Here is a 115,343-nt window from a genome sequence, read left to right on the forward strand (position 1 = left end):
GGTTCTCCGACTGGAATACCGCACCGATGTGTTCGATCGGTCCACGGTCGAGGTGATGGCGGACCGCTTGGTTCGGATACTGCGGCACCTGGTGTCGGACCCGGATGGCCGGGTGGGGTCGGTCGATGTGCTCGGCAGCGAAGAACGCGAGCTGGTACTGCGGCGATGGAACGACACCGCCGTTGCGCTGCCGGGGTGCACCATCGTCGAATTGTTCGAGGCGCAAGCCGTCCGGACGCCCACGGCGGACGCTGTGCTGTACGGCGACACAGCGGTGTCGTACGGGGAACTCGACACCCGCGCCGATCAATTGGCGCGCGCATTGCTCGTGCGGGGAGTGGGCCCGGACAGTGTTGTCGCGGTCGCGTTGCCGCGGTCTGTGGAGTTGATCGTGGCGTTGCTGGCGGTGCTGAAGGCCGGTGGTGGATATCTGCCGATCGATCCGGCCTACTCGTCGGATCGGTTGGCGTTCATCCTCGCCGACGCCGCACCGGTCATCGTCCTGACCGATCACCGCACCGCACAGGCGCTGCCCCGAACCGGAACACCACACCTGTGCCTCGACGCACCCGACACCACAGCCGTGCCGGCGGAAATCGGCCGCAGACCGGCCGCGGTGGGCGCGCAGAACCTGGCGTATCTGATCTACACCTCCGGTTCCACCGGTGTGCCGAAAGGTGTTGGTATCACGCATCGCAACCTGGTCAACCTGGTCACCCAGGCGTGGGCGACCGGTTCGGGCGATCGAGTATTGGCCCATTCGTCGATCGCCTTCGACGCGTCCACCTACGAGATCTGGCCGACGCTGGCAGGTGGTGCGACGTTGGTCATGGCCGGTGAGCAGCGTTCGGATCTGGTGGAGATCACGCGGCTGATCGAGACCAGGTCGGTGACGCTGATGTTCGCGACACCGGTGTTGTTGTCGGCGTTGGCCGACCATGTCGAGTCGTTGCCCGGCAGTCCGTTGGCAACGCTTGTTCAGGTGAATACCGGGGCGGACACCCTCCCGTCGGGATTGGTTCAGGCGCTGAGGACCGAATGCCGGGATCTTCGGATCGACAACCTTTACGGTCCCACCGAGGCGACGGTCGACGTGACCTCGTTCGTCGTGCCCGACGAGGTGGGTGCGGTGGTGCCGATCGGCGGCCCGGTGGCGAATACACATGTGTTCGTGCTGGATTCGTGGTTGGCACCGGTTCCGGTGGGAGTTGCCGGTGAATTGTATGTGGCGGGTGCGCAATTGGCGCGCGGCTATCACGGTCAGGCGGGGCTGACAGCTTCCCGGTTTGTGGCCGACCCGTTCGACGCGGCCGGTAGTGGTCGGTTGTATCGCACCGGTGACGTGGTGCGCTGGAATCGCCACGGGCAGTTGGAGTTCGTGGGCCGAGCTGATGATCAGGTGAAGATCCGGGGTTTCCGGGTCGAGCCGGGCGAGGTGGAAACTGTCCTGGCGCAACATCCTTCGGTAGCACAGGCGGTAGTGGTAGCACGCGATACCACCACGGGTAAGCAGCTGGTCGGCTATGTCGTCGCCGAGGGAAACGGTGTAGTCCGAGCCGATGAACTCGAGAGCGCGAGTGGACTGGATGGGGGTCGGGTCCGGGAATTCGCCGCCGAGCGGTTGCCGGATTTCATGGTGCCCGCGGTGGTGATGGTGATCGACTCGGTGCCGTTGACGGCGAGCGGGAAGCTCGATCGTCGCAGGTTGCCGGAGCCGGAGTTGAGCTCGTCGGTGGAGTATCGGGCGCCGCGTACCGGCCAGGAGCAGACATTGGCGGGGGTGTTCGCCGAGGTTTTGGGCGTGCCGCGAGTAGGCGTGGATGACAGCTTCTTCGAGTTGGGCGGGGACAGTATTCGCTCGATTCAGGTGGTGTCGCGGGCACGTGAGCTGGGGGTGGAGATCAGTCCGCGGGAGGTATTCGAGTTCCAGACCGCGGCGGCGTTGGCTGCGGTGGCTCTCGGGCGTGCTGTGACAGGCCCGGTGTTGCGCGAGTTGGCCGGTGGTGGCGTCGGCTGGATGCCGTTGGTGCCGGTGGCCCGGTTCATCCGGGAGCTCGGCCTAGGTGCGGGGTTCGATGGCTTTACGCAGTCGATGGTGCTGGATCTGCCGGTCGGCATCGACCGGGCCGGGTTGGTCGCGACGTTGACGGCGGTGGTCGATCGCCATGATGTGTTGCGGTCTCGGTTGGTCGATGACGAGCGTGGACCAGGGCTCGAGGTGCCGCCCGCAGGAACGGTGGATGTCGATTCGCTGCTGCACCGCGTCGACCTCGAGCAGCAGGTCGGCGACCGCGCCGAGGTGATCGGCGCACAGATGAGCGCGGCGGTGACGCGGTTGGCTCCGGCTGCGGGCGTGATGGTGCAGTTCGTGTGGTTCGACGCAGGCGGCTCACAGGCCGGTCGGCTGGCGGTGGTCGCCCATCATCTGGTTGTCGATGGTGTGTCGTGGCGAATTCTGTTGCCGGACTTGGCATCGGCCTGGCGCGAGGGGTCGGCCGGGGCGACACCGGTGTTGGCGCGGGCGGGCACATCGATGCGGCGCTGGGCACACGGGTTGCTCGAAGCAGCGATCCGGCCGGAGCGAGCGGCGGAGCTGTCGTGGTGGCGTTCGGTCCTCGACCAGCCCGACCCGACACTGGGAGCCCGGCCCCTGGATCCGGTCGTCGATCTCATGTCGACCGTCGATCACGTTGCGGTACAGATTCCAGTGCCGATGACCGAGCCGTTCCTGACCACGTTGCCCGCGGTCTTCCACGGCGGCGTGGAGGACGGGTTGTTGGCGGCCCTGGCGGCAGCGGTCGGTCGGTGGCGGGCCGGCAGAGGCGTATCCGAGCGATCGGTGTTGCTTCGATTGGAAGGCCATGGCCGGGAAGAAGGCGCCGTTCCTGGTGCTGATCTGTCCGGTACGGTCGGTTGGTTCACCAGTATGTTCCCGGTGCGGTTGCGAGTGGACGCGACAGATTGGGGCCAGCTCTGCGCTGGTGGTCCGGTCGCCGGCGCATTGTTCAAGTCGGTGAAGGAGCAGCTGCGAGCGGTGCCCGACAAGGGCATCGGGTACGGGTTGTTGCGATACCTCAATCCTGATACCGCCGGTGTCCTGCAGGAGTTTTCGACCGGCCAGATCGGCTTCAACTACCTCGGGCGCCTCACCTCCGCAGACCTGCTGCCGCAACGTCTGAGTGGCAGCGGCTGGACACCGGCGGTCGATGCGGGACAGCTGGTTTCGCCACTGGACCCGGCCTTGGCCGCCGCGCCCGCGATGGCGGTGCTGAACGTGAACACCATGGTGGTCGATACCAGCGAGGGCCCGATGTTGCAGGCGGTGTTCGCGGCGCCGTCAAAGGTGTTGGCGGAGTCCGAGGTGCGGGAGTTGGCTGAGTACTGGCGGGACGCGGTGGCGGGTTTGGCTCGGCATGCGGTGACGGCGGGGGCGGGTGGTTCGACACCGTCGGATGTGTCGTTGGTGCGGTTGAGTCAAACCGAAATCGAGGTGTTGGAAAGTCGGTATCCGGGGTTGGTGGATGTGTGGCCGCTGACCTCGATGCAGTCGGGACTGCTGTTTCATCAAGTGCTGGCAGACGAGGGCTTCGACGCTTATCACATGCAGGTGGTGTTCGCGTTGGCCGGGTGTGTTGATCCGAATCGGATGCGGCTGGCGGGTCAAGGGTTACTGGATCGGTATCCGAATCTGCGGGTGGGGTTTGTGGCCGGTCCGGGTGGTGACCCGGTTCAGGTGGTTGTCGAGGGTGTCGAATTGCCCTGGCGGGTAGTCGATTTGCGTGATCTGGCCGAGGACGCGCGTGGGGTGGCGTCGGCGCGGTTGCTGGCCGAGGACAAGGACGAGCATTTCGATGCGGCGGTGCCGCCGTTGCTGCGGTTGACGCTGGTGTTGCTGGAGGAGCAGCGATCGGAGTTGGTGCTGACTGCACACCATGTGTTGCTGGACGGATGGTCACTGCCGCTGGTGATCCAGGACCTGTTCCGTCTTTACGGTTCAGCCGCGGCGGCACTGCCGCAACCGCCCGAGTACAAGCAGTTCCTGAAGTGGTTGCACCATCAGGACTTCCAGGCCGCTACTCAGGCCTGGGCCCGAGAACTCGACGGTGTTACCGAGCCGACGCTTCTCGCCGGTGGCGCCGATGGCAGTGCCATCGCAGGGGTGAGACGGGTCGAGGTGCCGCTGCCCATGGCGACGGCCTCGGCATTGAGTGCCCGGGCCACGCAACTCGGGGTTACGTTGAATACGGTGGTGCAGGGTGGGTGGGGAATTCTGCTGGCTGCGTCGACCGGTCGTCATGATGTGATCGCCGGTGCCACGGTGTCGGGTCGTCCGCCGGTGTTGCCGGGCGTGGATTCGATGGTGGGTTTGTTCATCAATACGGTGCCGGTGCGGGTGCGGTTCGGTCCTCGTGACACTGTCGCCGACTTGTTGGTCGATCTGCAGGCTCGCCAAGTCGCTCTGCTCGATCATCATCATGTGGGGTTGGTCGATATTCATCGGGCGACCGGGTTGGATGTCTTGTTCGACACTCTGATCGGGTTCGAGTCCTACCCCGTCGACACCACCGGCATCAGTTCGGCCGTCACGACCGGCGATATCGCCATCACGGACCTGCGTTCCGAAACGCCCTCGCACTACCCGGTGACCCTTCTGGCCAACGCCACCCCCGGACTGACACTGCACCTCGAATACCGCAGCGACTTGTTCGACCATTCCGCGGTCGAAACGTTGGCGGACCGGCTGGTTCGGATCTTGCGGCAGGTGGTGTCGGATCCGGATGTCCGGGTGGGATCGATAGATGTGCTCGGCCGCGAAGAACGCGAGCTGGTGCTGCGCCGATGGAACGACACCACGGTCGAGATCCAGGACGCCACCATCGTCGGCTTGTTCGCGGCACAGGTCGTGGCGAACCCCGAGGAAACCGCCGTGGTCTGTGGGGACGTCGAGGTGTCCTATCGCGAGCTCGACACCCGCGCCAACAGCGTTGCGCGCGTGCTTATCTCGCACGGGGCGCGTCCGGACACCATCGTCGCGGTCGCCCTGCCCAGATCCGTGGAACTGATCGTGGGATTGCTGGCGGTGCTGAAGGCCGGTGGTGCATATCTGCCGATCGATCCGGCCTACCCGTCGGATCGGTTGGCGGTCATCCTCGCCGACGCGCGGCCGGTGGTCGTCGTGACCGACTCCGCTACCGCACCTCTGTTGCCCCCGACGACGACACCGCACCTCTACCTCGATGCACTCGATACCACCGAATGCGCAGCCGGAACAGACCCGGTTCGGGTCGAGGTGTGCCCGCAGAACCTGGCGTATCTCACCTATACCTCCGGTTCCACCGGTGTGCCGAAAGGTGTAGCTGTCACGCACCGCAATGTGGTGGCCTTCGCTACCAAACCGAGCTGGCGCGACGGTGCGCACAACACCGTACTGCTGCATTCCTCGATCGCGTTCGACGCCTCCACCTATGAGATGTGGGTTCCGTTGCTGGCGGGCGGTCGGATAGTTGTCGCGCCCTCGGATCGCACCGATATCGCGGCGCTCGGTCGATTGCTGGTTACCGGTGGGGTCACCGCGGTCTTCCTGACCACTCGTTTGTTCGAGCTGTTCGTCGAACAGTGCCCCGACGCGCTCGCCGGGCTGCGGCAGGTGTGGACCGGCGGCGAGGAGATGCCGACGGAGGTGTTCGGGCATGCGCTGCGTGTGTGCCCCGAGACAAGCGTCGTGCACGTGTACGGTCCCACCGAGACAACAACCTTCGCGACTTGCCGCCCCTTCCGTGCCGGGGAACACTTCGATGGCGCCTCGGTGCCGATCGGGTCTGCGCTGGCGAATGTGCGTGCGCTGGTATTGGATTCGTGGTTGGCGCCGGTTCCGGTAGGGGTTGCCGGTGAACTGTATTTGGCCGGTGCTCAATTGGCGCGAGGCTACTACGGCCGCGCAGGGTTGACGGCTTCGCGCTTTGTCGCTGATCCTTTCGATTCGGCAGGCGGCCGGTTGTATCGCACCGGTGACGTGGTGCGCTGGAATCCGTTCGGGCAGTTGGAGTTCGTCGGCCGGGTCGATGATCAGGTCAAGGTCCGTGGCTTCCGGATCGAGCCGGGCGAAGTCGAAGCCGCACTGACGCAACATCCTTCGGTCGCCCAGGCGGTGGTGGTTGCTCGCGGCGCCGGCGCCGGCGGCAAGCGGCTCATCGGATACGTGGTCCCGGATCGAACCGGCTCGAGTGGTGGCGACGGACTCGACGGGGCACAGATTCGCCGGTTCGTCGCGGAGCGATTGCCGGAATTCATGGTGCCTGCCGTGGTCGTGCTGATCGACTCGGTGCCGTTGACGGCGAGCGGCAAGCTCGATCGTCGGGCGTTGCCGGAGCCGGAGTTGAGTGCCTCGGCAGCGTATCGGGCACCTGTTACGGATGTGGAGCAGGTGCTGGCGCAGGTGTTCGCCGATATTCTGGGCGTCCAGCGGGTGGGGCTGGACGACAGCTTCTTCGAGTTGGGCGGTCACTCGTTGTTGGCCACCCGCTTGATCAGTCGGCTTCGGGTGCTGCTGGGGATCGAGGTGCCGATCCGGTCGGTCTTCGACGCGCCGACGGTGGCGCAGTTGGTGACTCGGCTGGACAGCGGTGTGCAGGTGCGTCCGAGGCTGCTGGCCCGGCAGCGGCCGGACGTCGTTCCGTTGTCGTTCGCGCAGCGGCGATTGTGGTTCATTCATCGGCTGGAGGGACCGTCCGCGACCTACAACATCCCGTTGGCGGTGCGGTTGCGCGGAGTGGATGTGGCGGCGTTGACCGCCGCGATCGGCGACGTGGTTTCTCGGCACGAGAGTCTGCGTACCGTTTTCGTCGAAGCCGACGGTATGCCCGCTCAGCAGGTACTCGATGTCGGGACTCTCCCGGCGCCGGTAATCGTCGTGGACGTCGACCCCACCGAGGTGGACACGGCGGTGAATGCGGCGGTGCGGTATGGGTTCGATCTGTCGACCGAGATCCCGGTCCGAGTCACCGTGGTTCGTCAGGGTCCCGACGAGTGCGTGGCGGTCTTGTTGATTCACCATATCGCCGGTGACGGCTGGTCCATGGCGCCGTTGCTGCGTGATCTGTCGGCGGCGTACGCGGCACGGCTGGAAAATCGGGCGCCGGACTGGGATTCGCTGCCGGTCCAGTATGTGGATTACACGCTGTGGCAGCAGGACCTGCTGGGTTCATTGGATGATCCCGGCAGTCTGCTGACTCAGCAGTTCGACTATTGGCGTGCCGAGCTCGACAGTTTGCCCGAGCAGTTGCGGTTGCCGACCGATCGGCCGCGGCCGCGGGTCGCGAGTTATCGCGGCGACACCGTGTTGTTCGGGGTCGATACCGAGATCCGTACCGCGGTGGAGCGTTTGGCGGCTCGTGAGGGCGCGACGGTGTCGATGGTGTTGCAGTCGGCTTTGGCGGTGTTGTTGTTCAAACTCGGTGCGGGCGAGGATATTCCGATCGGCTCGCCGATCGCAGGCCGGACCGATGAGGCGTTGACCGATCTCGTCGGGTTCTTCGTCAACACCTGGGTTTTGCGCACCGCCGTATCACCGTCGGCGTCGTTCACCGAAATCCTCGGTCTGGTCAGGGAGAAGGCGCTGGCCGCCTACGGGAATCAGGATGTTCCGTTCGAGTTGCTGGTCGAGCTGCTCAATCCGGTTCGCTCGGCGGCGCACCATCCATTGTTCCAGGTGTCCTTGGCATTTCAGAACAATGCCCTGTCCACCCTGGAGTTGCCGGGGGTGCGGCCCGAGCCGTATCCGCCGTCCACCGCGACGTCGCGGTTCGACCTGTTCTTCAACATCGCCGACGCACCGGCCGGTTACCCGTGGAGCGGATTCGTCGAGTACGCGACCGAGTTGTTCGATCGGTCCACGATCGAGGCGATGGCGGGGCGGTTGGTGCGGTTGCTCGAGCAGGTTGCTGCGGACGCGGGCGTACCGGTGGGAGCGATCGATGTCCTCGACGCCGACGAACGCGAATGCGTGTTGCGCGAGTGGAACGACAGCGCCGCCGCGGTCGCCGACACGACCCTGATCGGGTTGTTCCGCGCACAGGTCCGCGCGACCCCGGACGCGATCGCCGTCGTGTGTGGTGATATCGAAATCTCGTACCGCGAACTGGATGTGCGCGCCGGCCGGTTGGCGCAGGTCCTGATCGCGCGAGGAGTGGGCCCCGACGCCATTGTGGCGGTTGCCTTGCCGCGGTCCGCCGAACTGATAGTGGCGTTGCTGGCGGTGGTGCAGGCCGGTGGTGGGTATTTGCCGATTGACGCAGCGTATTCCTCGGATCGGTTGGCGTTCATCCTCACCGATGCGGCCCCGGTTGTCGTCGTGACCGACTCCGCTACGGCCGATTTCCTGCCCGAGACCGACGCCCCTCGCCTTTACCTCGACCGGATCGAGGGCGAAGCCGGTCCGGATCGGATCGTGTCGGTGGATCCGCAGAATTTGGCGTATGTGATCTACACCTCCGGCTCGACCGGCGTGCCGAAAGGTGTTGGTATCACGCACCGTAACGTAATGAACCTGGTTGCCCAGGCGTGGTCGGTGGGGCATGCGGACCGGGTGCTCGTGCACACCTCGATCGCCTTCGATGCCTCCACCTACGAGATCTGGCCCGCACTGTGCGGTGGCGCCACCCTCGTGGTCGCGGGGGAGCGGCGTTCGGATCTGGTGGAGATCACGCGGCTGATCGAAACATGGTCGGTGACAAAGATGTTCGCGACGCCACCACTGTTGTCGGCGTTGATCGATCATGTGGAGTCGCTGCCGCACGGGCCTTTGCAGTCGTTGACGCGGGTCATCGTCGGTGGTGCGGAGTTGACGGCGGCTGTGGTTCAGAAGGTGATGGCGAAGTACGCCGGTGTTCAGATCATGAATGGCTATGGGCCTACCGAAACCACCGCATGTGTGACCGATTACGACGTGGTGGGTGCGGTCGAGGGCGGGGTTCCGATCGGGATCCCCGTGGCCAATACCCGGGTGTACGTGCTGGATTCGTGGTTGGCGCCGGTTGCCGTGGGGGTGGCCGGCGAGCTGTACGTGGCGGGGGCTCAGCTGGCGCGGGGCTATCGGGGCCGGGCCGGACTGACTGCGGCCCGGTTCGTGGCTGACCCGTTCGATCCGGCCGGTGGTGGTCGGTTGTATCGCACCGGTGATGTGGTGCGCTGGAATCACCACGGGCAGTTGGAGTTCGTGGGCCGGGTCGATGATCAGGTGAAGATCCGCGGCTTCCGGGTCGAGCCCGGCGAGGTGGAGACGGTAATGGCGCAACATCCTTCGGTGTCGCAGGCGGTAGTGGTGGCGCGTGACACCGAGACCGGTGGTAAGCAGCTTGTCGGATATGTGGTCGCTGATCGTTCCGGTCCGACTGTCGGTGAGGACGAACTGGTCGGGCAGTGGCGTCGGGTATATGACGAGTTGTATTCCGCGGCGGGCACCGACGATAGCCGGAACGGGGAGGCCGGCGCTGCGGAATTCGGCGCGGACTTCGGCGGCTGGAACAGCAGCTATACGGGGGAGTCGATCCCGCTGGAGCAAATGCGTGAGTGGCGCTCGGCGACCGTGGCGCGCATCAGCGGATTGAAGCCCGCTCGTGTACTCGAAATCGGTGTCGGATCGGGATTGCTGTTGTCGCAGTTGGCGCCGGATTGCGAAGAATACTGGGCGTCGGACTTGTCGGCCGCGACGATCGCCACCCTGCAACGCCAGGTGGACGAGCTGGGCGAGGGATTGTCCGATCGCGTCTTCTTGAGTGTTCGTGCCGCAGACGACACCGACGGCTTGCCGGAAGGCTATTTCGACACCGTGGTGTTGAACTCGGTCGTCCAGTATTTTCCCAGTCAGCACTATCTGCACAACGTGCTCGAGCAGGTGCAGGGGCTGCTGGCCCCCGGTGGTGCGGTATTCGTCGGTGACGTCCGCAATTTCGCGCTGCTCGAGCAGTTCACTACCGCGGTGCAGATCACCCGCAACGGTGGCGGCGACCCGGCGGCTGTCCTGGATGGGGTGCACCGTGACATCGCCGCTGAGCAGGAACTACTGGTCGCGCCGGAGTACTTCGCGGGCTCTTTCGGGGAGGCAACGGGATTCGAGGCTGTTGATATCGAGCTCAAACGGGGGTATTCGATCAATGAGTTGACCAGATATCGGTACGACGTGGTCTTGCGTAAGGCTCCGGCAGAGCCGTTGTCGGTCGCCGATGTGCCGAGTGTCGAGTTCCGCGACCATGATTGGCTGCGGGAGCTCTTGCGCACTCGACAGACCGACGGTGTTCGGGTCACCGGTATCCCGCATGCCGGACTGATCGGGCAGATCGAAGCGGCCCAGCGTGTCCGGACCGGGCACCCGGTGCCGGCCGGGCCGCAAACCGACCCGCTCGCAGCGGGTTTCGAAGGAATTCTCGCTGACCGTGCTACGCGCCTTGCCGCAGGTCTATTGCCTGAAGATCTGTACGTGCTGGGCGAGCAACTCGGCTACATTGTGGCGGTCACCTGGTCCGATCAGCCGGATCGGATAACTGCGATCTTTGTGGACAACGCCGCCGCCGGTGGTCGGCCGCTGACCGACGTGTACGCCGCGCCCGCCACCATGGCGAACCCCAGCGCGTATGCCAACAATCCGCAAGCCGCCGTGTTGGCTGCCGCTGTGCGCCGATGGGTGACCGACCGGTTGCCCGAGTTCATGGTGCCCGCGACGGTCATGGTCATCGACTCGGTGCCGTTGACCGCGAACGGAAAACTCGATCGCCGCGCCTTGCCAGATCCACAGTTCGCGTCCGCGCGGGAATACCGGCCTCCGCGCACCGAGCACGAGCGGGTGCTGGCCGAGTTGTTCGCCGAAATTCTCGGACTGGATCGGGTCGGTATCGACGACGACTTCTTTGCGTTGGGCGGTCACTCCCTTTTGGCGACGCGCCTCACCAGCAGGATCCGGGCTGTGCTCGGCGTCGAAGTTCCCGTTCGTGTCCTGTTCGACGCTCCGACCGTCGCTCAGTTGGTGACCCGGCTCGACGAAGGTGCTGCTGCGGGTACGGATTTCGATCCTGTGCTGAAGCTGAAGAGTTCCGGATCGCAGCAACCGCTGTGGTGTCTTCATCCCGGTGGCGGACTCGGTTGGTTCTACCAGCAGCTCGGACCGCACCTGCCGGATCGGCCCGTCTTCGCCATTCAGTCCCGCGGGCTGGACGGAGGGCCGGTCGCCGACTCCTTCGACGAGATGGTCGAGGACTACCTCGGTCAGATTCGCGCACTGCAAGGCGAGGGCCCCTACTTTTTGCTGGGTTGGTCGTACGGCGGAATGGTCGCGCATTCGCTGGCGTGCGAGCTCACCCAGCGGGGAATGGAGGTGGGATTTCTCGGAATCCTGGATAGCAAACCGCTGGCGGCAGCGACCTCGCAACCCGATGTTCCGGAAGACGAGGCCTTGGCCGGGGTCCGAGCTTGGGCGGCCGAGAGGTTCGGTGAGCAGCTCGATTCGCCTGATATCCAAAAACTGGTGGAGCAAGCAACGAAGGTGCTCATCAACAACGGCAGGCTGCTGGCAGGCTACTCCTCGCCGTTCTACGACGGCGACATCACGATCTTCGGCGCCACCCTCGATCAAGAAGGCAACCGCACCATCGATGCCAAGACCGAGCTCGAAGAAGCCTGGCGCTCCTACATCGGCGGCCACATCGAAGTCATCGAGATGGACTGTGCGCACGGCGACTTCGACCGCCCCGAAATGATGAGCGTGGTGGGCCGGATACTGAACACTCTGTTGTAGTGGCCAGGATCAGCGGGGCAGCAACGTGATTCGGGCGTTGTGCACCGGGCTCAGGCCGGTGTGATAACGGCGCGGCGGTTCGATCGGGCCGGGAGCCGGTGCGATGCGCCGGTTCTCGAGGACGACGCGGAAGAGGATGCGCGCCTCGGCGAGGGCGAACTGGGCGCCGAGGCAGCGGTGCGGGCCCGCCCCGAAGGTGAGCCAGGTGTGGCCGCTGGGTCGCTCGTCGAGGAAGCGTTCGGGACGGAAGTCCATCGGATCCTGGTAGTGCCGCGGTGATTCGTGGATCAGCAGGATCGGGACGATGACGATGGCGCCCTTGGGGATGTGCACCCCGTTGATCACGGTGTCGCGCAACGCCCGTCGGCCGGTGAACGGCGACACCGGGCGCAGCCGCATCGTTTCGGCGACCACGGCGTCGAGGTAGGCGTCGAGGCGGGCGCTGTCGCCCGCGTCGATGGCGGCGTCCAGTTCGGCCATGGCTGCGGGGTGGCCGGCCAGCATGGCGGCGATCCAGCCGAGGGTGATCGCGGTGGTCTCGTAGGCGCCGAGCAGGATACCGCGCATGTTGCGGGCCAGCGCGGCGTCGTCGTGCTGGTCCAGTTCGGTGCCGACATAGCGGGACAGCACGTCTTTTCGGGAGCTCGCGTCGCCGGGCGTGGCGCGCCGGGCCGCGATCTCCTCGATGATGACGGCGTCGACCTCCGCCTGGCGGCGCCGCAGCGGCGGGTAGGGCAGCGTGTAACCGCCGACCAGCGGGGTGATCAGGGTGACCGCGAGGAACCCACGGCTTTCGATCTCGCCGAACCACGCCTTCACCGCGCGCTCGAGCCGGCCTCGGCGGACCGGCGCGACATCACCGAAGACGACTCCGAGCAGCACTCCGATAGCCAGGTCGTAACCCGCTGTCAGGAACTCGAACTCCTCGCCGACCGGCCACTTGGGCAGCTCGCGTTCGACCACCTCGACCATGAGTTCTTCGTAGGACCGCAGCGCCTTGCTCTGGAACGGCGGCGCGAACAGCTTGCGTTCGCGGCGGTGCTCGTCGCCGTCGAGGAAGATCAGGGTCTGCTTGCCGAACATCTGGTCGTGGCTGGAGAACCGGCTCAGCACCTGGCCGATCGAGAAGTCGTCGTGGTTGGTGAACAGGTCGCGCACGTCGTCCATGGCGTAGGTGACCAGCATGGTGGGAAAGCCGGGCGGCGAGATGACGAACCGCTCGCCGAGCTCCAGCAGCGGGGACTCGTGGGTGCCTGGCCGCATCAGTCCGCCGATCTGCCCGAGGTGGCGATTGCGGAGGCGGGGCAGATCGCGCAGCGATACGGAGGTCTGTGGCACTGAGCCATCCTGACCGGTGGTCCGGCTGCGCGCAAACCCGAAATCGACGCGGCGGCAACGGTGCCCGTGACGTTGCTGCCCCTATTTTTCGGGGCTCCGACCAGCGCGTTGTTGATCTTGTGGAGGTCGGAGACCGGCGTACCGGCAGCTATATTGTGGCACTGACAGTCACAACGCACCGTGTGCCACTCCTCGTAGATCAGGGGACCAGGACCGGCCGGATTCAGGCTCCACCGTTAGAGGAAGTAGCTCGTGCACAACACTTTCGTCGACACCCTGTTCGCCCAGGTCGAGAAGCGGCCGACCGATGTGGTGTACCGGTTCCTGGACAGCGGTGACGTCGACGGTGTCGTCCGCGAGATCTCGTACGCGGACCTGGGTACGCGCGCTCGGGCGATCGCGGCCGCTCTGCAAGAGGGGCTACCGCAGCGGGCATTGCTGCTGTACCCGGCTGGCCCGGAGTTTGCCGAAGCGTTCTTCGGCTGCCTCGCAGCGGGTGTGGTCGCGGTGCCCGCGCCGCTGCCGGAGTGGGAGAACCGTTCGCTGCGGCGGCTGCGCCGGATGGTCGCGCACGCCGAGGTCGAGGTGGTGCTCGCGCCGCGGCGGGTCGTCGCGGATGCAGCGGCGCTGTGCGCGGAGATTCCCGAGCTGGCGGGTGTGCGGTGGGTGGCCACCGATGAGATCGCCGATGATCAAGCAGCACAGTGGCGCGAGCCGGAACTGGGCGCGGAGTCGGTCGCGTTCATTCAGTACACCTCCGGCTCGACCAGCGCGCCGCGCGGCGTCCTGCTCACCCACGAGAACCTGCTGCACAACCAGCGTGCGCTCGTCGCGGGGCTGGGCCACGATCGCGTGCTGGCGGACGGCTGGGACGGCGCGCTTTTCGCCAGCTGGCTGCCGATGTACCACGACATGGGCCTCATCGCGCCGCTGCTGCACACGGTGTATCTCGGCGCCAACTCCGTGCTGATGTCGCCGCTGCATTTCTTGCAGCGGCCCGAGCGGTGGCTGCAAGCGATCAGTACCTATCGCGCGCACACCAGCGGTGGTCCGAACTTCGCTTATGAACTGTGCGTGCGCCGAATCGCGCCGGAGCAGATCGAGCGGCTCGATCTGAGTAGCTGGCGGGTAGCGTTCAACGGGTCCGAGCCGGTGCGCCCTGTGACGGTGCGACGGTTCACCGAAACTTTCGGCCGGGCAGGATTCCGCGCCGAATCCCATCAGCCGGTCTACGGTTTGGCCGAGGCCACGCTGATGGTGACCGCGCCGTCCACCACGTCGCCACCGACGTTCCACGAGGTGACGGGCGATCGCGCCCGGGGTACCGAATTGGTCGGCGTCGGGCCCGCCGCTGCAGGCATGTCGATCGCGATCGTCGATCCCGAGCACGGCGTCGAGCGCGCCGACGGGGTCGAAGGCGAGATCTGGGTTGCCGGAAACAGTGTCGCCGCAGGGTATTTCCGGGACGAGCAGGCTACCGCCGAAGTGTTCGGCGCGACGCTGCCCGGTGACGATCGGCGCTACCTACGCACGGGGGATCTCGGGTTGCGTTCCGACGGTGAACTGTTCGTCACCGGCCGGCGCAAGGATCTGCTGATCATCGACGGCCGCAATCACTATCCGCAGGACCTCGAGGCGACCGTCGAGGCCGCGCATGACGCGGTGCGTGCGGGTTGTGTCGCCGCGTTCTCGGTAGATCTCGGGCTCGACGGTGAGCAGCCGGTCGTGGTGGCTGAAGTGCGCGGCGAGGACCTGGTCGAACTCGAGGGCGCCGTACGCGCCGCGGTGGCGACCGAGCACGGGCTCAATCTCGCGGCGGTGCTGCTGATTCGGCCGGGCACCATCTTCAAGACGAGCAGCGGGAAGATCCAGCGATCGGCGTGCCGGGCGGCGTATCTGTCCGGCGAGCTGCTCACGCTGCTGGCAGGTGCGGTGCGCTCGCCCGAGGACGAACTGGACGACTACGACCCGGAGGCGGTGGCCGAGGAGCCCGCCGCCGTGGCCGAGGATCAGCCGTCCGCCGAGTCGCTGCGCGCCTGGCTGGTGACCGCGATCGCGCGGCACGCGGACCTGGATCCGGAACGCATCGACATCCATCGACCGCTGGTCGAATTCGGTCTGGGCTCGGCCGATTTGGTGGAGCTCGTGGTCGATCTGTCCGATTTCGTCGGGCGCTTTCTCGACACCAATCTGTTCTTCGATCACCCCACCATCGACGGGGTGGCCACGGTACTGGCCTCGATCACGGCGACCGAGCCCGGTACGTCCGAACCCGCTGCCGACACGGTCGACGTCACGGCAGACGACACCGACGACGCCGACGACGACGCGATCGCGATCCTGTCGATGTCCTGCCGGTTCCCGGGCGGCGCGGATTCCCCGGAGGCGTTGTGGCGACTGCTGGACGGTAAGGGCGATGCGATCACCGACATGCCCGCCGGCCGCTGGGACATCGACGGACTGTACGACCCGGACACCTCCGCGCCCGGCAAGGCGTACACCTTCCGCGGCGGTTACGTCGACGGCATCGATCGTTTCGACGCAGCCTTCTTCGGGATCGGCCCGCGCGAGGCCACCGTGATGGATCCGCAGCAGCGGATGATGTTGCAGCTCAGCTGGGAAGCGATCGAACGGTCCGGGCGCGATCCGCGCAGCTTGCACGGCAGCGCGACCGGTGTCTACCTCGGTGTGTACAGCACCGGCTATCTGGCCGACCCCGCCCCGGAACAGCTGAACGGTCAAGTGGGCACCGGTCTTTCGCCGAGTGTCGCGTCCGGCCGGATCTCCTACACCCTCGGACTGCACGGGCCCGCGGTCACTTTGGACACCGCGTGTTCCTCGTCGATCGTCGCAACGCACCTGGCGATGCAGGCGCTACGCGCGGGCGAGTGCGATCTCGCGTTGGCCGGTGGCGCGACGCTGCTGATGTCACCGACCGCCCACATCGAACTGTGCCGCTTGGGCGTGCTGTCGCCGACCGGTCGCAGCGCACCGTTCTCCGCGGCCGCCGACGGAACAGTGTGGGCGGAGGGCGCAGGTCTGTTGCTGCTGAAGCGGCTCGGTGACGCACGCCGCGACGGCGACCGGGTACTCGCGGTCATTCGTGGTTCGGCCGTCAATCAGGACGGCCGCAGCCAAGGGCTCAGCGCGCCCAACGGCGCTGCGCAGGAACAGGTGCTGCGCTCGGCGCTGCGGGTGTCGGGTCTTGCGCCGCACGAGATCGACTATGTCGAGGCGCACGGGACCGGTACCGCGCTCGGTGATCCGATCGAGGCACGGGCGCTGGCCCGGGTGTTCGGACCGGGTCGTGATCCGGAGCGCCCGCTCGGGCTCGGATCGCTGAAATCCAATGTGGGACATACGCAGGCGGCGGCCGGCGTCGGCAGCATCATCAAACTGGTGCTCGCGCTACAACATGAACGCATTCCCGCGACATTGAACGCGAGTGTGCCTTCACCGCAGGTGGATTGGGCGAATAGCGGGTTGGCGGTGCAGGCCGAACCGATGCCGTGGCGACGAGGCGACCGGCCGCGTCGCGCCGGGGTGAGTGCCTTCGGGCTCAGCGGTACGAACGCGCATCTGATCCTGGAGGAAGCTCCCGTCGCGCCCGCGCCGGCCGCTGCGCCGGACAGTCGTGGTGTTGTGTTGCTGCCGATCTCGGCGCGCAGTCAGGCCTCGTTGCAGGGCCAGGCCGAGCGGCTGCTGGACCTTGTCGTCGCCGATCCGCGGCTGGAGCCGGGACCGGTCGCGCGCGCACTCGCGTTGCAGCGCACCCAGTTCGAGCGGCGTGCGGTGGCGGTGGCCGCCGATCGGGACGAGATGATCGGCGCGCTGCGCGATCTGGCGGCGGGGCGGTCGTCGGCGAACGCCGTCCTGGGCGCCGGTGCGGTGCTCACCAACGCGAAAACCGCGTTCATCTTCCCGGGTCAGGGCGCACAGTGGGTCGGCATGGCCCGTGACCTGCTGGCCGACTCCGCGGCGTTCCGGGCCGAATTCGAGCAGTGTGACAAGGCGTTCGGCGCGTACACCGGCTGGTCGCTGGTCGACAAGCTGACCACCATGACCGCGGCGGACCTCATCGATTTTCCGGTCGTGCAGCCGCTGCTGTTCGCGACCATGGCCGCGCTGGCGGCGAGCTGGCGCGCGGTCGGGGTGACCCCGGACGCGGTGATCGGCCACAGTCAGGGCGAGATCGCCGCCGCCTACTGTGCCGGGGTTCTCGAACTGAGCGATGCCGCACGGATTGTCCTCACGCGCAGTCGCCTGATGCAGGCCATCGCCGAACCCGGCGCGATGGCGATGATCGGCCTGCCTGAGGCCGAGGTCGCCCCGCGGCTCGCGGCCTTCGACGGCCGGGTGTCCATCGCGGCGGTGAATGTGCGGCGCTCGACCATCGTGGCGGGTGAGCAGGCCGCGGTCGAGGCGCTGCTCGCCGAGTTCGACCAGGCGGGAACCTACACGCGACTCGGTGCCTCCGGCCCCGGCTTCGCTGGGCACTGCCGGTTGATCGAATCCATCCGCGATCCGTTCGCCGCCGAGTTGGCCGGTATGACGGCGGATGTGCCAGCGACGCAATGGTATTCGACAGTGACGGGTGAGCCCGTGACGGGCTCGCCGATCGGACCTGATTACTGGTACCGGAACGCACGGGAGACCGTGCGATTCGCGGCAACGATCGAGCGCATGATCGCCGACGGGTACCGCTACTTCGTCGAACTGGGTGTGCACCCGTCGCTGGCCGCGGCCGTGCAGACGGTGTCGGAGGAGATATCCCGCGAGGTGGTGTCCGTCGGCTCACTGGTCCGGGACCAGGATGGGCCGACCTGCCTGGCAAGGGCGCAGGCCGCGCTGTACGTCGGGGGCCATGAACTGGACTGGACCAGGCTGGTTCCCGAGCACGGCCGGGTCGAGCTGCCCACCTACGCCTTCGATGAGCGGCGGTTCTGGACCGAGGGAGCCAACCGCGACACCACGTCGCTCGGGCTCGCCGATGCCGCCCACCCGGTGCTTGGTGCCGTTGTGCCCCAGCCTGATTCGGGTGGCGTCAGCCTGACCGGCCGGTTGTCGCGGCAGCAGCAGCCGTGGGTGACCGATCACGCCGGGCCGAACGCGGTGCTGCTGCCCGGTGCCGCTTTGGTCGAACTGGCCGTCCGTGCGGGCGACGAGGCGGACGCTCCGGTGCTGCGTGAGCTGGTACTGCGGGCGCCGCTGCTGGTGCCCGAGCGTGGCGCCGTGCAGATCCAGACGGTGGTCGGCGGTGCCGATGCCGAGGAACGTCGCACGGTACGCATCTACGCGCGCGACGACAACGATTCGGATGCGCAGTGGCTGCTGCACGCCGATGGCATCCTCGGCGCAGAACGGGCTGCGCCCCAAGCGGATTCGTCTGCGTGGCCGCCCGTGGACGCGGTGCGCGTCGACGTCGAAGCCTTGTATGCCGAGCTGTTCGCGCGCGGCCACCAATACGGTCCACTGTTCCGGGCCATGCGGGCGGCGTGGCGGCGCGACGACGAGATCTTCGTCGAGGTCGAGCTGGCCGAAGCCGCGCACGGCGACGCCGCGAAGTTCGGTATCCATCCCGCCCTGCTGGACGCCGCGTTGCACGCCACCGCCCTGTTCGCGGCCGACGGCGCGCACGCCATGCTGCCGTTCGTGTGGACCGACGTGGCGCTGTGGGCCACCGGTGCCACCGCGTTGCGCGTGCGGCTGACGCGCTCGGCACCCGACACCGTCACCATGGTCGCGACCGACCGGACCGGACGGCCGGTGGTGTCGGTGGGTTCGGTGCTATTGCGGCCGGTCGCCGCTGCGCAGTGGGACGCGGCGTCGGTCGCTCCCGCGTTCCGTCGCATGTTCCGGATGGAGTGGTCGGAGCGCGCGCTGCCCGTGCCGGACCGGACGCTCACCGTGGGTGACTGGGGTTCGGCCGCTTCGGAAACCGTCGACGCGCTCATTGTGCCGGTGCCCGAAGGGGATTCGCCGCGTCAGGTGCACGACATCGCTCAGCAGACGTTGGCGACGCTGCAAACGATCCTGGGCGACAGCCGTTTCGAGCAGGCAACGCTGGTCGTGCGCACGCGCGGTGCGGTGGCCCGGTCCACTGCGGACAGCCCGAATCCGGCCGGTGCGGTCGTGTGGGGACTGGTGCGCTCGGCGCAGTCGGAGAATCCGGGCCGGATCGTGCTGATCGATTCGACCGATCCCGAGGTCGACATCCCCGCCCTGCTCGCCACTGGCGAACAGCAATTGGCCGTGCGCGGCGGCATGGCATTCGTACCGCGACTGGCGCGGCTGCCCGAGAACGCGGCCCGAGCGGCTGACCGGGTGTTCCTCGGGGACGGTGCTGTACTCATCACCGGTGCGCCAGGGCGGCTCGGTTCGGCGCTGGCCCGGCACCTGGCCGACACGTATGGCGTGCGAGACCTGGTGCTCGTCAGCCGCCGCGGCATCGACGGACCCGGTGGCGCCGAGTTGCGCGACGACCTGGAAAGTCGCGGGGTGCGTGCGCGATTCGCCCGTTGCGACATCGCCGACCGCGCGGCGCTGGCCGAGCTGCTCGACGGTCTGCCGCTGGCCGGCGTGATCCACGCGGCCTGCGTCCTCGACGACAGCACCTTCGCCGCGTTGACCCCGGCACAGCTCGACGCCGCACTGCGCCCGAAAGTCGATGCGGCACATTATCTGCACGAGCTGACGGCGGACCGGGAGCTGTCGCTGTTCGTGCTGTTCTCCGCGGCGGGCGGACTGTTCGGCACACCCGGACAGGCCAACTACGCCGCCGCCAACGCCTACCTCGACGCGCTGGCGCTGCGCCGCCGGGCACTCGGGCTGCCCGCGCAGTCGCTGGCCTGGGGCGCGTGGGAAGTCGATATGCACGACCACATGTCGCAGGCCGACATCCGGCGGATCACCCGCGCGGGCATCCGTGCGTTCTCGGTGCCGGAGGGCATGGCGTGCTTCGACGCCGCACTGCGCCTCGATGATCCGATGCTGGTGCCGCTGCTGCTCGATACCGACGTGCTGCGCCGCGGGCCGGCCATCCCACCGCTGCTGCGCGGATTGGTCCGACGAGCGCCGCGTCGCGCCGTGGCCGACCATGCGACCGTGGACGTAGCGGCGGGAACGCGCTTCGCCGAACAGCTTCGGGGCGTCTCGCGGGCGGAGGCCGTCACCATGGCGATGGCCGCGATGGCGGAGTGGACGGGCCAGGTGCTCGGTCATTCCGGCAGCGAGACGGTCGCGGCCGAGGAGTCCTTCCAGAGCCTGGGTCTCGACTCGCTGATGGCGGTCGAACTGCGCAACAAGGTGCGCGAGCACACCGGCGTCACGGTGCCGCTCGGCGCGATGCTCGCGGAGCAGAATCTCACCGAGCTGGCCGAGTATCTCGTCGGAGAAGTGTTGCGCCAGAACGCTTCCGGCGGTGCCGGCACTGCGACCGTCGAGGTGCCCGACGTCGAAACGCTGCCGGTGACCAGGGACATGATGCGGCTGCTGCGGACCGAACAGCTCGGTATCCCGAGCGCCGCGCAGACCGGCGGTGTCGCCGTGCGGGTGGCCGCCCGGGTCACCCGGGCACAGCTGGAACAGGCGCTCGTCCGCCTGGCCCGCCGACATGCCGCGCTGCGCACCACCATTGCGCCGAGCGAGGAGCACGGAAGGCAGCTGGAGATCCGCCGCGAGCCCGGCGGCCTGGGCGGGTGGCGCGACCTCGATCGCCTCGATGACGCAGTGGTCCAAGAGCATTTCCGTGCGCTGATGGCGCGGCCGTTCGACCTGACCACCGGCCCGCTGTGGCGCTTCGAGCTGCTCAACGCCGAATCCGCCGATCAGGTAGTGCTTTTCGGCGCGCACCACAGCATGAGCGATGTGCAGTCGATGCTGCTCGTCGCGGGGGAGCTGGCCGCGGAGCTGTCCGGTGCAGAACTCGACGACACGGTGACCAACCGGGATATGCATCAGCTGCTCGCCGCTCAGCCGAGCAAGCGTACGGGCGACGACGCTGCGGTCACTCGGTGGCGCACGGCGTTCGCCGGGGCGCGCAGGCTCGAGTTGACCTTGGCGCAGCCACGGCCCGCCCAGCGCAGCTACGGTGCCGGATCGGTCGCGTTGGACATGCCCGCCGGCCTGCACGATCGGGTCGCTGACCGCGCCCGCGATCTCGGCATCACGCCCGCAGCGGTCTTCCTCGGCGCGCTGACCATGCTGCTGTCCCGTCGGCAGCAGGTCGACCGGTTCGCCCTCGCGGTCCCGGTGGACACCCGCATGCACGCCGACGCGACCGACGCCGTCGGGTACTTCGGTGTGCCAGTGCCGTTCCCTGCGGCGGTTTCGGCAGGTGACCTGGTCACCGATGTGCTGCGCCGTACGGGTGAGCGGCTGCGGACGCTGCTCGCGCCCGGCGCGGGCTTCGCCGACGTGCTCGCCGCACTCGCCACCGAGGGCCTGTACCGGGAGAACGCGCCGCTGATCGAGGTGTACTTCAACTACCTGCGCGCGAATTCCGCGGTCGCGCCGGTCGAGGTCGTTCCGGTCAGTACCGGCTACTCCGATCTCGACCTGATGGTCGCGGTGCTGCCGGACACCGGCCAGGTGTGGTTCACCTACAACAGCGACATCATCGACGCGCGCACCTGCACCGACTTCGGGACGGAATACCTGGCGACGGTCGCAGCGGCAGTCGCTGACCCTGGCGCGCCCGCACGGCCGGAAACCGTTGCGCAGCAATCGGAGTCAGGTGTACGTGCGGCTCTGGCCGCAACCTTCACGCTGGGCAGACTGCCCGAGCTGATGGTGGCGGCGTCGTCGGACAGCACGGCGATCACCGTTGCGGAAGCGCCTTATCACCACGTCCTGTCCTGTCTGCGCGACCCGTCGGGCGTGTTCGCGCAGCCCTCCACGGCGCTCGGCATCGTGCTGCTGCGGGCCACGGACCTGGAACGCTTCGGCTCGGTGTCCGACGAACTGCTCACCGAACTCGCCGCCGAGTATCCAGCGGCCGTGCGCGAGGTAGCCGAAGGCACCCGCAGGCCGCTCATCGTCGGCCTCCTGCCGTCGGCGCGCCCGGCGGAACGCTTACTCGCCTGGGAGCGGCTCGTCGCCGAACGCCTGAGTGATGTTCCCGGCGTCGCGGTGCTGGAGTCGACCGCGTGGACACGGCACCATCCGGTGGACCAGCCCTTCGACGACCGGACCGAGATCCTCGCCCATCTGCCCTTCACGCCGGAGTTCCAGGCGGCGGTGGCGCTCACCCTCGTCGCGACCGTCGGCGCGGTGACCGAGCCGGCCCCGAAGGTGATCGCGGTGGACGGCGACGACACGTTGTGGAGCGGGACGGCGGGCGAAATCGGCGCCGCTGCCGTGGCTTTCGAGGCACCGCGCCGTGCGCTGGCCCGACGGCTCGCGCAGTGGCGCGCGGCAGGAACGCTGCTGGTGCTGGTCAGCAACAATGACGACGATGTCGTCCAGGCCATCCTGGACCGGCCCGACAGTCCGTTGCGCCCTGCGGATTTCGCGGCCGTCTCCACCGGCTGGGACGGCAAGCCCGAGCGGTTGGCGGAGGTCGCGCGCACGCTGGGGCTCGGCCTGGACAGCTTCTGCTACCTCGACGACAACCCGGTCGAGGTGGCGCGGATGCGTGCGCAGTTGCCCGAGGTGCTCTCGGTAACCTGCCCGCCCGCCGACGAGGTTTCCGACTTCCTGGCCCGGCTGTGGCCGATGGTGCCGATCGCGGCGACGGCGGAAGACCGCACCCGCGCCGACTTCTATCGGCAGGAGCAGCAGCGCGACAGTGCCCGCGCCACAGCGGAATTCGCGGAGTTCCTCGCGCAATTGAACCTCGAGGTCGAGGTCGAGCCGCTGACCGACGCCACGCTAGAGCGCGCACGCCAGTTGGTGCGACGGACCACGCAGTTCACCCTGTCCGCCGTCACCGTCGACGATCTGGACCGGTGGCGCGCTGAGGGCGAGGTGTGGACGGCGACGGCGCGGGACCGCTTCGGCGAGTACGGCCTGATCTCGGTGCTCGCCCTCCGGGTGGACGCGGACCGCCTGGTGCTCAGCGGGTGGCAGCTCAGCTGCCGTGCCCTCGGGCGCGGCGTCGAGGAACGACTGCTCGGCTGGACGGCGGACCGGGCCGAAGCTCTCGGCTGCACGACGGTGCAGATCTCGGTCGAGCACACCGAGCGCAACGAACCGGCTCGGCGCTTGATCGGGCGGCTCGGCGGTAGCGCCGACGAACAGCGACTGGACGTTTCGGTGACGCCGGATCGCCTGCGCGAGTTCCGGTCCTGGGCGACGACCAACGATGCGGAGGTGACCCGGTGACCGGTCCGGACGAGCGGACTTCGGTGCGCAACTCGGCGGTCGACCGCCGCCGTCGCGGTGAATCGCTCGAACGGGGCACCGCCGCAATGGATGTGGCCGCTCTGCTGGCTCGTACCGGCACCGCACCGGTGGTCGAGCCACCACGCCCGTCGGCGATAACCAGCGCGCGGCAGTGGGATGCCGAGACGCTTGCGGCGGCGATCACCGCCGTAGCGAATCGGTACACCGAGATGCCGATCGACGCCGACACCGACTTCTTCGACGCGGGCGGCACCTCCCTCGCCGCGGTGGAACTCGTTGCGGCACTGGCCCGGGAGCTCGATATTTACCCGGATCTCGACACCGTCTTCTTCGACGCGCGTCCGCGCAGACTGGCCAACCGCTGGCTGGCCGACCATCCCGAGTCCGCCGGTCCGCGCACGGACGAGCAGCCCGACACCGACGACCTCGCGCAACTCTTCGCCGACCTCGCGGGCGCCGACCGGCTACCGCTGGTCGCGGCACCGGAGCGGGTCGCGCCGCGCCGCATCCTGCTGACCGGGGTCACCGGGTTTCTCGGCAGCCACCTGCTGCTGGATCTACTGCGGCACAGCGAAGCACACGTGGTGTGCCTGATCCGGGCCGACGACGATGCCGCCGCGGCGCAACGGTTGGAGCACGCCCTGCGACGGTTCGCACTGCCGTGGTCGCGGGAGGTACTCCGGCGCGTGACGCCGCTGGCGGGCGACCTGCGCAGGCCCCGGCTCGGCCTGTCTGATGAACGGTGGGAAACCCTTGCCGCCGAAGTCGATTCGATCGTCAACGCAGGCGCCGCGGTGGACTTCCTGCGCGGCTACCCGTCACTGCGCCGGACCAATGTGCTCGGCCCGCTGACCCTGGCCGAGCTGGCCTGCACCGGTCGCCCGAAACCGTTGCACCACATCTCCTCCCTGGCGGTGTTCAACGGGGCCGACGCGGCCACGCTGAGCGAGGACGAGCCGACCGCCAATGTCGCCGCGTTGCCCATCGGCTACGACCGATCCAAGTGGGCCGCCGAGGCCGTGCTGCGCCGGGCGGGCGAACACGGGCTGGTGGTGACGATCCTGCGCCCCGGTGGTATCGGCAGCCATCCGGAGACGGGCGCGCACAACCCGCGTGATCTCAACTCCGGAATCACCGCCGCCCTCATGCGTTTTCGCACCGTGCCGGGCTTCCGATACCTCAATGCCGCCCCGGTGGATTGGGTGAGCCGGGTAGCCGCGGCGATTGTCGGCACGCCGAGCGCATGGGGCCACACCTATCACCTCACCGGACCGCCCACCTCGCTCGAACAGGTGGTCGCCGAAACCACGCTGGGCGGCTTGGGTATTCGCGTGCAGCACTGGGAGCAGTGGTGCACGGACGTGGTACAGGCGATCGAGGACGGCCCGGTGCCGGAACTGGCATCGCTGGCGCAGGTGCTGCAAAGCCCGGTGGCCCGCACGCAGCTCGCGGCCATGGTGACCGCGCCGCCCGCATCGGCCGCCCGCACCGACGCTTTCGTGGCGGCCAACGGCCTGCCTGCGCCCGTCGTCCCCGGCCCGGCGGCCCGCGCGAAGATGCTCGCGGCCATGACCGGCCTCGGTCCGCAGCCGGGCGAGGATCCCTATCTGCGGTTCCACGAAACACTCACCGGGGCAGTCGGTCCGGTCGGTGCCGCCGCCGACCTACCCTGCGACCTCCGGTTGACGTTGTCCGTGGCGAGCAGCGCCCAGGCGTTCAGTGCGCGAACGCTGGACGTGAGCGGCGAGCTCAGCTGCGCTCAACTGCACGAGGAGCCGCTCACGGTCGAGGGCACCGCGAAGGTCCGTCCACACGACGGCACTCCACTGCGGCACGAGGTGCGGCACCCGATCATGCATTACCAACTGACACTGCGTGATTCGTCCGGCGGCACCTGGTGGCTGGAGGGGTACAAGTTCGCCGCGGCGCGCCGCCGCCTGGTCCGCCAGCTCGGTATCCAGGTGATCGAGATCGGCCGCACGGGGGAGCCCACGTCGTACACCGGTGAGGTGGCCGTCCCGATGCACACCTACCTGCCCGATCAGATCGACGGCATCGAGATCGATCCACGACTGTCCGAACGGCAGCAGCGACTGGCGAAACTGTTGTGGCTCAGCTGGTTCGGTAGTCAGCTCGGTAAGAGCCTGCTGGAGCCGGTTCTCCGCGTCGGCATCGATCTACTGGATCTGCGCCGCGCCATGCGTAAGGAGCACCGCCGATGACCCGATCAGCCGAACTCGTCGGCGGCGAGGTCATCTCGTTCCGCACCGACGACGGTGTCGACCTCGAACTGCGCCGCGTCGGTCCCGCCGACGGGCCCGCGGTGCTGCTGGTGCACGGGCACGGGGTGTCGTCGGAGATGTTCGCACTGCCCGAGATCCGCAATGTCACCGACGTGCTGGCCGACGCCGGCTACCAGTCGTGGCTACTGGATTGGCGCGGCAGCAGCCGCCTGCCGCACAACGCCTCCGGACGTCCCTACACCTTCGACGATGTCGCGCTCTACGACCTTCCGGCGACGGTCGCGCAGATCCGAGCGGAGATCGGCGACCGCCCGCTGTTCGTCGTCGCGCACTGCATCGGCGCGCTGGCCTTGTCGCTGAGCATGACCGGCGGGCTGCTGCCCGGCTTGGCGGGCGTGGTCGCGCAAGGCGTGTTCCTGACCCCGAAGGTGAGTACCTCGGCGCGGGTGCGGGTGCTGCTCGGCAGCGAGCTGCTCGGCACCCGCGTCAGCCATATCGAATCCGACTTCCGCAAGGTCGGGCTGTGGAACCGGCGCACCCTGCTCTATGCCGCGCTGTCCCGCAAGGGCGACTGCCCCGATCCGACCTGCCGCATGGTGCACCACGGCTGGGGGATGGGCGCCAAGCTCTTCGAGCACGACCACCTCGACGCGCGCACGCACGACCGGATCGCCGACCTGTTCGGCCCGATACCGCTGTCGGTGCTGCCGCATCTGCGGCAGATGGAGCTGGCGCACGCGGTAGTTCGGTGGAACGTTGATGACGAGCGCTACGCCGCGCTGCCGGAGAACGCGCTCGATCGAGCCGATCGGATCGACTGCCCGGTGCTGTTGCTGGCGGGCAGCCGCAACGAAGCCTGGCTCGACTCCAACAAGCTGTGCTACGAGGTACTTTCGGCGCGCAATCCCGGAGTCGACGTGCGCTACACCGAGATTCCCTCCTACGGGCACCTCGACACGTTCATCGGCCGTGGCGCGGCGCTGGACGTGTTCGGGCACATCGTCGATTTCCTCGACGAGACGTCAGCTCGGCTGGCGTAGTGGCAGGCCGGCGGCTTGATAGATGGCATCGATGACGGTCATGGTCGCGACGGCATCGCCGGGTCCGGTGGCGATCGGCTCGCCGCGCAGGACCGCGGCGACGAAGGCGTCGAGTTGATAATCGTAGGAGGGCCGACGCCCGAAGCGCCGCAGCCGCCTGCCGTCCACCGAGCGGACCGACAGCACGTGCCCGAGCTGCGGCAGGATCGGATTGAGCAACCGCATCCGGCCTTGTTCGCCGACAACGGTGGCGCTGGCGCTGAGCACGTCCGCCGACCACATCGAGCAGCGGATCCGGCCGGTGTGGCCGGACGGGAAGCGCAACTCGGCGGTCATCGCGCGATCGATGTCGGGTCCGCGCACCTTCGCCTGCGCGGCAACCACTTCCGGGTTCTCGCCGCCGAGTACGCGGGCCAGGTGCACCGGGTAACAGCCCGCGTCCATCAGGGCGCCGCCCGCCAGGCGGTAGTCGTAGCGGATGTCCGAGGACTTCGACAACGGGAAGGAGAAGGCCGCTTCCACGCGCACGAGTTTGCCCAATTCGCCGGAGGCGATGATCTTTTCGGCGCCGGTGATCAGCGGGTGGTAGCGGTTGTGGAAGGCCTCCATCACCACGACGCCGGAATCGCTTGCCAGCGCCTCGATCTCGCGCGCCTCCGCGGCATTGGCGGTGAACGGCTTCTCGCACAGCACATGTTTGCCGGCCGCTATCGCGGCGCGGGTCCAGCGTCCGTGCAGCCCGTTGGGCAGCGGGATGTAGACCGCATCGAGATCCGGCGCGTCGACGAGCGCCTGATAACTGTCGTAGATCTGTGCGATGCCGTGCTTACTCGCGAATTCCTCGGCCCGCGACCGATCCCTCGCGGCGATCGCCGACACCACGACCTCCGGGTTCCGCCCGGCCGGTGCGATCAGGGCGGCAGGCGCGATGGCGGCCGCGCCGAGGATCCCGATCCGGAGTCCGGGGCGCGTGTCTTCGGTCATGCGCAGACATTAACATCGGCACCGCACCGCAGCCGGGCTGCGCCGACTCCCGCCGATCCCGACCATGTACGCCCAGATCACGAACGAAAGTCGAGAGTATGCGTATCGCGTTGTTGACCGCGGGAACCCGGGGCGACCATCAGCCGTATCTCGCCCTGGCCGACGAATTCCGTTCGCGCGGACACCAGGTGGAGATCACCGCCACCGAGAACTACGCGGAGGTGGTGCGGCGCTCCGGCTTCGAGCCGCATGTCATCCCGTTCAACTCCGCGGAGCTACTGGAGTCACCCGCCGCCAAACGCGGACTGTCCTCCGGTAACCCGCTGCCGTTCCTCCAGATCATGCGGGACACGGTCAAGATCATGGCGGGGGAGCGCGGTGAGCGGATGCACGAGGTGCTGTGCGGCGCATGCGAATCGGCCGAGGTGATCGTGTCGTGTGCCTCGACGCTGCCGTGGGCGATGGAGCGGGCGGAGAAGACCGGGCAGATGGTGATCGGCGGGCTGCCGTATCCGCTGGAACGCACGGCGGAGTTTCCGTCTTCGTTCACGGTCAAGCGCATGGTGAGCTCGCGGCGCGTGCGGTTGGCCAGCTACACGGCCTTCGAACTCGCGTACGGCCTGGCGTATCGCAAGATGGATCGGCGGGTGCGCGAACTGATGGGGTTGCCGGGCAAGCCGCAGAATCCGTTCCGCCGCATCCGTGCCGAGGGTATTCCGTTGGTGCACATGGTGAGTCCTGTGCTGCTGCCGAAGCCGAGCGACTGGCCGGACCGCGCGACCGTCGTCGGCGCGCCGATCCTGCCGTCACACATGCGCGCCGCCTGGGGCGAGGCGGCGGTCGATCCGGAGCTCACCGAGTGGCTCGACGAGGGCGAGCCGCCCGTCTACTTCTGCATGACCGGGATGCCGATCCTCGATCCCGTCGGCAGCTGCGACCTGATCGACGCCGTGTGCCGCAGGCTGGGGGTTCGGGCCCTGGTGACGGTGAAGGGCGACGGCTTCCCCCGTGGCATCGGGTACGACCGCAGGCTGTTCGTGCTGGACTCGTTCGACTACGACCGCATCCTGCCGCGCTGCCGTGCCGTCGTCCATCACGGTGGCAGCGGCAATACCCACGACGTGCTGCGCGCCGGGCTGCCCGCGGTGGTGATCGGCGTGCACAGCGACCAGTTCTTCTACGGCTGGCGGATCTCGGCGCTCGGCATCGGGGCGGACTTCCCGTATCCGTCGCTGACCGAGGATCGGTTGCACGACGCGCTGGTTCGGACGTTGACGCCCGAGGCGGCCGAACGCGCTGCGGAACTCGGCCGCGTGGTGTCGGCCGAGAACGGCATTCGTGCCGCGGCGGACGCGGTGGAAAAACTCGCCGTCGCGACATCGGCCTGACCTGTGGGCGATTCCCTGCACGTAGCGATCTTCACCGACTTCCACCCGGCCACGCTCGGCGGCGTGCAGACCGCCATGCGGTCGCTGTGCGACGGACTGCGCGGCCTCGGTCACCGCGTGACCGTATTCTGCGCTCCCGCACCGGGTTCGGTGCCGCCCGAGGCCGACACCGTTGTGCTTCAAGCCGTGCCGTTCTCGATGTCGAACGGGTTGCCGCTGGTGCTGCCGACCCGCGCCAACCGCCGCGCGATCGATGCCGCGTTCGCCGAGCGCGGGCCGATCGATGTGGTGCACGCGCTGACCACCTACGGCTGCGGGATCCTGGGCGCACGCGCCGCCCGCAGACACGGCATCCCGGTCGTGCAGACCATGCAGAGCCGTGACGACACGGTGATCGAAAAGTATGCCCCCGCACCGTATCTGGCGGCGCTGACGATGCGGTGGCTGCACGGAGCCTTCGTGCGGTCACGCAAGCCACCGGCCTATCCCGGAGACGGCCGCATCGCCCGGCTCGCGTGGCGTCCACTGATCGCGCAAGCCCAGGCGGCCGACCGGGTAACCGTGCCGACCCACCACTTCGCCCGCCGCCTGGCCGCCCGCGGCGTGGACCGGCCGATTCACGTGGTGTCCAACGGGATCGATGACGCCCTGCTCGACCGCATCCGCAGCGTGGGCACCCCGCCGCCGAACCCGGACGCACCACTGCGTGCCCTGTGGTGCGGCCGCCTGTCCATGGAGAAGCGCCCACTCGAAGCAATCGAGGTGGTCCGCCGGGTCGACGAATGCACCCTCGACATCTACGGCAGCGGCCCCCTCGCCGACGGCGCCCGCACCGCGATCACCGCAGCCGACCTCGACCACCGCGTCCACCTACACGGCGAAGTCGATCAAGCCGATTGCCTCACGGCGATGCGCACCCACGACGTGCTCCTACTCACCTCCGACTGCGACACCCAGGGCATGGTCCTGCTGGAGGCCGTAGCAATGGGCCTGCCGATCATCTACTGCGACCCCGAACTCTCCGAAACCATCCCCGCCGCAGGCGGACTCCGAGCCCCCGACCCCTCGGTACCCGCAATCGCCACCATCCTGCAATCCCTCGCCCGAGACCGAACCCAACTGGACACAATGCGCCAGGCCCTCACCCCCCACGCCGACGAACCCCGCCAATCCCGCCACCTCGCCGACATTCTCGCGGTCTACACCGAAGCACTGGATACACCTGACCGACCCGCACGCAACCGGATCTGACCGACAAGACGAGGACTGCCGAGCTGTAGTTCTCCCCGCTAATGCCCGTCTGTGAAAAGACCGATCAACCAGGCTGTGACCGTTCGCCCCAGGCCTGCGCAGAAGCCACCCACTGCGACGCGAATCAGTGCTGTGCGCGCGGTGTTTTGTTCTTTGTCGTTACTCATAGCGTGTGTTCCCTTCCTGCCACCCCGTCGGTGTCGTCAACCAACTGTGCGGGCTGCAAAAAGTGGCTGATCGATCCCTGTCATCCCCTTCCGCAAGTTGACATTTCGCCATCGGGCCCGCGTGGCGGACAATGAAACCTGACAGCACTTGACGTAACTTGACGCGATTGGCAGAACCGATGGTCGGTGTACCGATGCCCGATGAGACGCGCCTGCCCCCAGGACCGCATCGCGACCTCGTCGCTGCTGTACATGCGCTGTACTCGGCGGCGGGAAAGCCTTCCTTTCGGCTGATCAGCGAATGGATCCGAACTCGCGACGACCTACCCGGCACGCTCAGTCATGAAGCCGTCGCCGCTGTGCTCAACGGCCGAAGCGTTCCACGGTGGGGCAACCTGGAATCGCTGGTGCGCGTACTCGTAGTGCATCGACGGGTCGGGGAGTCCGATGCGGCGGCGGCGCTCGCGGGCATACACGCGCTGTGGGACAAAGCCACCAACAGCCTGACAGTGTCGGCAGCGACGACGAGCGCTGAGACTTCCGAGGAAACGCCCGATCACACCCGAACCGAGATTCCCGAATCGGTTTCGCCGCCTCCGGTAGCGAATAACGCGACGCTCGCGGACATTCGCGCCGAAATACAGGCCGAGCAGACACGTGCGTATGAGGCGAAGCTGGATATCTATCGACGGATCGCGAACGACCCATCCCGAGATGCCCTACTCGATGCCCTGAAGCAGGCGACCGAGGATCAGCTCATCAGCAGGCGAGGCATTCGGATACGAGTCTGGGAAACAAACCTCTATTTCCGGTTCGTCATATCGGCTGCCGTAGCGGACATCCTCGGCGTTCGGCTCGAAAGGACTGACGGGGAACTGGTCTCGACCCATGTATGGACACCCGGTGAAACCCCCGGCCAGTTCTATGGCGGACTGGTCCTGGCTGTCCGCACAGCTGGCGCAGACTTGGGCGTAGGACTGAACGATCCCACCGAATCTGTCGAGCGGCTCAGCGAATTGCTCATCGACATCTCGCGGCTGCGATCGCAAGAACTGCTCGGTTATCGCCGCACGATGCTCAGGATCGTGCAGAAAGAGGGGGTCGGCGACGAAGACGCCTGGTACCTCACCGAGAAAGCTCTCATTCCCGCCCAGTCTCCCGACTACGAAATCGAATACGACCGACTGGATGAGCTCGATTGGGCGGAGCACCTGCGCGGAAAGGGCTGGTACGGCGCAGAGCACGCTATCCACCTGGCCCGGTTGATGCACGCCCAGCTCCAACGCGACGTCTGACGTCAGCTGAGCCTGCGGGCGACCTCGCCGAGTCCATCGGCGAGGGCTTTGCGCTGCGCGGGGGTCAGGACGTCGATCAGTAGTTCGCGGACCAGTGCGACGTGGCCGGGGGCGGCGGCTTCGAGTTTGCGGCGGCCGGCTGGGGTGAGGGTAGCGACGATGCCGCGGGGGTCGTCGGGGGAGGGGGTGCGGCGGACGAAGCCTGCCTTGGCGAGTTGGTCGATCTGGTAGGTGAGGCCGCTCTTGGAGGTGAAGAGGGCTGCGGAGAGTTCGGTCATTCGCAGCTGGTGGCCGGGGGCCTGGGACAGTCGGACGAGCACCTCGTACTGGGTGTGCGACAGGTGCGCGTCGTCCTTGAGTTGCTGTTCGATCCGTCGGTTCAGCAGCGCCGTGGCGGCGAGGAACGCCGTCCAAGCCCGCATTTCTTCGTCGTCGAGCCAGCGCGGCTCCGCCATCGCCCACCTCTCATGGTTGTTCAAATTCGAACAATAATCTACCATCGGCCTGGAAGTTCAAATTTGAACTACCTGGAAGGATGGCGAGACGATGCGGATGCCGGTGCTCTACCTGTCGCACGGTGCGCCGCCGCTGGCCGACGACCCGATCTGGCCGGGCCAGCTGGCCGCGTGGTCGGCGGAGCTGCCGAAACCCGAAGCGGTGCTGATGATCTCGGCACACTGGGAAAACGCACCGCTGACCATCGGCGCGACCAGCTCGGTTCCGTTGATCTATGACTTCGGCGGCTTCCCACGCCACTACTACGAGGTGACCTACCCGGCGCCCGGCGCGCCCGAACTGGCCGCTGACGTGCGCAAACTCCTGCGCGGACCCGGCATGTCCGTGCACGACGCACCGGACCGAGGCCTCGACCACGGTGCCTATGTCCCCCTGGTCGAGATGTACCCGGCAGCCGACGTGCCGGTGCTGCAGATGTCGATGCCGACACTGGACCCGGCGGGCCTGCTGGCGATCGGCCGCAAACTCGCCCCGCTGCGCGATCAGGGCGTGCTGATCGTCGGCAGCGGCTTCTTCACACACAACCTGCGCGCACTGAGCCAGGACGGCTCGGTGCATCCGGTGATGACGGAGTTCGACGAATGGGGCAGGCGCGCGCTGGCCGCCGAGGATCTCGACGAGCTGCTCGACTTCGAACACAAGGCTCCCGCAGCGCAGTTGGCGCATCCACGCACCGAGCACTTTGCCCCGCTGTTCGTTTCGCTCGGCGCCGCGTCCGCCGAGCTGGGCACCCAGCGCAGCGTCATCGACGGCTTCTGGCGCGGTCTGGCCAAACGTTCACTCCAATTCGGCTGAACCCCCGTACCCCGACTGAAAGGCACCTCGAATGACTTCCACCGCAACAGTTTCGCCGTCCACCTCGACTGCTGACCTCGAGAGATCGTCGGGCTATGGCGCGACTCCGCACGCCTACGACGCCGGACTGCTCCTGCTGCGCATCGCGGTCGGGCTGACCATGGCCGCGCACGGCGCGCAGAAGCTGTTCGGCATGTTCGGCGGTGGCGGCCTGGACGGGACCGGAAAGTTCTTCGCCAGCAAGGGATATCCGGCCGGTGAGACGATGGCCTTGGTCGCGGGCGTGACCGAGACCTTCGGCGGTCTGGCGCTGGTGGTCGGCCTGCTCACCCCGCTCGCGGGCGCGGCCATCGTCGGCACCATGCTCAATGCCCTTGCGGTGAAGGGCACGGGAGCCTTCTTCGCCCCCAAGGGCATCGAGTACGAGCTGATCCTGGCCGCGGCCGCCGCCGCGCTGACCCTCACCGGTCCCGGTCGATACGCCGTCGACCGCTTCCTGCCCGTAGTGCGCTCGCACCGTTTGGTTTACGGCCTGGCCGCGATCGTCCTCGCGCTGCTGGCCGCCGGTGCCGTGCTGCTGGTGCGCAACTGACTCACGGTTTACCGGGGATGATCGGCGGGACGTAGTCGAACGTCATCCCGAGCAACCACACGAGCAGCAGTACCACCGGTAGGTGGAACATGAACTGCAGGAACGTGAATCCGACGAGGTCGCGCGCCCGCAGCTTCAAGACGGCCAGCAACGGCAGCATGAAGAACGGGTTGATCAGGGTGGGCAGCGCCTCGGCCACGTTGTAGATCTGCACCGTCCAGCCGAGGTTCATCTGCACGTCGGTCGCCGACTGCATCACGTAAGGCGCTTCGACCAGCCATTTTCCGCCGCCGGACGGGACGAAGAAGCCTAGCGCGATGGTGTAGACGGCGATCACGATGGCGAAGCTGCCGCCGCCGCCGATGCTGGTGAAGAACTCCGCGAGGTGCTCGGAGACGGTGTGCCCGCCGCGGCCTTTCGCCTTGGTGAGGACGGCGGCCATCGCGGCGTACAGCGGGAACTGGACGAGAATGCCCGCCGTTGCCGGCACAGCGAGGGACACGGCCTGCAAGAAGTTGCGCGGCGACCCGTGCAGCACCAAGCCGAGCATGAGGAAGACCAGCAGATAACCGTTCAGGCTGCTGACCACCGTGAGTGCCGGCTTGGAAAAGAACTGGGAGACCAGCCATCCCAACGTCAGCGCGCCGAGCAGGATCGGCAGGATGCGGCTGTACTCGAGCCATTCCCCGGGCCTGGTGCGCGGTGTCGCTTCCGCGGGCTGGTCGTCGAGGTCGACTTCCAATTCCTCCGCGGTCTTGATGGCCGCGCCCTTCGGCGCCGACACGTGCGCGATCACCACGGTCATCGCCATGATGATCACGCACATCAGCATGGACTGCCAGGTGAAGATCGTGGTTCCGAGGTCGAGCACGCCGGTGATCTTCAACAGGGCCGGCGGCAACGACGTTGCGGTGGCCTGGAGTTGGGCAGCCGAGGACGACAGGCCCAGTGCCCATACGGCACCCAACCCCATGAACGCCGCTGCGCCGAGAGCGCGATAGTCGACGCGCAGATCGGTCCGGCGGGCGATGGCGCGGGCGAGCAGACCACCGAACACCAAACTGAGTCCCCAGTTCAGCAGGGACACCGACATGGCCAGGAACGCCACGAAACCCACTGCGCTGCTTGCGGTCTGCGGCACCGTGGCGAGCCGTTCGATCAGCCGGGCCACCGGGGGCGACGTGGCGACGACGTAGCCGGTGAGCACCACCATGGCCATCTGCAAGGTGAAAGCGGTGAGGTCCCAGAAGCCGTCACCGAAGGCGTTCACCACTGTCTTCGGTGACGATCCGTTGGCCAGCGCGGCGACGGCGACGACGACGACGCCTAACAGTGCGAAGACATAGGCGTCCGGGAACCACTTCTCCGTCCACTTGGCGAGCGATTGCGCGACTCGCGCTAGGCCCTTTTCGCCCTTTTCGGAACTGGCTTCTTCTTCGATCGTGGACGTCATTCGGGTGTTCCTCTACTTTCCACACGCCACCTCGCACGGTTGTGACGCACCGCACACAGGCTCGGTTGGACAGTATTGATGGCACCCTCTGCACAGACAAGGGGGAATTGCGCAGGCATCGTCTGCAAAAGTGCAGAAACCGCCAGTGGACTGGGTTTTCAGGTCTGGACGGCTATTTCGTCACCCAATTCATAGCCACCCGTCAGGCGCAGTCGGTCGCCGCTCCAAAAGCGGCCGGGGTCATACCAATTGGGGCTGCGATCCGACGGCAGCAGTTCCATCGCCTGGTACGTCGTCGCCACGATCTCCGCGCAGTACGCGTTCTCCAGCTCGCGGGCTACCGCCTGACGCCGCTTGCGACGCGGAATGCTCACCCGGCCACGCAGCCAGCGTCCGGCGAGACCGGCGGTGGAGGGAAACGGCGTGCCGTCGAGCCGGGCGATGGTGCGCAGCACACTGTCTTCCATCTCGCGGGTGGCCGGCTGATTCAACTGGCGCAGCCATGCCTGCTGGCCATAGCGATTCGCCCACACCAGCACCGCGTCGCGCAGATTGTGCAGCTGGACGCCGCGGTGCTCGTTGCCCGACCACATGTCCGGCAGTGATCGGCCGAGCTCGGCATGCCAGATCAGCGCGGGTAGATCGTCGAGCACGACCGACATGCCGACATGATTCACCGGACTGTTCGTCGTCATCCGGATCGCCCGGTCAGCCGCGGAATGTCCGCGGAACAACCAGATGTCGCCGGTTCTGGTGAGCTCTAGTGCGCGGTCGAGTGTGATGGCCGTACCCGTCATGGCCGTAGCCTATGTGGCATGAGGTGGTGGAAGGCAGTGGGATTGGCGGGTGCGGCCGGTGTGGTCGCCACCGGGGTGGTGGTGGTGCGCGCCGAGCGCCGGCGCCGGGCCTACACGCCGGAGCAGGTTCGCGAGCAGCTGCATGTGCGGTTCGCGCAGGCGACGGCGGTGCAGGAAGCCGAGACCGCCTCCGAGGCATCGCAGGAACCCGCCGGTATCCGCGGTCGACTCCGTCGCTTGTTTCGGCGCTGATTTAACGCATTTCGCAGCGACGGGTGGCATCAGGTAATCCGATAGGTGAGGCGGAGCCGTCCGGGGGAACCCTGCGGCGGCCGCTGACCCGTCGCAGGACGCGTCCAGAGTTGTCACGCAGATGTGTCGCCGATCCGCACCAGCGTTCACCTGGTGGTGGTCTGCCCGGACGATCGTGTGGTGGCGGCGGACAAGCTGTTTGCGGAGGCCCGCTGTCGATGGCCGCTGCTTCGTAGACGACAGTTAGTGCCCAAGGAACACCACTGCTAGCAGGATGCGTAGGCGCCCGTGGTCACAGGAACTTCTACCGGCCCGGCGCCGGGATTCGCTGCCGCGTCGAGTGCCGTCGTGGCTGCGCCGCCGTCGACTACGCAGGTCTCGCCGCTGCCGTCGGTGCGTGGCAGCGAGTACGCGGTGCTGATGCGCCGGATTCGCCAGGCGGGACTGCTCGACCGGCGGGTGCGGTACTACGCCTGGAAGAGTGCGATCACGGCCGGTGCGTTCGTCGCCGGGTGGACGGCGTTCTTTCTCCTCGGCGACTCGTGGTGGCAGCTGGCCGTCGCGGTGTTCCTCGCGGCGGTGTTCGCACAGCTCGCTTTTCTCGGCCATGATGCCGGGCACCGGCAGATCTTCGCCGGACGGCGGGGCAACTATGTGTTCGGCCTGATCGCAGGCAATCTCGCCACCGGGTTGAGCATCGGCTGGTGGACCAGCAATCACAACCGGCACCACGCACATCCCAACACCGAGGGCGCCGACCCCGATGTGATGGGGATCCTGGCGCACTCCGGTGACCGCGCCCGCACCGGTAAAGGCCTCCGGCGCCTGATCTTCCGATACCAGGCCTGGCTGTTCTTCCCGTTGCTCCTGCTGGAAGCCGGCAGCCTGCACTACTCGAGCGTCCGGGCGGTGTTCCGCTGGCCGATCCCGCATCGCGTGTGGGAAGGCGTGCTGCTCGCGGCGCACTTCGCCGGATTCCTCGCCGCGGCGTTCCTGGTGCTGTCGCCGGGCAAAGCGGTGGCGTTCATCCTGGTGCAGCAAGGCCTGTTCGGTCTTTACATGGGCTGCACATTTGCACCCAACCACAAAGGCATGGCGATGCTGAGCGAAGACGATGCCACCGACTTCCTGCGCCGCCAGGTGCTCACCTCCCGCAACGTCCGCGGCAGCGCCTTCGTCGATACCGCGCTGGGCGGGCTGAACTACCAGATCGAACACCACCTCTTCCCGTCCATGCCCCGGCCCAACCTGCGCCGGGCCCAGCCGATGGTGGTCGAATTCTGCGCCGAACTCGGCTTGCCGTACTGCCAGACCAGTCTGCTCGACTCCTACGCGCAGGCGCTGCGGCATCTGAATACGGCAGGCCGATTCGCCGACGGGCAACGTAGTCTTTGAACCGCTGGCGTCAGACGGACTTTCTGGGGACACTGTTCCCAGGTACGGGGACGTTCCCGACGACATGGCCACCTGAAGAAAGACAGTCATCGGCGCTCGAGCGGACACAGAGCGCCATCGCCGACCGGGCACCCACCCGGCAGTGAACACGGAGTACACGATGGTTTCGCGATGGAAGCACACCGCCGCATGCGCGGCAGCGATGGTCACGGCCGCACTACCGGTCGGCGTCGCGTCGACCGCGCACGCCGCCCCGCAGGACTGCCCTGACCTGTATGTGGTGGCGATCCCCGGTACCTGGGAGACCTCGAATGCCGAGCCGGGCAAGGGAATCCTCGCCGCGGCCGCCGACAACCTGCCCGGCAATGTCCGCACCGATTACGTCGCGTACCCGGCGACCGCGTTCCCGTGGGAGGGCGACGTCTACGGTCGGTCCAAGCAGGAAGCCGTCAAGGGTGCGCGCGGCTTGCTCGGCGCGATGGCACAGCGTTGTGACAACACCCGATTCGCGCTGCTCGGCTACAGCCAGGGTGCGGACGCCGCCGGTGACGTCGCCGCGGAGATCGGCACCGGGCTCGGTGCCGTGCCGCCCCACCGCGTCGAGCTGGTCGGACTCGTCTCCGATCCGCGCCGTTCGCCCACCGACACGCTCATCGGTCCGCCCGTCGCGGGTGCAGGCGCCGGTGGTCCGCGTCTCGGCGGCTTCGGCTGGCTCAGCCCGCAGACCTACACCTTCTGTGCCCCAGGCGATTTGTACTGCGCCACCCCCGACGGCGATTTCGCCGCCCGCTTCGCCGGCCTCTTCGCGCAGATGTCGAACCCGAACCCGGCCATGTTCGACATCTACCAGCAGCAGGCGAACGCACTGATCGCCGACGCACTCGCTGCGGGCGGACTCGGGCTGCTGGCGGACCAGCTCAACAATTCGGCCTACGAAGAGCGCAAACGGCAGGTCGACGACTTCCTGAAGTCCGGTATCCACCAGAGCTACCCCGGTTACGCCATCGGCGGGGGAGCCACGCCGCTGACCTGGTTGCGGCAGCGGTTGATCGAGGCGACCCGCAGGTGAGTTCAGACCGGTCCGGTGTGGTCACCGGACCGGTTTTCTCGCGGTGCGTGAACTACTTGGTGGGCAACTGGTTCCGGTCACGGATGACCGCGCACAGTGCGGCGACCTCGTCGGGGTCGGTCTCGAACCGATCGAAGCCTTGGGGCACACCGACTCCCGCGAACGACACCGCACCGCTCGTAGCCCCGGGCACCGGCATGCGGACGGCAGCGTGCAGGTCCGCGACACCGGTGGCCTCGATCACCTGAACGGCATTGGCCGCGCGCACACCACCGCACGCCATCACCTCGATCGCCCCGAACCCCTGCCGCACCAGCTCTTTGATCAACGGTGCCCCATCCAGCACGGAGCGCTGCCGCCCCGAAGTCAGCACCCGGGTGAAGCCGAATCCGATCGCGTCGTCCAATGCCCGCTGCGAAGAAGCACTGACATCGATCGCACGATGCAACGTGACATCCAAACCTTCCGCCGCATCCACGAACGCCGCACACGCCGGATCGAGCGCACCCGACGAATCCAGCGCCCCGACCACAACCCCCGCGGCTCCAGCCGCCCGAGCCGCCGCAATATCACCGACCATCACCGCAATTTCCTCGGCTGAGTAGTGAAAGTCGCCCGGCCGCGGCCGAATAAGCACGTGCACTGAGATTCCCGAGGCCACCGCATGCTCGATCAGCGCTGCACTCGGCGTCAACCCCCCATCAGAAAGCCCGGCACACAACTCAATCCGATCCGCCCCCGCAGCAACTCGCACCCCAGCGATCGACTCGACACTGATCTCTATCCGCACCCGAGTAAGTATCCCTGCAAGATGCAGCTACCCGATAGGTGCCAGCACGGTCTCCTCAGGTGAGCGGTTCAGTGAGCTGACGACCTACCCAGGTTTTCCCGTGAGGTGGAAAGTGCCGACGGGCTGCGAGATCGCCCAGGGCTGGCGGGGTGCGGTGGTTGCCAGCAAGATCCGCACTGGCTCTCGGGATCCGCACCCAATGCGGGGGTCCCTAGTGGGTGCGGATCCGGAGAGAGGGTGCGGATTTCGCTGGCAGCGGCCCGCTTTCATGATCGACGGGACATGGTGGTGACTGGACGCGGTGCGCGGTGGATCGTTTCGGACTTAGGGGTCGGCTGTTGCGCGTCGTGCCGTGCCGTAGTGGGCGAGTAACGACTCGCTGCGGGCGGCGTCCGCCGGCAGTCCGCAGGATGAGATCTGATATAACGGTTCGGGACCTGCCATCGTCGCCGAAATACGGAGGCGGATGGGGCGGCGCGGGACTAGCGTCGCAGGGATGTTGCCTTGGTCTGCTGAGCTCGCCGGACGTCTCGATGAACATGTTTTCGACAGTGTGTTGCTGCGGGACAATGCGTTGCGGGATCCGCACGAGCGGCCGTTGTGGGTTTATGTGCCACCGGGTTACGAGGAGGCGGGGGATCGGCGGTATCCGTCGATCTATGTGATTCAGGGCTACACCGGTCATATCTCGATGTGGCGGAATCGGATGCCGTATCGCCGTCCGTTCCCCGAAACGGCCGATGAGGTGTTCGCGACGGGGGAGGCGCCGCCTGCCATCGTTGTGTATGTCGATGCGTGGACCGCCTATGGGGGTAGTCAGTTCGTCGACTCGGTAGGCACGGGGCCGTACCACTCGTATCTGTGCGAGGAGATCGTGCCGTGGGTCGACGCGCACTATCGCACGGTCGCCGATAGTGGTCATCGCGGCATCATGGGGAAGAGCAGTGGTGGATTCGGTGCGATGATCACGCCGATGCTGCGGCCGGATCTGTTCGGCGCGTTGGCAACTCACGCCGGTGACGCACTCTACGAGTACTGCTACCTGCCGGGCTTCGCGGACGCGGTGCGTCAGCTTCGCCCGTACGGCGGCGATATTCATCGGTGGTGGGCGGAGTTTCAGCAGCGGGTGTCCTTCACCAAGCCCGAAGACGAGGATCTGCTACTGCTGTACGGGGTTACGGCATGCTTCACGCCGGGCACGGACGGACGACCGGAGCTACCTTTCGATCCGCGCACCGGCGTGCTGAAACCTGATGTCTGGCAACGCTGGCTGGAATGGGACCCGGTCCGCATGGTCCCGAAGTACGCCGAGGCCATGCGGTCGATGCGGGCGATCTGGATCGACGGCGGCACGCAGGACGAGTGGTACCTGGATATCGGCGCCGAGGCCTTCCGGCAGGCGCTGCTCGACAACGGGGTGCCGTCGGACATCATCGCTTTCGAACTGTTCGACGCCAAACACGGCGGCATCGACTATCGCTATCCGATGTCGCTGGCGTGGTTGGCGAAACAGCTGGATACGCCGGTAGCTGCGGAAAAGCACTGACCGACCCTGGGCAGCTGACCGGGTGCCGGATGGAACACTTTTCCGGCACCCGGTCGCGACAGTCACATCAACAATTGCCTGCGCGTTGGTCACTTGTCCCAGGGCTCAACGGGGTATCCACCGCTCTTCGGGTTGCCTGCCTCGTCGAACTTGGCGTTCAGATCAGCAATGATCGTGTGGTAGTTCGGCGACTCGCTGTTCACGAACGCCTTCCGCTGCGCCAGCGTCATGCCCGGAGCATAAATATCCACCCCCAAGCACCCGTCCTTGAACCGCTCGGAGTTCTCGAGGTCCTGGTCGACGTTCCCCGCCGGATCAACAAGCTCCAGACAGCTCGGCAGGTTACTCGGATCGAAGTCCGGGGCCGCGCTCGCAGAACCTGCCGCAGCGAGCCCGCCCAGCAGCGCGCCCGCCGCAATCGCCGAGCCGGCGATACCAGTCATGATTCGATTCCGACGTGAGTAGCTCGACCGCATAGTGCATCTCCTGATTCGTTGGTCAGCCGCACTTTCTACGCGACACCAACAACACTGCCCAGCGAATGTCCCAGCACCGTCCCAGCGCCGAACCAAACCAACACGGCCACTCACAGACTGAATTATTCGAGCGCGTCGTTGCGGTCGGCGATCACCACGGCGTTGCCGCCCAATTGCTTCGCCCGATACATGGCCGCGTCCGAACTGCGGAAGACGATGCGGTGTATTGCTGCGGGATGCTGTCCGTAGGTCCGGACGGGCTCGAATTCCGCGGCCCCGACACTGGCGGTAATGGGGCTCGGCAGGTCGGGCATCGACTCGACCGCATGGCGCAGCCGCTCGGCGACGGCACCGATGCATTCACCGTGCAGGTGGCCCACGACCATGAACTCCTCACCGCCGGTGCGCACGACGATGGCGTCGGGTCGCGCCGCCGCCCGCAAACAGTCGGCCGTCCGGATGAGCACCTCGTCGCCGAACGAATGGCCGAAGGTGTCGTTGACGGTTTTGAACCGGTCGAGGTCCAGCGTCACCACATAGACGCCGCCGCGGCTGCGCGGTCCGAAGAATCGGGGCAGGTGCGATTCGAGACCACGCCGGTTCAACAGCCTGGTCAGCGGATCCGACAGCGCGTCCACCCGGAGTAGCCAGCTACAGAAGTGCACGACCGGCAGCACCACGACGGTCACCGCGAGCACGACGAGCACGACGACCAGGCCGAGCGCGACATCGCCTTTCCCGTGCCCTGTGCCCGGTGGCATGCCGAGGACCATCATCGCCGCCAACACCACGATCGAGACCACGGACCAGCCGACATGCAGCGCCAGCACCTGCGGACCGTGGAAGATCGTGATGTATCCGCCCGTGGTCACCAGCAGCACGCAGCCCATCGCGCCGAGCAGGCGATCCTGGATCATCACATTGTTGGCGGTGATGGCGAGATCCACCCCGGCGACCCACAGCAGCGACTCCACCTCGCTCGGCCACGGCAACAACCACCAGCGCAGCGTCCACACCCCGGCGAGCCCGACCACGACGATGGCCTGCACATCGCCGACGGTCCCGGTCTGACCCGCATGCGAAATCAGTGCCAGCACCGTGATCAGACCCAAGACGATGCCCCCGGACCCGAGCATGGTTTTCAACGGCCCGAGCGCGGAGTGGGATTCGAGCGTGTCGATCAGCCATCGGTAATCGACCCGGTATCGCCACCAGGCGCGCACCATCGCTCGACTGTTGGTCACCGATCCACCGCCTTACGCTGGCAAATCTCCGGTAACTGAAAGTTCGCCAACCAAAGTATCAAAGAAAATGCGGGGTCTACGGGAGCGGCAGATTCGGTCAGGCGTCCTACTGGATGTCGGCGAGCGGCCCGAACCACCGCGGAATCACGTCCCAGATGAACGAGCTGATGCACTCGGCGGTGGGCCCCGACAGAATTTCGCCGACGAAGTAGATGCCGTGCCTGCCCTGAATGTCCGTTACCTGGTCGAACCAGCCGTCACGGACTGCCGCCGCGCTCGGGTACGCCGGCCATTCGGCGATGGTCTCGGCCACCAGCTGCGGGTCGGGGAACAGGAACAGGCTCTCCCTGGCCAGGGACCAGGCTTGCGCGTCCGATATCGAGGTGTCGGAATTGCTGAAGCACACCCAGTACGGACCAGGGTGTTGCTTGTTGGCTGCGGTGATGCGGTGCGTGGCCTGCTCGGGATCGGTGTCGGTGTAGCTGCCGTACGGGTCGATCACCCAGAACCCCAAGGGCTCAGGGGAATCCGGTCGCCGCGGGAAGTCGATCAGCTCCTCCGGTACCCGGATGAGATAGCTGCGCGTCCAGGCCCTCGGGCAGTTCCGTTCGGCGAACAGCTCGTGAATCTCCCCGGCAGGGAAGATCTCTCGAATCTGAGCGGCCCGCGCCGTCACCACCACCCGAGAGTAGATCGCGCTGCGCGCTTCGCCGCCCACCGTGTAGGTGACCCGAACCCCTTCTGCGGGAACAGCTTCGATTCCGCTCACCCGGCTGTTCAGCGTGACCGCGAGCCGATGGTCATCGAGGACTTGCCGCAGGAAAGTGATGAACCCCTGCGGAAAGCTCACACTGACCGGTCGGCGTGAACCCATCTGCGCGACCAATGACGGCGGCATCCGCGCCAGCAGCGCCTGCTTCTCCGACGGATACAGCGACAGGATCAGCTTTGCCAGCTGCGAGACGTGCCCGCAGATATGCGCATTGATATTGATGATGGTCTCAGCCGGCTGGCGCGGTCGACGCATATTCGCGTAGATCGCCAGACCTTGCAATATCTCACCGACCAGCGGTGCATGGCGCGCCCGGTACGTCTCCCAGGTCTCGCCGGGAATCCGATCGAACGCCAACCCGCCCGGCCCCGGCCCGGTCCTGTTCCGGATCGCCTGCTCGAGGATGGTCCAGGCCTCGATCAACTGGTCGACCGCCTGCTCCGGGGTCAGCGTCCGAAACAGCGGAAGGAAATGCGGCGGCACCGCCAGTTGCGGCTTACCGGACTCGGACCTGCCGACGAAGTACAGCGCTTCGGGCTGCGTCCGCACCGGATGCCTGCGCATCAACTCATGGATGGCCGTGCCCGCCATGTCCTCACCGAAGTCCTGTTGAGCGACGAGATGCGCTTGGAAATCATAAATTTCACCCTCGACCTCGACGGTCTGCGCATAACCGCCGACCTCCGAGCCTGCCTCGAGAATATCGATATTCTCGAACCCGAGTTCGCGCAGCTTCGCCGCCGCCAGAATCCCGCTCTGGCCCGCACCGACAATGCAGACGGGTGCCGCGAGATCCATCAGGACTCCTATGGGTCGACGAACGCGAGGCGCGTGCCCTGAGTATGCGGTCGCAAGGTGCCGGGCCGGACCACTTGCGAAACAGTTCCGCGCGGTCCGAAACGCCGGATGCGAGCGCTGTGCCGGTGCAGATGAGCGCTTTGGGCATTTGTCCGTTTCGTCAGGGTGGCGCGGTGCCGTTGGAAGATCCTTTGGTCTGCGAACGTTATGGTCGATCGTGATCGAAACGACGGGTGTGCTGCTGGTGGGACTGATCGCATGCTGATCGGGTTGATCGCCGCATTACTTGCTTGCGTGGGATATGGGTTGGGGTCGGTCTTGCAGGCGTATGCCGCGCGCCGGTCGGCTGCGGTGGCGCTGGAGCATGGGGTGGGAGGGCAGGTCACCGAGACCGGCGCACCGACCGTTGCCTCCACGGTGGCCGCGGCGTTGACGGTGTGGTTCATCGTCGGCAGCGTGCTCGACGTGGTCGGGTTCGCGGGCAACGCGGTGTCGGCGCGCCTTATCCCGCTGTTCCTCTCGCAGACCATCATGAGCGCGAATCTGATCGTCACCGCGGTGCTGGGCATCTTTATTCTCGGCATCCGCCTGCACCTGCGCGACTGGCTGGCGATCTGCACGGTGATTCTCGCGCTGGCCGCACTGGGTGCCGCCGCTGGTCACGAAGGCGGCGGCAGCGACAATCCGGTGATGCACTGGGGAGTCCTGATCGGCTCGGTGGTGCTGTTCGCCGGCAGTCAACTGGTGGTGCGCCGCCTCGGCTCCAGGGGCGCGGTGGCCGCGGGCTTGGCCGCCGGAATGCTGTTCGGCGCCTTGGCGATCGCGGTGCGCATCGTGCACGGAATCGACCCACTGGACATCCCGGCCCTGCTCGCCGACCCCGCCGCCTGGACCATCGCGATCGCCGGCATCGGCGGCTTCTACCTGCACACCGTTGCGCTGCAACTGGGTTCGGTGAACGGCGCCACCGCCGCACTGGTGGTCGGCGAGACGGTCATCCCCGGCATCGTCGGCGTGCTCGTCCTCGGCGACACCGCGCGCCCCGGCCTGGAATGGCTCGTCGGTGCCGGCTTCGTCCTGGCCATCGGCGGAGCCGTCGCAGTCGCGGTGTTCGGCAACGTATCCCAACTGGAAACCGCGGACGTGTGAATCAGCTCTTCGGCTCGGACCTGAACGCGGCGTCGAACGAGGCGCTCGGTGGAGTGATGGCGTTGAGCCGGCGGACGAAGGCGAGGGCTTCGGGGGCGCCCGCGAGGCGATCCATGCCCGCGTCTTCCCATTCGATGGAGATCGGTCCGGTATAGCCGATGGCGTTGAGGGCGCGGAAGCAGTCCTCCCACGGCACATCGCCGCGGCCGGTGGAGACGAAGTCCCAGCCGCGGCGCAGGTCGGCCCACGGGAGGTGGGAGGAGAGGCGGCCGCGGCGGCCGTCGCCACAGCGGACCTTGGTGTCCTTGCAGTCCACGTGGTAGATGCGGTCGGCGAAGTCCAGGATGAACGCGACCGGATCGAGGTCCTGCCAGATGAAATGCGAAGGGTCCCAATTCAAGCCGAAGGCGGGGCGGTGATCGATGGCGGCCAGCGTGTGCACGGTGGTCCAGTAGTCGTAGGCGATCTCGCTGGGATGCACCTCGTGCGCGAAGCGGACTCCTTCGGCATCGAACACATCGAGGATCGGATGCCAGCGCTGCGCGAAGTCTTGGTAACCGCGCTCGATGGTCTCCGGTGACACGGGCGGGAACATCGCGACGGTGTGCCAGATGCTCGATCCGGTGAAGCCGACGACCGTACGCACGCCCAGTTGTGCGGCCGCTCTTGCCGTATCGGCCATTTCGGCGGCAGCGCGCCTGCGCACACCTTCCGGCTCGCCGTCGCCCCAGATGCGCTGCGGCACAATGGCCCGGTGCCGCTCGTCGATCGGATGGTCGCAGACCGCCTGACCGACAAGGTGATTGGACAAGGCGAAAACCTGTAATCCATGTCGCTCGAGGGTCTTGCGCTTGCGCGCCGTGTAGTCGGGATCGGCGAGCGCCTTGTCCACTTCGAAATGGTCGCCCGAGCAGGCGATTTCGAGCCCGTCGTAGCCCCATTCCGCCGCGAGCCGGCACACCTCCTCGAACGGCAGGTCGGCCCACTGCCCGGTGAACAGCGTGATCGGTCTCATTGTTGTCCTCCTCCGATGACGGTCCAGCGCCCGTCGTCCGCCGCGCTGGCCTCGACCGCAGCCAGTACCCGCTGCACCGCGAGCCCGTCGGCGAAGCCGGGGCTCGGATCCTTGTCCGCCGCGATCGCGATGACCAGATCGGCCACCTCGTTGGTGAAGGTGTGGTCGTAGCCGAGCCCGTGCCCGGCGGGCCACCAGGCCCCGGTGTAGGGGTGCTGCGGTTCGGTCACCAGGATGCGGCGGAACCCGGCGGTCGCCGGTTCCTCGGTGTGGTCGTGAAACCACAACTCGTTCATCGACTCCAGGTCGAAGGCCAGGCTGCCGTGGGTGCCGTTGAGCTCCAGGCGAAGCGAGTTCTTGCGCCCGGCAGCCACCCTGGTCGCCTCGAACGACGCCAGCCCGCCACCGGAGAGCCGCCCGAGGAACAGCGCGGCATCGTCCACCGTGACCGGACCGCTGCCGACCCCGCCCGGCAGCGGTCGTTCGGTGACGAACGTGTCCAGCAGCGCCGACACCCCCGTCAGCGTCTCCCCGGTGACGAACTGGGTGGCGTCGATGATGTGCGCGCCGATATCGCCTAGCGCCCCCGACCCGGCGCGCCGCCGATCGAGCCGCCAGGTCAGCGGTGCGCCCGGATCGGCGAGCCAATCTTGCAGGTACAGCGCCCGCACGTGCCGGACGATGCCGATCCGCCCCTGCGCCACTAGGTTTCGGGCCAGCGCCAGCGCGGGCACCCGCCGATAACTGAACCCCACCATCGACCGGACCCCGCGAGTGGCGGCCTGCTCGGCCGCGGCGGCCATCGACTCCGCCTCGGCGACGGTGTTGGCCATCGGCTTCTCACACAGCACGTGCTTGCCGGCTTGCAATGCGGCAATGGCGATTTCGGCATGGCTGTCGCCGGGTGTGCAGATATCGATGAGATCGACATCGTCGCGGTCGAGCAACTGTTTCCAGTCACCCACCGCGCCGGCCCAGCCCAGCCGGGCGGCCGCGACCGAGGCCCGCTCGGCGTCGCGCCCCGCGAGCACCACGGGCACCGGCCGCCACGGCAGGTCGAAGAACGCGTCCACACTGCGCCAGGCATGCGAATGGGCGCGCCCCATGAAGGCGTGGCCGACCATTCCGATGCCGAGCGTGCGGCGGTCTGTCGAGGTCATCTGGCTCCGATCGGTCAGTAGCCGTTCGCTAGGTACTGTTCGGCGTTGTCCTTGGTGACCACCGCGGAGAACGTGGTGATCTTCGCGGGCACATCGTGTTCGGCGAGATCACCGAGGGCCCGGCGCTGCCCGAGCAGCCGGGCCAGCGCGACCGCCGAGGAGGCCATCGCCGGGCTGTAGAGCACGGTGGCCTGCAGCGGTGAGTTGCCCGCCTGGATCTCGCGCATGGCCTGGGCCGAGCCACCGCCGCCGACCATGACGAACTCACCGGATCGGTTGGCCTGCTTGATCGCGCCGAGCACGCCGATGCCCTGGTCGTCGTCGTGGTTCCACATCGCGTCGATCTTCTTCGTCGCCTGCAGCATCTGGCTGGCGACTTGCTGGCCGCCCGCGGCCGTGAAATCGGTGGATTGCCTTGCCGTGACACGGAATCCGGCGGCGGCGAGGGCGTCCTGGAAACCTCGGCTGCGTTCCTGGGTGAGCTGGAGATTATCGATGCCCGCGATCTCCACGATCACCGGATCGGCGATGCCCGCGTCCTTCATCTTGCCGACGATGAACGTGCCTGCGTTGACGCCCATTCCGTAGTTGTCGCCGCCGATCCAGGTGCGGTAGGCCAGCGCCGACGCGAAGACCCGATCGAGGTTGATCACCGGAATCCCGGCGGCCATCGCGTTTTTCGCCACCTCGGTGAGCGCGTTGCCGTCGAACGGCAGCACCACGAGCACGTCGACCTTCTGGTTGATCATCGACTGCACCTGCTCGATCTGACGACTGACGTCGTTGGTGCCCTCGGTGACATTCAGCGTGACGTCGGCGAACTTCTCGGCCTGCGCCCGCGCGTTGCGGGTGACCGCCGCGGTCCAGCCGTGATCGGCGGCGGGTGCGGAAAACCCCACGCGGACTTGCTTTCCGGCGGCGGAGTTGTCGCCGGTGCCACCGGCCACCTGGGTGCTTGCGGTGGTGTCGTTCGAGGTACACGCGGCGGCGAGGACGCCGGCGCCTGCGGCCAGGCCGGAGAGCAGGATGCCGCGACGGGGGAGCGAGAGTGTGGAGCCCATGATGTTCCTTGGTGAGAGTTCAGGTGAGGGTGGGGACCGCGCGGGCGCGACCGAAGCGCTGGAACAGCAGGACGGCCACGATGATGGCGCCCTTGCCGATCGCCTGGATGGGTTGTTCGAGGTTGTTCAGGATGAACAGGTCCTCGATCACGGTGAAGACGAGCACGCCGAGGATCGAGCCGGTGATGGTGCCGAAGCCGCCGCTGAGCAGCGTGCCGCCGATGACCACCGCGGCGATCGCGTCCAGCTCGTACAGCTGGCCGTTGGTGCTGGTGCCGGTGGTGGTCTGCGCGGTGAGCATGACGGCGGCGATACCGCAGCACAGCCCCGACGCCGCGTAGAGCAGCAGGGTGTGCCTGCGCACGTCGATCCCCGCCAGCCGGGCCGCCTCCGGATTGCCGCCCACCGCCGCGCTGCGTCGCCCGAAGGTGGTGCGCTCCAAGACGATCCAGCCGATCGCGACCACCACCACGAACAGGTAGACCAATAGCGGGATGCCGAGCACCCGGTTCTGTGCGAGCGCGAGCAGGTCGGTGGTGACGAGCTGCGATTGCCGCCCGGAGATCTGCTCGGCCAGCCCGCGCGCGGCCACCATCATGGCCAGCGTGACGATGAACGGTACTAATCGGCCGTAGGCGATGAGCGCCCCGTTGAGCACGCCGCAGCCAAGGCCGACAAGGAGCGCGCAGAGCACCATCCCGGCCACGCCATAGGACTGGGTGGCGGTGGTGGTGCACCAGACCGAGGCCAACGCGATGATCGCGCCGACCGAGAGGTCGATGCCGCCGCCGATGATCACGAACGTCATGCCGACGGTCACCACGCCGATGACCGACGCCAGGGTCAGGATGGTGATCATATTGCCGGTGCTGAGAAAGTCCTCGCCCTTGGTCAACGCCCCGACGAGCAGTAGTGCGATGAGCGCGACGATCAGCGTCAGATGCTTGCGTAGTTCGCCGCGTCCGGTCTTGCGTCGGCTTGCGGGCGGCGGATCACCGTCCACCGCCGGTGTTTTCGCCTCGGTGCGAACTGTGGGTGTGCTGCGGATGCGTTCGGTCACAGCGCACTCCCTTCCATGATCATGGCGATGATGTCCGGCTCGGTGAGCTCGGCCGCGGCCGCCGCGTGGATGATCTCGCCGTCGCGCAGGACGAGCACCCGGTCGGCCAGCCCGAGCAGTTCGGGCAGGTCGCTGGACACCATCAGCACCGCGACGCCCCGTTCGGCGAGCCCGCGAACCTGCGCGTACACGTCGGCGCGGGCACCGACATCGACGCCGCGGGTCGGCTCGTCGAGCAGCAGCACCCGGCAGTCCTCCAGCAGCCAGCGGGCCAGCACCGTCTTCTGCTGATTGCCGCCGGAGAGGCCACGCACCGGGTAGTCGGGGTCGGCGGGCCGGACGCCGACGCGAGCGAGCACGCCACCGGTCTCCGCACGTTCCCGCCGCCGGTCGAACCAGCCGAACCGGGAGTAGCGCGGCAGTGACGCGGCGGAGACGTTGCGCCCCACCGATTCCAGCAGAAACAAGCCCTGCGATTTGCGCTCCTCGGGTGCCAGCCCCATCCCGGCGGCCACCGCGGCGGACGTGCGGCCCGGCCGGACCCGGCGACCGTCGACCTCGACCAGTCCTGTCGACGCGGGCCGTGCGCCGTAGATCGTTTCCAGCACTTCCGAGCGGCCCGAGCCGACCAAACCTGCGAGACCGACGATTTCGCCCGCGCGCACCGCGAACGAGATATCCCGGAACCGCCCGGCCAGGCCGAGTCCGGTCACCCGGAGCACCTCGGCGGCATCCGCCGCATGCGAAGGCTGTTGCGCGAGTAGCGCATCGGCACCGTTGCCGCCGGTCATCAGCGCGACGACCTGATCGGTGCCGGTGGTGCGGGCGGGCAGTCCGGTGGCGACGGTGCGACCGTCCTTCAGCACGGTGATCCGGTCGCCGATGGTGCGGATCTCATCCAGCCGATGCGAGATGTACACGACGGCAACACCCTCCGCGCGCAACTGATCGATGATGCGGAAAAGGTTGGTCACCTCGTCGTTACCGAGCGCGGCGGAGGGTTCGTCCATCACGATGAGGCGTGCGTCGTAGGACAGCGCCCGCGCCATGCTGACCACCTGCTTGGCCGCCGCGGGCAGGGTGCCGACCATGGTGTCCGGCCGCAGCTCCGCGTGCCCGAGACGTTCGAGCAGGGCGGTCGCGGCGCGGGCGGTCGATGCACGGCGGGTGAATCCGGCCCGCGCCTGTTCGTGCCCGAGGAAGATGTTCTCGGCGATGTCGAGGCCGTCGCACAGATCCAATTCCTGGTAGATCGTGGCGATGCCGAGCCGGGTGGCGGCGGCGGGCCCGGACAGCCGCACCGGCTTACCGAGCCAGTGCAGTTCCCCCGCATCCGGATGATGTGCTCCGGCAAGCACTTTGATCAGCGTGGACTTGCCCGCGCCGTTCTGGCCGAGCAGGCAGTGCACCTCGCCGGCGCGGACGTCGAGGTCGACGTGATCGAGGGCGCGCACGCCGGGGAAGTCCTTGACGATGCCCCGCATGGTCAGCACGGTGTTCATGGCCGAATTCCTTGCCGTGTCGTCAGGCGACGCTGAAGATGTGATCGCTGATGAGCCGCGCCGCGCCGATCACCCCGCCGAGCTCGGCGAGCTCGGACAGCACGATCGGCAGATTGCCGGTGGCCAGCGGGGACGACCTGCGATAGACCACGCTGCGGATCTCCGCGAGCAGCGGATGCCCGAACCCGGTGAGTCCGCCCGCGATCACCACCAGTCCCGGGTTGAAGAAGCTGACCAACCCGGCCAGCGCGGTCCCGAGATGAGTGCCCGCGTCCCGAATCATGGCCACCGCCAACGGGTCTCCCGCCGCCGCGGCATCGGCCAGGTCGGTCGCGGTGAGTGAGCCCGCGGTGGCCAGGCGTTCGGTGAGGAAGGGTGACCGTGCGGCGCGGGCGGTGGCTTCGCGGGCCAACGCGGCGCCACCGGCGTAGGCCTCGAGGCAGCCGCTGTTGCCGCAGGCGCAGACCGGGCCGTCGTCGGTGATCCGCAGGTGGCCGATGTCGCCCGCGCTGCCGGAGACGCCGCGGTAGATAGCGCCCTCGACGACGATGCCGCAGCCGATCCCGGTGCCAGCCTTGACGAGCAGGAAATCCGCCACCGAATGCGCTGAGCCGGCCTGCATCTCGCCGAGCGCCAAGATGTTCACATCGTTGTCGACCAGTACCGGGCAGCCGAGCTCCTGCGCGATGGCCTCGCGCACCGGAAAGCGGTGCCAGCCAGGCATTATCGGCGGTGCGACCGGCATGCCCTCCCGGAAGCTCACCGGGCCCGGCACACCGACACCTGCCCCGTGCAGCCGCCCGGCCATACTCGGGTCGGCGCGGAGTTTGCCGAGCAGATCGAGGGCCCGCTCCAGCACCGCGGCCGGACCCTGCCGGATATCGCACGGCTCGGACAGCTGCCCGAGCACGCGCAGTTCCCCGTCGGTCACCGCGACATCGATGGAGGTCGCGCCGATATCGATGGCCGCGAAACGCAGACCCGACGCCAGCATCGCGATCGCCGACCGCCGGCCGCCGCTGGAGGCCGCCAGCCCACCGGCTTCGATCAGCCCGAGCGCGGCGAGCCGATCGAGTTCGACCGCGAGCTTGGACCGGGACAGCTCCATCGGCTGACCCAGTTCCGACCGCGACTGCGGCCCCCGATCCCGCAGCAACCGCAAAATCCGGGCCTGGTGGGCATTTTCAGGTCGTGCCGCGATCCGCATCAGATGCTTCTTTCTCTGCAACTGAGCGAATTCAACCGCACTTCGGTGAGTTCTGGAGGTGCTTTCGACAGATCGAGACGAAGTTTGTTCTCTAACAGGACAAAGCGGCTGCCCGGGGTCGAAACGTGCTGAGTCGCCGAAGATCAGCCCATGGCGGCGCTGCTCTCGAGCAAGAACTCGATGTTCTCCAGCCCGTCGCCGGTGACCCGGAAGAGCGTCGGCCGGAGCTCGGCGCACTCCGGTTCGGCATTCGAGATGTCGCGCCGCAACCGCTCTGCCATCGGGGAATCCGCAGGCGTAACGAGCAATTCATCGGCGCAGCGCACGGCTACGACGAGCTCTTGCCAGCCGGTCGCCTCGGCAACCCAGCTGTGGAACCTGGGCAACAGAATCGCGGAGCTGCCCTGAAAGCTGTCCTGCCGGAACACGCGGGCAATCGGACCGTCTTCGGTGTCCCAGCCTTCGAGGGCGAGGCCGTCCGCCAGGGCGATGGTCGCGTTGGAGAACTGCGTGACGACATCGTCGTGGTCGGCGAAGTCGTGATTCAGCAGGGGCGTCTGAGCGATGGTGCCGCGCGGGGTCTTCGCCATGCGCGCCAAAGTGGCATAGACGCGGTCACCGAGCGGGAGATACTCCATCGCGTCTCGGACGATATCGCTGCCGGGCAGCGAACGGCTGCGCAGCACCGGCAGCACCACCCCGTCCGTGGTGCTCTCCTCGATCAGCGCCATCGCGGCCGGATCCGCGTCGCGGCGCTCGATCTCGGCTTGCAGCGCGACCCGCGCCGCAGCGAACGCGGCATCCCAGCCGTCTGCCGCGGGGCGGTCGAACAGGTAGGACAGGTCGACCGCGCCGAACGTCTGCTCGATGAACACCGCGTCCGCCGGCGACGGCTGCCATTCCGCGACCACGGCGGTGATTTGCTCGGCCCGAATGTTGTGCTCTGCGACCAAGTCCTGCCAGGCGCGCTGCACGGCGTGGTCGTCCTGCGTGTGCACCATGGCGAGGAAACCGTCGTCGGGGTCGGGCCCCACCATGAAGACGACGACGCTTTCCGTGGGGTCGACAACACTCATCAAGTTCTCCAGATCCGATCCGCCAGGTGGCAGCGCTCACTTCAGCACAGGCGGCGGGCCGCCCCTGATTTCAGGGGCGACCGGCGAGGGGGAAGATGGTTCGATGCCCGGAGAAACGGATCGCAAGGGAAAGGTGGGCCGACCAGCGCGGCTGTCGCAGGACGCCATCGTTGTCGCGGCCGATCGACTGCTGCGGACCGAAGGGGCCGACGGCCTGTCGATGCGGCGCCTGGCGAAGGAACTGGGCAGCACGCCGATGGCGCTGTATCACCACGTGCGCGACAAGGACGAGCTCCTGCTGTTGCTGTTGGAGTCGCATGCCCGGCATATCCCGCGGCGGGAGTTCTCCGACGACCCGCGTGCGCGGCTACTCGAGGTCGCCTGTGCCCTGTACGAAGGGCTCGCCGAGCGTCCGTGGATCATCGAGGTATTGACCTCCGACCCGCTGTTTGTGCCCTCGGCGATGAGGATGGTCGAGCTGATCGTGGCCGCTGCCGTCGACTGCGGGTGCAGCACCGAGGAAGCCGTCGACGTGTACCGCACCATCTGGTACTACATCGTGGGCGACCTCATCATCCGGGTGAACCGGGAGCGCCGGAAGGTGCGGCTCGAGTCGGCTATCGACCCGACCATGGATCGGCTCGATGCCGAAGAGCTGCCGACGCTCGCCGCGATCGCCGATCAGTGGGGTGAGCTGACCTATCGCGATACGCATCGGAAAGGGCTGGCGGCCATAGTGAACGGGCTCGTGCCGCCTCGTTAGCCGGAGCCGGGATCGTCACCACACGACGACTGAACGCAGCACGTCGCCGTGGTGCATGGCGTCGAACGCCTTCTCCACCTCGTCGAGTGAGATACGTTCGGTGACAAAGCGTTCCAAGGGGAGTCGGCCCTGGCGGTAGAGATCGATCAGCATCGGGAAGTCACGCTCGGGCAGGCAGTCGCCGTACCAGGAGGACTTCAACGCGCCACCACGCGAGAAGAGTTCGATCAGCGGCAGCTCGAGGGCCATCTCCGGGGTCGGCACGCCGACCAGCACGACGGTGCCTGCCAGGTCGCGGCCGTAGAAGGCCTGCTTCCAGGTTTCCGGGCGGCCGACAGCGTCGATCACGACGTCCGCGCCGAAGCCGTCGGTGAGTTCCTGGATCCGCTCGATCACGTCTTCGGCGCTCGCGTCGATTTCGTGGGTGGCGCCGAACTGCTTGGCCCAGGCGAGCTTTCGGGGATCGCGGTCGACCGCGATGATGGTCGCGGCCCCGGCCAGACGTGCACCGGCGATCGCGGCATCGCCGACACCACCGCAGCCGATCACCGCCACGCTGTCCCCGCGCGAGACATTGCCGGTGTTCATCGCCGCGCCGATGCCGGCCACCACGCCGCAGCCGAGCAGTCCGGCGACGGCGGGGTCGGCGGCGGGATCGACCTTGGTGCACTGTCTTTCGTGGACGAGTGTCTTGTCGGCGAACGCGCCGATGCCCAGCGCCGGGGTGAGCTCGGTGCCGTCGGTGAGCGTCATGCTCTTGCTGGCATTGCTGGTGTCGAAGCAGTACCAGGGCCGCCCGCGGCGGCACGCGCGGCATTCGCCGCAGATCGCCCGCCAGTTCAGGACGACGAAATCGCCCACGGTCACGTGGGTGACGGATTCCCCGGCGATCTCCACGATGCCCGCCGCCTCGTGCCCGAGCAGGAACGGGAATTCGTCGTTGATGCCGCCCTCGCGGTAGTGCAGGTCGGTGTGGCACACCCCGCACGACTGCACGCGCACCACGACGTCGTGCGGTCCGGGCTCGGGGATCACCACGTCGACCAGCTCGACCGGGGCGCCGGTGCGGCGGGCGATGACGCCGCGAACGGTTTCGGACACGAATCCTCCTACGGGGTGGCGATGGCCGCGGGCCGCCGCTCGATCTGCTTGCGGTACCTGGTGAACAGGCGTGCGTTGTCGATGGCGAAGACGGCGACCGATACGCCGTCGCGTTCGTAGAGCGCGGTGCACGACGGCGTGGACGGGTCGCCGTCGACGAAGCGCAGCACGTCGTCCGGTCGGCGGTGGCCCGCGAATTGGATCATTCGGCCGTACTGGCGTGACCAGAAATAGGTGGACGGCACGGGATCCGGTGCTGCGCCGGTCAGGGTGGCCGCCACGATCCGGGCCTGAGCGGTGGCGTTCGACCAGTGCTCGCAACGATGGAGTGCGCCCAGCTCATCGTGATAGGCGCGGGCGCAGTCGCCGATGGCGTAGATGTCGGGAACGGTTGTGCGGCAGCGGGAGTCGGTGACGAAGCCGTTGTCGATGCGCAGCGGCGAGTCCTGTGCCCATTCGGTGTTGGGGATCGCGCCGATACCGATGATCACGGCATCGGCGGGGAGCAGCGTGCCGTCGGTCAGCCGAACCGCGCTGACGCGGTGGTCGCCCACGAACTCGGCCACGGCGACGCCGGTGCGCAGGCGGACACCGTTGGCGGCGTGCAGATCCGCGCACAGCGCACCGAGGCGTGGGCCGAAGACGCCGGCGAGTGGGTCGGTGGCGAGTTCGATGATGGTCGCCTGCATGCCGAGAGTGGCGGCGGCCGAGGCCATTTCGGCGCCGATCAGGCCCGCGCCGACGATCGCCACGGTGCGTGCGGTGTGTAAGGAGGCGCGGATCGCGCGCGCGTCATCGACGGTGCGCAGTGTATGGATACCGGTCAGCGCCTGTGCGCCGGGTAATGATCGAGCGCGGGCCCCGGTGGCGAGCACCAGCGATTGCCCGGCGACCACTGTGCCATCGTCCAGAGTCACGCCGGGACCGCTTGCCGCCGAGGTGATTCCGGCTGCGCGGCGGCCGAGAAGCCAGTGGGTGCGTGGATCGTCGGTGCCGTCCGCCAAGGCGATATCGACGTCGCCGTGCAGGAATTCCTTCGACAGCGGTGGGCGGTCGTAGGGCGGGTGGACCTCATCGCCGATGACGGTGATGTCGCCGTTGTAGCCATGGCCGCGCAGCTCCCGTACCAGCGAGAACCCGGCCAACGAGGCGCCGACCACGACGAGGCTCATGGCTTCACCGCGCCGGCGTTCGGTTCTGTGATGCGCGTAGCGCGCCAGATGACTCGCTCGCTACCTGGCTCGGCCGCACTGACACGCGACTCCGCCATGCGCGCGGCGGACCGCAACGCACTCATGACGCGTCTTTCGACACCACGACGTCACCATCGAGCACCCGTACCGCATAGGTACGCACCGCGACCTTGGCCGGTGGCCCCGAGACCCGCCCGGTGCGCAGATCGAAACATGATTCGTGCAACGGGCATTCGACCGTGCAGTTCTCCACCCAGCCGTCGGCGAGGGACGCGTCCTGATGGGTGCAGGTGTCGTCGATCGCGAACAACCCCTCCGCGGTATGGAATACCGCGATCGGCGTGCCGTGGTCCGGCCGAACCGTGGCGACTTCGCCGACCGGCAGGTCCGCGATGCGCGCGACGAACAGTTCCGTCCCGGAGGGGGCTGGCTGTTTCGCAAGGGATTCCATAAACCCTCCAAGAGTTGCTCAGAGCGCAACTGATATCGCAATACGCAACAGTGTGCGCCGGTGAACGACACCCGTCAACCCCCGAATCGCCATGTGAACAACAGGTTTCCACCTGTTGACAGCGCGCCTTCGCAGGCGGACTATTTGTTGCGTAATAAGAATTCGTTGCGCTACAAGCAACACCGGAGGCACCCTTTGGCTAACCCGAAAGTTGTCATCATCGGAGCCGGGATAGTCGGGACATCTCTCGCCGACGAAATGACCGCACGCGGTTGGGCCGATATCACCGTGCTCGACCGGGGCCCCCTCTTCCGCACCGGCGGATCCACCTCGCACGCACCGGGTTTGGTGTTCCAGACCAACCCGTCCAAGACGATGACCGAGTTCGCCCGGTACACCACCGAAAAGTTCGGTGCGCTCGACCATTCGGACGGGCGGGCCTTCGACCCGGTCGGTGGCCTCGAGGTGGCCACGACCCCGGACCGCTGGCGCGACCTGCACCGCAAGGCGGGCTGGGCGCAGTCGTGGGGGATCGAGGGGCGCCTGCTGGATGCGTCCGAATGCGCGGCCCTGTTTCCACTGCTCGATATCGACCAGGTTATCGGCGGATTCCACACTCCGGCAGATGGTTTGGCGAATGCGCTGAACGCCGCGGCGGCTCAGGCGCGGGCGGCGACAAGTCGTGGCGCGCGTTTCCTGCCGAACCAGGAGGTGCTCGGCATCGCCGAGAGCGGTGGCCGAGTGGTCGGTGTGCGGACGGCCGACGGCGTGCTCGCGGCGGATATCGTCGTCTGCGCGGCGGGATTCTGGGGTGCGGAGTTGGCGCGAAAGGTCGGCCTCGTCGTGCCGCTGGTGCCGATGGCTCACCAATACGCCAAGACCGGACCGCTGGCCGCGCTGGCAGACCGCAGCCGGGCCGCAAGCCTGCCGATCCTGCGTCATCAAGATCAGGATTTGTATTTTCGCGAGCACGGCGATCGCATGGGCATCGGCTACTACGGCCACGCCCCGATGCCGGTGGACATGTCGACGCTGGAATCGGCCACCGCAGGCGAGGCGATGCCCTCGATGCTGCCCTTCACCGAGGCCGATTTCGCGCCGGCCTGGCGGGAATCGATGACATTGCTCCCGGCGCTCGGTGATTCGAAACCGGAAGAAGGCTTCAACGGGATATTTTCCTTTACCCCCGATGGCTTTTCGATCATGGGTGAGCACCGTGACCTCGCGGGATTCTGGGTCGCCGAGGCCGTATGGGTCACCCATTCGGCCGGCGTGGCCAAGGCGACGGCGGAATGGATCATCGACGGCGCGCCGGGCACCGACGTGCACGAGTGCGATCTCTATCGTTTCGAGGACGTCGCGCGCAGCGGGGAATTCATCATGCAGACGAGCTCGCAGGCCTTCGTCGAGGTCTACGACATCATCCATCCGCACCAGTATCGGACGGCGCTGCGCGGGCTGCGGACCAGCCCGTTCTACGGTCGCCAGCAGGAACTGGGCGCGTTCTTCTTCGAGGGTGGCGGCTGGGAGCGCCCCGCCTGGTACGAAATCAATGCCGCGCTGGCGCAACGACTTCGCGACGACGGGTTGCCGTTCCCGGTCCGCGACGAATGGTCGAGCAAGTTCTGGTCGCCGATCGCCGTCGCCGAGGCGCACTGGACCAGGGAACGGGTCGCGATGTTCGACATGACGCCGCTGACCCGTTACGAGGTCGCCGGTCCCGGCGCGCTGGAACTCCTCCAGCGGCTCACCACGAACAATCTGGACAAGAGTGTCGGCTCGGTGACCTACGCGCTGCTGCTCGACGAGACCGGCGGTATCCGCAGCGATTTGACCGTCGCCCGGCTCGGTCCGCAACGGTTCCAGGTGGGCGCCAACGGTCCGCTGGACTTCGACTGGTTCAGCAGGCACCTGCCCACCGACGGATCGGTACTGCTGCGCGACATCACCGGCGGCACCTGCTGTATCGGCGTGTGGGGTCCGAACGCGCGAGACCTGGTGCAGCCCTTGTGCTCCGACGATCTCTCGCATCAGTCGTTCAAATATTTCCGGGCCCTGCACACCCACCTCGGCGCCATCCCGGTCACCATGCTGCGCGTCTCCTACGTCGGCGAGCTCGGCTGGGAGATCTACGCGACCGCTGAATACGGCAACGCGCTGTGGGATCTGCTGTGGGCGGCAGGCGCCGCGCACGAGGTCATCGCGGCGGGCCGGATCGCGTTCAACAGCCTGCGCGTCGAAAAGGGTTACCGCAGTTGGGGAACCGACATGACCGCCGAGCACCTGCCCGCCGCCGCGGGTCTCGACTTCGCGGTGCGGATGACCAAGCCCGACTTCATCGGCAAGAGCGCTCTGGAACAGGCCGCCCCGCCGGGAAAGCTGCTGCGCAGCATTGTCTTCGAGAGTCCCTCGGCGATCGTCCTCGGCAAGGAACCGGTTTACCTGGACGGCTCGTGCGCGGGATACGTGACCAGCGCGGGCTACTCGGCCACCCTCGGCCGCTGCATCGCCTATGCCTGGCTACCCGCTGCGGTCGACGTGGGCGACACCGTCGAGGTCGACTACCTCGGCTCCCGCTACCCGGCGACGGTACACACCGAGCCGGTGGTGGATCCCGAGATGTCCAGGATCAAGAGGTAGCGACATGGCCACGGCTACACAGGGTTACGACGTCATCGTGATCGGCGTCGGCGGCATGGGCAGCGCCGCCGCCTATCACCTCGCGGCCCGCGGCCAGCGCGTGCTCGGGCTGGAGAAGTACACGCCCGCGCACGACCGAGGCTCCAGCCACGGCGGTTCCCGCATCATCCGGCAGTCGTATTTCGAAGACCCCGCCTATGTTCCGCTGCTGCTGCGGGCCTATGAGCTCTGGGAGCAGCTGGCCATCGACGCCGACCGCGAAGTCATTCGACGCACCGGTGGCCTGTATCTCGGCCCACCGGACAGCTTGACGGTCGCGGGCAGCCTGCGGGCGAGCCGCGAATGGTCGCTGCCGCACCTGGTTTTGGAGTCAGTCGACATCCGCCGGCGTTTCTCGCATTTCACGCCCGCGCCCGACGACATCGCGGTGTACGAGCCCAATGGCGGGTTCGCCCGCCCCGAACTGACCGTGCAAGCACACATCGACCTGGCGCTGCGTGCGGGCGCGACCCTGTCGTTCGGCGAAGAGGTACTGCGCTGGGCGGAAACTGATTCCGGCGTAACGGTGACCACGACCAGAGCTACTTATCACGCGGATCAGCTCGCCGTCTGCCCCGGCGCTTGGGCGCCACAGTTGCTGGCGGACTTCGGCATTCCGATCACCATCGAGCGTCAGGTGCTCTACTGGTTCGATCCGGTCGGTGGGACCGCCGCGTTCGAAGACCAGCCGATCTATATCGCCGAGGATGAGTCCGGCACGCAGATCTACGGCTTTCCCGCCATCGACGGACCGACCGGCGGGGTCAAGACGGCGTTCTTCCGCAAGGGCATCGTCTGCACGCCGGACACCATCGATCGCGTCGTGCACCCACCCGAGATCGAGGAGATGCGCGACCGCGTCGCCGCCCTGGTTCCGGCCGTCTCCGGTCCGTGCGTCCACACGGCGACCTGCATGTACTCCAACACCCCCGACCAGCATTTCGTGATCGCCCGCCATCCCGGCGGCACCCGCGTCACCATCGCCTGCGGCTTCTCCGGTCACGGCTTCAAATTCGTCCCGGTGGTGGGCGAGATCCTGGCCGACCTGGTCATCGACGCGAAGACCGCGCATCCCATCACACTTTTCGATCCGCAAAGGTTGGTGACCAGTGGAAACAACCTCGCATAGCGATTCCGGTGGGGCGACGCATGCGCCACCGGCGCTGATTCCGACCCTGGGTGGCAAGTGGTACGTCGACGACGCCGTCTTCGCGGCCGAACAGGAGCAGCTCTTCGAACGAATGTGGTTCTGCGCCAGCAGAACCGGCGATGTCGCACAGCCCGGGCAGTTCAGGCGGGTGCAGGTCGGCCGCGAGAGCGTCCTGATCGTGCGCGGTCGCGACGAGAAGTTGCGCGCGTTCCTGAACATCTGCCGCCATCGCGGCGCGATGCTGTGCACCGAGGACGCCGGACAGGTGCGCCGCAACCTGCAGTGCCCGTACCACGCGTGGACCTACGGACTCGACGGCACCTTGGTCGCCGCGCCGAACATGGGTGCGCTGAAGGACGCCACCGGCGCGGACATCGATCGGGTGGCCTACGGCCTCGTCCCGGTCGCGTTGCGCGAATGGCTCGGCTACGCCTGGGTCTGCCTGGCCGACGAGCCCCCGTCGTTCGAGCACGACGTGATGGGCGCGGTCACCGAACGCCTCGGCGACCCGGCGGCGATCGACGCCTACGAGATCGACACCCTGGAAGTGGGCCGCCGGGTGGTCTACGACGTCGCGGCGAACTGGAAGCTCATCGTGGAGAACTTCATGGAGTGCTACCACTGCGCGACCATCCACCCCGAACTCACCGAGGTGCTGCCCGAATTCGCCCAGGGCCTGGCCGCACAGGTGTTCGTCGGCCACGGCGCCGAATTCGGACCCGATATCGCCGGATTCACCGTCGACGGTTCCCCGGGTTTCGACCGGCTACCGGGGGTTACTCCCGAACAGGACCGGCGCTACTTCGCGATAACCATCAGGCCGACAGTTTTCGTCAATCTGGTCCCGGATCACATCATTTTTCACCGGATGTTCCCCGTGTCGGCCGACCGCACTATCGTCGAGTGTGATTGGTTGTATACCAAAGATGTGGTCGCCTCGGGACGAGATGTGTCCCGTTCTGTCGAATTGTTCCACCGGGTCAACGAGCAAGACTTCGCGGCATGTGCGCGAACACAACCGACCATGTCCTCCCGCGCCTACGGTAAGGGCGGGGTGCTCGTGCCCGCAGAGCACCACATCGCGGAGTTCCACGAATGGTTGTCCTGTCGGATCGGTGACGTGAGGTGAATGTGATGAATGGCGACCCTGATCTACTCATCGGCGGTCGATGGACGCACGCCGCGGACGGCGGGCTGCGGCAGATCACCGACCCGGCCAACGGCGCGGTCGTGGCCACGGTGGACGAGGCGACACCGCAGGACGCGCGCGACGCCGTCGCCGCCGCCCGGGCCGCGTTCGATGAGGGGAGCTGGGCCGCCACGCCGGTCATCGATCGGGTGGCGCTGCTGCTGCGGATCGCCGACCTGCTGGCCCGCGACAAGGAGCGGCTGGCGCGGCTGGAGACGGCGGACACCGGGAAGACGCTGGTGGAGAGCCGGATCGACATCGATGACGTGATCTCGGTGTTCCGCTATTACGCGGGCTTGGTCGGGGTGCAGTCGGACCGGCTGGTCGACGTGGGCGATCCGGCGGTGATCAGCCGGGTGGTGCGCGAGCCGATCGGGGTGTGCGTGCTGATCGCGCCGTGGAACTACCCGCTGCTGCAGATGTCCTGGAAGGTCGCTCCCGCGCTGGCGGCGGGCTGCACGATGGTGCTCAAGCCGAGCGAGGTCACCCCGCTGAGCACGATCGAGTTCGCCCGACTCGCCGAGGAGGCGGGTGTTCCCGCCGGGGTGTTTAACCTGGTGCAGGGGAGCGGCGCGGTTCTCGGCACGGCGTTGACCGACAACCCGGAGGTCGATTTCATCTCGTTCACCGGCGGGCTCGCCACCGGCCGGACGATCAGCCGGGTGGCCGCCGAGCACGTCACCAAGGTGGCGGTGGAGCTCGGCGGCAAGAACCCGCACATCATCTTCGCGGACGCCGAGTGGAACAGTGCCGTCGACCACGTGCTGACCGGGGTGTTCCTGCACTCCGGGCAGGTCTGCTCGGCGGGCACCCGGTTGATCATCGAGGAGTCCATCGCCGACGACTTCGTCGCGGAACTGGCGACCAGGGCCGAGCGGATCCGGGTCGGGCCCGGCCTCGATCCGGCCAGCGAGACCGGCCCGCTGGTCTCCGAGGAACACCGCGCGAAGGTGGAAGCCTATGTCGCACTAGGTATTTCGGAAGGCGCGAAGCTGGTGACCGGCGGCGCCAGGCCCGACGACCCCGCGCTGCGCGACGGCAGCTTCTACCTGCCGACCATCTTCGACCGCTGCGACCGGTCGATGCGGCTGGTGCAGGAGGAGACCTTCGGTCCGATCCTGACGGTCGAGCGCTTCAGCACCGAGGCCGAGGCGATCCGGCTCGGCAACGACACCGAATACGGTCTCGCAGCGGGGGTTCGGACCTCGGATGCGGCCCGGGGCGAGCGGGTGGTGCGCGCGCTGCGCCACGGCACGGTGTGGCTCAACGACTTCGGCTATTACACCGCCGGCGCGGAATGGGGCGGATTCAAGAGATCCGGCAACGGCCGCGAACTGGGCCCGACCGGATTGGCCGAATACCAAGAAATCAAACACATTTGGCACAACACGGCACCGAAGCCTGCGGAGTGGTTCAAGGGCGTCTGATCGTAGTTTCATTGTCGGCCGGACAGCCCGTACCGGCCATTACCGCGAAAGAGTAACGATGGTAGTCACAGAGCGCGGGGTGCCCGACGGTACCGGCATGGCGGATTTCGGCTACAAGGAATCCCTCGACCGCAGCATCGGGAAATTCGCCAGCTTCGCGGCCGGGGTCAGCTATATCTCCATCCTCACTGGCACATTCCAGCTGTTCTATTTCGGATTCGGCAGCGCCGGACCCGCGTATCTGTGGTCGTGGCCGCTTGTTTTCGTCGGACAGCTCGCCGTCGCGCTGTGCTTCATGGAACTCGCGGCGCGCTATCCGGTCGCCGGGTCGGTCTACAACTGGTCGAAGTCGTTGGGCAGCAGAATAGTCGGGTGGTCGTCGGGCTGGCTGATGCTGACCGCCTCGATCGTGACGCTGGCCGCTGTCGTGCTCGCGCTGCAGCTGAACTTGCCGCGACTGTGGAGCGGCTTCCAGATCATCGGCGACGGGACCGGCGAGTACGACTACGCGACCAACGCGGTGCTGCTCGGCACCATCATGATCCTGTTCACCACCACGATCAACGCACTCGGCGTGCGGCTGATGTCCCGGATCAACAGCGCGGGCGTATTCATCGAACTCATCGCGGCGGTGCTGATCGTGATCATCTTGGCGGCCAACACGACTCGTGGTCCGCAGGTGTTCTTCTCGACCCACGGTTACGGCGCGGGGGAGTCCGGCGGCTATCTCGGCGCATTCCTGGTGGCCTCGCTCGCCTCCGGCTACGTGATGTACGGCTTCGACACCGCGAGTTCGCTGGGTGAGGAGACGGTCGAGCCGCGGCGCACCGCGCCGAAGGCCATCCTGCGCGCCGTGCTGGCCTCGTTCGTGATCGGCGGGGGCATTCTGGCCTTCGCCGTGATGGCGGCGCCCGATCTCGACGATCCGCAGATCGGCAGCTCCAGCGGCGGGCTGCAATACATCGTCGAACAGGTGATGTGGGGTCCGCTCGGCACGATCTTCCTGTGCTGCATCGTGATCGCGGTGACGGTGTGCTCGCTCGCCGTGCACACCGCCGCCATCCGGTTGACCTTCGCGATGGCCAGGGACAACGCGCTGCCGTTCGGCGAGAAGCTCGCGCGGGTGCATCCCAAGACGCAGACGCCGGTGATTCCGGCCATCCTGATCGGCGTCCTCGCCGCGCTCATCCTGGTGGTCAATGTCGGCCAGCCCAAGATCTTCACCGTGCTGACATCGATCGCGATCATCATGATCTACCTGGCCTACCTGATGGTGACCGGGCCGATGCTGAAGAAGCGGCTGCAAGGGCAGTGGCCGCCGAAGGAACTGGCCGAAGGCGGCTACTTCACGATGGGACGGTGGGGCATGCTCGTCAATATCGTCGCGGTGGTGTGGGGCATCGGCATGGCGCTCAACCTGGCCTGGCCGCGCCCCGGGGTGTACGGCAGTCCCTGGTACAACACCTGGGGTGCGTTCGTCTATATCGGGCTGATCCTCGGTTCCGGCCTGCTGTGGTACGCGGTGAAGGGGCGCAATCGAATCGGCACGTTGGCCTCGCACGCCGCGGAGGTGCGGGCCGATGGCTGACACGGTGTTCGACTACGTGATCGCGGGCGGCGGGACCGCCGGGTGTGTGCTCGCCGCCCGGCTCAGCGAGGATCCGGACGTGTCGGTGTGCCTGCTGGAGGCGGGTCCCTCCGATGTCGACGATCGCGCGATTCTCGAACTCACCCGCTGGATGCACCTGCTGGACTCCGGCTACGACTGGGACTACCTGATCGAACCGCAGGAACGCGGCAACAGCTATCTGCGCCATGCCCGCGCGAAAGTGCTAGGCGGATGCTCCTCGCACAACTCCTGTATCGCCTTCTGGCCGCCCGCGGAGAATCTGGACGAGTGGGCCGCCCTCGGCGCGAAGGGGTGGAGCGCGGCCGAGGTGCTGCCCTACGTCACGCGGCTGGAGAACAACGACGCGCCCGGCGAGCAGCACGGGCGCACCGGACCTGTTCGGCTGCGCGATGTTCCGCCCGTCGACCCGTGCGGCCTGGCGGTGCTCGAAGCGGCAGCGGCGGTGGGTTTGCCGACGGTGCAATTCAACCGGGGTGCCACCGTGCGCAACGGGGCGGGCTGGTTCCAGATCAACGCGGCCGAGGACGGCACGCGCATGTCGACATCGCACGCATACCTGCATCCGGTGCTGAACTCGCGCCCGAATCTGGTGGTGCGCACGGACTGCCGGGTCAGCGAGATCCTTTTCGACGAGGCCCGCGGCGCGACCGGCGTGCGCTACCAGCGCCCCGACCTCACCGGCTACGACACCGTCTCGACCCGGCGCGAGGTCGTCGTCACCGCGGGTGCCATCGATACGCCGAAGTTGTTGATGCTGTCCGGGATCGGGCCCGCCGATCATCTGCGGGAGATCGGCATCCCGGTGCTGGTCGACGCGCCCGGGGTCGGCGCGAATCTGGACGACCATGTGGAAGGGCTGGTGTTCTGGGATGCCGCCAAGCCGATGGTTGAGACTTCGACGCAGTGGTGGGAGATCGGGCTCTTCGCGACCACCGACGAGGCGTTGCGCCTGCCGGACGTGATGATGCACTACGGCAGCGTGCCGTTCGATATGAACACCCTGCGCCACGGTTACCCGACCACCGACAACGGTTTCTGCCTGACCCCCAACGTGACCCAGGGACGCTCACGCGGCACCGTCCGGCTACGCACCCGTGACTTCCGGGATCGGCCGAAAGTCGACCCGCGATACTTCACCGATCCGGACGGTCACGACGAAAAGGTCATGCTCGCCGGTATCCGGCTGGCCCGCAAGATCGCCGAGCAGTCGCCGCTGCGCGAGTGGGTCGCCGCCGAGCTCGCACCCGGACCGGACGCGACCACCGACGACGAACTGCTGAGCTATATCCACGCCACCCACAACACCGTCTACCACCCGGCCGCCACCGCGCGGATCGGTGCGCCCGAGGATCCGCTGGCGGTGCTCGATCCGGAGCTGCGGGTGAAGGGGGTGTCGCGGCTGCGGGTGGTCGACGCGTCCGCGATGCCGAAACTGCCCGCGGTGAACCCGAACATCACGGTGATGGCCATGGCGGAGAAGTGCGCGGACCTGATCAGGGGATCAGCCTAGAATGACGGCGTCATGGCGAAACAGGATGGTGAGGACACAGGTAGGGCCGCTGCGGTGCAGTCGGTCGACCGCGCGCTGCTGGTGATGGAGATCATCGCCAAGCTGGGGCAGGCCGGCGTCACGGAGATCGCCGCCGAACTGGGTGTGCACAAATCTACCGTCTCCCGGTTGGTCGCCGTGCTGGAATCACGCGGTTACGTCGAGCAGCTCTCCGACCGCGGCAAGTACCGCCTGGGTTTCTCCATCGTCCGGCTGGCCGGATCCACCAGTGCCCAGGTCGATCTCGTCGGGCAGAGCCAGGGCGCGTGCAACGCGCTGGCGGCCGAAACCGGCGAGACCACGAATATCGCTGTGCTGGACGGTAATCGGATCATCAATATCGTCGAAGCGGCGGGTACCGGCTCGATCGCGCTGCGGTCCTGGGTCGGGCAGAGCTGCCCGGCACACGCCACATCGAGCGGCAAGGTGCTGCTGTCCGGACTCGCACCGGCGGCGCTGCGCAAGCAGGTGGGTCCGAAGCTGGAGGGCTACACCGTCAACACGCTGACCAAGGTCGCCGATCTGGCCGCCCAGCTCGTGGCGGTGCGCGAGAACGGGTGGGCAAGCGTGCGTGAGGAATTGGAGATCGGGCTGAACGCCGTCGCCGCCCCCGTCTTCGACAGCAACGGCGCGATCGTCGCGGCACTGAGCGTTTCGGGGCCGTCGTATCGGCTGGGTCCGGACCGCTTCGCGCCGATGGCGGAACTGGCGATCGCGAGCGCCGCGGACATCAGCCGGCGGCTCGGCTACTTCGGCTGACGGGCCGGGCTGGTGCGGCCGGGGTTCGCCATTGACAACGCGCGCGGCCGCCGACAATACTGAGTGCCGTATTGCGCAGTTGTTGCGCTATATGCAACAACTGAATATTCGCCGCACACGCAGCGGGAGATCTTCATCCAGTCGATGGAGAGCCGAAGGAGCAACACCTCCCGGGAAACTCTCAGGCCCAGTACCGCTGCGCATCAGGCAACTCTGAAAAGTAGTGCATCGAGGCACTCGCCGACGGGGCAAACGCGTAACGCGTGAATCTCTCAGGCCCTAGGACAGAGCGGGAGGAGCCACACTTACGCGCGCGCACGCGTCGACGAAAGGCTCCCCATGGCAGATCCCGCCGCCGATCTCCGCACCCCACTCGATGTCTCCCTGCGCGAATTCGACCCGGTGGTCGCCGCCATGGTCGATCGGGAGACCGACCGCCAGCAGCGCGGGCTGGAAATGATCGCCTCGGAGAACTACGCGCCGCTCGCGGTGATGCAGGCCCAGGGCACCGTGCTGACCAACAAGTACGCCGAGGGCTATCCGGGACGCCGCTACTACGGCGGCTGCGAGCACATCGACGAGATCGAGTCGCTGGCCCTGTCGCGGCTGCGCGCGCTGTTCGGCGCCGAATACGCGAACGTGCAACCACATTCGGGTGCGCAGGCGAACGCCGCGGTGATGCACGCGCTGCTGCGGCCCGGTGACAGCATTCTCGGCTTGGCGCTGGATCACGGTGGTCACCTCACGCACGGCATGAAGATCAACTTCTCCGGGCGGCTGTACGACGTTGCGGCATACCATGTTCGGGCCGAGGACCAGCTGGTCGACATGGCCGAGGTGGCGCGCCTGGCCGAAGAACATCAGCCGAAGCTGATCATCGCGGGCTGGTCGGCTTATCCGCGGCAGCTGGACTTCGCCGAATTCCGGCGGATCGCCGACCAGGTCGGCGCCTACCTGATGGTCGACATGGCGCACTTCGCCGGTCTCGTCGCGGCCGGGTTGCACCCCTCGCCGGTACCGCACGCACACGTCGTCACCTCGACCACGCACAAGACGCTGGGCGGGCCGCGCGGCGGATTCATCCTCGCCACACCGGAATTGGGCAAGAAGCTGGATTCGGCGGTGTTCCCCGGCCAGCAGGGCGGACCGCTCGAGCACGTGATCGCGGCCAAGGCGGTGGCCTTCAAGATGGCGGCCGAGCCTGCGTTCCGCGAACGGCAGGAGCGGACCCTCGCGGGTGCCCGTTTGCTGGCCGAGCGGCTGCTGGCCGAGGATTGCCGGGCCGCCGGTATCGGGGTGGTCAGCGGCGGTACCGACGTGCACTTGGTGCTCGTCGATCTGCGCGATGCGCCGTTGGACGGTAAGCAGGGCGAGGATCTGTTGCAGCGACTGGGAATCACGGTGAACCGCAACGCAATTCCGTTCGATCCGCGACCGCCGATGGTCAGCTCGGGCCTGCGGATCGGTACCCCGGCGCTGGCCGCGCGCGGCTTCGATATCGCGGCGTTCACCGAGGTCGCCGACATCATCGCGACGGCGCTGTGTACCGGCGAGGCCTCGGCGGCGCTCACCAAGCGGGTGGACGCCTTGGCGCAGCAGTTCCCGCTGTACGTCGGAATGCGGAATCCGGCGTGACCATCAGCGTTTTCGACCTGTTCCGGGTCGGTGTCGGTCCGTCGAGCTCGCACACGGTCGGGCCGATGCGCGCCGCGGCCGCGTTCGTTGAGCGATTGAAAGACCTCAGCGTGCTGCACGAGACGGCCGCGCTGCGGGTGGAGCTGTACGGGTCGCTCGGGGCGACCGGGCGTGGTCACGGCAGTGTCGAGGCGATCGTCGCCGGACTGTCGGGTGCGCAACCCGAGACCGTCGACCCGGACGCCATGCGCGCCACCGTGGCCACGGCACGCGCCGCCGGCCGGTTGTATCTGGGCGGTGTGCACTCGATCGCGTTCGCCGTGGACGAGGATGTCGAGTTGCTCGGGCTGACGCGGTTGGCCTTCCACACCAACGGCATGCTGTTCGCCGCGCGTGACGCGGCGGGGCGGGTCCTGCTCGAGCGCCGGTATTACTCCGTCGGTGGCGGTTTCGTCCTCGACGAGGACGAGATCGACGGGCGTACGGTCGAGGCGCCGGTCACCGTCGCCTATCCGTTCCGCTCGGCGGACGAGCTGCTCGCGATCACCGAGGCCACCGGGCTGTCGATCAGTGCGGTGGTGCTGGCCAACGAAATGTCTTCGCGCAGTGCGGATCAGGTGCGCTCAGAGCTGCTCGGCATCTGGGATGTCATGCAACGCTGTGTGGCGCGCGGGATGTCGACGGGCGGGGTGCTGCCGGGCACGCTGCGGGTGCGGCGGCGTGCGGCGAATCTGTTCGAGCGGCTCGGCGCCGAAGCGGAGGACAACGACCCGCTGCGTGCGATGGAGTGGGTGACGCTGTACGCGATGGCGGTCAACGAGGAGAACGCCGCGGGTGGCCGGGTCGTCACCGCGCCGACCAACGGCGCCGCGGGCATCATTCCCGCTGTGCTGCACTACATTCAGCGTTTCGTCACCGGCGCCGACGAGGACAGCGTGGTCGAATTCCTGCTCACCGCAGGCGCGATCGGTCAGTTGATGAAGGAGAACGCGTCGATATCCGGTGCCGAGGTCGGCTGCCAGGGTGAGGTCGGTTCGGCCTGCGCGATGGCCGCCGCCGGACTGGCCGCCGTCCTGGGCGGCACGCCGCGGCAGATCGAGAACGCCGCGGAAATCGGCATGGAACACAACCTCGGCCTCACCTGTGACCCCATCGGCGGACTGGTGCAGATCCCGTGCATCGAGCGCAACGGGATCGGGGCGGTCAAGGCAATCACCGCGGCTCGCATGGCGATCCGCGGTGACGGGATGCATCATGTCTCGCTGGACCAGGTCATCCAGACCATGCGGGCGACCGGGGCGGACATGCTCGACAAGTACAAAGAGACCTCGCGCGGCGGTTTGGCGGTAGCGGTGGTGGAGTGCTGAGGCTCTAGGGCCTGTCGCAAAGTCCCATCCGGCGCCTCCGGGGGCTGGATCGCCGCCTGGCCGCGTTGTCGTCGTCGCCGATACAAACCCGGTATCGGCAACTCCTCCGCCTTGCCAGGCGACGATCCAGCCCCCGGATGCATCCGGCCGGACTTTGCGACAGGCCCTAGCGGGCCGGGAACCGGATGACTCGATCGTCGCCGGCCCGGACGGTGCCGCGGCCGTCGGTGTTGGAGGTGGTGAGCCACAGCGCGCCGTCCGGTGCCACCACCGGGGTGCGCAGCCGGCCGTACTTGCTGCGCAGCTGCGCTACCGGGCGGTCCAGCGTGCCGTCGGCGCGCTGGGGGATGGTCCACAGTCGCTGGCCGCGCAGTGCGGCGACGTACAACGTGTTCGCGGTGATCGCGAGGCCGGAGGGGGAGGCTTCACTGGTCGACCAGGTGACGAGCGGGTTGGTGTAGCGGCCGTTCTGGGTGTCGCCCTTGCCTTCCACCACGGGCCAGCCGTAGTTGCGCTTCGCCTCGATCAGATTGACCTCGTCGTAGGTGTCCTGCCCGAACTCGGTGGCGTAGAGCCGCCCGGTGGCGTCCCACGCCAGACCCTGCACGTTGCGGTGGCCGAGGGAGTAGACCGGTGAATTCGGCGTGGGGTTGCCCGGTGCCGGTTTGCCGTCGGGATCCAGTCGGAGAATTTTGCCGTTGGGGCTGGCCGGGTCCTGCGACCTATTGCGTTGTCCGGCGTCGCCGGTTCCGACATAGAGCATGCCGTCGGGGCCGAACGCGATGCGGCCGCCATTGTGAATGTTGGCCTTCGCGATTCCGGTGAAGATCGCTTGCGGTTGCCCGTCCAGGCGGAAGCGCACGATCCGGTTATCACCACTGGCCGTGAAATAGGCGTAGACGTAACCGTTTTCGGCATACTTCGGCGAGACGGCGAGGCCGAGGAGTCCGCCTTCGCCGCGCGCGACCACGCCGGGCACCCGGTACACCTGGGTGGGTGTGGTGCCGGGTGCGACGCGCTTGATCACGCCGGTATCGCGCTCGGCTACCAGGGCGGCGCCGTCCGGGAGGAAGGTCAGACCCCACGGCGCGTCGATGTCCCGACCCACCTCTTGCGGGGCATTGAGGTCCGGGGTGCCTGCCGCGGTGACCGGTCCCGCGAGGGAACTGGGCAGCGCGACGAAAAAACTTGCCATTACAGCGATCACAGCGGTGCCGGCATAATGTGCCGCACTTCGAAGTGTTGAAGTCATAGCTAAGTAGAGCCACATCCCGGCGGTCATCTCGACTGGAGAACGACTGGGGAAGATAACGGGTGTACGGCGTCTTAGGCTCATGAAGTCCGAGCCTTTCTCGAGCGACAATCGGAGGCATTCGCATGCACGCAAGCGGCCAGAACAGCATTCTCGAGGTAGTCAAGAAGGCTTGGCATCGACCCGATTTCGCCTTCTTCGATACCGCTCTCGAAATCACCGCCTACGCGGGCCGTAGCTGATATCAATCCATCCGGTTACGGCAGGCCGAATGCCAGCAGGACATTGCCCGGCATGCCGGTGGTGATCTGGCGTCCGTAACCGGAGTTGGTGAACACCATGCCGTTCGCGACGACGGCGCCGTGACCGTTGATGCCGCCGCCGAGGCCCGGCACGCCGTTCACCGTCTTGAACGGTTTCGCGGTGTTGTATTGCCAAAGGATCGCGCCGGTGTCGGCTGAAAAGACACGCATCTTGCCGTCCATGCTGCCCTCGTAGACCAGGCCGGGGGTGGTGGTGACGGCGTTCGGCATGGCGAGCTGGCACAGCGGGGACATCGGTACCGGCGGCACATTGATCAGGCAGCCCTCGGTGGGATTCGGGGTAGCCCAGATCATTTCGCCGGTGGCCGGGTTCAGTGCGTACAGCGTGCCGGGTTGCGCCTGATAGGTGGCGACGTACAAACGGTTGCCGTCATAGCTTGCGCCCCATTGGATGCCTTGCAGCGACTCCGAGCCAGGGGCGGGCAGAATCGGTTTCGGCGTGGACAGCCGGGTCTGCCAGATGATCTCACCGGTGGTGGCGTCGAGCAGGTGGTAGACGCCGCTCTTCTGGCCGGCGCCGACAACCAGGCGGTCGTTGATCTCGAAGAGGTTCGGGTGCGAACCGAAGTCGAAGTCGTGGCCGGGGTCCGGGCAGTTCCCGCCGGGCGGCGGTATTACGCAGCGGCCGTTCCAAGGTGGATCTCCCGGCGTCATCCGTCGAACCCACCGGGACGTCCCCGTGTCGAGGTCCAGCGCGCCGATCGCTTCCGCCCCTTCGGGATAGCCGCTGTAGGGGTTGCCCGAGGTGTAGTAGAGCGTGCGCGATTGCACGTCGAGAGTCTGCGAGGACCAGACCGGTGCACCGCTGGGGGCGAAGTTCGGTTTGCCGCCGGTCGGCTGTGGTTGCGGGATCGTGTAGTACTGCCACTGCACGTCGCCGGTCGCGGCGTCGAGCGAGACGACACTGCCGCGGAAGGTGCAGCAGGGGTAGTGGTCGCTGGTGGCCTGGCCCAGCTCCTGGCTGGACACGCCGACATAGATGTGACCGTCGAACACCAAGGGCGAGCCGGTGATGATGGCGAACGGGTGGGGGTCCAACTGGCGGACCCAGCGCTGCTGACCGGTCGCCGCGTCGAGGGCCCACATCCTGGCGGAATTGTCGCCGAAGTAGACCAGGCCGTCCGCGACCGCGGGCCCATTGCGCAGACCGAAGGTCGGAAGATTGCCGCCGAGCGGCGTTTCGGCTTGGAACGACCATCGGGTCGCACCGGTATCGGCGTCCAACGCGTAGAAGGTGCCGTTGCGGCCGCCGACGTAGACGGTGCCGTCCACGACCGCGGGCTGACTGGACGCGGCAATGGTTTCGGGGAAGGCGAACGCCCACTTCAGCTGCAGCGAGCCGACGGTGGCCGGGGTAATGGCGGTTTCGTGGGGATTGTGCCGAGACCCCTGGAGGTCGTATTGCCACATCGACCAGTCACCCTCGGCGACGGTGGACTGTCCGAAGCTGGTGCCGGTCATCAGCAGGACGGCCGCGATCGCCAGGATGGGTAGGCGCAGAGACGAACCGCGTCGGCGGGGCGTTGCGTTTGTTTTCTTGTGCATGGGGGTGGCTCCTAGCCCGGACTCAGGAGTTTGCTAAGCCATACGAATTACAGGAGCGTCAAGCATGTTACCCACGCCGCTATGACGTTTCGGGCGACCGGCGTGCGCGTTCGGCTATCGGTTCGGTTACGGCATCGAAAGCAATCATGCAGCGACTGCGGAAACCTCACTACCCCTTATGGGGTGCATTTCCCCAGTTGCCGTGGGGCCGTTTTGCTTGCGCTCAGGCGTGTTACGCTCGCGGACCAGAGCGTTCGGCTCGCTGTATTCACGCATCCTTTGACAAACGGAGGCATTCGTATGCAGGCCATCGTCGACAACCGCGCTACCGAAAAGGTCGAGACGGGCAAGAAGGTGTGGCGCCGTCCCGATTTCGCTTTCTTCGATACCGCATTGGAAATTACCGCCTACGCCGGCCGTGACTGACGCGGCGCTGACGCGAAGGGCAAAGGTGCACCGGGATGTCCACGGCCTGTGACACGGAGACTCGCTGGAGCGAGGCCGAGTTCCGGCAGTCGTTGCACGCGCTCGAGGCGCTGTATTGGGACCGGCATCCGTTTCATGAACGGTTGCACCACGGGCGGCTGGACAAGGACGACCTGCGGTTGTGGGTGGCGAATCGCTGGTACTACCAGCGCTGCCTGCCGCAGAAGGATGCCGCGATCATCGCCAACTGTCCGCTGCCGGAGGTGCGGCGGGAGTGGTTGCCGCGGATCGTCTATCACGACGGGGCCGACGGCTCGCCGGGCGGCGCGGAGAAGTGGCTGCACCTGGCGGAGGCGGTGGGTCTAGAGCGTGCCGAGGTGGTCTCGGAGCGTCTCGTCTTGCCCGGGGTGCGGTTCGCGGTGGACGCCTATCTCGACTTCGCTCGACGCCGGCCGTGGTTGGAGGCGGTGGCGTCGGGGCTCACCGAGCTGTTCTCGCCCGGGTTGCTGAGCTACCGGCTGAGTCGGATGCGGCAGCACTATCCGTGGATCGCGGAGGAGGGATTCGCGTACTTCACCGCGCGCATCGACATGGTGGAGGCGGAGGGGCGTTCGCTGCTAGATCTGGTGGTCCGGCATGCCGAAACCCGTGCGCAGCAGCAGGCTTGCGTCGATGCGCTCGCCTTCAAATGCGATGTGCTGAGCGCCGTGCTCGATGCACTCGACTATCACACGGGGGCCGGTGATGGCCGGGCTGTCCGATAGCACGCTGCCGCGGCTGCGGCCGGGTGTCCGGCTCACCAGTGATTCGGTGCGCGGTGAGCTGGCGTTGCTGCCCGAAGGGGTGGTGGTCCTCAACGACACCGCTGCTGCGGTGCTTGCGCTCTGCGATGGTGCGCACAGTATTGATCGCATTGTGCAGCTGCTCGGCGCGGAGTACGACGGTGTCCGCGCCGAGGACATTGCCGAGCTGTTGCAGCGGCTTGCGCAGCGACGAGTGGTGGCCCTGGATGACTGAAACGTCGGTCGAGGCGCCGCTCGGCATGCTGGTCGAGCTGACTCATCGTTGCCCGCTACATTGCCCGTACTGCTCGAATCCTGTCGAACTCGTTTCGCGCGCTGGGGAATTGACCTTTGCGCAGTGGTGCGATGTGCTCACCCAGGCTCGTGCGCTCGGAGTGGTGCAGATGCATTTCTCCGGTGGTGAGCCGCTGTCTCGGCGGGATCTGCCCGACTTGGTCGCGCACGCACGGGGACTCGGGGCCTACGTCAACCTGGTCACCAGCGGTGTCGGACTGACCGCCGAGCGGGCGCGGCAGCTCGCGGAACGCGGGGTCGACCACGTTCAGCTCTCGATGCAGGACGCGGATCCGCAGTCCGCCGATCGCATCGCGGGGGCTCGTGTGCACGCGCTGAAACTCGATGCGGCCGAGGCGATCACAGGGGCAGGACTGCCGCTCACTGTGAATGTTGTGCTGCATCGGGGGAATATCGATCGGGTCGAGCAGATCGTCGACCTCGCCGTCGGTCTCGGCGCGGATCGGATCGAATTGGCCAACACGCAGTACTACGGGTGGGGGCTGCGTAATCGAGCCGCCTTGCTGCCCAGCGTGATTCAGCTCGACAATGCGCGACAGGCGATGCAGCGGGCTCGGGAGAAGTACGCGGGCGGGCCCGATCTGGTGTACGTGGTCGCGGACTACTTCGCGGACCGGCCGAAGCCGTGCATGGATGGGTGGGGGAGAAGGCAACTGACCGTCACTCCCGAGGGGAACGTACTGCCGTGCCCGGGGGCTTCGGTCATCTCCACGTTGCCGGTGGAGAACGTGCTCGAACGACCGCTGGCCGAGATCTGGTATTCCTCGAAGGCGTTCAACGCTTTTCGCGGGACCTCGTGGATGCCCGAACCCTGCCGTTCCTGTCCCGAACGCTTCACCGACTTCGGCGGCTGCCGGTGCCAGGCGTTCCAGTTCACCGGTGACGCGGCGGCCACCGACCCGGTGTGCGGGCTGTCCCCGGATCGGCCGCTCGTCGACGCCGCACTGAGCGAGGCGGCGACGGCCTTCACCATGCGGGCGCAGGCGCCGTGAAGGTGATCCTGCTCGGTACCGCCGCCGGAGGTGGGTTCCCGCAGTGGGACTGCGCCTGCGAGCTCTGCCTGAGTGCCCGTAACGGCGAGCTACCGTCGCGCAGCCAAGAGTGCGTCGCCATCAGCGGCAACTCGCGAGATTGGTGGCTGCTCAACGCTTCTCCCGATATTCGCACCCAACTGCTCGCGACACCTGCCCTCCGCCCCGGACCGGGACCGCGGGAAACGCCCGTGCGCGGCGTGCTCCTCACCGACGCCGAGGTGGACCACACGATGGGGCTGGCCATCCTGCGCGGAGCCGCCGACCTGACCGTCTACGCCAGCCCCGTAGTGCTGGACGCGCTCCTGCCGCTGCGCGGCCTGCTCACTCGCTACCGCCCATGGAAGTGGCAGGACAGCACCGTGCCCGGCTTCGAACTCGCCGGCGGGCTGCGCGTTTTCGCTCACCCGATCAGCGCCAAGGCGCCGAAGTACATCGCCACACCGTCGCCCTCCACCCACTGGGTGACCGCCCTCCGCATCGAGGACCCGGTGACCGGCGGCGTATTCGTGTACGCGCCTTGCCTAGCGAATTGGCCTGCTGCCCTGGACAACCTGCTCGCCTCCGCCGACTGCGCACTACTGGACGGCACCTTCTTCAGCCCTCAAGAACTCGGCGCGGCCGTCCATTCCGAGGACCCGGACGCCGGACAATCTCTCATGGGCCACCTCCCTATAGCCGGGCCCACCGGCTCTCTCACGGCCCTCACCCACCACCCCCGCTTGCGCCGAATCTACACCCACCTCAACAACACCAACCCCCTCCTCGAGCCCTCCTCCACTGCCAGTGCATTGGTGGCGCAAGCAGGCGTGGAAGTCCTACCCGACGGTGCCGAACTCACCGTGTGAGGTGGTCACTCGGCACGACACAGCTGTCTAGAAGTCCAAGCTAAACGCGGCCACCAACAGCATCAGTATGGATATGAGGATCAGCCACATGCCCGCAAGAACCGTGCCGGTCAACGCACTGAAGAAGAGAGTCGCGCCGAAGAAACACCAGTTGAAGACGGTGAAGGCCAGCCCGCCACCGAACTTCCGGATGCCCTCGTCCTGAGATGAGAGCGTGCCCACCGCGACTCCCGCCCCGATAATGGCCAGGAAAGCTCCGCAGACGAACAAGCTGGCCGCGCCCGGAGCTTCCCCACTCCTGAACGGGTAGACCTGGATAGTCCAGATGACTCCCCAGCTGCTTCCGGTGAAGTCAGCCAGCGGCTGGGTCAGAGCCGCCGCCCACAGCGCCAACGCCAGCCCGACGCAACTCCGAAGAAAACGGATGTGGATCTTCAGCCCGCGCGGCTTCTGCTCTTCGCTGCGGTCACCAGGAACCAAGTCCACAGACGCCCCCGCTCAACGCACGTACGCCACCATTGTTGCCCCGCAGCGCCATCGACGGTGCGAGAACACCGTCATTCACGGGTGCGGGAAGCGCGGAGTGCTGTGCGAGACCTCGCTGCTGCGAGCACAATCGAGCGATGTTCGGGTGGGTGCGCAACACGTCGACCGCACTGCTGGCGCGGATCGGCAAGAGCAACAGGGCGATCAGGCGCCGGGCGGAGCGGTTCGGGTTGCTTCCGGCGATCATGGCCGCGCTCGTAGCGGGCGTCGCGGTCGCCTACGTGGCCTACCAGGTGGTGAATCGGTACACCCCGACCAGCGACGCGAAGGCCGCGCCGCTCGATATCACCAAGGTGGCACTGACCATCGTCGCCGGCGTCGGCGGTGTCGTCGCCTTGGTGATCGCCTACCGACGCCAGCGCGATGCCGAGCAGAGCCGGTTCGTAGCGCGATTCGGAGCCGCGGCCGCGCAACTCGGCGCGACCGATGTCGCGGTCCGGATCGCCGGGGTGTACGCGATGGCCGGTGCTGCGGACGAAACCGACGGCCTGCGTCGGCAGCAATGCATCGACGTGCTGTGCGGCTACCTCCGCCTGCCTTACACCCCGGATCTCGGGGGCAATCATCAGACCAAGAACATCCGCAAATACCCGGCGGCCGACGAGTCGAGTCCGGAGGACGAACAACACTTCGAGTACCGGCAGAACGACCGTGAGGTCCGCAAAACCATCGTCCGGGTGATCGGCGAACACCTCCGACCCGAAGCCGAATATAGCTGGTCGGCAAGCCATTTCGATTTGCGGACCGCTTATCTGGAGAACGTCGATTTCAGTGGCGCCGTCTTCGTCGGCGCCGCCCGTTTCGACGAGGCGACGTTCAGTGGCGATACCTGGTTCCACACGGCGAAGTTCAACGCCGACAACGGGTTCAACGCGGCGACGTTCACCGGCGATACCTGGTTCAACGGGGCCACGTTCAGTGGCACCGCCATGTTCGATGGGGTGAGTTTCGGCGGCGACGCAGGGTTCATCGGGGCGACGTTCGTCGGCGCCGCCCGATTCGACACGGCGACGGTCACCGGCGACGCCCAGTTCAACACGGCGACGTTCGGCGGCGACGCCTGGTTCCATACGGCAACGTTCGCCCGAGGTGCCTGGTTCAGCGGAGCGATGTTCAGTGGCACCGCCAGGTTCGACGGGACGACGTTCCGTGCGAACACCGGATTCGGCGAGGCGACGTTCCGGGGCGGCGCCTGGTTCAACAAGGTGACGTTCAGTGGCAGTACCGGGTTCCGCGAGGCCACGTTCGGCGCCAAAGCCTCCTTCGACGAGGCGACGTTCGGCGGCGACACCTCGTTCCACACGGCGACGTTTCAGGGGCCGGCCGATTTCACACGCCTTGTTTTCGCGGCCCGGACTAGTTTCGTGTCGGTCGACTTCGGCTCGGAGCGAGTCGAGTTCACCAACCCGCAGCGGTGGGGTCCGCCACCGCCGGAGTTCGATTGGGGCCAAGATGGCGCCGGGAAGCCTGGGAATATCGAGCCGCACGACTGGCCGCCCGCCGTGAATGCGCGGTGACACCGCTCGAAGCGATCGATGCTGTTTCGACGCGGGAGTGCGTCGGGGTGGGGAATCATGTTCCTACGGGCAAGGGGGCGTGTTGGTGCAGCCGTCGAACGTGTATGTGCGCGTTGGTTTTCGAACCATGGCAGGGAAGGTTGGTGGGGGCCGATGATCGAGACTACGCGAGCGCAGGTACTGCGATGACCGCCCCGAATGCCGATCCGATCGCCGCCTTCAAGGAGATACTGCGGGAATTGGTCGGCCGCACGGGAGCGGCTTCGGACGCTAGACGCCTGGCGCGCCTGGCCGAGGAAGCCCACATCAGCGCGGAGGAGTTGCGCCAGGCGATCACGTCCGGTGAGCCCTTGCCGAAACGGGAAACAACCAAGGCGATCGTGACGGCGTGCCTGCACCACACTCGACCGGAGTTGGCCGGGCAGCAACTGCAGAATGAGTTGGCTTGGTGGGAGGAGCAGCGCAGCGCTGCTGCAAGGCCGCCCGCGCCGCAGGAAATCCCGGTGCCCCCAGGCGAGGAGCGCTCCGGCTCTGTCGCGTCCCGGGACCGAGGGCCGTGGTTGGCCACCGGTAGGGAATGGGTCCGCCACCATCCTCTCCCTGCCGTCGTGGTTACGGCGTTGGCGTTGGTTTCGGTTTTGGTAGTCGCGGTGGTCCTGGTGCAGTTGATCCGGCCCGAGGACAACACGTGCGTCGAGGCGGGGCTGTCCGTGGTGGACGGGGAGTGCATCGGCGTGACCGATGGCGCGTTCACCGGGTTCGACCCGATATCGGCGGATGTGGTCGAGCAGATCGCCACGCAGAACAGGCTGGTGAGCGGCGACTATCTCACCGTCGCGCTGCTGGGCCCGCTCTCCCAGCCGTCGCAAACCGGTCCGCCGGGTGGTCGCCCGAAGGAGGGCCAGCTGTCCAGTGACCAGATCCGGCAGATGCTCATCGGCGCCGCCGCCGCGCAGCATCGGGTCAACAGCGGGCGGTCCTTCGGCGATCCCCGGCCCGCGGTCCGGCTGTTGCTGGCCAACAACGGCAGCTTCCAGAACCAGTGGCGGGCACCGGTCGACCGACTGATCTCGCTGGCAGCCGCCGAGGACCCGCACCAACGGGTCGCCGCCGTCGTCGCGCTGGGCACCAGTGTGGCCGACACGCGGGACGCGGCGAAAGCATTGAGCGGCAAGCAGATCCCGATCATCGGTGCCATCACCACCGCCGACGCATTGAGTTACGACAACATCCCCGGCATGGTGCGTGTCACCCCGACCACCAGTACCTTCGTCGACCATCTCAGCGGATATATCGATAGCCACCCAGAGTTGGGTCCGGCGATCGTGGTGTGGGACCAGAACGCCGAAACCCGCGGCGACCTCTATGCCGCCGCGCTACAGAAAGTGTTCCGCGACAAGCTCGGTCGCTGGATCGGGCAGATCCCCGACCAGGGGTTCACCGGCGTCACCATTCCCAGCGACACCTGGCCGCAGATGTTCGACGGTGTCACCCGCAACGTGTGTGCGTCCGGCGCCAACACCATCCTGTTCGCCGGCCGCGTCTCCGATATGGGCGAGTTCATCGACTCACTGAAAGAACGCGCCTGCCGGTCTCGGCCGTTGACGATCATGACCGGAGTGACCGCGTTGACCGCGATCCACCGCAATCCGGACCAGCTGCGCCAAGCCGGCGTGCAGGTGATCTACGCCGGTGTGGTCCATCTGGACTGGCCCGGCGGCCGCGGCACCCCGCCCGAGGGCTGGCAGCTCTACACCGAGGCCCTCGCCAACGCGGGCTACCGCACCGACGGCACCGACGCCTACACCTGCCTGGTCCACGACGCCACTCTCACCGCAACCCGCGCTATCCGCCTGGCCGCAACCCCCAACCGGATGCCCGGAACCAGCGACGTGCTCGGCCAACTGCGCAACATCAACGGCGACTACACCATCGACGGCTGCTCCGGCAGTTTCGAATTCACCACCACCAGCAACGGCGCGCCGCTGGGGACCCCCATTCAGATCGTCACCCTCCCCAGGTAGGCAAGTGCCACCGCATCGCAGCTGCTGCACGGCAAGAGAGGGACTGCTGCGCCAGAATCCATGGATGAGTGAAATCGTTGTTCGCCCAGCCGAAGAGGACGATCTGGGCGCGGTGGCACGACTTCGTTGGCGGTGGATCACGGAGAAGCGCGGCACGCCGGAGATCACTCGCGAGGAGTTCACGGCGTGGTTCGTGGCTTGGGCAAAGGACAGCGAACGCTCGCACCGGTGCTGGGTCGTCGTCGACGGCGAGCTCGTCCTCGGCATGGCATGGCTCGCGGTCATCCAGCGCGTACCGACTCCCCGTAGGCTCGAGCGGGCGTCGGGCGATCTTCAATGTGTGTATGTGGTTCCGGAACGGAGAGATACCGGCTTGGGCGGCAGACTGATTGATGCCGTTGTCGCAGAGGCCGGCCGCCTCGGACTGGAGCGAGTAACAGTGCATTCCAGCGATCGCGCAATCAATGCCTACGCACGCCACGGCTTCGCCGTGTCCCCTCGACTGCTCCAGGCCGAGTAGCCGGCTCGCTGATTCGAACAGCCGCACTCTTTCTCGGGATCCACACCGAGTACGGGGTGTCAGAGAGAGTGCGGATCCCGAGAGTGGGTGCGGATTCCGGTGCGGCGGGCGCAAGTGCGGGTGGCGCAGTCGTGGGTGAGGGTGAGGATGTGGTCCAGGAGGCCGGGGCTTACGCCGGCCATGCCGGTGGGGTGGCGGGTGGCGTCGGTGTAGGCGCCGCCTGCCATGCGGTTGTGCAGGGTGCGGAAGGTCACCAGGGCGTTCATGATGCGGATTGCGCCGTCCATGGCGTCGGCGAGTTTGGTGGGGGGTGGGCCGGTGGGGCGGTCGAATTCGCGGACGAGTCGGGTGATCAGGGAGGGGGTGCCTTCGGTGCGCTCGAACAGTCGACGCCAGTGGGGGAGAGCGTATTTGACGAGATCGTGCTGGAAGTAGCGGAGGTCGGCGTCGCCGTGGTCGGCGGACCAGACGAGGCGGTCGATGAGGTAGAGGGGGACGTGTACGGGTGCGGGACCATAGTATTGGCGGTCGGCGATGACCACGTCCGCCATAAAGGGCCGCAGTCGGGCGGCGTAGAAGTCGACCGGATCGACGTTTCGGTAGACGTCGTTCATCAGCTCCGGCAGCGTCTGCAATTGGTCCGCCGCGGTGTGGCAGATTTCGCCGAATGCAGTATCGCCAGGGTGGATTTCGGCCAATCCGGCGATGGTCGGCGCTATGTCGTCGATGAGGATGGTGCCGACTCGGACGGCGTCGATGATGACGTTCGCCTCGCGGTCGCCGAGGAACATGCGCTGACGTTTGCCGCGCGGGTTCCACACGCCGTAATGCAGCACGGTGTCGCGCGGGACCATGTCCACCGAAAGGCCCCATGCGAGCAATGCGTTCGTGCCCTCGGGTGCGGCTTCGAGCGGTTCGACGCCGTGGCGCTGCAATGAGGAGAGCAACATTCCTACATCGCGCATCGCGGCCAGGCGGTCGGCGACATCAGTCAGTTCTATTTCGCGAGCCCGCCACAACAACTCTCGAAACGAGGTGACGAGTTGCGGCACGTCGGCGGCGGCATTCAGTTCGGGCAGCCGCACCAGCAATGCGTCGGCGGACAATGGGTCGCGGTGCGCAACGTGCAGGCACGACGTTTCGTCGAGGCGTATCTGCGCTACTCCGCTACTGACCGGCTCGATGTGTTCGGACAAGCGTGACCGCTTCTTCAGGGCTGGCATCGGATCCTCTCTTACTGCTGAGAGTCATCACAACTCGCAGGTGGTCGCGCATTCGTGCCGTCACCCCGAACGGTCCGGAGCGACAGTGTGCGCAAGGCAAACAAACATCCCATGATCGCGGCCAGATCAATTGGGCAAACATTTGGTAAATGTCGTCTGGTGCCCAAGTGGGGAATCCCCGGATGTGCGATGGCTGGTCTCGCTCGAACTGGACGTGTGACCATTAAGCCTGTTGTCGGCCACCGGATCGGGGAAGCCAATGCGAACAATGATGATGAAAACGATGGCTGCGGTGCGGGCGCGTGCCCGGCAATGCGCGATCGGCGCCGCCGTGGCCGCGGTCGGATGTTCGGTGCTGGTCGCTGCCCCGACCCCGGTGCAAGCCGCCTCGCCGGTGCTCAGTCAGATTCGGGCCGAGGGTAGTTATCTCGTAGACGCGCAGGGTCGCAAGGTGCTGCTGCACGGAGTCAACAACGTCGACAAGGAAGCGCCGTACGTCGAGCCCGGCGACGGCTTCACCGTGACCGACCAGGACGCGGCGCTGCTCGCGCGGCACGGATTCAACACCGTGCGCCTCGGTGTGAGCTTCGCCGGACTGATGCCCACCCGGGGCGTCGTAGACACCGCCTACCTCGAACGTCTCGTCAGGGTGATCGATACCCTTGCGGCGCAAGGCATCTACACGCTGCTCGACAACCACCAGGACGGACTGTCGAAGATCTGGGGCGGCAACGGATTTCCGGAATGGTCGCTGCGTGCGCGACCGGCTGCCTGGGAACCGAACCCGGGATTCCCGCTCTACTACCTGATGCCAAGCATGAATCGTGGCTGGGATGAGGTGTGGGACAACAGCAATGGCGTCCTCGACCACCTCGGCACGGCACTGGCGGCACTGGCCGAGAAGGTCAAGGGGCGTACCGGCGTGCTCGGCATCGAGCTGATGAACGAACCATGGCCTGGATCGGCGTTCCACACCTGCTTCCCGAACGGTTGCCCCCGCTTCGACACCAAATATCAAGCGGCCATGCAGAAACTGACCGACGCCGTGCGTGCCCGCAACGCGAACATCCCGGTCTTCTGGGAACCGAACGTTACCTGGAACGAAACGATGCCGACCAACCTCGGCAAGAACCCGCCGATCACGTCACCCGGCATCGTCTTCGCACCGCACGACTACTGCATCCCCAGCCAATTGGCCATCTACCTCGGCCTACCCGAAGAACTACGCGGCGTATGCCCGGTCCAGCAGGACAAAACCTGGGGCAACATCGACTCCTTCACCAAGCGAACCGGAATCCCCACGCTGGTAACGGAATTCGGCGACGGCGACGCAACAGTTCTGCGCAACACCCTCACCCGGGCCGACGAACGCTTCATCGGCTGGCAATACTGGCACTACGCCTCCAGCTTCGGCCCCGGCGCCCCCAAACCCGACCCCTTCCTCGGTGATATCGGCCGCGACCTGGTCCGCACCTACCCCCGCGCCACCGCAGGCACCCCCGCCCGCCTCACCTTCGACCCCGCCACCGGCGATTTCGCCTACCGCTACACTCCCCAACCCCTCGCCGCCCCCACCGAAATCTACGTCTCCGACCTGCACTACCCCAACGGTTACGAGGTCCGCGTCGACGGCGGCACCATCACCTCGGCGCCCGGAGCGCGAGTAGTCACCGTGCAAGGCAACAGCACCGCCCCGGTCACGGTATACATCAATCGACCCGGATCGGCGGGCGCCAAGATCCCGACCGGGCCGGTCAGCGGCGGCTGATCGTCTCGCGCCGGTCAGCGCGGTGTGCGCGCATCAGTTGGCCAGATTCGGTCGATGAGGCCGTGTCCGACAATGAGCCGCACCGCCTTCGCCCGTCGAATACCGAGGTATTGACCGGGATCGTCTGTTGGAGTGGTTCCACAGACGACCGAGTCTGTTTGAGCAGGTTGGCGAGGCGCGTTACGTCGCCTACGACGATGGTCCGGCTTTCCTGCGGGCGCTTCTCCAGCGGTTCACTATGTCCTATCGGTATCTGGTGGACGAGAGCGACCGGTGAGCCACCGGCGCGAGAAGCGTGCGCTCGGATTAGGTGCGCTGGATTCCGCGAACGTTGGCAGCCTCGCCCTGATTCATTGGTAGCGCAAGGATTTCGGGGTGGGGGTTGGGTACGGTGGGTGGGGTGGGGCTCGGCGATGGGGTCTCATGGGTGGGCGCGGTCGGATCGGGCGCGGGACGCAGGGAGGGCAGGATGGGCGAGATCGAGGATCAGGTCGAGATGCTGGGGGCGGATTTCTTCGAGGATCCGCACGTGTATTACCGGCGGTGGCGTGAGCGGGGGCCGGTGCTGCGGGTGCAGTTTTCGCGCGGCGTGCCGCAGTGGCTGGTGATCGGGTATGCGGAGGGGCGGGCGGTGCTCGCCGACCCCAGGATGCACAAGAATCTGGCCGAGGTGATCGAGGTCTTTCGGCAGAAAGATCCTGGGGCGCTGATGGATTCGCCCGCGTTGCCGCTGGTCGCGCACATGCTGAATACTGATCCGCCGGACCATACCCGGCTGCGCAAGATGGTCAACAAGGCCTTCACCGGCCGTCGGGTAGCGGCATTGCGGCCGCGGATCGAAGAGATCACCGCCGCGTTGCTCGATCGGATGGCCGGGCACGACGAGGTCGACCTGCTGGAATCCTTCGCGGTGCCGCTGCCGGTCACCGTGATCTGCGAGCTGCTCGGGGTGCCGTTCAGCGATCGTGAGTCGTTCCAGCACTGGACGAAGGTGCTGGTGGGGGTGGCCGGTGACATGGAGGAGCGGAACCGCTGCTCGGCGGAGATGGCGCAATATCTTGCCGCCCTGGTGCAGACCAAACGCACCGACCCGGGCGACGACCTGTTGTCGGGACTGGTGCAGATCCGCGACGGCGGTGACCAATTGACCGAGAACGAACTGATTTCGATGGCGTTCCTGCTGCTCATCGCGGGACACGAAACCACGGTCAACCTCATCGGCAACGGCACATACGCGTTGCTGCGCAACGAATCCCAATTTCAGGAACTGCGCGCGGACCCGTCCGGCGTGCCCGCTGCGGTGGAGGAGTTCCTCCGCTTCGACAGCCCGGTGGACTGGGCGACCGTGCGCTACACCGCCGAGCCCGTGCAGGTCGGCGATGTCGAGATCCCGGCGGGCGAACTCGTCTACGTCGCGCTGTCCGCCGCGAACCACGACCCGGCCCGTTACCACGACCCCGACCGGCTGAACGTCACCGGCGACGCCGGGGGTCACCTGGCCTTCGGCCACGGCATCCACTTCTGCGTCGGCGCCCCGTTGGCCCGCGTCGAAGCCGAAATAGCCTTCACCGCACTGCTGCAACGATTCCCGGACCTCACCCTGGCCCCCGCCGCCACCACGCCGACCTGGCAGCACAGCCTGCTCATCCGTGGCCTCACCGCCCTGCCCGTCCGGTTGCGCAAGGAGGCGGCGGTTACGACGGGGGAGTGATGGCCAAGTAGACGCTGCTCCAGAGCTGTGCCGCATTGGATTCGGTGACATCGGCTTCACTGGCACCGAAGGGCGCGACGCGATAGCGGCCGTTGTCGAAGCGCCAGCTCCACAGTTCGGAGTTGGCCATCGACTCGGCGGCCTTGATCGCCTCCCACAGGGTGCGCTGGGCGCTCACCAGGCGGTCTCTGACCGGTTGGGGTAGGTCGGTGCGGTCGAGTTGCCGATCGAGGCCGCTGGCGAGTGCGGCCTGCACCCAGGACCAGACCACGGTGCCGTGGTAGTCGTGGTTGGTGAACTGGGATTGCAGGGCGGGGTCGGCGAAGACCGGATTGGCCACGACCAACCCGGCTTCGGTGATCAACCCGAGCGGGAACGGGCGGAACATCGCACGCACCTGCTGGTCGAGGATCTCGGGCGGCGGTGCGCCGAACAGCAGGTCGAACGTGTCGTCGGAGTGCGTGATCGGAATCGGTGCACCGTCGGCGTCCAGGGCGATGGCGGGGAAGGTGATCGGGTTGTTGTCGAGCGAGGCCAGCGCGTCTTGTGCGGTGACACCGATCTTTCCGGCGTAGGAATCGACGGCGGCCCTGGCCTGTTCGGCGTCGCGGGTCACGGTGAACAGTCGCGGGGCCTCGGCCCGCCAGGTTTTCGCGGCAGCGGCGGCGAAGGACAGTTCCAGCCGATCGTCGGCGGTCAAGAAGGGGTCGAGCACCCCGTGGTCGAGCAGCCGAGCGGTAGCCTCGAGCGCGGCGGGTGCGAGGATGGCGTTGACGTCGTAGGGGTAGCGGCCGCCGCCGAGACCGATTCCGCTGTCCCGCCATTCGCCCGAGTCCCGACCGGGCTGCAGGGCGATCAGGTTGCCGTATCGAGGCTCGTCGGCGAAGGCCGCGGTCGTCGACGTGACGAGTCGCAGGTTGCGCACCAACGCTTGACCGAGCAACACGGTCGAGTTGTCCAGTGGCGCACGCAGATAGGCCGACGCCCGTTCGGCACCGGTCGGATCGTCGAGCAGGTGGGCGGCGGCAACCGGGGCGAGCAGATAGTTCTCGTCGACCATGTTGTAGTCGAATATCGGCGCGCCGCTGAGGGTTCCGTTCTTGCGCTTGTTCGTGAGCACCGCGTACTCCGACAGTGACTCCTCATGCGCGACCTGGCCCTCGGGTCCGAGCCGAGTCAGTACGGAACGAATGCCCGCTTCGATCGCCTCGGGCGCCAGCACCGGCTTCAGCAGCATCATCGAGATCAGGGTGTCGCGGCCGAAATAGGTGTTGAAGCGCCACGATCCAGCGAGGAACTTCTCTCGGTAGCTGAGGAAGGTGAGCGTGTTCTTCGCGCCGTCGAGCTTGCGCTCATGTCCGTTGAGCAGTTCGGATCCGGACAGCGGCGTCAATGAGGTGTCGCCGGTCATTGCGGTGACGCGCAGTGCGATTCGGCCGTCGGGCCCTGCGGTGACCGTGCCGTTCGGGGCCACCGCCCCGTCGATGACCTCGAGACCGAGCTGGTAGCCGGGCGCGCCGTCGAGACGGTCCCGTGCCCACGTCACCGTGTTGCCGGCAATGGTCGGCGCGACCACGAGCTCGGTGGGCACGAGCGCGTACTGGTCGTAGTCGCGCAGGACCCGAACATTGGACAGGACGGCCTGCTTGGGTATCAACGTAGGCGCGCTGATCGAGGCATCGAACTCGATCCCGTGCCGCGGACGGCCCTGAGAATCGTTGGACGCCTTCGCCTTCAGCGGCGAGTCCAGCACCCAGTCCGCCGCGGCGGCGATCGGCCCGAACCAGACCCCGGTCCCGCTGTTGCCTGCCGGAAACGCCGCCACGATGCGCGGATTGCGACCCGAACGCAGCAGCAGATGCGCTGCGGTCTTGTCCTCGCGCAGGAAATAGTTCTGGTTCAGGCCTTCGCGCACCTCGAAGCGGAACGCCGTGTCGCTCGGCGAGGACGCGCACCCGGTGGCGAGGAGCAGCAGGAGCGCCACCCATACTGCCGCGATTTCGAGGAGCGGCCCAGTCCGGTGCCCGGTCCGCAGTGCCTTGACGTGGTGCATGACAGAGCCCTTCCGTCCGTGCTCCGGGAGATCCTTTTCCGAACACGCCGAGCCCGCACAGCACTCGGCTGGGACCGTTTCAATGTATCGCCGATCAATGTTCCAGCTGGACGGAATCGGCGTCTCCGGCCGCGTCCTGCGGTGCTGGCTTCGGTAACCGACGCGCTCCGTGATGGAGTGACGGGTATGACGGATGAGAAGCAGACGCCGGGGGCGCTGTCGGGAATTGTGGTCGCGGACTTCGGCAGGATTCTTGCCGCGCCCTATCTGACCATGCTGTTGGCCGACCTGGGCGCCGAGGTCATCAAGGTGGAGCGGCCGGGTGCGGGGGACGACACGCGAGGGTGGGGGCCGCCGTTCGTGGCTGGGCAGGCGACTTATTTTCAGTCGGTGAACCGGAACAAGACGTCGGTCACGCTCGATCTGGGCAGCGAAGAGGGGCAGCGTTACGCGCGGGAGCTGGTGCGGCGGGCCGACATCGTGGTCGAGAACTTCCGTCCGGGGACGATGGCGAAGTTCGGTCTGTCGTACGCGGACGTGCAGGAGTTGAATCCGCGGGCCGTCTACTGTTCCCTGTCCGCGTTCGGTGGGGGCAAGGGCGCGGAACTGCCCGGCTACGACCTGCTGGTGCAGGCCGCAGGCGGGCTGATGAGCATCACGGGGCCGGGCGAAGGGGAGCCGACGAAGACCGGTGTGGCGGTGGTCGACGTCCTCGCGGGCCTGCATGCGACGGTGGGAGTGCTTGCGGCACTGCGGCATCGGGACGCGACCGGGGAGGGACAGCTGGTCGAGGTGAATCTGCTGTCCAGCCTGCTGGCGGGCATGGTGAACCAGAGCACGGCCTACGCGCTGGCCGGTGTGGTGCCGACCACCATGGGCAACCGGCATCCGTCCATCGCGCCGTACGAGGTGTTTCCCACCGCCGACCGGCCGCTCGCCGTGGCGGTGGGCAGCGACGGGCAATTCGGCACGCTGTGCCGGGCGATCGGCGCCGACCAGCTGGCCGACGACCCGCGCTTCACCGACAACACCACACGTGTCGCGCATGTCGGGGTGCTGGCGGCGGCGCTCGGCGAGATCTTGGTGACCCGGCCCGCGGCGGACTGGGAAGCGCTGCTCACCCCGCTCGGCGTTCCGTGCGGGCCGGTGAACGATATGGCGGGGGCGTTCGCGCTCGCCGATCGGCTCGGGCTCGAGCCGCGCATCCCCTCGGACGGCACCGACATGCCACCCTTGGTGGCCAACCCGATCACGTTGTCGCGCAATCCGGTTCGCTACACCACGCCGCCACCGAAGCTTGGCGCGGGCACCGATCGCGTCCTGGCCTGGCTGGACGAGAACTGATCGCCGCAGCGATGATCAGTGCGCGCTGACCGCCACCGGAAGTCGAGCCGCCATGCGTCGTGCCAGCAGAATCACCACGTGGGCGCGCAACATTCCGATGGTGCCCGCGCACTGGTCTGCTCGCGCCATGGCGGCGTAGTCGTGCACATTCTCCGGATCGCTCAGCAACTCGTCGAGTTCCATTCCGGCCCTGGCTTGTTCGCGGGTCAGCGTCCGATCGGGCAACCAGCTGAGCCGCCAGACCGCCCGTCCACGCTCGGTAACGCGAGACGCACATTCCGGACTGATATCACTGGTGATAGACCACTCGGTGCAGTAGAGCGCCATGCCGAACTCCTATAAAAGCTCTCCCGAACGAAATTCGCAGCGATAATTCAGTTTTCGGCATCGCGGCCGGTCCGATCGGTATCACTGGTAGTAGATCTAGGTCCAAGGTAGAACGTGCCGGCGCATTAGACGACCCCTGCGTGGCTTTCTAAAATCGAGTTCAGGTTGCGTTAACTGGCTGATCACCGCCGATCACAGCCCGATCACGCGCTGATCATGCTGTATCACGCTCAACGCTGACGGGCCTGTTCGCTGGGCAGCCGTACCGCGCGTCGATACCGCTCAGCCGTCGCCCCGGCGACTCCGGTGAGCTCAGGGGTGACGCAGAGCTGGAACCCTGATCGGCGGCTCGAGTCAGCGCCCGTAATACGCTGCCTATTAGACGGACTCGCCCGTGTAGACAGCATTTGTCGATCCCGAATTTCCCCCCGATCCACCGTGGGCGTCGCAATCTCTTGTCACGCCGAAATTGCGACTATCGCCCGCGTGGTGATGCTCTGAAACGTGTTGTCAGCCGGGGAGTTTGCCGAGCAGCCAGCTGCCGACGCCTTCCGGGTTCTCGTCGAAGTAGTAGTCGTGAATGGCCTGGAGCAGATCGTCGGTGGTGACGAAGCCGTCGCCGTCGGTGTCGAGCCTGCGGTGATTTTCGCGGGCATCGTCGGCAGGCAGGTGCATGAGTGTCCCTGTCCAGCGGACGTACTCCTCGGCGTTCAGTTTGCCGTCGCCGTCCACGTCGGCGATCGCCATGATCGCCTCGAGGAACGGGCGGTAACCCTGCTCGAATGACTCCTCGGTCACCAGCAGGCCTTCGGCGAAAGCCTCCTTGTACTCGGCGAGATCGACCGAGCCGTCGATGTTCACATCGCCCGCCGAAGCCAGGCGGCCCCACAGTTGCAGGCTCAGCCGCAGCAACTCCTGTGCGGCAGGCGAATCCGGCTCGTGGCCGAACTCCTCGGCCAGCGCGCGCGCCGAGTTCTCGAAGTCGCTGCGCTCGACCCGGTCGTCCCCGTCGAAATCGAACGTCTCGAATCGGCGCTGCAGCTTGCGTGCCAAGAACTCACTGATCTCCATGACCTGCCCATCCATTCGCATCCGGTGGTGACGTCATCGGCACGGTAGCCGGTCGGCCACCACCGGAATTCTCCGCTGATCGCTGTCGTGCCACGCCACGAATCCTGATAACTACCACAATGCCGCCGCTCCAGCAGCTTTCGCGGCAGCGGTCAGTCCGCCGGGAGGGCCACCGACGAGCGGTAGTTCGGGCAGTGCTCCAGTTCGCCGTCGTGCGGGCAGGTGAGCAGCCAATGCAGGTATCGCCGTGCGGTTTCGAGTTCGTGCATGCGGGTGTCGATGGCGGACATGTGCGCGTGGACGGTGGCGCGCCAATCGCCGGTGGTCGAGCGGGCGGCGAGCAGGGTGGCGATCTCGTCGAGGCTGAGCAGGCCGGTGGTCTGCCATTGCTTGATCAACGCGATGCGGTAGAGCTGGTCCCGGTCGTAGCAGCGGCGGCCGCCGCTGCGGTGTGCGGTGATCAGCCCACGGCGCTCCCAGTAGTGCAGCGTGGACAGCGGGATGTCGAAGTGGTCTACGACGGTGGCGATGGGTGTCAGCTGCGGCATTCCTCTAGTTGACCTCAACCCGGGTTGAACAGGCAAGGTAAGCCTAAGTTTTCTGATCAACTCGGAGGTGAGACTTTGTCGGACGAGCCGTATTCCATTATCGAAGCTGCTCTTGCGTTACGCGCGGGGGAGATGAGCAGTGTCGCGCTGGTCGAGTCCGCGATCGCGCGGGCCGATCGGGACGAGCTGGGTGTCTACCTCTCCCGGTTCGACGAGCAGGCAAGGCAGCAGGCCCGGCGTGCGGACGAAGAGCGGGCGCGTGGTGTCCATCGCGGCGTGCTGCACGGCATACCCGTCGCGGTGAAAGACACCATCGCGGTGGCCGATGGTGACACGACGGCGCAGAGCGTGGTGCACGATCGTGCGTGGGCGGCGGGCCGGGATGCGCCGGTGGTCGCCAGATTGCGGCAGGCCGGGGCGATCATCATCGGCAAGACGACGACGATGGAGTTCGGTTGTGGCGTACCGAATTCGGCGAAGACCGCCCACTGTTTTCGCGACTTGGGCGACTATGCGAGGGCAGCGCAGTTCGCCGAGCAGTCGCTGAAGATGTCCGATGGCTATCTTCGTGGTCGCGCGTTCAATCTGTGCATCCTTGCGTCGGCCCTCGCAGACGACGACCCGCGCGAGGCCGCACGCATCGGCATCGAAGCACTCGGCATTGTCAGCGGGCTTGAGTCGCACCGTACTCACGCTTATCTTCGGGAAGTGCGCCATCGGTTGATGCCGTATGCCGCTTTATCCGACGTCGAGTACTTCCGGCGTCAGGTCCTCGCAATCACAAGGCGGGTAGACTGAGTGCTCGATAAATCGCGACAACAGTTGCGGCGCCGACTATTTCGCCTCGATCAATCATCGCGACTGCTTCTTCGAGAGGAACCCAGCGGATGTCCTCGGCTTCGTTGATGTCCGGCGGCGTATCGGTCAGCTCCGCCCCGCGCGCCAGATAGATCTGCTGCGGTTGATCGAGGGTTCCGATGGCAGGTTGGTAGGTAACCAGGTGTTCCATCGCCTTCGGCCGCCAGCCCGTTTCTTCCTCGACCTCACGCGCCGCTGCGAGCGCCACGTCCTCGGCGTGGTCCACGTAACCGCCGGGCAACTCCCATACCCATTGGTCGATGATGAATCGGTGCCGGTACATCAGCAGTGCCTCGCGTTTGTCGTTGAGTACCAACGTCATTGCGCACCGGGGCATTCGTGCGACGTACTGCGTGAATTTGACGCCATCCGGCAACTCGACATCGACGGTGGAGAGCTTGATGTGTCGGTTCTCGTCCACGACGTTCTCACCGTGGATCGTCCACTGGGTGCGGCTCACAAGGTCGACGGTAGCGCCGTGCCGAGCTGGAGACCGATCGAGGTTGTGCCGGCCGGGCGGCAGCTCTCGACATGGGTGGCTAGCGGAGGTCGGTGATGAGGTGGAAGCGTTGGAGGACGACGGTGGTCTCGTCGGAGACTGTGAAGGTGCTGTCGTCGAGTGATCGGCGCATTTCCGGACTGTGCCAGTACTTTTCGTGCACGGCGCGCCAATCGGCGAGGGCGTTTAATCCTTCACCTTCGTCGATGGCGTGGGGGAGGTCGACGTCGGCTAGGCGGGACAGTCGGACATCTGTCACTTCGATTACCGCGACTCGGCGGTCGGTCGAGTCGGCTACTGCCGCAAGCGAGCCGACCTCGGGCAGTGGCTCGCCGCAGTGCTCGTAGTCGGCGAGTAGGCCGGTGGTGGAGGTCTTCGAACCGTCGAGGATGGCGGCGACGAGTTGGTCGCGGAGCGGGCCGGGGAACGAGAACTCCGCTTTCGGTAATGCCTCGGGGTCGGTGGGTGAAGTGGAGCCGGTCGTCATGGCGCAACTCTACGACGGTAGCCGGATGTGTTGTCCGACAAGGTAGTCGGCGCTACGGGTAGACCGGGGCGGTGGAGGTGGGGAGGTCTACTTGGCTGCCGATGTTTCCGCGGAGGGGGAGGAAGGTTCCTTGGCGGAGGGATTGTTCGATGTCTTCGAGGGAGTGGCCTTTGGTTTCGGGGACGAAGAAGAAGACGAATACCAAGGACAGGAGGTTGAAGAGGGCGTACATGATGAAGGCGGGGCCGAGACCCAGGGTGTCGATGGTGGTCAGGGCGGTGAGGGTGAGGAAGAGGTTGGAACCCCAGAGGGCTACGGCGTGCAGGCTGGTAGCGCGGTCACGGATGCTGAGGGGGTAGAGCTCGGAGCCGAGTAGCCAGCCGACGGCTTGCAGGCCGGCGGCGTTGCAGGCCATGTAGGCGAGCATGAGGGCGAGGGTGAGGTAGCGGTTGGGGTGGGCGGTGAGGACGAAGAGGAGTCCGAAGCCGAAGAGGAACAGGGTGGCGCCGGGGATGAGGGTGAGCATGAGCTGGCGGCGGCCGACGACGTCGACCAGGCGCTCGCCGACGGCGGTGAAGATCAGGTAGACGGCGGCGATGCCGAGGCCGGACCAGATGACGAGCCCCGTGCTGAAACCTGCTGCGCTGCCGAGGATTGTGTGCGAGTAGTAGATCATCATCTCCAGCCCGGAGAGCTGGGTGAAGGCGGCGATGCCGAGGCCGGCGACGAGCGCGGGGCGGGCCCACCGCTGGGTCAGGTTTGCCCACCCGCCACGGGATTCCTTGTTCTCCTGCTGGGAGATCGCCCAGATCTTCAGGGTCTCGTCGACGGCGGCGGACCGGTTCGGGCGCATCCAGCGCAGCACGACCCTGGCCTTGCCGACGGTGCCGTTCTCGATGAGCCAGCGCGGCGTCTCCGGTAGTTGCAGCATCGCGACGGCCAGCACGATCGCTGGGATGACCGCGATACCGATCATCCACCGCCAGTCGTCGCTGGCTTCGAACGTGCCGCCCGCGACCACGCTGACCAGGTTGGCGAGGAAGATGCCGACACCGATGGCGAGGTTGAAGAAGGTGACCATCGCCCCGCGGCGGTGGGGCGGGGCGAGTTCGGCGATGTAGGTCGGCACGATCTGTGAGCAGGCGCCGACCGCGAGGCCGAGGAAGAACCGGCAGATAGTCATCATCCACGCGTCTACTGCCAGCGCACAGGCCACGACCCCCACGGCGAACACGCAGGCGATGATGAAGATGGTTCTCCGCCGCCCCAGCGACTTCGACAGGGATCCGCCGATCAGGGCGCCGACGACGGCACCGGCGAGAATGGCGGCGGTGAGAATCTCCTGCTGGGTGTGGTCGATACCCCACTGCGCGGACATCTTGGGCAGCGCGCCGGAGATGATCCCGGTGTCGTAGCCGTAGAGCATGCCGCCCAGGGCGGCGAACAGCGCCACGATCAGGACATTACGATTGGCATTCTGCTTTTCGTCCCGCGTCGCTTTCTCCGGCGCGGAAATAACCATCTCGTAGCCATCGAGGTTGCGGCGGCGCAGGCGAGGAATGAAATTCCTGCGTCTGCTTATTGTCGAACGCTCGCTGGGCATACGCCCCAGTCGACCGTGCGCGCCCGACCAGCGCAAACGTAGCGGTCTTATTTGTGAACAGTATTACTTTCATGTTTGGCGTATTGCGTAGTTTCGGAGTATTGCGGCAGTTCTCGCGCGTCGGCGAGAACTGCCGCAGCGAAACTATGTGGCCGCCTCGACGGGAACGGGCTGGTCGGCCACCACCGTCTTGACCCGCCCGGCAGTAAGGACCACCACCAAGACCGCGGCGATCAGGCTGGTTATCGCGATGATCGAAGCCACCCGTCCCGTCGCGTCGCCGGTCGAGACACCGATCTGCCCGAAGACGACGGTCGCCACCGCCGCCCCGATAGCCCCGCCGAGGTTGTGGAACGTCCACGAGGCGCCCACCGCGAAGCCGGATCGGTTCGGCGGCACGGTCGAAATGGCCAGCACGGTCGCCGGTCCCAGCACCAAGGCCCACCCCGCGCCGAAGAGCACTAGCGCGACGAAGAGTACAGCCAGCAGATCACCGAACGCGGACCAGGCGATGCCCGCTCCCGCGAGGGTCAACAGCCCGAACCCCCACGGCAGCAACGAATGTGCGCCGAACTGATCAACGAACCGCCCCGCGACCGGCGAGGCGAGCGCGAGCGTCCCGCTGACGAGCAGCAGCACGAATCCCGCTTGCCGCACGTCGAAGTCGCGCCCCTGTGTGAGATACGTCGGAATCACCAGCAGCGCAGCGGCATAGAACAGCCCGAGCGAAAAATCCGAGACGATCGCCGCGACGAATCGCCGATTGCCGAACAGTGCCGGATCGATCAACGGATTCGCCGCCCGCCGCTCCGCGACGATCCCCACCGCGACCGAGACCACCAGGACGACCGCGGCGATGAGGACCCAGGGTGAAAGCCACCCCCGCAGGTCGCCCAGGACAAAGATGCCGACAGCCGACACCACGGCGAACGCGACAACGACCTGTCCGGCCCAGTCCGTGCCGCCGGTGGTGTCCGGCGGCACTTGGGGGACCGCGAAGGCAATCGCGACAAGGGCCGCGATGCCGAGCGGAATGTTGATCCAGAAGATCGACTGCCAGCCCAAGCTGGGCACCAACAGACCGCCGAGCACCGGACCGATGGCCAACCCCAGGCCGTTGACCGAGTACAGCCAACCGATGGCCTTGCCTCGATCACCCGGCGGGAACAGCGATTCCACCAGCGTCGAGGTGCTCGTGTAGAGCACAGCACAGGCCGCACCCTGCACGAAGCGCGCGACGAGCAGGACGCCGATCGACGAGGCAGCCGCCGCCCCCGCCGACGCGACCACGAACAGGGCAAGCCCGAACAGCAACACCTTTCGGCGTCCGAGATGATCGGCGACGCGCCCCGCCGTAACCATGAACATCGACAGCGCCATCAGGAAAACACCGAGGGTCAGTTCGGTGTTCGACGTACCGGCCTGCAAGTCGGCCCCGATGGCGGGCAGCGCGGTGGTGACGATGGTGAGGTCGATGCACCCGAGGAACGACGCCACCGCCAGCCCGCCGAACCCGATGACGCGCCGCGGGGCCGGGATCTCGAGGGTCACAGCTGCGCCTCCGCCGCGGAGTTCAGCGCCGACTTGCGCTTCTTGAATCGCAAAGGGAGCCAAGCGACGCGGTCCGGATGCTCGGGTTCGACGAACAGCTCCCGCGTGCGCCCCATCGCGGCGGAGATGCGCTGCGGGTAGATGACGAAGTCGAAGCCCTCGTGCGCCCAGAGCGGCATGATGATCGGGCATTCCTCCAAAAGGTATGCGCGGCAGGAGGTCCGGACCGCCTCCTGGTCGACGTCGGGTTCGCGCGCCAGCCGTCGCTCGATGAACCGGTCGATGGTGCTGTCGATGGCATGCCGATACGGCTCATCGGTCTCGTAGGCGTGCTCGATGGCGTCGTAGAGATCGCCGTAGCGGGGATGGGACAGCGCGAAGTCCCAGCGCAGAATGTTTGTCGGGCAGTCGATCTGGTCCAGGTAGCCCTGGTTGCGGGCGATCCACTGGTCGCCGGCGATGCGGGCACGGGCGTGCCGGTCTCTGTCGGTGCCGCCGCTGAGGTTGTGGCGTTGCAAGGTGTCCGCGACGGCGATCGCGCAGCGCCCGAAGTTCGAGCGATTGATCAAATCGATGGTCGCGGCGAGTTTTTCGCCCTCGTGATAGTCCGCGCCGACGCTGACCAGCAGGACGGTGGAGCGACCGTCGGTGGTGATGCCGTCCGAGCGTAGGTCGTAGGCGGCCTTGTGCGACGCGGAGAGCAGCGTAGTCGTGGTCATCAGCTCCACACCTTCAGCGACTCGGCCGGATCGGTGACCCCGATGAAGAGGCCGATGGTGATGCGGGGGCGGTCCTGGGAGGGCGCGACCGCGTGCACCCGGCGCGGATCGATGAAGATCGCATCGCCCACGCGCGGTGTGATGACCAGCGCGGGATCGCCGACCGCGGCGCGGTCGATGCCGTACACGCGGTCGCCGGATCGGTCTCGATATTCGCGCTCGTCGGGATAGTCGTCCCAGATCTGTAATTCGCCGCCGCGCTCCGGCACGTCCAAATAGACATTGACCGACAGCTGCCGAGTGATCCGAATATCGAAGTCCGACGGCAGGTTGCGGCCGACATTGTCGGTGTGTGGCTCCAGATCCACCCCCGCCAGCTGATAGCGCGCAACACCGGCGAAGAAGGCCTGCCCATTGCGCCGCAGCAAACTCGCCCCGGCCGGCCAGATCTCGTCGAGCAGCAGCCGCAGGTCGTCCGCGGGGTACGAATACGGCGAGGCGATATCGCGCAGCCGATCGATATTGTCGCGCGCCTCGTCGAAGTACCGTCCGCGCCCGGCGTCGGTGCTCGTCTCCGAGAACGCGTGCCCGATCCGGCGGAACTGCGGGTCGGTTGCCAGCGGGCCATGGTCCTGCCTGCCGACGAAGGCGTGGCGCAGGTGGTCGAGCGCGTCCGGCCGGACGAAGCCGGCCAGTCGCACCGCGTGCACGTCGCCGTTCAGCAGTGCGGTCAGCGATTCGTGGTCGAATCCCTGCCTGGTGGTGTCCAGCACGCGGTTTCCGAGAGTTGGCGTGGCCGTGGTCATGTCGTTCCCCTCTAGTTGTCGCTCGATGGACCGGGCACAGGCCCAGGCACGAGAGGGGAGGGCGTTTCGGACATGAGTCGACCCCCGTCTCTCGAGAGGGCTCCAGCACACCGACGGAGCCCGCGCTTGCCCGGACCGCTTGACGCGGCTCGGCCTGGTCTTGACCCGGGGCACCCCGCCGCGGTTGGAGGGTTGCCGGCCAGCTAGCCGGGGACTTGACGCTGGCACTCTTGACCTGAGGTAAGCGTGCCGCCCGCCAGAAGCGTTGTCACGCTTTAGAATCGCACTGAGTTATGAATCCGGATGGAAGGATTTCACCCGGCGATGCGGAACGTCGTGGCAGGTCAGCCGCCGAGCAGGCCGAGGCCGCGCAGTTCGAGCGCGGCGAGCCGGCGCACCGTGGCGTCGTCGCCGCGCCGCCAAGCGTCGACCACGTCCGAGTCGATCCGGTCCAGCTTGCGCAGCGGCTGATTGGCGAGGGCGCGCAGGGCGAGCAGATCGCGTCCGCCGGGGACGGCGCGCAGGCGGGCTGCTGTTGCGGCCCTGCGCATCCAGCGCACCCGCAGCGGCAGCCAGACGAACAGCACCAGTCCGAGCGGGACGATCAGTAATCCTATGGCGAGCGCCATGGCGAGATCGTTGACCACCGCCTGCTGGTCGCTGCCGGCCTCCGCCATGGACCGCGCCGCCGCGGACGCGCGCTCGAAGGGGGAGGTGAGATCGTCGCCCACCATCGGCACCCGGCCGACCTTGCGGCCGACATCACCGAGGCTGTCGGCCATGCCGCCGCCCGCGCCCTCCAGCTTCTGGCCGGGCACGCCGAGCTTCTGCACCAGATCGTGCACCCAAAGCGCGGCCATGACCGAGAAGTAGACCCAGGCCACCACCAGCAGATCCGTGACCAATTGACGGGCGGCGACGGAAGCCCGATCGGCATAAATCCTCACCCGTTCGGAATTCCCCGGTGCGCCGATCGAAAACAGCACTTTCCCGCTCCCCAGTTATTCCTCAGTCGAGTTGCGGGACCAAATGTGGTTCCTTGATGAGGAATTCGACAGACCGAAGTGCGGCCCGCGCCGTCCGGGTCGAAATCGCGAACCACTCGAGGAGCTTTGCCATGCCCTTGTTACGACGCATGTTCGCAATCATGCTCGGCGCGTTGATCATCGTCGCGATGTCGGTCGCCACGGGATCGGCCGCGCCCACCGAAGAACGAGAAGTGTTCTCCCCGGACGGCACCATCGGCCGCGTGGTCCTGCCGGTTCGGCCGGAAGCCCCGGCGCCGCGCTCGGCGGTGCAGGCCGACGTGGTGACGATCCAGCAGACCGGGCCGTCCAGTCAGCGGTTCGATCTGGTGTTCGTCGGCGACGGATACACCTCGAGCCAGCTGGACATCTACAAGCAGCACGCCGTCAACCGGTGGAACGAGATCGCCCAGGTCGAACCGTTCAAGACCTACAAGAACTCGTTCAACGTTTGGGCGGTCAACGTGGTGTCCCAGCAGTCCGGCGTCGACAACGATCCACGCGGCACCATGCGGAACACCGCCCTGGACATGACGTTCTGGTGCGGCGGCACCGAGCGGCTGCTGTGTGTGAACGAGACCAAGGCCTTGCAGTACGCGCGGTTAGCGCCCGAGGTCGACCAGGTGGTCGCGCTGGCCAACACCACCAAATACGGCGGGGCAGGCGGCAAGGTGGCGACGTCGTCCGGCGGCAACGCGCAGTCGGGGCAGATCGTGGTGCACGAGCTCGGGCACTCGGTGGCCGGCCTGGCGGACGAGTACGACTACCCGAACGATCGGTACACCGGGCGGGAGCCGCGTGAGGTGAACGCCTCCACCTACACCAGCGCGCAGATGCAGCAGAACAAGGCCAAGTGGTACCAGTACCTCGGCAAGCCGTCGCCGGACGGTGGCGTGGTCGGCACCTACGAGGGCGCCGTCTACCACAAGCGCGGGGTGTACCGGCCGACGCAGAACTCGCTGATGCGCTCGCTCGGTCGTGAATTCAACCTGATCGGGTTGGACGCGATGAAGGCCGCGATCGAGCGGAAGGCCCCGCCGACCCAGCACTGATTCATCACCGGATGCCCGGCCGCCCCGGCCGGGCATCCGAGGTAATTCCCCTGAGCCAGCAGGTATTTCGAGTCTCGCACGGGAGCACCTCGTGATGAGTTGTGAAGGAGAACGCAATGGCATCCAGACAGCATCAGCACAGACGTGACCGGGGCGGGCCGCGCACCCGCGTGGTCGCGGCCCTCGGCTGGACCGTGCTGACCCTGCGACGGTTATCGCGGCTGACCCTGTTGGTCGTGGCCGCGGCACTGCTCCTGTCCGGCGCGCCCGCGCTGGCCGACCCGACGAACGGCCCGGATGTCACCGGCGGCGAGGCACAGCCGACGTTCAACCCGAAAGCGCCGGTCCGGCAGGACCTTTGGGTGCGTGCCCCCGTGGACAGCGACCGGGACGGCAAGGACGACGAGGTGCACGTCCAGGTCGTCCGTCCGGCCGGCGCCACTGGCAAGCTGCCGGTGGTGTACCAGGCGAGCCCGTACTTCTCCGGCGGTAACGATGTCGCCAACCACAATGTGGACGTCGAACTCTATGTGCCCGACGGCGCGGACGGGCGGCGGATGGCCCCGGCACCGGGCGAGCTGCGCGCGCGGGTGGCCGAGGACCTGCGGGTCGCGGGCATCACCGTCGCCAACGGCCAGATCACCTGGCAGTACGAGGAATTCTTCCTGGCTCGCGGCTACGCCGTGATGTACGGCGAGTCGCTGGGCACCGGCACCTCCACCGGCTGCCCGACCTCGGGCGCACGCAACGAGACCATCGGCGCGCGGGCCCCGATCGACTGGCTCAACGGCCGGGCGAAGGCGCGGGACGCGCAAGGTAAAGCCGTGGTGGCCAATTGGGCCAGCGGCAAGGTCGGCATGATGGGTGTGTCCTACAACGGGACGCTGCCCAACGCGGTCGCCGCCACCGGCGTGCCCGGGCTGGAAGCGATCGTGCCCATCGCCGCGATCAGCAGCTGGTACGACTACTACCGTGCGGCAGGCGCGGTGGTCGCTCCCGGCACCTACCAGGGCGAGGACGCCGACGTGCTGGCCAAGTACGTCTACACCAGGGCCGACCGGAACGTCTGCACACCGGTGATCGACAAGCTCCAGAAAGACCAGGACCGGGTCACCGGTGATTACATCGGTTTCTGGAACGAGCGCAACTACCTCAACGATGTCGGCAAGGTGCGGGCCGCGGTACTGGCCGTGCACGGTCTCAACGACTTCAACGTCAAGACCAAGCACGTCGCGCAGTGGTACGACGCCCTGAAGAAAGCCGGTGTGCCGCACAAGATCTGGCTGCACCAGTCCGGCCACACCGACCCGATCAGCCTGCGCCGGGACGAGTGGTTGCGCACCGTGAACCGCTGGTTCAGCAAGTACCTGCTCGGCCGGGACAACGGGATCGACCGCGAGCCGAAGTCCACCATTCAGCGCGAGGACAAGTCCTGGGTGAACGAGCCGGAATGGCCCGCACCGGCCACCTCGGCCGCGACCGCGGTGTTCCAACCGGGCGGCCGCAATACCGGCGGACTCGCGACATCCGGACCGGGGCGGGTCACCGAATCACTCGACGACGACGCGACGAAGCTGGCCTCGACCCTGGTCGCGGCGCCGAGTTCGCCGAACCGGTTGGCGTACTTCTCCAAGACCACCACGGCTCCGCTGCGGATCAGCGGCACGGTCGACGTCGCCCTCCGGCTGTCCTTCCAGCGTCCGGCGGCCAATGTCACTGCGCTGCTGGTGGATCGGGCCCCCGACGGCAGTTCCAAGATTGTCACGAGGGGTTGGGTGGACCCGCAGAATCGGGACTCGATCGACAAGACCAGCCCGATCACCCCGGGTAAGGAGTATGCGATCAACCTGTCCATGCAACCGCACGACTACGTGCTGGCGCGTGGACACAAGCTGGGTGTGGTGGTGTTGTCCAGTGACAACGAGTACACCCTGCGGCCCAAGCCGGGACCCGGCTTCGGGATGAACCTGGCCGAAACCAAGGTCTCGTTCCCGGTGGTCGGCGGGCAGGCCGCCCTCAAGGCCGCGATCGGCTGACCCACCGCGATCCGGTCACGCCCGAAAACCAGTGGGCGTGACCGGATCTCCGGTGTCTACTGCTTGGCCGCCACCGCGATCAACTCGCTGACCGCGCCCGGCGCGGAGACGCTGACCGCATGCGACGCCGAGATCTCGACGGTGTGCGCGGACGCACGCTCGGCCATGAACCGCTGGGCCTGCACCGGGATGTTCTTGTCCTCGGTGGTGAGCAGGGCGAACGCGGGGATGTTTCGCCAAGCCGCCGCGGTCGCCGGCTCCTGGAGTGCGGCGAGCGCGACCGGCCGCTGAGTCGCCGCCATCAGTTCGGCGGCGTTCGCGGGCACGTCGGCGGCGAACTGGGCGGGGAACTCGTCCTGACGGATGTACAGCTCGGTGCCCGAATTGCCGTCCGCGAGGGGGTAGTTCGCGGGACGGGTGGTCGGGCCGAGGGTGGAGCCGGGGAACTTGTCGGTCAACTCCAGCGCGCTTTCGCCCTCGGCGGGGATGAAGGCGGCGATGTAGACGAGCGCCGTCACGTTCACCTTGCCCGCCGCGGCGACGGTGATGACGCTGCCGCCGTAGGAATGACCGACCAGGACGCACGGGCCGTCGATGTCATCGAGGACCGAGCCGATGTAGGCGGCGTCGCTGTCCAGGCCGCGCAGCGGGTTGGCTGCGGCTACGACGGAATGTCCTTGTGCGCGCAGCTTTTCGATGACGCCGTGCCAGCTGGACGAGTCGGCGAACGCGCCGTGCACCAGCACGATGGTGGGCGAGGAGGTACTCACGAATGTTCCTTAGGTCCGGAGGAATTGGTCACGCGGTGTGCAGGGCGGCGCGCAGCACGGAAACCGCCTGGGCGACAGCCGCTTTGGCGGCGTTGGTGTCGTGCATCGAGTTGACCATGACGAAGTCGTGGATGATGCCCCCGTAGCGCGCCTGGATCACGGGCACGCCCGCGGTACGCAGCTTGCCCGCGAACGCCTCGCCCTCGTCGCGCAGCACGTCGTTCTCGGCCGTGATGACCAGCGCGGGCGGCAGGCCCGACAGCTGCTCGGTGCTCGCACGCAGCGGCGACGCGGTGATCTGGGCGCGGTCCTCGGCGCTGGTGGTGTACTGATCCCAGAACCACTGCATGCCTTCGCGAGTCAGGAAGTAGCCTTCCGCGAAGCGCTGGTAGGAGCCCGTGTCGAAGTTGGCGTCGGTCACCGGGTAGAACAGCACCTGCTGCACGAACGAGACGTCGCCGCGCTCCTTGGCCATCAGCGTGAGGGCGATGGCCATGTTCCCGCCGACCGAATCACCGGCGACCGCAATGCGGGTCGGGTCCAGTGCCTTTTCGGCGCCCTGGGTGCTGACCCACTGGGCGACTCGATAGGACTGCTTGTTGGCCACCGGGTAGCGGACGTCGGGCGAGCGGTCGTACTCGGGGAAGACGACCGCCGCGTGCGCACCGACGGCGAGGTCGCGGACCAGGCGGTCGTGGGTGTGCGCGTCACCGAAAACCCAACCGGCGCCGTGGGTGTAGACGATGACGGGCAAGGTTTCGGTGACGCCCTGCGGCCGAACGATCCTGGCCCGCACCGAACCGGTCGGCCCGCCGTCGATGGTGATCCACTCTTCATCGATCTCGGGCTTGTAGATCGGCGCGTCCTGCACCGAATCCACTGCCTTGCGGCCCTCTTCCGGCGGCAACTGGTAGAGGAACGGGGGCTGGGAGGTCGCGTCGACGAACTCTTGTGCGGCGGGCTCCAGGGAGATTCCGTGCGGGTTTCCGGTCATTGAGAATCCTTTCGATAGGGAGTTGCGGGAGTTTCGAGAGGTCAGGCCAACTCGGCGAGCGCGCCGGTGATGACGGCGGCGACCTCGGCGGGGTGGGTCTGCATGACCAGGTGCGGTGCGTCGATCTCGACCACCGAGCGCAGCCCCGCGCGCTGGTAGCCGAACCGCTCGACCTCGGGATTGATGGTGCGGTCGGCGCTGGACACGATGCCCCAGCCCGGCTTGGTCTTCCAGGCCGCCGCGGTTGCGGCCTCGCCGAACGCGATCGCGGAGAGTGGCCGCTGGGAGACCGCGAGCACCTGCGCCCGCGCCTTGTCGAGCCCTGCCGCGAACACCTCGGGGAAGGCGGCGATGTCGACCGACACGTCGGTGCCCGGCTCGCCGTCGCGGACCGGATACGGCGCGTAGACGAGGTTGGCGGCCAGGTCGGAGTCCGGGAAGCCACCCTGCAATTGCCCGAGGCTCTCGCCGACTTCGAGGACATAGCCCGAAACGAACACCAGACCGACCACATTGTCGGCGACCCCGGCGACCGTGATCACCGCGCCGCCGTAGGAATGGCCCGCCAGCAGCACCGGCCCGTCGATCTGCTCGACGAACGACTTGAGGTAGGCCGCGTCCTCGGACAGGCTGCGGTTGAACACCGGCGGCGCCAGCACCCGGTGACCCTCGGCGAGCAGCCGCTCGGTGACCGGTGCCCAGCTGGCGGCATCGGCGAAAGCGCCGTGCACGAGAACAATGGTTGTCGCGGAAGACATGGAGTTCCTTTCTCGATCACTCGGATCGATGGCGTTGTGCCGCACTCAGTTTCCGATGAGCAACCCGTCCGGCGCCCCTCCACACCGGCCGCAAAAGCCCCCGATCAGGACACGGCGGCGGTCATCGGCTCGAACGCGGCGGTCGCGCCGGTGGAGCGAAAACGCTGCTGGTACTTGCGCGGTGAGATGCCGAGCCTGGCCACGAACGCGCGACGCAAGGCCTCGCTGCTGCCATATCCGGCGCTCATCGCAGCCTCGGTGACGCTGTGCCCGGCGTGCAGCAGGTCCCTGGCAACCCCGAAGCGGATGAAGGCGACGTATTCGGCGGGGGAGCGTTCGAGCTCGGCGCGGAACAGCCGGGTCAGGTGCCGGACGCTGACCATGGCATGCGCGGCCAAAGTTTGTACGGTGTGTGGAAACGCCGGGTCCGCGCAGATCAGGTCGACCACCTTGCGCACCAGCGGACTACGCGGCACGGGTCCGGTCAGTGAGGCCGAGAACTGCGATTGCCCGCCCGCGCGCTGCATGTACACCACCAGCAACTGCGCGACCCGGCGGGCGACGTCGGCGCCGTAGTCCTCCTCGACCAGCGCGAGCGCGAGATCGACGCCGGCCGCGACGCCCGCGGAGCTGTAGAGATTGCCGTCGCGCACGAAGATCGCATCGGGGTCGACCGCGACGGCCGGGTACTTGCGCGCCAGATCCGCGGCGAACTTCCAGTGCGTGGTCGCGCGCCTGCCGTCGTAGAGGCCCAGTTCGGCGACGACGAAGGCGCCGCTGCAGATCGAGGCCAGCCGGCGCGTGTTCCAGGACAGGTGCCGGGCGGCGGCGATCAGCTCGGGGGTGACGAACTTCGCGGGCGGCAGTTCGCTGCCCGGGATCACCACGGTGTCGAAGCGACCCGCGTCGGCGGCCGCGGCGCTGACCTCGATGCGCGCGCCGATCGAGGTCTGCACGTCCCGGCCGTCGGCGGAGAGCAGGACCACCTCGTAACCGGGCGCAGTCTGGTTGGCCTCCACGAAAACCTCTGCCGGACCGACGAAGTCGAGCATCTTGACGCCGTCGAAGACCAGGATGCCGACCCGTCGGCGGGGCGGCGCAGCGAAGTTGGGGGCCATGTCAACCATTGTTGTGGAGTCACGCCTCCAGAACAAGCGATGTGGGCGATATCGCACAACGGTTGGTACGGTGAGGCCATGGGACGGCCACGACAGTTCGACGAATCGGGCCTGCTCGACGCCGCTACCGAGCTGTTCTGGTCGCAAGGTTTCGACGAGACGTCGGTCGAGGACATCTCCCGCGCGACCGGCGTCGGCAACGGCAGCGTCTACGCCGCCTACGGCAACAAGCAGGGCTTGTTCCTCGCCGCGTTCGAACGCTACTGCGAGCGGCGCGCCAGGTTCGTGCGCGAGGTCGTCGGATCGGCGCCCGGATCCGCGCGGGCCGCGGTGCGCGCGCTGTTCCGAGCGATCATCGACGATTGTGCCGCGCAACCGAACCGGCGCGGGTGCCTGATGATCAACAGCATCGCCCAGTTGAGCGGCCGGATCCCCGAGGTCGCCGCCATCGGGGCCAAGACCACCGCGGCGATGGAGCAGGGCGTCGCCGAACGGCTCTCTCCCGCACTGCGCCTCGGCGACGGCACAGTGGACGAAGCCGCGCTCTCGGCACACAGTGCGAACATCATCGTCGTGGCGCAGGGCCTGATTCAGTTGAGCCGCTTGGGTACTCCGCGCGCACGCCTCGGTGAGATCGCCGATGTCTCCAGTGCCGCACTGCCCGCGGCCTGGGCCGATCGGGTAGCCGGCTGAACTACGGCGCGGACTCGCGTGGTTACAGCTCCGCGGCGGCGGCCAGCAGCAGATCCCGCGACCGCTGCGGTGTTTCGGCTTGGACAGCGAGCTGATCCATCACCTCGCGGTAGAGGTGCAGATCCTCCCGGCGATCCAGGTAGAGCGCGCTGGTCAGCTGTTCGAGGTAGACGATGTCGGGCAGCTCGGCTTCGGCGAAGCGGAGCATGGTGAACGAACTGCCCGCCGCCGGGTGACCGCCCGCGTGGTAGGGCAGCACCTGGATGGTCACCCGCCGGCTTTCCGACATCGCCACCAGATGTTCGATCTGCTTGCGCAGCACTGCCGTGCCGCCGATCGGCCGGTGCAGCACGGCCTCGTCCAGCACCGCCCACAGTGCCGGCCCGTGCTCGGTGCTGAGAATTTCCTGGCGCTTCTTGCGCAGCTCCACGCGCCGGGAGGCCTCGGCGTTCTGGTGGCCGACCGCGATGACGGCGTGGGTGTAGTCCTCGGTCTGCAACAAGCCGGGAACCAGCTGGCCCTCGAAGGTTCTGATGGTCTGCGCGGCGCCCTCCAGTCCGAGATAGGTCTCGAACCAGGATGGCAGCAGGTCGTTGTAGCGGTGCCACCAGCCGGGCTCGTTGGCCTTGCGCGCCAGATCCAGGAACATCTCGCGCTGGTCTTCCTCGGTGACGCCGTAGAGCGTCAGCAGATCGAGGATGTCGCGGTCCTTGTATCCGGTCCGGCCCAGTTCGAGTCGGCTGATCTTGGCGTGCGAGCCACGAATGTGGTCGCCCGCCGCCTCGCGAGTGATGCCACATCCCTCGCGTAATTTGCGCAGCTGTCCACCGACCGCGATGCGGAGCGCCGTTGGGCCGCGCTCCGCAACCCGCGAGTCGATACCCTTGATCCGGACCGGTTCCGCGACCATGACCTCTACTCCGATTCTCGAAATCCATCGGCGAAATCCGCGCCTGCTCCCGTGACGAACTTCACCGCGCCACCCTTGATGGTATCGCGCTGGAACGTCATTTCAACCGCACTTGCAGCTGAGTATGCAGATGGCGTTGCGCGTCGGCCGCGAATCGCCCAGTGGCGAAGGTGAAGTCCGGTGGGTCAGGCGTCGATCGGCCGGGGGTACGCGCTGCGCATCGACAGCCACCTGATGTCGAGGTCTTGCTCGAGGTAGTCCATGCGGTGCTCCCAGAACTCCTTCATGTGTGGCAGCTCGAGGTGGCGATCGAGGTCCGCCTTGGATCGCCACACCTCGTAGAAGACGAAGCTGCCGGGATCGTCTTTGTCCTCGTGGAAGTGATACTCGAGCGCGCCGGCTTCCGCACGGGTCGGTGCGACGAACGACAGCAGCAGCTCGCGCAACTCGGCGGCGCGCTCGGGTTTGGGGCGGGCGAATCCGACGAGCGCGAACGGAACATCCGGGGTAGGTACGATCTCAGTCATACCTACGGACGATAGGGCGTCGCGAGGTACGATGCAATTCGTACCTGACGCGAAAGGTGAGCAGTGCCCGACCACGACGACCAGCCCAGCCCCGCGGAGATGGACCTCGGCGCGATCTTCGCCGCCCTCGCCGACCGGCACCGCCGCGCCGTCGTGCTGGCCCTGCTCGCCGAGCCGGACGGGACCGAACGCCATTGCAGCTCGTTCGAGCTGCCGGTATCCAAAGCCACACTCACCCACCACTTCCGGACGCTGCGCCAAGCGGGGCTGATCCGGCAAGTCAATCGGGGCAACAGCAATATGGCTCAGTTGCGCCGAGCCGAACTGGAGCAGCGCTTCCCCGGGTTGATGGAGCTGCTGCGTGCCGAAGTGGTGGCAGCTGATCGCGCCACCGACACCGCCTAGGGCTGTCCGGTTCTGCGGTAAGGGACAGCGGTTGGCCGCGAAGTGTTGGCCCGGAGTTGGTGCGGCGGATACGTCCCATCGCGGACACTCGAATCGGCAAGAGAGTCAACATGACTCGGTTCATGGTGCGCAGCGGCGCGGGTGCGCGCCGGGCAGGGTGAACTGCCCGAGGCTACTCGGAAGGATTCGTGTGATGTTCGGTAGAGCAGCGGTGGCGAGCGCGTGTGCGCTGGCCGCGATCTTGCTATCGGTTCCACCCGCCGCCAATGCGTGGGGCGCGCAGGGGCACAACACCACCGGGGCGATCGCCGACCTGCGGTTGACCGCGGCGGCGCGGGACGAGGTCGCCCGCTTGCTCGCAGGCGAGCCCGATCCCACGCTCGCGGGGGTGGCCAACTGGGCCGACGAGGTGCGCGCCAATGATCCCGAGCTGGGCAAGATCTCAGCGCCGTGGCACTACGTCAACATCGGCGAGAACGGCTGCGTCTACGACCCGGCGGTGAACGGCAACAACGGTCAGAACGTCATCGAGGCGTTGCGCAGGCAGACCGCCACGCTCGCCGACCGGAGTCGTCCGGCCGCCGACCGTGGCCAGGCTCTGAAGTTCGTCGTCCATTTCGTCGGCGATATCCACCAGCCGATGCACGCGGGATACGCGCGCGACCGCGGCGGGAACGAGGTCAGGGTGGAATATCTCGGCCGCAGCACCAATCTGCACTCGGTGTGGGACAGCCGGATGCTCGACACCCGGCACGCGAGCAACGCCGAGGAATTGCAGCGGCTGCTGGCCCTGCCCGCCCCCGATCTGCCTCCGACGCAACCGGATACCGATCCGATTCGCTGGGCGGAGGATAGCTGCCGGGTCCTGGAAACCCCGGGGGTCTATCCGGCCTCGTCCACCATCGGTGACGAGTACACCCGCCAATTCCTGCCGATAGCCGAGACTCGCCTGCGCCGCGCGGGGGAGTTGCTGGGACGTCTGGTCAACGCGGTGCTCGACCCGTCGGTGGGCACGGGCTCGGCGGGCTAGCCGATGCACGACTGAGCCGGGCCCGTTTTTCCACGGGCCCGGCTCGTATGTGCGGTCGATTACTGCTTTTCGGTCACGACTGCGAACAGGTCGTCATAGACCTTCGGCTTGGCCGGGGGCGGCGTGGCCGAACGGGGCGCGCGCTTCGAATTCGAATCGAAGGTCGCGTCGGTCGGCTTGTACGCGGGCTTGCCCTTGTCGGTCAGCCAGGTCTTGAACAACGCATTCGTGCTGCGGCCGGTGACGGCGTTCGCCAGGTCGATGAAGTCGGAGACCTTGGCATTGCTGTACTGGTACTTGGTCAGCCACTCGCGGATCAACCGGAAGAACACCTCGTCGTTGTTGATCGCGCTACGCAGTGCCTGGATGGCCAATGCGCCGCGGCTGTACAACTCGGCGGGCAGCACATTGGCGGGCCCGGGATCGGTCAGTACGACATTCCAATCGATCCTGGTCGACGTGGCGTAGGCGTAGTCGGCGATTTCCGCCGCGGTGCCGGTGCCGTTCTTCTCCGACCAGAGGTACTCCATGTAGCTGGCCCAGCCCTCGTTCAGCCAGCCGTCCTTCCAGGTGGCGACGGAGATCGAGTCGCCGAACCACTGATGGGCCATCTCGTGCACGACGACCGAATCATTCTTGCCGCGCCGGAAGAATCCGTCGGTGTAGGTCGGCATCGTCTGGGTTTCCAGGGCGAAGCCACCCATCTTCGCGTCCACCAGGCCGCCGGTGGACTCGAACGGGTACGGCGTGAGCGCGCTGGCGAGCCAGTCGGTGATCTCCGGTGTCCGTTCGATGCTGGCCTTGGCGTTGGCGCGGATCGTCGGGTTGAGGTCGGTCGAGTACGCGGTGAGGTTCGGCCTGGCCGGGGTGCCGCTGTTCTGGCCGCCGCGCTCGTACTTGCCGACCGCGAGGAAGGTGGCGTACGTCATCTGCGGGTGCTTGCTGAGCCAGTTGTGCCGCTTCCAGCCCGGAATGTTCTGGGTGACACTGGTTTCCACGCCGTTGGAGAACACGTCCATGTCGGCCGGTGCGAGCACCGACACCGCGTAGGTCGCTTTGTCGGTGGGGTGGTCGTTGCTCGGGTACCACCACTCGGCCGAGAACGGCTCGTTGGAGATCAGTGCGCCGTTGGCGTTCTCGACCCAGTTGCGGGCGCCCGCCTGATTCTGCACGCGCGACGGGATGTCGTTGTACGCGACGACGGTGGTGAACTCGGTGCCGGTCGGCAGGTTCACCGGCACGGTCACGGCGAGCTTGTCCTTGCCGAGATTGTATTTGGCGGGCTTGTTCTCGACGAGCACCGACTGGGTCTGCAAGAGGAAGTCGAAACCGATAGCGGTGCCGGCTTTCAAATCCTGCTTGGCTTTCGCGGTGATCGTTGTCGTCCCGGACAAACGGCCCGAGGACGGCTCGAACTTCAGGTCGATACTGTAATTGGAGACATCGTATGCGGCACTGCCGATATTAGGGAAAACGGGATCGCCGATGCCGGGCACTGTCGCCGCGGATGCGGTTCCCATGCTGGCCGCGAGCGCTGCGACCACCAGCAGCGGAACCGCTCGGGCCGTGGCAGTATGCACCAAGGGATAACGTCTCATAAAGCGAACTCCAATGTGTCGGGCACGAGGATTGTTTCGAGCAAACGCCGATATCCCTCCGCGTCCTCGGCCGGGGCATTTCGCTACACAGCGAATCACATCGGAGTGGCCATCTCCACCTGCTGATCAACTGGGGAATTCGATGAGAAGTGCTGGTAATCCGTAATGGCGCAAAGGATTCTGCGCATTGTGACTAGTTGCCGCGGGCGATACCGCTTTCCCTTGATCATCGCAGTAGCGGCATGGCGCAGCGCCACGTGTCGACGATGGGTTACGCCGCCTGGCGACCGGCGCGGAAACTGGTTCCGCGCCGGTCATTCAAGGGTCAGGCGAAGCTCACCTGAGCGGTGACGGCGAGGGTCGACAGGCCGTTGGTGCGGCAGCCCTGGTTCGGTTGCGCACTACGCGCCGCCACCGTGATCGCATCACCGTTCAGCTGACCGGCGGTGACGTTGGCGCTGAACGCGATACCGGTGATCGGGTCCGGGCTGATCCGCCAGTCGAGGGAGCTGTCGCCCCCCGATACCCAGGCGATCGTGCCATTTCCCTTGGCGGTGACCAGCAATCCGCACGGATTGAAGCCGCCTGCGGTGGCCGTAGCATCGCCGGCGGCGGTCAGCTTGCCGGACCGGAGCGCGGTGTACTTTCCGTTGCGGGAAGTGCAGTTGGTCAGGTCTCCGCTGATCGACACCTTCGCGCTGCCGCCGGCCCGCAACGGCGGCTCGAGGGTGAGATTCAAAGTCGCCGAACAACTCAGGTCGCCGTCGGCGGCCTGCGCGGGTGCTGCGGGCAGCACGGCGAGCGCCGCCGCGAGCGGGGCTGCCGCAGCCAGCATGGACATGGTTCGGATGCGTCGTCGTACCATTTCGTACTCCTACTGTGTGCTGTTGGCACGGTGTTTCAGGGACGATCCAGCTGCCCCCGGCGGAATACGCTCCACCGAAGGCAGATTCACGATACGATCCCCGCCGCCGCAGCACCCGAAACCGACTGCGCCCCAATGCCTGACGTGCACCAACGCGCAACTGGGGAGATCAGACCGGTACACCGCCGTAGGTCCTGCGGTACTTGGCCTCCAGGAAAGACAGCACACCGAACGCGATCAGGCCCAGCGAGATCAGGATGAGAAGCCATGGGCCGAACGGCTTTCCGACGAAATCGCGCAGCACCGCGTCGATCCCCTTGGCTTCGGCCGAATCGTAGTTCAGCGCGGCCACGACGGCGGCGAGGCCGATGCTGACGACGATCGCGCCCCGCGCGAGGTAGCCGATGCGCCCGAGCCAGACCGCCGCCTCGCGCGAACCGCGCGTCATCCAGCCCATGCGCAGGTCGTCCACGAATTCGAGGGTCAAGCCGCGGGCGGTTTGCCAGATGCCGAAGGCGATGATGGCCAATCCGATCAGCAGCACGACCACCGTGCCGCCGTCCCAGCTCAGGATGCGGGCGGTGAGATCGCGGGCGATGGCGTCGCTCGGCTTGGGCGTGCGGCCGTGCACCACGTAGCGGAAGGTGCCCAAAAATGCCAGGGCGTAGACGATTCCGGAGACCACGGCATAGAACCGGTGGCCGCCGGAGTACGTCCGCCGCGCGCCGGCGACCTGGGTTATCCGCCAGATGACGAGGGCGGCGAAGCCGAACACCAGAACCCACAGCAGCAGATACCCGAACGGTTTGGTGGCGATGGCGGCGAGTGCCCCACCGCCGTCCGGGTCGTGCTCGGCCGTGCCGATCGCCAGCATGAAGCCGATGAGGCCGATGGTGATGTAAGCGATGCCGCGCGCGATGAACCCGAAGCGGGCCGCCGTTTCCAACCCGCCCGAACTCGTGGACCGGCTGCGCCGCCCGTTGCCGGAACGCCGGTTCCAGCTGGATCGGCCCCATCGGGACCGCCGGCCGCTGCGCACCGTACCGACCCGATCGCGGCGCCGATATCTGTTCGCACTTCGGAAGAAGCTCATGGTTACCTCATCTCTCACCGCCCGTAATGCCCACTTCGTGACGATTGACACGGCGCACGAGGTTTCTTCGAGCGCCGAGATCCGCTGTGGCGCGCGCGGAGTCGGCGTGCCTGGTCGAACAGGGTTGGTGCGCAACGAAGTCCGGGGACCAACTGGCGGCACGACAACCCGACTGGGGAAGTCAGCGCATCGTCCGCGCAGCCTGGTCCGACCGATTGTGACGCAGGACATAAGGCCTGCCACCGACCGGAGTGAAAATTGGTCGGACGAGTCGCTTACCGTTTAGGGCGTTATGAACTTTTTCGCGACAGTCGTGCACCTGGTCGCCAGGCTGCATGTGGATCTGGGCCGGTTGGCCGCGCAGCTGTGTTGCTGACGCGTGCGCACACCTCACCAGATCCCCTGATTTGTCTTGGATGGTTCCCTTGTCTTCACCTAGTTCGCGCAGCCGTACCCTGAATCCGCTGCGCTGGTCGTTCGGCGTCCAGATCCTGCTCGGCCTGCTGGTCGGTATCGCCGCGGGCTTCCTCGCCCGCGCGACCGGCTCGGCCTGGCTCACCAGCACGCTGACCCAGGTCGGCAGCATCTTCGTGCAGCTGCTCAAGCTCGCGGTGCCGCCGCTGGTGTTCACCGCGGTGCTGGTGAGCGTGGCCGGATTGCGGCACGTCACCAATGCGGCCCGGCTCGCCGGTCGCACCCTGCTGTGGTTCCTGGGGACCGCGCTGATCGCCGTTGCGGTCGGCATCGTGCTCGGCCTCGTCACCAATCCCGGTCGCGGCGTCGACCTTTCGCTGGTCGGTGCGAAGGAGCCCACCTCGAAGGGTGGCTGGACCGACTTCCTCACCGGCATCATCCCGACGAACGTGGTCGGCGCATTCACCAACGGCAATGTGCTGCAACTGGTGTTCCTGGGCGCGGTGCTCGGCTTTGCCGCGTTGAAACTCGGCGACGCCGCCAAACCCTTTCTGACACTGGCCGAGTCGGTGCTGGAGCTGGTGCAGAAGGCGCTGTGGTGGGTGATCCGGCTCGCGCCGATCGGCACCGCGGGACTGATCGGCAAGGCGATCGCCAGCTACGGCTGGGACCTGCTGCGGCCGCTGGCCACGTTCACCGTCGCGGTGTACGCGGGCTGCCTCATCGTGCTCGTCGTGGTCTACCCGATCCTGTTGCGCACCGTGGGCGGTGTCAGTCCGGTTCGGTTCTACGCCAAGGCTTGGCCCGCACTGGAATTGGCGTTCGTGTCGCGTTCGTCGATCGGCACCATGCCGCTGACCCAGCGGATGGTCACCGAACGGCTCGGTGTGCCCAATGAATACGCGTCGTTCGCCGTGCCGTTCGGCGCGACCACGAAGATGGACGGCTGCGCGGCGGTGTACCCGGCGCTGGCGGCCATCTTCGTCGCCCAGATCACCGGAACGCAGCTCGACCTGCGCGACTATCTGCTGATCGCGTTCGTCTCCGTGGTCGGTTCCGCGGCGACCGCCGGTCTCACCGGTGCCATCGTGATGCTCACCCTGACCCTGTCCACCCTCGGTCTACCGCTGGCGGGCGCGGGCTTGCTGCTCGCGATCGACCCGATCCTGGACATGATCCGGACCGCGACGAATGTGGCCGGGCAGATGGTGGTGCCGGTGCTGGTGGCGAAGCGGGAGGGCATCCTCGATCAGGAGGTCTTCGATCAGCCGTCGGCGTCGTTGACCGCGCCCGAGTCGAAACCGGAGCCCGTGCCCGCGGCGGCCTGATTGAACGAAGTCGTCGCGGGTAGTTCGCAGCGACGACGAAAGGGGTCTCTCATGACACGTGCGAAAGATACCGACGACGAGCGCGACGAGCCCAAGGGCGGCCGTCCGGGGCCGAGCGACGAGGGTGGCGAGGGTGGGATGGCGACCCGGGAGGTCGCTCCGGACCTGGCCACGCCCGACGACACCCAGGAACCACCGGACTGATCGGTGCGCTTACTACCGGACTGCCCCAACAATTGACGGCTGAGCACGAAATGGATGCTCGGATAATATTGGGGCAGTCCGGAATTTTGTTCCGGTATTCGATCTAGTTCGGTCTCCGGGGGGTGATCAATTCATCGGCGGTCGGCTGCCCTAGCTGATCGTTTCACCAGCTCGGAGGCATGCGCACTCGATCGGTCGTGCCGACCGGTCGACGCTCGGGGGAGCGCGCTGCTCAGCACTACAGATAAAACGGGGGGCGGCTGTCATGCGGACATTCGTCCGAAATCACTTTTCGAACCATTCGGAGGGTTCGCATGAAACAGCACGGTACTGACAGCTTCTTCGTCGTCGGCGAGGGAGTGCTCGAATTCGA

Annotated in this window: 88 protein-coding genes and 2 riboswitches (2 of these 90 only partly in view); of the genes, 45 read left to right on the forward strand and 43 right to left on the reverse strand. The window is 66.9% G+C overall.

Annotated features, from left to right (window positions below; genetic code table 11):
- On the forward strand, window positions 1–11,785 hold the 3' portion of the coding sequence (locus tag IBX18_RS08450; RefSeq protein ID WP_228540726.1) for a non-ribosomal peptide synthase/polyketide synthase. 12,230 nt of this gene lie to the left of the window's left edge; the window shows 11,785 of its 24,015 coding nt (coding positions 12,231–24,015); the start codon falls outside the window, past its left edge; it ends in the stop codon at window positions 11,783–11,785.
- A 9-nt stretch (window positions 11,786–11,794) separates the two neighbouring features.
- Here the strand turns inward: IBX18_RS08450 and IBX18_RS08455 are convergent, their stop codons facing one another.
- Window positions 11,795–13,123 carry a cytochrome P450 gene (locus IBX18_RS08455; protein ID WP_194833175.1) on the reverse strand — a complete coding sequence of 443 codons (1,329 nt, stop codon included), beginning with the start codon at window positions 13,121–13,123 and terminating at the stop codon, window positions 11,795–11,797.
- A gap of 252 nt (window positions 13,124–13,375) precedes the next feature.
- Between IBX18_RS08455 and IBX18_RS08460 the strand changes: the two genes are divergently transcribed.
- Genes IBX18_RS08460 through IBX18_RS08470 form a run of 3 tightly spaced genes read left to right on the forward strand, consistent with a single transcriptional unit; the run spans window position 13,376 to window position 26,750 of the window.
- On the forward strand, window positions 13,376–23,446 hold the full coding sequence (locus tag IBX18_RS08460) for a type I polyketide synthase (RefSeq protein ID WP_194833176.1): 10,071 nt from the start codon (window positions 13,376–13,378) through the stop codon (window positions 23,444–23,446).
- The gene (locus IBX18_RS08465; protein WP_306796196.1) at window positions 23,443–25,689 is read left to right on the forward strand and encodes a thioester reductase domain-containing protein; all 2,247 of its coding nucleotides are present in this window, start codon (window positions 23,443–23,445) and stop codon (window positions 25,687–25,689) included. The genes IBX18_RS08460 and IBX18_RS08465 overlap by 4 nt, the downstream gene beginning before the upstream one ends.
- On the forward strand, window positions 25,686–26,750 hold the full coding sequence (locus IBX18_RS08470) for an alpha/beta hydrolase (protein ID WP_194833177.1): 1,065 nt from the start codon (window positions 25,686–25,688) through the stop codon (window positions 26,748–26,750). Before IBX18_RS08465 ends, IBX18_RS08470 begins: the two co-directional genes overlap by 4 nt.
- On the opposite strand, the gene IBX18_RS08475 is transcribed toward IBX18_RS08470, so the two are convergent.
- The gene (locus IBX18_RS08475; RefSeq protein ID WP_194833178.1) at window positions 26,733–27,734 is read right to left on the reverse strand and encodes a Gfo/Idh/MocA family protein; all 1,002 of its coding nucleotides are present in this window, start codon (window positions 27,732–27,734) and stop codon (window positions 26,733–26,735) included. The genes IBX18_RS08470 and IBX18_RS08475 overlap by 18 nt on opposite strands.
- Before the next feature lie 98 nt (window positions 27,735–27,832).
- Between IBX18_RS08475 and IBX18_RS08480 the strand changes: the two genes are divergently transcribed.
- From IBX18_RS08480 to IBX18_RS08490, 3 genes are all read left to right on the forward strand, one after another.
- Window positions 27,833–29,122 (forward strand): glycosyltransferase, encoded by a 1,290-nt coding sequence (locus IBX18_RS08480; protein WP_194833179.1) that lies wholly within the window; start codon window positions 27,833–27,835, stop codon window positions 29,120–29,122.
- A gap of 3 nt (window positions 29,123–29,125) precedes the next feature.
- Entirely contained in the window at window positions 29,126–30,373 is a 1,248-nt protein-coding gene (locus IBX18_RS08485) for a glycosyltransferase (RefSeq protein ID WP_306796197.1), read from the forward strand.
- Window positions 30,374–31,049: 676 nt separating this feature from the next.
- Window positions 31,050–31,835 carry a hypothetical protein gene (locus IBX18_RS08490; protein ID WP_194833180.1) on the forward strand — a complete coding sequence of 262 codons (786 nt, stop codon included), beginning with the start codon at window positions 31,050–31,052 and terminating at the stop codon, window positions 31,833–31,835.
- 2 nt (window positions 31,836–31,837) lie between these two features.
- Here IBX18_RS08490 and IBX18_RS08495 read toward each other — a convergent pair whose 3' ends face one another.
- Window positions 31,838–32,290 (reverse strand): MarR family winged helix-turn-helix transcriptional regulator, encoded by a 453-nt coding sequence (locus tag IBX18_RS08495; RefSeq protein WP_194833181.1) that lies wholly within the window; start codon window positions 32,288–32,290, stop codon window positions 31,838–31,840.
- A 97-nt stretch (window positions 32,291–32,387) separates the two neighbouring features.
- On the opposite strand from IBX18_RS08495, the gene IBX18_RS08500 reads away from it, so the two are divergent.
- Together IBX18_RS08500 and IBX18_RS08505 are read left to right on the forward strand one after the other, a co-directional pair.
- Window positions 32,388–33,146 carry a class III extradiol ring-cleavage dioxygenase gene (locus IBX18_RS08500; protein WP_194833705.1) on the forward strand — a complete coding sequence of 253 codons (759 nt, stop codon included), beginning with the start codon at window positions 32,388–32,390 and terminating at the stop codon, window positions 33,144–33,146.
- 31 nt (window positions 33,147–33,177) lie between these two features.
- Complete coding sequence (locus tag IBX18_RS08505) at window positions 33,178–33,738, forward strand: DoxX family protein (protein ID WP_194833182.1); 561 nt, start codon at window positions 33,178–33,180, stop codon at window positions 33,736–33,738.
- A gap of 1 nt (window position 33,739) precedes the next feature.
- Here the strand turns inward: IBX18_RS08505 and IBX18_RS08510 are convergent, their stop codons facing one another.
- Together IBX18_RS08510 and IBX18_RS08515 are read right to left on the reverse strand one after the other, a co-directional pair.
- The gene (locus tag IBX18_RS08510; protein ID WP_194833183.1) at window positions 33,740–35,191 is read right to left on the reverse strand and encodes a short-chain fatty acid transporter; all 1,452 of its coding nucleotides are present in this window, start codon (window positions 35,189–35,191) and stop codon (window positions 33,740–33,742) included.
- Window positions 35,192–35,349: 158 nt separating this feature from the next.
- A complete protein-coding gene (locus IBX18_RS08515; RefSeq protein WP_135231217.1) occupies window positions 35,350–35,988 on the reverse strand; it encodes a hypothetical protein in 639 nt (212 codons plus the stop codon).
- Window positions 35,989–36,006: 18 nt separating this feature from the next.
- Between IBX18_RS08515 and IBX18_RS08520 the strand changes: the two genes are divergently transcribed.
- From IBX18_RS08520 to IBX18_RS08530, 3 genes are all read left to right on the forward strand, one after another.
- The gene (locus IBX18_RS08520) at window positions 36,007–36,240 is read left to right on the forward strand and encodes a hypothetical protein (protein ID WP_194833184.1); all 234 of its coding nucleotides are present in this window, start codon (window positions 36,007–36,009) and stop codon (window positions 36,238–36,240) included.
- Between the two features lie 348 nt (window positions 36,241–36,588).
- Window positions 36,589–37,635: an acyl-CoA desaturase gene (locus tag IBX18_RS08525; RefSeq protein WP_306796198.1), complete on the forward strand. Its 1,047-nt coding sequence runs from the start codon at window positions 36,589–36,591 to the stop codon at window positions 37,633–37,635.
- 160 nt (window positions 37,636–37,795) lie between these two features.
- Window positions 37,796–38,704 (forward strand): cutinase family protein, encoded by a 909-nt coding sequence (locus tag IBX18_RS08530; RefSeq protein ID WP_194833185.1) that lies wholly within the window; start codon window positions 37,796–37,798, stop codon window positions 38,702–38,704.
- A gap of 52 nt (window positions 38,705–38,756) precedes the next feature.
- Here IBX18_RS08530 and IBX18_RS08535 read toward each other — a convergent pair whose 3' ends face one another.
- Entirely contained in the window at window positions 38,757–39,494 is a 738-nt protein-coding gene (locus tag IBX18_RS08535) for a copper homeostasis protein CutC (RefSeq protein WP_194833186.1), read from the reverse strand.
- Between the two features lie 496 nt (window positions 39,495–39,990).
- Here IBX18_RS08535 and IBX18_RS08540 point away from each other — a divergent pair, with 496 nt between their 5' ends.
- Window positions 39,991–41,040: an esterase family protein gene (locus tag IBX18_RS08540; protein ID WP_194833187.1), complete on the forward strand. Its 1,050-nt coding sequence runs from the start codon at window positions 39,991–39,993 to the stop codon at window positions 41,038–41,040.
- A gap of 89 nt (window positions 41,041–41,129) precedes the next feature.
- On the opposite strand, the gene IBX18_RS08545 is transcribed toward IBX18_RS08540, so the two are convergent.
- From IBX18_RS08545 to IBX18_RS08555, 3 genes are all read right to left on the reverse strand, one after another.
- Complete coding sequence (locus tag IBX18_RS08545) at window positions 41,130–41,483, reverse strand: hypothetical protein (RefSeq protein WP_194833188.1); 354 nt, start codon at window positions 41,481–41,483, stop codon at window positions 41,130–41,132.
- 155 nt (window positions 41,484–41,638) lie between these two features.
- The gene (locus tag IBX18_RS08550; RefSeq protein WP_194833189.1) at window positions 41,639–42,760 is read right to left on the reverse strand and encodes a GGDEF domain-containing protein; all 1,122 of its coding nucleotides are present in this window, start codon (window positions 42,758–42,760) and stop codon (window positions 41,639–41,641) included.
- Between the two features lie 106 nt (window positions 42,761–42,866).
- A complete protein-coding gene (locus IBX18_RS08555) occupies window positions 42,867–44,330 on the reverse strand; it encodes an NAD(P)/FAD-dependent oxidoreductase (RefSeq protein ID WP_194833190.1) in 1,464 nt (487 codons plus the stop codon).
- Window positions 44,331–44,588: 258 nt separating this feature from the next.
- Here IBX18_RS08555 and IBX18_RS08560 point away from each other — a divergent pair, with 258 nt between their 5' ends.
- Complete coding sequence (locus tag IBX18_RS08560; RefSeq protein ID WP_194833191.1) at window positions 44,589–45,479, forward strand: hypothetical protein; 891 nt, start codon at window positions 44,589–44,591, stop codon at window positions 45,477–45,479.
- A 1-nt stretch (window position 45,480) separates the two neighbouring features.
- Here the strand turns inward: IBX18_RS08560 and IBX18_RS08565 are convergent, their stop codons facing one another.
- The 7 genes from IBX18_RS08565 to IBX18_RS08595 form a co-directional block, all read right to left on the reverse strand.
- A complete protein-coding gene (locus IBX18_RS08565) occupies window positions 45,481–46,494 on the reverse strand; it encodes a sugar phosphate isomerase/epimerase (RefSeq protein ID WP_194833192.1) in 1,014 nt (337 codons plus the stop codon).
- Entirely contained in the window at window positions 46,491–47,654 is a 1,164-nt protein-coding gene (locus IBX18_RS08570; protein ID WP_194833193.1) for a Gfo/Idh/MocA family protein, read from the reverse strand. The genes IBX18_RS08565 and IBX18_RS08570 overlap by 4 nt, the downstream gene beginning before the upstream one ends.
- 14 nt (window positions 47,655–47,668) lie before the next feature.
- The gene (locus IBX18_RS08575) at window positions 47,669–48,715 is read right to left on the reverse strand and encodes a substrate-binding domain-containing protein (protein WP_194833194.1); all 1,047 of its coding nucleotides are present in this window, start codon (window positions 48,713–48,715) and stop codon (window positions 47,669–47,671) included.
- 19 nt (window positions 48,716–48,734) lie between these two features.
- A complete protein-coding gene (locus IBX18_RS08580; protein WP_306796199.1) occupies window positions 48,735–49,775 on the reverse strand; it encodes an ABC transporter permease in 1,041 nt (346 codons plus the stop codon).
- On the reverse strand, window positions 49,772–51,277 hold the full coding sequence (locus tag IBX18_RS08585) for a sugar ABC transporter ATP-binding protein (RefSeq protein ID WP_194833195.1): 1,506 nt from the start codon (window positions 51,275–51,277) through the stop codon (window positions 49,772–49,774). The genes IBX18_RS08580 and IBX18_RS08585 overlap by 4 nt, the downstream gene beginning before the upstream one ends.
- Before the next feature lie 22 nt (window positions 51,278–51,299).
- Entirely contained in the window at window positions 51,300–52,484 is a 1,185-nt protein-coding gene (locus IBX18_RS08590) for an ROK family transcriptional regulator (protein ID WP_228540601.1), read from the reverse strand.
- 143 nt (window positions 52,485–52,627) lie between these two features.
- Window positions 52,628–53,560: a hypothetical protein gene (locus IBX18_RS08595; protein ID WP_194833196.1), complete on the reverse strand. Its 933-nt coding sequence runs from the start codon at window positions 53,558–53,560 to the stop codon at window positions 52,628–52,630.
- A 103-nt stretch (window positions 53,561–53,663) separates the two neighbouring features.
- On the opposite strand from IBX18_RS08595, the gene IBX18_RS08600 reads away from it, so the two are divergent.
- Window positions 53,664–54,323 carry a TetR/AcrR family transcriptional regulator gene (locus tag IBX18_RS08600; RefSeq protein WP_194833197.1) on the forward strand — a complete coding sequence of 220 codons (660 nt, stop codon included), beginning with the start codon at window positions 53,664–53,666 and terminating at the stop codon, window positions 54,321–54,323.
- Window positions 54,324–54,338: 15 nt separating this feature from the next.
- Here IBX18_RS08600 and IBX18_RS08605 read toward each other — a convergent pair whose 3' ends face one another.
- From IBX18_RS08605 to IBX18_RS08615, 3 genes are all read right to left on the reverse strand, one after another.
- A complete protein-coding gene (locus IBX18_RS08605) occupies window positions 54,339–55,424 on the reverse strand; it encodes an S-(hydroxymethyl)mycothiol dehydrogenase (RefSeq protein WP_194833198.1) in 1,086 nt (361 codons plus the stop codon).
- Window positions 55,425–55,432: 8 nt separating this feature from the next.
- Window positions 55,433–56,596, reverse strand: coding sequence for an NAD(P)/FAD-dependent oxidoreductase (locus tag IBX18_RS08610; protein WP_194833199.1), 1,164 nt, complete (start codon window positions 56,594–56,596; stop codon window positions 55,433–55,435).
- A gap of 121 nt (window positions 56,597–56,717) precedes the next feature.
- On the reverse strand, window positions 56,718–57,068 hold the full coding sequence (locus IBX18_RS08615; RefSeq protein WP_194833200.1) for a bifunctional 3-phenylpropionate/cinnamic acid dioxygenase ferredoxin subunit: 351 nt from the start codon (window positions 57,066–57,068) through the stop codon (window positions 56,718–56,720).
- A 195-nt stretch (window positions 57,069–57,263) separates the two neighbouring features.
- Here IBX18_RS08615 and IBX18_RS08620 point away from each other — a divergent pair, with 195 nt between their 5' ends.
- From IBX18_RS08620 to IBX18_RS08660, 9 genes are all read left to right on the forward strand, one after another.
- A complete protein-coding gene (locus tag IBX18_RS08620) occupies window positions 57,264–59,708 on the forward strand; it encodes an FAD-dependent oxidoreductase (RefSeq protein WP_194833201.1) in 2,445 nt (814 codons plus the stop codon).
- 4 nt (window positions 59,709–59,712) lie between these two features.
- Window positions 59,713–60,876 (forward strand): N-methyl-L-tryptophan oxidase, encoded by a 1,164-nt coding sequence (gene solA / locus IBX18_RS08625; RefSeq protein WP_194833202.1) that lies wholly within the window; start codon window positions 59,713–59,715, stop codon window positions 60,874–60,876.
- Complete coding sequence (locus IBX18_RS08630) at window positions 60,857–62,026, forward strand: aromatic ring-hydroxylating dioxygenase subunit alpha (protein ID WP_194833203.1); 1,170 nt, start codon at window positions 60,857–60,859, stop codon at window positions 62,024–62,026. Before solA ends, IBX18_RS08630 begins: the two co-directional genes overlap by 20 nt.
- Window positions 62,027–62,031: 5 nt before the next feature.
- Window positions 62,032–63,513 (forward strand): aldehyde dehydrogenase family protein, encoded by a 1,482-nt coding sequence (locus IBX18_RS08635; RefSeq protein WP_194833204.1) that lies wholly within the window; start codon window positions 62,032–62,034, stop codon window positions 63,511–63,513.
- Window positions 63,514–63,571: 58 nt separating this feature from the next.
- Window positions 63,572–65,101: an APC family permease gene (locus IBX18_RS08640; RefSeq protein WP_194833205.1), complete on the forward strand. Its 1,530-nt coding sequence runs from the start codon at window positions 63,572–63,574 to the stop codon at window positions 65,099–65,101.
- Complete coding sequence (locus IBX18_RS08645) at window positions 65,094–66,653, forward strand: GMC family oxidoreductase (RefSeq protein WP_194833206.1); 1,560 nt, start codon at window positions 65,094–65,096, stop codon at window positions 66,651–66,653. Before IBX18_RS08640 ends, IBX18_RS08645 begins: the two co-directional genes overlap by 8 nt.
- A gap of 12 nt (window positions 66,654–66,665) precedes the next feature.
- The gene (locus IBX18_RS08650; RefSeq protein ID WP_107656845.1) at window positions 66,666–67,451 is read left to right on the forward strand and encodes an IclR family transcriptional regulator; all 786 of its coding nucleotides are present in this window, start codon (window positions 66,666–66,668) and stop codon (window positions 67,449–67,451) included.
- Between the two features lie 203 nt (window positions 67,452–67,654).
- A riboswitch (glycine riboswitch) is annotated at window positions 67,655–67,749 on the forward strand.
- A gap of 41 nt (window positions 67,750–67,790) precedes the next feature.
- Complete coding sequence (gene glyA / locus IBX18_RS08655) at window positions 67,791–69,086, forward strand: serine hydroxymethyltransferase (RefSeq protein ID WP_194833207.1); 1,296 nt, start codon at window positions 67,791–67,793, stop codon at window positions 69,084–69,086.
- Window positions 69,083–70,453 carry an L-serine ammonia-lyase gene (locus IBX18_RS08660; RefSeq protein ID WP_194833208.1) on the forward strand — a complete coding sequence of 457 codons (1,371 nt, stop codon included), beginning with the start codon at window positions 69,083–69,085 and terminating at the stop codon, window positions 70,451–70,453. Before glyA ends, IBX18_RS08660 begins: the two co-directional genes overlap by 4 nt.
- 166 nt (window positions 70,454–70,619) lie before the next feature.
- Here IBX18_RS08660 and IBX18_RS08665 read toward each other — a convergent pair whose 3' ends face one another.
- Window positions 70,620–71,648 carry a sorbosone dehydrogenase family protein gene (locus tag IBX18_RS08665; RefSeq protein ID WP_228540602.1) on the reverse strand — a complete coding sequence of 343 codons (1,029 nt, stop codon included), beginning with the start codon at window positions 71,646–71,648 and terminating at the stop codon, window positions 70,620–70,622.
- Window positions 71,649–71,830: 182 nt separating this feature from the next.
- On the opposite strand from IBX18_RS08665, the gene pqqA reads away from it, so the two are divergent.
- Window positions 71,831–71,947 (forward strand): pyrroloquinoline quinone precursor peptide PqqA, encoded by a 117-nt coding sequence (gene pqqA / locus IBX18_RS08670; RefSeq protein WP_147128148.1) that lies wholly within the window; start codon window positions 71,831–71,833, stop codon window positions 71,945–71,947.
- Window positions 71,948–71,962: 15 nt separating this feature from the next.
- On the opposite strand, the gene IBX18_RS08675 is transcribed toward pqqA, so the two are convergent.
- Window positions 71,963–73,573: a PQQ-binding-like beta-propeller repeat protein gene (locus tag IBX18_RS08675; protein ID WP_194833209.1), complete on the reverse strand. Its 1,611-nt coding sequence runs from the start codon at window positions 73,571–73,573 to the stop codon at window positions 71,963–71,965.
- 300 nt (window positions 73,574–73,873) lie between these two features.
- Between IBX18_RS08675 and IBX18_RS42780 the strand changes: the two genes are divergently transcribed.
- From IBX18_RS42780 to pqqB, 5 genes are read left to right on the forward strand one after another with little or no spacing between them, the layout of a single operon-like run.
- The gene (locus IBX18_RS42780; protein ID WP_255528035.1) at window positions 73,874–73,999 is read left to right on the forward strand and encodes a hypothetical protein; all 126 of its coding nucleotides are present in this window, start codon (window positions 73,874–73,876) and stop codon (window positions 73,997–73,999) included.
- 35 nt (window positions 74,000–74,034) lie between these two features.
- Window positions 74,035–74,763, forward strand: coding sequence for a pyrroloquinoline-quinone synthase PqqC (gene pqqC / locus IBX18_RS08680; protein ID WP_194833210.1), 729 nt, complete (start codon window positions 74,035–74,037; stop codon window positions 74,761–74,763).
- Window positions 74,744–75,016: a pyrroloquinoline quinone biosynthesis peptide chaperone PqqD gene (gene pqqD, locus IBX18_RS08685; protein ID WP_194833211.1), complete on the forward strand. Its 273-nt coding sequence runs from the start codon at window positions 74,744–74,746 to the stop codon at window positions 75,014–75,016. The genes pqqC and pqqD overlap by 20 nt, the downstream gene beginning before the upstream one ends.
- A complete protein-coding gene (pqqE, locus tag IBX18_RS08690; RefSeq protein ID WP_194833212.1) occupies window positions 75,009–76,088 on the forward strand; it encodes a pyrroloquinoline quinone biosynthesis protein PqqE in 1,080 nt (359 codons plus the stop codon). The genes pqqD and pqqE overlap by 8 nt, the downstream gene beginning before the upstream one ends.
- Window positions 76,085–76,975 carry a pyrroloquinoline quinone biosynthesis protein PqqB gene (pqqB, locus tag IBX18_RS08695; protein WP_194833213.1) on the forward strand — a complete coding sequence of 297 codons (891 nt, stop codon included), beginning with the start codon at window positions 76,085–76,087 and terminating at the stop codon, window positions 76,973–76,975. The genes pqqE and pqqB overlap by 4 nt, the downstream gene beginning before the upstream one ends.
- A 27-nt stretch (window positions 76,976–77,002) precedes the next feature.
- Here the strand turns inward: pqqB and IBX18_RS08700 are convergent, their stop codons facing one another.
- Complete coding sequence (locus IBX18_RS08700) at window positions 77,003–77,461, reverse strand: hypothetical protein (protein WP_194833214.1); 459 nt, start codon at window positions 77,459–77,461, stop codon at window positions 77,003–77,005.
- A 137-nt stretch (window positions 77,462–77,598) separates the two neighbouring features.
- Between IBX18_RS08700 and IBX18_RS08705 the strand changes: the two genes are divergently transcribed.
- From IBX18_RS08705 to IBX18_RS08715, 3 genes are all read left to right on the forward strand, one after another.
- On the forward strand, window positions 77,599–79,038 hold the full coding sequence (locus IBX18_RS08705) for a pentapeptide repeat-containing protein (RefSeq protein ID WP_194833215.1): 1,440 nt from the start codon (window positions 77,599–77,601) through the stop codon (window positions 79,036–79,038).
- A 185-nt stretch (window positions 79,039–79,223) separates the two neighbouring features.
- Window positions 79,224–81,062 (forward strand): ABC transporter substrate-binding protein, encoded by a 1,839-nt coding sequence (locus tag IBX18_RS08710; RefSeq protein WP_194833216.1) that lies wholly within the window; start codon window positions 79,224–79,226, stop codon window positions 81,060–81,062.
- A 64-nt stretch (window positions 81,063–81,126) separates the two neighbouring features.
- Window positions 81,127–81,582, forward strand: a complete 456-nt coding sequence (locus tag IBX18_RS08715; protein WP_194833217.1) for a GNAT family N-acetyltransferase — start codon at window positions 81,127–81,129, stop codon at window positions 81,580–81,582.
- Between the two features lie 59 nt (window positions 81,583–81,641).
- Here the strand turns inward: IBX18_RS08715 and IBX18_RS08720 are convergent, their stop codons facing one another.
- A complete protein-coding gene (locus IBX18_RS08720; RefSeq protein WP_194833218.1) occupies window positions 81,642–82,805 on the reverse strand; it encodes a monodechloroaminopyrrolnitrin synthase PrnB family protein in 1,164 nt (387 codons plus the stop codon).
- Between the two features lie 283 nt (window positions 82,806–83,088).
- On the opposite strand from IBX18_RS08720, the gene IBX18_RS08725 reads away from it, so the two are divergent.
- The gene (locus IBX18_RS08725; RefSeq protein WP_228540603.1) at window positions 83,089–84,573 is read left to right on the forward strand and encodes a cellulase family glycosylhydrolase; all 1,485 of its coding nucleotides are present in this window, start codon (window positions 83,089–83,091) and stop codon (window positions 84,571–84,573) included.
- A gap of 469 nt (window positions 84,574–85,042) precedes the next feature.
- On the forward strand, window positions 85,043–86,284 hold the full coding sequence (locus IBX18_RS08730) for a cytochrome P450 (RefSeq protein ID WP_194833220.1): 1,242 nt from the start codon (window positions 85,043–85,045) through the stop codon (window positions 86,282–86,284).
- Here the strand turns inward: IBX18_RS08730 and IBX18_RS08735 are convergent.
- Complete coding sequence (locus tag IBX18_RS08735) at window positions 86,268–88,337, reverse strand: hypothetical protein (RefSeq protein ID WP_228540604.1); 2,070 nt, start codon at window positions 88,335–88,337, stop codon at window positions 86,268–86,270. The two genes, IBX18_RS08730 and IBX18_RS08735, sit on opposite strands and share 17 nt — an antisense overlap.
- A 186-nt stretch (window positions 88,338–88,523) precedes the next feature.
- Here IBX18_RS08735 and IBX18_RS08740 point away from each other — a divergent pair, with 186 nt between their 5' ends.
- Window positions 88,524–89,681 (forward strand): CaiB/BaiF CoA-transferase family protein, encoded by a 1,158-nt coding sequence (locus IBX18_RS08740; RefSeq protein WP_194833221.1) that lies wholly within the window; start codon window positions 88,524–88,526, stop codon window positions 89,679–89,681.
- 15 nt (window positions 89,682–89,696) lie between these two features.
- Here IBX18_RS08740 and IBX18_RS08745 read toward each other — a convergent pair whose 3' ends face one another.
- From IBX18_RS08745 to IBX18_RS08755, 3 genes are all read right to left on the reverse strand, one after another.
- The gene (locus IBX18_RS08745; protein ID WP_194833222.1) at window positions 89,697–90,008 is read right to left on the reverse strand and encodes a hypothetical protein; all 312 of its coding nucleotides are present in this window, start codon (window positions 90,006–90,008) and stop codon (window positions 89,697–89,699) included.
- 510 nt (window positions 90,009–90,518) lie between these two features.
- Window positions 90,519–91,079 carry an EF-hand domain-containing protein gene (locus IBX18_RS08750; protein WP_194833223.1) on the reverse strand — a complete coding sequence of 187 codons (561 nt, stop codon included), beginning with the start codon at window positions 91,077–91,079 and terminating at the stop codon, window positions 90,519–90,521.
- Between the two features lie 152 nt (window positions 91,080–91,231).
- Window positions 91,232–91,627 carry a MerR family transcriptional regulator gene (locus IBX18_RS08755; protein ID WP_194833224.1) on the reverse strand — a complete coding sequence of 132 codons (396 nt, stop codon included), beginning with the start codon at window positions 91,625–91,627 and terminating at the stop codon, window positions 91,232–91,234.
- A gap of 75 nt (window positions 91,628–91,702) precedes the next feature.
- Here IBX18_RS08755 and IBX18_RS08760 point away from each other — a divergent pair, with 75 nt between their 5' ends.
- Window positions 91,703–92,425: an amidase family protein gene (locus tag IBX18_RS08760; RefSeq protein ID WP_228540605.1), complete on the forward strand. Its 723-nt coding sequence runs from the start codon at window positions 91,703–91,705 to the stop codon at window positions 92,423–92,425.
- On the opposite strand, the gene IBX18_RS08765 is transcribed toward IBX18_RS08760, so the two are convergent.
- The 7 genes from IBX18_RS08765 to IBX18_RS08795 form a co-directional block, all read right to left on the reverse strand.
- Complete coding sequence (locus IBX18_RS08765) at window positions 92,406–92,945, reverse strand: NUDIX hydrolase (protein WP_194833225.1); 540 nt, start codon at window positions 92,943–92,945, stop codon at window positions 92,406–92,408. The two genes, IBX18_RS08760 and IBX18_RS08765, sit on opposite strands and share 20 nt — an antisense overlap.
- Window positions 92,946–93,024: 79 nt before the next feature.
- A complete protein-coding gene (locus IBX18_RS08770) occupies window positions 93,025–93,471 on the reverse strand; it encodes an ASCH domain-containing protein (protein WP_194833226.1) in 447 nt (148 codons plus the stop codon).
- Between the two features lie 52 nt (window positions 93,472–93,523).
- On the reverse strand, window positions 93,524–94,993 hold the full coding sequence (locus IBX18_RS08775) for a sugar porter family MFS transporter (RefSeq protein WP_228540606.1): 1,470 nt from the start codon (window positions 94,991–94,993) through the stop codon (window positions 93,524–93,526).
- A gap of 225 nt (window positions 94,994–95,218) precedes the next feature.
- On the reverse strand, window positions 95,219–96,625 hold the full coding sequence (locus IBX18_RS08780; RefSeq protein ID WP_194833228.1) for an MFS transporter: 1,407 nt from the start codon (window positions 96,623–96,625) through the stop codon (window positions 95,219–95,221).
- Window positions 96,622–97,344, reverse strand: a complete 723-nt coding sequence (locus IBX18_RS08785; RefSeq protein ID WP_194833229.1) for a tRNA-dependent cyclodipeptide synthase — start codon at window positions 97,342–97,344, stop codon at window positions 96,622–96,624. The genes IBX18_RS08780 and IBX18_RS08785 overlap by 4 nt, the downstream gene beginning before the upstream one ends.
- Complete coding sequence (locus IBX18_RS08790; RefSeq protein WP_194833230.1) at window positions 97,344–98,150, reverse strand: 2OG-Fe(II) oxygenase; 807 nt, start codon at window positions 98,148–98,150, stop codon at window positions 97,344–97,346. The genes IBX18_RS08785 and IBX18_RS08790 overlap by 1 nt, the downstream gene beginning before the upstream one ends.
- Window positions 98,151–98,267: 117 nt before the next feature.
- Window positions 98,268–98,386, reverse strand: a riboswitch (SAM riboswitch).
- Between the two features lie 108 nt (window positions 98,387–98,494).
- A complete protein-coding gene (locus IBX18_RS08795) occupies window positions 98,495–99,097 on the reverse strand; it encodes a hypothetical protein (protein WP_194833231.1) in 603 nt (200 codons plus the stop codon).
- Window positions 99,098–99,267: 170 nt separating this feature from the next.
- Between IBX18_RS08795 and IBX18_RS08800 the strand changes: the two genes are divergently transcribed.
- Together IBX18_RS08800 and IBX18_RS08805 are read left to right on the forward strand one after the other, a co-directional pair.
- Complete coding sequence (locus IBX18_RS08800) at window positions 99,268–100,227, forward strand: M64 family metallopeptidase (protein WP_194833232.1); 960 nt, start codon at window positions 99,268–99,270, stop codon at window positions 100,225–100,227.
- A gap of 116 nt (window positions 100,228–100,343) precedes the next feature.
- Window positions 100,344–102,263, forward strand: coding sequence for a Xaa-Pro dipeptidyl-peptidase (locus IBX18_RS08805; RefSeq protein WP_228540607.1), 1,920 nt, complete (start codon window positions 100,344–100,346; stop codon window positions 102,261–102,263).
- A gap of 56 nt (window positions 102,264–102,319) precedes the next feature.
- On the opposite strand, the gene IBX18_RS08810 is transcribed toward IBX18_RS08805, so the two are convergent.
- From IBX18_RS08810 to IBX18_RS08825, 4 genes are all read right to left on the reverse strand, one after another.
- Entirely contained in the window at window positions 102,320–103,033 is a 714-nt protein-coding gene (locus IBX18_RS08810; protein ID WP_194833233.1) for an alpha/beta fold hydrolase, read from the reverse strand.
- 28 nt (window positions 103,034–103,061) lie between these two features.
- Window positions 103,062–104,027: an alpha/beta hydrolase gene (locus tag IBX18_RS08815; protein WP_194833234.1), complete on the reverse strand. Its 966-nt coding sequence runs from the start codon at window positions 104,025–104,027 to the stop codon at window positions 103,062–103,064.
- 41 nt (window positions 104,028–104,068) lie between these two features.
- On the reverse strand, window positions 104,069–104,785 hold the full coding sequence (locus IBX18_RS08820) for an alpha/beta fold hydrolase (protein WP_194833235.1): 717 nt from the start codon (window positions 104,783–104,785) through the stop codon (window positions 104,069–104,071).
- Window positions 104,786–104,889: 104 nt separating this feature from the next.
- On the reverse strand, window positions 104,890–105,903 hold the full coding sequence (locus IBX18_RS08825) for a GlxA family transcriptional regulator (protein ID WP_194833236.1): 1,014 nt from the start codon (window positions 105,901–105,903) through the stop codon (window positions 104,890–104,892).
- A 78-nt stretch (window positions 105,904–105,981) separates the two neighbouring features.
- Here IBX18_RS08825 and IBX18_RS08830 point away from each other — a divergent pair, with 78 nt between their 5' ends.
- Window positions 105,982–106,596, forward strand: coding sequence for a TetR/AcrR family transcriptional regulator (locus IBX18_RS08830; RefSeq protein ID WP_194833237.1), 615 nt, complete (start codon window positions 105,982–105,984; stop codon window positions 106,594–106,596).
- A gap of 22 nt (window positions 106,597–106,618) precedes the next feature.
- Here the strand turns inward: IBX18_RS08830 and IBX18_RS08835 are convergent, their stop codons facing one another.
- Both IBX18_RS08835 and IBX18_RS08840 read right to left on the reverse strand, forming a co-directional pair.
- Window positions 106,619–107,506: a helix-turn-helix transcriptional regulator gene (locus IBX18_RS08835; RefSeq protein ID WP_194833238.1), complete on the reverse strand. Its 888-nt coding sequence runs from the start codon at window positions 107,504–107,506 to the stop codon at window positions 106,619–106,621.
- A gap of 185 nt (window positions 107,507–107,691) precedes the next feature.
- A complete protein-coding gene (locus IBX18_RS08840; protein ID WP_194833239.1) occupies window positions 107,692–108,033 on the reverse strand; it encodes a putative quinol monooxygenase in 342 nt (113 codons plus the stop codon).
- Between the two features lie 63 nt (window positions 108,034–108,096).
- Between IBX18_RS08840 and IBX18_RS08845 the strand changes: the two genes are divergently transcribed.
- Window positions 108,097–108,438: a helix-turn-helix transcriptional regulator gene (locus IBX18_RS08845; protein WP_194833240.1), complete on the forward strand. Its 342-nt coding sequence runs from the start codon at window positions 108,097–108,099 to the stop codon at window positions 108,436–108,438.
- Window positions 108,439–108,631: 193 nt separating this feature from the next.
- Entirely contained in the window at window positions 108,632–109,468 is an 837-nt protein-coding gene (locus tag IBX18_RS08850; protein WP_194833241.1) for a S1/P1 nuclease, read from the forward strand.
- A gap of 59 nt (window positions 109,469–109,527) precedes the next feature.
- Here the strand turns inward: IBX18_RS08850 and IBX18_RS08855 are convergent, their stop codons facing one another.
- The 3 genes from IBX18_RS08855 to IBX18_RS08865 form a co-directional block, all read right to left on the reverse strand.
- Window positions 109,528–111,066 (reverse strand): M1 family metallopeptidase, encoded by a 1,539-nt coding sequence (locus IBX18_RS08855; protein ID WP_147128112.1) that lies wholly within the window; start codon window positions 111,064–111,066, stop codon window positions 109,528–109,530.
- A gap of 325 nt (window positions 111,067–111,391) precedes the next feature.
- Window positions 111,392–111,931, reverse strand: coding sequence for a hypothetical protein (locus IBX18_RS08860; protein WP_194833242.1), 540 nt, complete (start codon window positions 111,929–111,931; stop codon window positions 111,392–111,394).
- A gap of 169 nt (window positions 111,932–112,100) precedes the next feature.
- Window positions 112,101–113,024, reverse strand: a complete 924-nt coding sequence (locus tag IBX18_RS08865; RefSeq protein WP_228540608.1) for a DUF1206 domain-containing protein — start codon at window positions 113,022–113,024, stop codon at window positions 112,101–112,103.
- Between the two features lie 416 nt (window positions 113,025–113,440).
- Here IBX18_RS08865 and IBX18_RS08870 point away from each other — a divergent pair, with 416 nt between their 5' ends.
- From IBX18_RS08870 to IBX18_RS08880, 3 genes are all read left to right on the forward strand, one after another.
- The gene (locus tag IBX18_RS08870) at window positions 113,441–114,766 is read left to right on the forward strand and encodes a dicarboxylate/amino acid:cation symporter (protein WP_194833243.1); all 1,326 of its coding nucleotides are present in this window, start codon (window positions 113,441–113,443) and stop codon (window positions 114,764–114,766) included.
- A gap of 51 nt (window positions 114,767–114,817) precedes the next feature.
- Entirely contained in the window at window positions 114,818–114,970 is a 153-nt protein-coding gene (locus IBX18_RS08875) for a hypothetical protein (protein WP_186818197.1), read from the forward strand.
- Between the two features lie 314 nt (window positions 114,971–115,284).
- Window positions 115,285–115,343 carry the 5' end (the start) of a heme peroxidase family protein gene (locus IBX18_RS08880; RefSeq protein ID WP_194833244.1) on the forward strand. 1,609 nt of this gene lie beyond the right edge of the window, so the window shows 59 of its 1,668 coding nt (coding positions 1–59); it begins with the start codon at window positions 115,285–115,287; the stop codon falls past the right edge of the window.

Source organism: Nocardia sp. XZ_19_369 (genome assembly GCF_015355715.1).
GTDB lineage: Bacteria > Actinomycetota > Actinomycetes > Mycobacteriales > Mycobacteriaceae > Nocardia.

Excerpts from the sequence above, each read along its gene's own strand:
- IBX18_RS08470 (WP_194833177.1), top strand. The coding sequence starts at position 25,686 with ATGACCCGATCAGCCGAACTCGTCGGCGGCGAGGTCATCTCGTTCCGC.
- IBX18_RS08475 (WP_194833178.1), bottom strand. The coding sequence starts at position 27,734 with ATGACCGAAGACACGCGCCCCGGACTCCGGATCGGGATCCTCGGCGCG.
- IBX18_RS08480 (WP_194833179.1), top strand. The coding sequence starts at position 27,833 with ATGCGTATCGCGTTGTTGACCGCGGGAACCCGGGGCGACCATCAGCCG.
- IBX18_RS08495 (WP_194833181.1), bottom strand. The coding sequence starts at position 32,290 with ATGGCGGAGCCGCGCTGGCTCGACGACGAAGAAATGCGGGCTTGGACG.
- IBX18_RS08500 (WP_194833705.1), top strand. The coding sequence starts at position 32,388 with ATGCCGGTGCTCTACCTGTCGCACGGTGCGCCGCCGCTGGCCGACGAC.
- IBX18_RS08505 (WP_194833182.1), top strand. The coding sequence starts at position 33,178 with ATGACTTCCACCGCAACAGTTTCGCCGTCCACCTCGACTGCTGACCTC.
- IBX18_RS08510 (WP_194833183.1), bottom strand. The coding sequence starts at position 35,191 with ATGACGTCCACGATCGAAGAAGAAGCCAGTTCCGAAAAGGGCGAAAAG.
- IBX18_RS08515 (WP_135231217.1), bottom strand. The coding sequence starts at position 35,988 with ATGACGGGTACGGCCATCACACTCGACCGCGCACTAGAGCTCACCAGA.
- IBX18_RS08520 (WP_194833184.1), top strand. The coding sequence starts at position 36,007 with ATGAGGTGGTGGAAGGCAGTGGGATTGGCGGGTGCGGCCGGTGTGGTC.
- IBX18_RS08530 (WP_194833185.1), top strand. The coding sequence starts at position 37,796 with ATGGTTTCGCGATGGAAGCACACCGCCGCATGCGCGGCAGCGATGGTC.
- IBX18_RS08540 (WP_194833187.1), top strand. The coding sequence starts at position 39,991 with ATGTTGCCTTGGTCTGCTGAGCTCGCCGGACGTCTCGATGAACATGTT.
- IBX18_RS08545 (WP_194833188.1), bottom strand. The coding sequence starts at position 41,483 with ATGACTGGTATCGCCGGCTCGGCGATTGCGGCGGGCGCGCTGCTGGGC.
- IBX18_RS08555 (WP_194833190.1), bottom strand. The coding sequence starts at position 44,330 with ATGGATCTCGCGGCACCCGTCTGCATTGTCGGTGCGGGCCAGAGCGGG.
- IBX18_RS08560 (WP_194833191.1), top strand. The coding sequence starts at position 44,589 with ATGCTGATCGGGTTGATCGCCGCATTACTTGCTTGCGTGGGATATGGG.
- IBX18_RS08565 (WP_194833192.1), bottom strand. The coding sequence starts at position 46,494 with ATGAGACCGATCACGCTGTTCACCGGGCAGTGGGCCGACCTGCCGTTC.
- IBX18_RS08570 (WP_194833193.1), bottom strand. The coding sequence starts at position 47,654 with ATGACCTCGACAGACCGCCGCACGCTCGGCATCGGAATGGTCGGCCAC.
- IBX18_RS08575 (WP_194833194.1), bottom strand. The coding sequence starts at position 48,715 with ATGGGCTCCACACTCTCGCTCCCCCGTCGCGGCATCCTGCTCTCCGGC.
- IBX18_RS08585 (WP_194833195.1), bottom strand. The coding sequence starts at position 51,277 with ATGAACACCGTGCTGACCATGCGGGGCATCGTCAAGGACTTCCCCGGC.
- IBX18_RS08590 (WP_228540601.1), bottom strand. The coding sequence starts at position 52,484 with ATGCGGATCGCGGCACGACCTGAAAATGCCCACCAGGCCCGGATTTTG.
- IBX18_RS08595 (WP_194833196.1), bottom strand. The coding sequence starts at position 53,560 with ATGAGTGTTGTCGACCCCACGGAAAGCGTCGTCGTCTTCATGGTGGGG.
- IBX18_RS08600 (WP_194833197.1), top strand. The coding sequence starts at position 53,664 with ATGCCCGGAGAAACGGATCGCAAGGGAAAGGTGGGCCGACCAGCGCGG.
- IBX18_RS08610 (WP_194833199.1), bottom strand. The coding sequence starts at position 56,596 with ATGAGCCTCGTCGTGGTCGGCGCCTCGTTGGCCGGGTTCTCGCTGGTA.
- IBX18_RS08615 (WP_194833200.1), bottom strand. The coding sequence starts at position 57,068 with ATGGAATCCCTTGCGAAACAGCCAGCCCCCTCCGGGACGGAACTGTTC.
- solA (WP_194833202.1), top strand. The coding sequence starts at position 59,713 with ATGGCCACGGCTACACAGGGTTACGACGTCATCGTGATCGGCGTCGGC.
- IBX18_RS08635 (WP_194833204.1), top strand. The coding sequence starts at position 62,032 with ATGAATGGCGACCCTGATCTACTCATCGGCGGTCGATGGACGCACGCC.
- IBX18_RS08640 (WP_194833205.1), top strand. The coding sequence starts at position 63,572 with ATGGTAGTCACAGAGCGCGGGGTGCCCGACGGTACCGGCATGGCGGAT.
- IBX18_RS08645 (WP_194833206.1), top strand. The coding sequence starts at position 65,094 with ATGGCTGACACGGTGTTCGACTACGTGATCGCGGGCGGCGGGACCGCC.
- IBX18_RS08650 (WP_107656845.1), top strand. The coding sequence starts at position 66,666 with ATGGCGAAACAGGATGGTGAGGACACAGGTAGGGCCGCTGCGGTGCAG.
- glyA (WP_194833207.1), top strand. The coding sequence starts at position 67,791 with ATGGCAGATCCCGCCGCCGATCTCCGCACCCCACTCGATGTCTCCCTG.
- IBX18_RS08665 (WP_228540602.1), bottom strand. The coding sequence starts at position 71,648 with ATGGCAAGTTTTTTCGTCGCGCTGCCCAGTTCCCTCGCGGGACCGGTC.
- pqqA (WP_147128148.1), top strand. The coding sequence starts at position 71,831 with ATGCACGCAAGCGGCCAGAACAGCATTCTCGAGGTAGTCAAGAAGGCT.
- IBX18_RS08675 (WP_194833209.1), bottom strand. The coding sequence starts at position 73,573 with ATGCACAAGAAAACAAACGCAACGCCCCGCCGACGCGGTTCGTCTCTG.
- IBX18_RS42780 (WP_255528035.1), top strand. The coding sequence starts at position 73,874 with ATGCAGGCCATCGTCGACAACCGCGCTACCGAAAAGGTCGAGACGGGC.
- pqqC (WP_194833210.1), top strand. The coding sequence starts at position 74,035 with ATGTCCACGGCCTGTGACACGGAGACTCGCTGGAGCGAGGCCGAGTTC.
- pqqD (WP_194833211.1), top strand. The coding sequence starts at position 74,744 with ATGGCCGGGCTGTCCGATAGCACGCTGCCGCGGCTGCGGCCGGGTGTC.
- pqqE (WP_194833212.1), top strand. The coding sequence starts at position 75,009 with ATGACTGAAACGTCGGTCGAGGCGCCGCTCGGCATGCTGGTCGAGCTG.
- IBX18_RS08705 (WP_194833215.1), top strand. The coding sequence starts at position 77,599 with ATGTTCGGGTGGGTGCGCAACACGTCGACCGCACTGCTGGCGCGGATC.
- IBX18_RS08710 (WP_194833216.1), top strand. The coding sequence starts at position 79,224 with ATGACCGCCCCGAATGCCGATCCGATCGCCGCCTTCAAGGAGATACTG.
- IBX18_RS08715 (WP_194833217.1), top strand. The coding sequence starts at position 81,127 with ATGAGTGAAATCGTTGTTCGCCCAGCCGAAGAGGACGATCTGGGCGCG.
- IBX18_RS08720 (WP_194833218.1), bottom strand. The coding sequence starts at position 82,805 with ATGCCAGCCCTGAAGAAGCGGTCACGCTTGTCCGAACACATCGAGCCG.
- IBX18_RS08725 (WP_228540603.1), top strand. The coding sequence starts at position 83,089 with ATGGCTGCGGTGCGGGCGCGTGCCCGGCAATGCGCGATCGGCGCCGCC.
- IBX18_RS08730 (WP_194833220.1), top strand. The coding sequence starts at position 85,043 with ATGGGCGAGATCGAGGATCAGGTCGAGATGCTGGGGGCGGATTTCTTC.
- IBX18_RS08735 (WP_228540604.1), bottom strand. The coding sequence starts at position 88,337 with ATGCACCACGTCAAGGCACTGCGGACCGGGCACCGGACTGGGCCGCTC.
- IBX18_RS08740 (WP_194833221.1), top strand. The coding sequence starts at position 88,524 with ATGACGGATGAGAAGCAGACGCCGGGGGCGCTGTCGGGAATTGTGGTC.
- IBX18_RS08745 (WP_194833222.1), bottom strand. The coding sequence starts at position 90,008 with ATGGCGCTCTACTGCACCGAGTGGTCTATCACCAGTGATATCAGTCCG.
- IBX18_RS08750 (WP_194833223.1), bottom strand. The coding sequence starts at position 91,079 with ATGGAGATCAGTGAGTTCTTGGCACGCAAGCTGCAGCGCCGATTCGAG.
- IBX18_RS08755 (WP_194833224.1), bottom strand. The coding sequence starts at position 91,627 with ATGCCGCAGCTGACACCCATCGCCACCGTCGTAGACCACTTCGACATC.
- IBX18_RS08770 (WP_194833226.1), bottom strand. The coding sequence starts at position 93,471 with ATGACGACCGGCTCCACTTCACCCACCGACCCCGAGGCATTACCGAAA.
- IBX18_RS08775 (WP_228540606.1), bottom strand. The coding sequence starts at position 94,993 with ATGGTTATTTCCGCGCCGGAGAAAGCGACGCGGGACGAAAAGCAGAAT.
- IBX18_RS08785 (WP_194833229.1), bottom strand. The coding sequence starts at position 97,344 with ATGACCACGACTACGCTGCTCTCCGCGTCGCACAAGGCCGCCTACGAC.
- IBX18_RS08790 (WP_194833230.1), bottom strand. The coding sequence starts at position 98,150 with ATGACCACGGCCACGCCAACTCTCGGAAACCGCGTGCTGGACACCACC.
- IBX18_RS08800 (WP_194833232.1), top strand. The coding sequence starts at position 99,268 with ATGCCCTTGTTACGACGCATGTTCGCAATCATGCTCGGCGCGTTGATC.
- IBX18_RS08805 (WP_228540607.1), top strand. The coding sequence starts at position 100,344 with ATGGCATCCAGACAGCATCAGCACAGACGTGACCGGGGCGGGCCGCGC.
- IBX18_RS08815 (WP_194833234.1), bottom strand. The coding sequence starts at position 104,027 with ATGACCGGAAACCCGCACGGAATCTCCCTGGAGCCCGCCGCACAAGAG.
- IBX18_RS08820 (WP_194833235.1), bottom strand. The coding sequence starts at position 104,785 with ATGTCTTCCGCGACAACCATTGTTCTCGTGCACGGCGCTTTCGCCGAT.
- IBX18_RS08825 (WP_194833236.1), bottom strand. The coding sequence starts at position 105,903 with ATGGCCCCCAACTTCGCTGCGCCGCCCCGCCGACGGGTCGGCATCCTG.
- IBX18_RS08830 (WP_194833237.1), top strand. The coding sequence starts at position 105,982 with ATGGGACGGCCACGACAGTTCGACGAATCGGGCCTGCTCGACGCCGCT.
- IBX18_RS08835 (WP_194833238.1), bottom strand. The coding sequence starts at position 107,506 with ATGGTCGCGGAACCGGTCCGGATCAAGGGTATCGACTCGCGGGTTGCG.
- IBX18_RS08840 (WP_194833239.1), bottom strand. The coding sequence starts at position 108,033 with ATGACTGAGATCGTACCTACCCCGGATGTTCCGTTCGCGCTCGTCGGA.
- IBX18_RS08850 (WP_194833241.1), top strand. The coding sequence starts at position 108,632 with ATGTTCGGTAGAGCAGCGGTGGCGAGCGCGTGTGCGCTGGCCGCGATC.
- IBX18_RS08855 (WP_147128112.1), bottom strand. The coding sequence starts at position 111,066 with ATGAGACGTTATCCCTTGGTGCATACTGCCACGGCCCGAGCGGTTCCG.
- IBX18_RS08860 (WP_194833242.1), bottom strand. The coding sequence starts at position 111,931 with ATGGTACGACGACGCATCCGAACCATGTCCATGCTGGCTGCGGCAGCC.
- IBX18_RS08865 (WP_228540608.1), bottom strand. The coding sequence starts at position 113,024 with ATGAGCTTCTTCCGAAGTGCGAACAGATATCGGCGCCGCGATCGGGTC.
- IBX18_RS08870 (WP_194833243.1), top strand. The coding sequence starts at position 113,441 with ATGGTTCCCTTGTCTTCACCTAGTTCGCGCAGCCGTACCCTGAATCCG.
- IBX18_RS08875 (WP_186818197.1), top strand. The coding sequence starts at position 114,818 with ATGACACGTGCGAAAGATACCGACGACGAGCGCGACGAGCCCAAGGGC.